Origin of the sequence: Streptomyces sp. V3I7 (assembly GCF_030817495.1) — a bacterium.
GTDB lineage: Bacteria > Actinomycetota > Actinomycetes > Streptomycetales > Streptomycetaceae > Streptomyces.
Window position 1 is genome coordinate 6,298,636 of record NZ_JAUSZK010000001.1, and the last position, 113,685, is coordinate 6,412,320.

General features: G+C 71.9%; 96 protein-coding genes and 2 pseudogenes. 41 read left to right on the forward strand and 57 right to left on the reverse strand.

The window, feature by feature from the left end:
• Window positions 1–273 precede the first annotated feature (273 nt).
• Window positions 274–1,245, reverse strand: a complete 972-nt coding sequence (locus tag QFZ74_RS29160; protein ID WP_307623831.1) for a hypothetical protein — start codon at window positions 1,243–1,245, stop codon at window positions 274–276.
• Between the two features lie 209 nt (window positions 1,246–1,454).
• On the opposite strand from QFZ74_RS29160, the gene QFZ74_RS29165 reads away from it, so the two are divergent.
• Entirely contained in the window at window positions 1,455–4,829 is a 3,375-nt protein-coding gene (locus QFZ74_RS29165; RefSeq protein WP_307623832.1) for a pyruvate carboxylase, read from the forward strand.
• A 107-nt stretch (window positions 4,830–4,936) separates the two neighbouring features.
• On the opposite strand, the gene QFZ74_RS29170 is transcribed toward QFZ74_RS29165, so the two are convergent.
• Window positions 4,937–5,398 carry an ATP-binding protein gene (locus QFZ74_RS29170; protein WP_307623833.1) on the reverse strand — a complete coding sequence of 154 codons (462 nt, stop codon included), beginning with the start codon at window positions 5,396–5,398 and terminating at the stop codon, window positions 4,937–4,939.
• 190 nt (window positions 5,399–5,588) lie between these two features.
• Between QFZ74_RS29170 and QFZ74_RS29175 the strand changes: the two genes are divergently transcribed.
• Complete coding sequence (locus QFZ74_RS29175) at window positions 5,589–5,819, forward strand: DUF397 domain-containing protein (RefSeq protein WP_307623834.1); 231 nt, start codon at window positions 5,589–5,591, stop codon at window positions 5,817–5,819.
• Between the two features lie 115 nt (window positions 5,820–5,934).
• Here QFZ74_RS29175 and QFZ74_RS29180 read toward each other — a convergent pair whose 3' ends face one another.
• The 9 genes from QFZ74_RS29180 to QFZ74_RS29220 form a co-directional block, all read right to left on the reverse strand.
• Window positions 5,935–6,753 (reverse strand): SAM-dependent methyltransferase, encoded by an 819-nt coding sequence (locus tag QFZ74_RS29180; protein WP_307623835.1) that lies wholly within the window; start codon window positions 6,751–6,753, stop codon window positions 5,935–5,937.
• Window positions 6,754–6,853: 100 nt separating this feature from the next.
• Window positions 6,854–7,654: a maleylpyruvate isomerase family mycothiol-dependent enzyme gene (locus QFZ74_RS29185; RefSeq protein WP_307623836.1), complete on the reverse strand. Its 801-nt coding sequence runs from the start codon at window positions 7,652–7,654 to the stop codon at window positions 6,854–6,856.
• 185 nt (window positions 7,655–7,839) lie between these two features.
• Window positions 7,840–8,397 (reverse strand): DoxX family protein, encoded by a 558-nt coding sequence (locus QFZ74_RS29190; protein ID WP_307623837.1) that lies wholly within the window; start codon window positions 8,395–8,397, stop codon window positions 7,840–7,842.
• Window positions 8,398–8,551: 154 nt separating this feature from the next.
• Window positions 8,552–8,917, reverse strand: a complete 366-nt coding sequence (locus QFZ74_RS29195) for a thioesterase family protein (RefSeq protein WP_307623838.1) — start codon at window positions 8,915–8,917, stop codon at window positions 8,552–8,554.
• A 29-nt stretch (window positions 8,918–8,946) separates the two neighbouring features.
• Entirely contained in the window at window positions 8,947–11,466 is a 2,520-nt protein-coding gene (locus tag QFZ74_RS29200; protein WP_307623839.1) for an ATP-dependent Clp protease ATP-binding subunit, read from the reverse strand.
• Window positions 11,467–11,577: 111 nt separating this feature from the next.
• The gene (locus tag QFZ74_RS29205; RefSeq protein WP_307623840.1) at window positions 11,578–13,266 is read right to left on the reverse strand and encodes an FUSC family protein; all 1,689 of its coding nucleotides are present in this window, start codon (window positions 13,264–13,266) and stop codon (window positions 11,578–11,580) included.
• 164 nt (window positions 13,267–13,430) lie between these two features.
• Window positions 13,431–14,855: an NAD(P)/FAD-dependent oxidoreductase gene (locus QFZ74_RS29210; protein WP_307623841.1), complete on the reverse strand. Its 1,425-nt coding sequence runs from the start codon at window positions 14,853–14,855 to the stop codon at window positions 13,431–13,433.
• A complete protein-coding gene (locus tag QFZ74_RS29215) occupies window positions 14,852–16,642 on the reverse strand; it encodes a DUF3556 domain-containing protein (RefSeq protein WP_307623842.1) in 1,791 nt (596 codons plus the stop codon). Before QFZ74_RS29215 ends, QFZ74_RS29210 begins: the two co-directional genes overlap by 4 nt.
• A 41-nt stretch (window positions 16,643–16,683) precedes the next feature.
• Window positions 16,684–18,180 carry a class I adenylate-forming enzyme family protein gene (locus tag QFZ74_RS29220; RefSeq protein ID WP_307623843.1) on the reverse strand — a complete coding sequence of 499 codons (1,497 nt, stop codon included), beginning with the start codon at window positions 18,178–18,180 and terminating at the stop codon, window positions 16,684–16,686.
• 155 nt (window positions 18,181–18,335) lie between these two features.
• On the opposite strand from QFZ74_RS29220, the gene QFZ74_RS29225 reads away from it, so the two are divergent.
• Window positions 18,336–19,592, forward strand: a complete 1,257-nt coding sequence (locus QFZ74_RS29225; protein WP_307623844.1) for a CdaR family transcriptional regulator — start codon at window positions 18,336–18,338, stop codon at window positions 19,590–19,592.
• A 114-nt stretch (window positions 19,593–19,706) separates the two neighbouring features.
• On the opposite strand, the gene cydB (QFZ74_RS29230) is transcribed toward QFZ74_RS29225, so the two are convergent.
• From cydB (QFZ74_RS29230) to QFZ74_RS29250, 5 genes are all read right to left on the reverse strand, one after another.
• On the reverse strand, window positions 19,707–20,714 hold the full coding sequence (gene cydB, locus QFZ74_RS29230; RefSeq protein ID WP_307623845.1) for a cytochrome d ubiquinol oxidase subunit II: 1,008 nt from the start codon (window positions 20,712–20,714) through the stop codon (window positions 19,707–19,709).
• An 18-nt stretch (window positions 20,715–20,732) separates the two neighbouring features.
• Window positions 20,733–22,292 carry a cytochrome ubiquinol oxidase subunit I gene (locus tag QFZ74_RS29235; protein WP_307623846.1) on the reverse strand — a complete coding sequence of 520 codons (1,560 nt, stop codon included), beginning with the start codon at window positions 22,290–22,292 and terminating at the stop codon, window positions 20,733–20,735.
• 470 nt (window positions 22,293–22,762) lie between these two features.
• Window positions 22,763–24,151 carry a glucose-6-phosphate dehydrogenase gene (locus QFZ74_RS29240; protein ID WP_307623847.1) on the reverse strand — a complete coding sequence of 463 codons (1,389 nt, stop codon included), beginning with the start codon at window positions 24,149–24,151 and terminating at the stop codon, window positions 22,763–22,765.
• 75 nt (window positions 24,152–24,226) lie between these two features.
• A complete protein-coding gene (locus tag QFZ74_RS29245) occupies window positions 24,227–24,508 on the reverse strand; it encodes a hypothetical protein (protein WP_307623848.1) in 282 nt (93 codons plus the stop codon).
• Window positions 24,509–24,554: 46 nt separating this feature from the next.
• Complete coding sequence (locus QFZ74_RS29250; protein ID WP_307623849.1) at window positions 24,555–27,176, reverse strand: ATP-dependent Clp protease ATP-binding subunit; 2,622 nt, start codon at window positions 27,174–27,176, stop codon at window positions 24,555–24,557.
• A gap of 303 nt (window positions 27,177–27,479) precedes the next feature.
• On the opposite strand from QFZ74_RS29250, the gene QFZ74_RS29255 reads away from it, so the two are divergent.
• Window positions 27,480–29,771, forward strand: a complete 2,292-nt coding sequence (locus QFZ74_RS29255; RefSeq protein ID WP_307624317.1) for an FdhF/YdeP family oxidoreductase — start codon at window positions 27,480–27,482, stop codon at window positions 29,769–29,771.
• 57 nt (window positions 29,772–29,828) lie between these two features.
• Here QFZ74_RS29255 and QFZ74_RS29260 read toward each other — a convergent pair whose 3' ends face one another.
• The 7 genes from QFZ74_RS29260 to QFZ74_RS29290 form a co-directional block, all read right to left on the reverse strand.
• Window positions 29,829–31,574, reverse strand: a complete 1,746-nt coding sequence (locus QFZ74_RS29260; protein ID WP_307623850.1) for an FUSC family protein — start codon at window positions 31,572–31,574, stop codon at window positions 29,829–29,831.
• Between the two features lie 312 nt (window positions 31,575–31,886).
• Window positions 31,887–35,444, reverse strand: a complete 3,558-nt coding sequence (gene cydD, locus QFZ74_RS29265) for a thiol reductant ABC exporter subunit CydD (protein ID WP_307623851.1) — start codon at window positions 35,442–35,444, stop codon at window positions 31,887–31,889.
• Window positions 35,445–35,447: 3 nt separating this feature from the next.
• The gene (gene cydB / locus QFZ74_RS29270; RefSeq protein WP_307623852.1) at window positions 35,448–36,452 is read right to left on the reverse strand and encodes a cytochrome d ubiquinol oxidase subunit II; all 1,005 of its coding nucleotides are present in this window, start codon (window positions 36,450–36,452) and stop codon (window positions 35,448–35,450) included.
• A gap of 12 nt (window positions 36,453–36,464) precedes the next feature.
• Window positions 36,465–38,000 (reverse strand): cytochrome ubiquinol oxidase subunit I, encoded by a 1,536-nt coding sequence (locus QFZ74_RS29275; protein ID WP_307623853.1) that lies wholly within the window; start codon window positions 37,998–38,000, stop codon window positions 36,465–36,467.
• A gap of 251 nt (window positions 38,001–38,251) precedes the next feature.
• Complete coding sequence (gene fdhD, locus QFZ74_RS29280) at window positions 38,252–39,097, reverse strand: formate dehydrogenase accessory sulfurtransferase FdhD (RefSeq protein ID WP_307623854.1); 846 nt, start codon at window positions 39,095–39,097, stop codon at window positions 38,252–38,254.
• Window positions 39,097–40,464, reverse strand: a complete 1,368-nt coding sequence (locus tag QFZ74_RS29285; RefSeq protein ID WP_307623855.1) for an MFS transporter — start codon at window positions 40,462–40,464, stop codon at window positions 39,097–39,099. The genes fdhD (QFZ74_RS29280) and QFZ74_RS29285 overlap by 1 nt, the downstream gene beginning before the upstream one ends.
• A gap of 208 nt (window positions 40,465–40,672) precedes the next feature.
• A complete protein-coding gene (locus QFZ74_RS29290; protein ID WP_307623856.1) occupies window positions 40,673–42,949 on the reverse strand; it encodes an FdhF/YdeP family oxidoreductase in 2,277 nt (758 codons plus the stop codon).
• A gap of 762 nt (window positions 42,950–43,711) precedes the next feature.
• On the opposite strand from QFZ74_RS29290, the gene moaA (QFZ74_RS29295) reads away from it, so the two are divergent.
• From moaA (QFZ74_RS29295) to QFZ74_RS29310, 4 genes and pseudogenes are all read left to right on the forward strand, one after another.
• Window positions 43,712–44,719, forward strand: a complete 1,008-nt coding sequence (gene moaA / locus QFZ74_RS29295) for a GTP 3',8-cyclase MoaA (protein WP_307623857.1) — start codon at window positions 43,712–43,714, stop codon at window positions 44,717–44,719.
• Between the two features lie 51 nt (window positions 44,720–44,770).
• Window positions 44,771–45,058 (forward strand): annotated as a pseudogene (locus QFZ74_RS29300) (DUF6457 domain-containing protein); the annotation flags it as partial.
• 216 nt (window positions 45,059–45,274) lie between these two features.
• Entirely contained in the window at window positions 45,275–45,913 is a 639-nt protein-coding gene (locus tag QFZ74_RS29305) for a DUF1345 domain-containing protein (protein ID WP_307623858.1), read from the forward strand.
• A 205-nt stretch (window positions 45,914–46,118) separates the two neighbouring features.
• A pseudogene (locus QFZ74_RS29310) lies at window positions 46,119–46,694 on the forward strand (IS200/IS605 family accessory protein TnpB-related protein); the annotation flags it as partial.
• A gap of 18 nt (window positions 46,695–46,712) precedes the next feature.
• Here QFZ74_RS29310 and QFZ74_RS29315 read toward each other — a convergent pair.
• The gene (locus QFZ74_RS29315; protein ID WP_307623860.1) at window positions 46,713–48,692 is read right to left on the reverse strand and encodes an AAA family ATPase; all 1,980 of its coding nucleotides are present in this window, start codon (window positions 48,690–48,692) and stop codon (window positions 46,713–46,715) included.
• A gap of 222 nt (window positions 48,693–48,914) precedes the next feature.
• Window positions 48,915–50,510, reverse strand: coding sequence for an FUSC family protein (locus QFZ74_RS29320; protein WP_307623861.1), 1,596 nt, complete (start codon window positions 50,508–50,510; stop codon window positions 48,915–48,917).
• A gap of 357 nt (window positions 50,511–50,867) precedes the next feature.
• On the opposite strand from QFZ74_RS29320, the gene QFZ74_RS29325 reads away from it, so the two are divergent.
• Entirely contained in the window at window positions 50,868–51,344 is a 477-nt protein-coding gene (locus QFZ74_RS29325) for an Hsp20/alpha crystallin family protein (RefSeq protein WP_307623862.1), read from the forward strand.
• 10 nt (window positions 51,345–51,354) lie between these two features.
• On the opposite strand, the gene QFZ74_RS29330 is transcribed toward QFZ74_RS29325, so the two are convergent.
• Window positions 51,355–51,765 carry a hypothetical protein gene (locus QFZ74_RS29330; RefSeq protein WP_307623863.1) on the reverse strand — a complete coding sequence of 137 codons (411 nt, stop codon included), beginning with the start codon at window positions 51,763–51,765 and terminating at the stop codon, window positions 51,355–51,357.
• A gap of 116 nt (window positions 51,766–51,881) precedes the next feature.
• Between QFZ74_RS29330 and QFZ74_RS29335 the strand changes: the two genes are divergently transcribed.
• Window positions 51,882–56,501 (forward strand): cation-translocating P-type ATPase, encoded by a 4,620-nt coding sequence (locus QFZ74_RS29335; RefSeq protein WP_307623864.1) that lies wholly within the window; start codon window positions 51,882–51,884, stop codon window positions 56,499–56,501.
• An 85-nt stretch (window positions 56,502–56,586) separates the two neighbouring features.
• A complete protein-coding gene (locus QFZ74_RS29340; protein ID WP_307623865.1) occupies window positions 56,587–56,811 on the forward strand; it encodes a DUF1918 domain-containing protein in 225 nt (74 codons plus the stop codon).
• 63 nt (window positions 56,812–56,874) lie between these two features.
• Here QFZ74_RS29340 and QFZ74_RS29345 read toward each other — a convergent pair whose 3' ends face one another.
• The 4 genes from QFZ74_RS29345 to moaA (QFZ74_RS29360) all read right to left on the reverse strand — a co-directional run bounded on the left by QFZ74_RS29345 (window position 56,875) and on the right by moaA (QFZ74_RS29360) (window position 60,319).
• Complete coding sequence (locus QFZ74_RS29345; protein ID WP_307623866.1) at window positions 56,875–57,321, reverse strand: molybdenum cofactor biosynthesis protein MoaE; 447 nt, start codon at window positions 57,319–57,321, stop codon at window positions 56,875–56,877.
• Between the two features lie 72 nt (window positions 57,322–57,393).
• Window positions 57,394–57,669, reverse strand: coding sequence for a MoaD/ThiS family protein (locus QFZ74_RS29350; protein WP_307623867.1), 276 nt, complete (start codon window positions 57,667–57,669; stop codon window positions 57,394–57,396).
• 176 nt (window positions 57,670–57,845) lie between these two features.
• Window positions 57,846–59,099, reverse strand: a complete 1,254-nt coding sequence (locus tag QFZ74_RS29355; protein ID WP_307623868.1) for a molybdopterin molybdotransferase MoeA — start codon at window positions 59,097–59,099, stop codon at window positions 57,846–57,848.
• Window positions 59,100–59,311: 212 nt separating this feature from the next.
• On the reverse strand, window positions 59,312–60,319 hold the full coding sequence (gene moaA / locus QFZ74_RS29360) for a GTP 3',8-cyclase MoaA (RefSeq protein ID WP_307623869.1): 1,008 nt from the start codon (window positions 60,317–60,319) through the stop codon (window positions 59,312–59,314).
• Between the two features lie 761 nt (window positions 60,320–61,080).
• On the opposite strand from moaA (QFZ74_RS29360), the gene QFZ74_RS29365 reads away from it, so the two are divergent.
• From QFZ74_RS29365 to QFZ74_RS29375, 3 genes are all read left to right on the forward strand, one after another.
• Window positions 61,081–63,363, forward strand: a complete 2,283-nt coding sequence (locus QFZ74_RS29365) for an FdhF/YdeP family oxidoreductase (protein WP_307623870.1) — start codon at window positions 61,081–61,083, stop codon at window positions 63,361–63,363.
• A gap of 229 nt (window positions 63,364–63,592) precedes the next feature.
• Window positions 63,593–64,429, forward strand: a complete 837-nt coding sequence (fdhD, locus tag QFZ74_RS29370; protein ID WP_307623871.1) for a formate dehydrogenase accessory sulfurtransferase FdhD — start codon at window positions 63,593–63,595, stop codon at window positions 64,427–64,429.
• Window positions 64,430–64,581: 152 nt separating this feature from the next.
• Window positions 64,582–65,508 (forward strand): LysR family transcriptional regulator, encoded by a 927-nt coding sequence (locus QFZ74_RS29375; RefSeq protein WP_307623872.1) that lies wholly within the window; start codon window positions 64,582–64,584, stop codon window positions 65,506–65,508.
• A gap of 30 nt (window positions 65,509–65,538) precedes the next feature.
• Here the strand turns inward: QFZ74_RS29375 and QFZ74_RS29380 are convergent, their stop codons facing one another.
• From QFZ74_RS29380 to QFZ74_RS29390, 3 genes are all read right to left on the reverse strand, one after another.
• Complete coding sequence (locus tag QFZ74_RS29380; RefSeq protein WP_307623873.1) at window positions 65,539–65,925, reverse strand: NUDIX hydrolase; 387 nt, start codon at window positions 65,923–65,925, stop codon at window positions 65,539–65,541.
• Window positions 65,926–66,004: 79 nt separating this feature from the next.
• Window positions 66,005–67,603, reverse strand: a complete 1,599-nt coding sequence (locus QFZ74_RS29385) for a glycerol-3-phosphate dehydrogenase/oxidase (RefSeq protein ID WP_307623874.1) — start codon at window positions 67,601–67,603, stop codon at window positions 66,005–66,007.
• On the reverse strand, window positions 67,600–68,199 hold the full coding sequence (locus QFZ74_RS29390; RefSeq protein ID WP_307623875.1) for a TetR/AcrR family transcriptional regulator: 600 nt from the start codon (window positions 68,197–68,199) through the stop codon (window positions 67,600–67,602). Before QFZ74_RS29390 ends, QFZ74_RS29385 begins: the two co-directional genes overlap by 4 nt.
• A 93-nt stretch (window positions 68,200–68,292) precedes the next feature.
• On the opposite strand from QFZ74_RS29390, the gene QFZ74_RS29395 reads away from it, so the two are divergent.
• Window positions 68,293–69,879, forward strand: a complete 1,587-nt coding sequence (locus tag QFZ74_RS29395) for an FAD-binding oxidoreductase (RefSeq protein WP_307624318.1) — start codon at window positions 68,293–68,295, stop codon at window positions 69,877–69,879.
• 120 nt (window positions 69,880–69,999) lie between these two features.
• Complete coding sequence (locus QFZ74_RS29400) at window positions 70,000–70,881, forward strand: YegS/Rv2252/BmrU family lipid kinase (protein WP_307623876.1); 882 nt, start codon at window positions 70,000–70,002, stop codon at window positions 70,879–70,881.
• Between the two features lie 25 nt (window positions 70,882–70,906).
• On the opposite strand, the gene QFZ74_RS29405 is transcribed toward QFZ74_RS29400, so the two are convergent.
• Complete coding sequence (locus QFZ74_RS29405; RefSeq protein ID WP_307623877.1) at window positions 70,907–71,122, reverse strand: hypothetical protein; 216 nt, start codon at window positions 71,120–71,122, stop codon at window positions 70,907–70,909.
• A gap of 11 nt (window positions 71,123–71,133) precedes the next feature.
• Window positions 71,134–72,300: a CapA family protein gene (locus QFZ74_RS29410; RefSeq protein WP_307623878.1), complete on the reverse strand. Its 1,167-nt coding sequence runs from the start codon at window positions 72,298–72,300 to the stop codon at window positions 71,134–71,136.
• A 109-nt stretch (window positions 72,301–72,409) separates the two neighbouring features.
• Here QFZ74_RS29410 and QFZ74_RS29415 point away from each other — a divergent pair, with 109 nt between their 5' ends.
• Entirely contained in the window at window positions 72,410–73,267 is an 858-nt protein-coding gene (locus tag QFZ74_RS29415) for a DMT family transporter (RefSeq protein WP_307623879.1), read from the forward strand.
• 24 nt (window positions 73,268–73,291) lie between these two features.
• Here the strand turns inward: QFZ74_RS29415 and QFZ74_RS29420 are convergent, their stop codons facing one another.
• Window positions 73,292–73,888 (reverse strand): TetR family transcriptional regulator, encoded by a 597-nt coding sequence (locus QFZ74_RS29420; RefSeq protein WP_307623880.1) that lies wholly within the window; start codon window positions 73,886–73,888, stop codon window positions 73,292–73,294.
• A 167-nt stretch (window positions 73,889–74,055) separates the two neighbouring features.
• Between QFZ74_RS29420 and QFZ74_RS29425 the strand changes: the two genes are divergently transcribed.
• The 7 genes from QFZ74_RS29425 to QFZ74_RS29455 all read left to right on the forward strand — a co-directional run bounded on the left by QFZ74_RS29425 (window position 74,056) and on the right by QFZ74_RS29455 (window position 80,689).
• Window positions 74,056–75,246 carry an alkane 1-monooxygenase gene (locus QFZ74_RS29425; RefSeq protein WP_307623881.1) on the forward strand — a complete coding sequence of 397 codons (1,191 nt, stop codon included), beginning with the start codon at window positions 74,056–74,058 and terminating at the stop codon, window positions 75,244–75,246.
• Window positions 75,243–75,413 carry a rubredoxin gene (locus tag QFZ74_RS29430; RefSeq protein ID WP_307623882.1) on the forward strand — a complete coding sequence of 57 codons (171 nt, stop codon included), beginning with the start codon at window positions 75,243–75,245 and terminating at the stop codon, window positions 75,411–75,413. The genes QFZ74_RS29425 and QFZ74_RS29430 overlap by 4 nt, the downstream gene beginning before the upstream one ends.
• Window positions 75,410–75,604 carry a rubredoxin gene (locus tag QFZ74_RS29435; RefSeq protein WP_307623883.1) on the forward strand — a complete coding sequence of 65 codons (195 nt, stop codon included), beginning with the start codon at window positions 75,410–75,412 and terminating at the stop codon, window positions 75,602–75,604. The genes QFZ74_RS29430 and QFZ74_RS29435 overlap by 4 nt, the downstream gene beginning before the upstream one ends.
• A complete protein-coding gene (locus tag QFZ74_RS29440) occupies window positions 75,597–76,820 on the forward strand; it encodes an NAD(P)/FAD-dependent oxidoreductase (RefSeq protein ID WP_307623884.1) in 1,224 nt (407 codons plus the stop codon). The genes QFZ74_RS29435 and QFZ74_RS29440 overlap by 8 nt, the downstream gene beginning before the upstream one ends.
• Before the next feature lie 493 nt (window positions 76,821–77,313).
• Window positions 77,314–77,658 carry a DUF6343 family protein gene (locus tag QFZ74_RS29445; RefSeq protein ID WP_307623885.1) on the forward strand — a complete coding sequence of 115 codons (345 nt, stop codon included), beginning with the start codon at window positions 77,314–77,316 and terminating at the stop codon, window positions 77,656–77,658.
• A 105-nt stretch (window positions 77,659–77,763) separates the two neighbouring features.
• The gene (locus QFZ74_RS29450) at window positions 77,764–78,282 is read left to right on the forward strand and encodes an SRPBCC family protein (RefSeq protein ID WP_307623886.1); all 519 of its coding nucleotides are present in this window, start codon (window positions 77,764–77,766) and stop codon (window positions 78,280–78,282) included.
• Between the two features lie 82 nt (window positions 78,283–78,364).
• Window positions 78,365–80,689 carry an FdhF/YdeP family oxidoreductase gene (locus QFZ74_RS29455; protein WP_307623887.1) on the forward strand — a complete coding sequence of 775 codons (2,325 nt, stop codon included), beginning with the start codon at window positions 78,365–78,367 and terminating at the stop codon, window positions 80,687–80,689.
• A 43-nt stretch (window positions 80,690–80,732) separates the two neighbouring features.
• On the opposite strand, the gene QFZ74_RS29460 is transcribed toward QFZ74_RS29455, so the two are convergent.
• Window positions 80,733–81,431, reverse strand: coding sequence for a DUF6766 family protein (locus QFZ74_RS29460; protein ID WP_307623888.1), 699 nt, complete (start codon window positions 81,429–81,431; stop codon window positions 80,733–80,735).
• A gap of 83 nt (window positions 81,432–81,514) precedes the next feature.
• Window positions 81,515–81,961 carry a hypothetical protein gene (locus QFZ74_RS29465; RefSeq protein WP_307623889.1) on the reverse strand — a complete coding sequence of 149 codons (447 nt, stop codon included), beginning with the start codon at window positions 81,959–81,961 and terminating at the stop codon, window positions 81,515–81,517.
• A gap of 403 nt (window positions 81,962–82,364) precedes the next feature.
• On the opposite strand from QFZ74_RS29465, the gene QFZ74_RS29470 reads away from it, so the two are divergent.
• Entirely contained in the window at window positions 82,365–82,691 is a 327-nt protein-coding gene (locus QFZ74_RS29470) for a plasmid stabilization protein (protein ID WP_307623890.1), read from the forward strand.
• A 21-nt stretch (window positions 82,692–82,712) separates the two neighbouring features.
• On the opposite strand, the gene QFZ74_RS29475 is transcribed toward QFZ74_RS29470, so the two are convergent.
• Window positions 82,713–83,543 carry an SDR family oxidoreductase gene (locus QFZ74_RS29475; RefSeq protein WP_307623891.1) on the reverse strand — a complete coding sequence of 277 codons (831 nt, stop codon included), beginning with the start codon at window positions 83,541–83,543 and terminating at the stop codon, window positions 82,713–82,715.
• 30 nt (window positions 83,544–83,573) lie between these two features.
• Window positions 83,574–84,320 (reverse strand): SDR family oxidoreductase, encoded by a 747-nt coding sequence (locus QFZ74_RS29480; RefSeq protein ID WP_307623892.1) that lies wholly within the window; start codon window positions 84,318–84,320, stop codon window positions 83,574–83,576.
• Window positions 84,321–84,856: 536 nt separating this feature from the next.
• Here QFZ74_RS29480 and QFZ74_RS29485 point away from each other — a divergent pair.
• Window positions 84,857–86,131 (forward strand): MFS transporter, encoded by a 1,275-nt coding sequence (locus QFZ74_RS29485; RefSeq protein WP_373462452.1) that lies wholly within the window; start codon window positions 84,857–84,859, stop codon window positions 86,129–86,131.
• Window positions 86,132–86,299: 168 nt separating this feature from the next.
• Here QFZ74_RS29485 and QFZ74_RS29490 read toward each other — a convergent pair whose 3' ends face one another.
• From QFZ74_RS29490 to QFZ74_RS29540, 11 genes are all read right to left on the reverse strand, one after another.
• Window positions 86,300–87,175 (reverse strand): glycosyltransferase family 2 protein, encoded by an 876-nt coding sequence (locus QFZ74_RS29490; RefSeq protein ID WP_307623894.1) that lies wholly within the window; start codon window positions 87,173–87,175, stop codon window positions 86,300–86,302.
• A complete protein-coding gene (locus QFZ74_RS29495; protein ID WP_307623895.1) occupies window positions 87,172–88,221 on the reverse strand; it encodes a glycosyltransferase family 9 protein in 1,050 nt (349 codons plus the stop codon). Before QFZ74_RS29495 ends, QFZ74_RS29490 begins: the two co-directional genes overlap by 4 nt.
• Complete coding sequence (gene rfaE2 / locus QFZ74_RS29500; RefSeq protein ID WP_307623896.1) at window positions 88,218–89,618, reverse strand: D-glycero-beta-D-manno-heptose 1-phosphate adenylyltransferase; 1,401 nt, start codon at window positions 89,616–89,618, stop codon at window positions 88,218–88,220. The genes QFZ74_RS29495 and rfaE2 overlap by 4 nt, the downstream gene beginning before the upstream one ends.
• On the reverse strand, window positions 89,615–90,250 hold the full coding sequence (locus tag QFZ74_RS29505) for an SIS domain-containing protein (RefSeq protein ID WP_307623897.1): 636 nt from the start codon (window positions 90,248–90,250) through the stop codon (window positions 89,615–89,617). Before QFZ74_RS29505 ends, rfaE2 begins: the two co-directional genes overlap by 4 nt.
• 162 nt (window positions 90,251–90,412) lie before the next feature.
• Window positions 90,413–91,657, reverse strand: a complete 1,245-nt coding sequence (locus QFZ74_RS29510; protein ID WP_307623898.1) for a glycosyltransferase — start codon at window positions 91,655–91,657, stop codon at window positions 90,413–90,415.
• Window positions 91,654–92,619: a glycosyltransferase gene (locus QFZ74_RS29515; RefSeq protein ID WP_307623899.1), complete on the reverse strand. Its 966-nt coding sequence runs from the start codon at window positions 92,617–92,619 to the stop codon at window positions 91,654–91,656. Before QFZ74_RS29515 ends, QFZ74_RS29510 begins: the two co-directional genes overlap by 4 nt.
• Entirely contained in the window at window positions 92,616–93,689 is a 1,074-nt protein-coding gene (locus QFZ74_RS29520) for a glycosyltransferase family 9 protein (RefSeq protein WP_307623900.1), read from the reverse strand. Before QFZ74_RS29520 ends, QFZ74_RS29515 begins: the two co-directional genes overlap by 4 nt.
• Window positions 93,686–94,405 (reverse strand): HAD-IIIA family hydrolase, encoded by a 720-nt coding sequence (locus tag QFZ74_RS29525; RefSeq protein ID WP_307623901.1) that lies wholly within the window; start codon window positions 94,403–94,405, stop codon window positions 93,686–93,688. The genes QFZ74_RS29520 and QFZ74_RS29525 overlap by 4 nt, the downstream gene beginning before the upstream one ends.
• Window positions 94,402–95,499 carry a glycosyltransferase family 2 protein gene (locus QFZ74_RS29530; RefSeq protein WP_373462453.1) on the reverse strand — a complete coding sequence of 366 codons (1,098 nt, stop codon included), beginning with the start codon at window positions 95,497–95,499 and terminating at the stop codon, window positions 94,402–94,404. Before QFZ74_RS29530 ends, QFZ74_RS29525 begins: the two co-directional genes overlap by 4 nt.
• Entirely contained in the window at window positions 95,496–97,160 is a 1,665-nt protein-coding gene (locus QFZ74_RS29535; protein WP_307623902.1) for a carbamoyltransferase C-terminal domain-containing protein, read from the reverse strand. The genes QFZ74_RS29530 and QFZ74_RS29535 overlap by 4 nt, the downstream gene beginning before the upstream one ends.
• A 70-nt stretch (window positions 97,161–97,230) precedes the next feature.
• On the reverse strand, window positions 97,231–98,193 hold the full coding sequence (locus QFZ74_RS29540) for an NAD-dependent epimerase/dehydratase family protein (RefSeq protein WP_307623903.1): 963 nt from the start codon (window positions 98,191–98,193) through the stop codon (window positions 97,231–97,233).
• Window positions 98,194–98,465: 272 nt separating this feature from the next.
• On the opposite strand from QFZ74_RS29540, the gene QFZ74_RS29545 reads away from it, so the two are divergent.
• From QFZ74_RS29545 to QFZ74_RS29600, 12 genes are all read left to right on the forward strand, one after another.
• Window positions 98,466–98,711 (forward strand): gas vesicle protein GvpG, encoded by a 246-nt coding sequence (locus QFZ74_RS29545; RefSeq protein WP_307623904.1) that lies wholly within the window; start codon window positions 98,466–98,468, stop codon window positions 98,709–98,711.
• Window positions 98,712–98,806: 95 nt separating this feature from the next.
• Entirely contained in the window at window positions 98,807–99,142 is a 336-nt protein-coding gene (locus QFZ74_RS29550; RefSeq protein ID WP_307623905.1) for a gas vesicle protein, read from the forward strand.
• Between the two features lie 20 nt (window positions 99,143–99,162).
• Window positions 99,163–99,621: a gas vesicle protein GvpJ gene (gene gvpJ / locus QFZ74_RS29555; protein WP_307624320.1), complete on the forward strand. Its 459-nt coding sequence runs from the start codon at window positions 99,163–99,165 to the stop codon at window positions 99,619–99,621.
• 5 nt (window positions 99,622–99,626) lie between these two features.
• Window positions 99,627–100,340: a GvpL/GvpF family gas vesicle protein gene (locus QFZ74_RS29560; RefSeq protein WP_307623906.1), complete on the forward strand. Its 714-nt coding sequence runs from the start codon at window positions 99,627–99,629 to the stop codon at window positions 100,338–100,340.
• Window positions 100,341–100,366: 26 nt separating this feature from the next.
• On the forward strand, window positions 100,367–100,954 hold the full coding sequence (locus tag QFZ74_RS29565; RefSeq protein ID WP_307623907.1) for an ABC transporter substrate-binding protein: 588 nt from the start codon (window positions 100,367–100,369) through the stop codon (window positions 100,952–100,954).
• Window positions 100,947–101,990 (forward strand): SRPBCC family protein, encoded by a 1,044-nt coding sequence (locus QFZ74_RS29570; protein ID WP_307623908.1) that lies wholly within the window; start codon window positions 100,947–100,949, stop codon window positions 101,988–101,990. The genes QFZ74_RS29565 and QFZ74_RS29570 overlap by 8 nt, the downstream gene beginning before the upstream one ends.
• Window positions 101,991–102,017: 27 nt before the next feature.
• Window positions 102,018–102,560 (forward strand): gas vesicle protein, encoded by a 543-nt coding sequence (locus tag QFZ74_RS29575; protein WP_307623909.1) that lies wholly within the window; start codon window positions 102,018–102,020, stop codon window positions 102,558–102,560.
• Between the two features lie 6 nt (window positions 102,561–102,566).
• Complete coding sequence (locus QFZ74_RS29580) at window positions 102,567–103,391, forward strand: GvpL/GvpF family gas vesicle protein (protein WP_307623910.1); 825 nt, start codon at window positions 102,567–102,569, stop codon at window positions 103,389–103,391.
• A 3-nt stretch (window positions 103,392–103,394) separates the two neighbouring features.
• A complete protein-coding gene (locus QFZ74_RS29585) occupies window positions 103,395–103,628 on the forward strand; it encodes a gas vesicle protein (RefSeq protein ID WP_307623911.1) in 234 nt (77 codons plus the stop codon).
• Entirely contained in the window at window positions 103,580–103,984 is a 405-nt protein-coding gene (locus tag QFZ74_RS29590; RefSeq protein ID WP_307623912.1) for a gas vesicle protein K, read from the forward strand. The genes QFZ74_RS29585 and QFZ74_RS29590 overlap by 49 nt, the downstream gene beginning before the upstream one ends.
• A 69-nt stretch (window positions 103,985–104,053) precedes the next feature.
• The gene (locus tag QFZ74_RS29595) at window positions 104,054–104,737 is read left to right on the forward strand and encodes a hypothetical protein (RefSeq protein ID WP_307623913.1); all 684 of its coding nucleotides are present in this window, start codon (window positions 104,054–104,056) and stop codon (window positions 104,735–104,737) included.
• Window positions 104,738–104,812: 75 nt separating this feature from the next.
• Window positions 104,813–105,367 (forward strand): XRE family transcriptional regulator, encoded by a 555-nt coding sequence (locus QFZ74_RS29600; RefSeq protein ID WP_307623914.1) that lies wholly within the window; start codon window positions 104,813–104,815, stop codon window positions 105,365–105,367.
• Between the two features lie 25 nt (window positions 105,368–105,392).
• On the opposite strand, the gene QFZ74_RS29605 is transcribed toward QFZ74_RS29600, so the two are convergent.
• Window positions 105,393–105,971 carry a DUF6817 domain-containing protein gene (locus QFZ74_RS29605; protein WP_307623915.1) on the reverse strand — a complete coding sequence of 193 codons (579 nt, stop codon included), beginning with the start codon at window positions 105,969–105,971 and terminating at the stop codon, window positions 105,393–105,395.
• Window positions 105,968–106,831 carry an aminoglycoside 3-N-acetyltransferase gene (gene aac(3), locus QFZ74_RS29610; protein ID WP_307623916.1) on the reverse strand — a complete coding sequence of 288 codons (864 nt, stop codon included), beginning with the start codon at window positions 106,829–106,831 and terminating at the stop codon, window positions 105,968–105,970. The genes QFZ74_RS29605 and aac(3) overlap by 4 nt, the downstream gene beginning before the upstream one ends.
• Before the next feature lie 164 nt (window positions 106,832–106,995).
• Between aac(3) and QFZ74_RS29615 the strand changes: the two genes are divergently transcribed.
• On the forward strand, window positions 106,996–107,412 hold the full coding sequence (locus tag QFZ74_RS29615; RefSeq protein ID WP_307623917.1) for a GNAT family N-acetyltransferase: 417 nt from the start codon (window positions 106,996–106,998) through the stop codon (window positions 107,410–107,412).
• 243 nt (window positions 107,413–107,655) lie between these two features.
• On the opposite strand, the gene QFZ74_RS29620 is transcribed toward QFZ74_RS29615, so the two are convergent.
• Entirely contained in the window at window positions 107,656–108,153 is a 498-nt protein-coding gene (locus tag QFZ74_RS29620; protein ID WP_307623918.1) for a hypothetical protein, read from the reverse strand.
• Between the two features lie 548 nt (window positions 108,154–108,701).
• On the opposite strand from QFZ74_RS29620, the gene QFZ74_RS29625 reads away from it, so the two are divergent.
• On the forward strand, window positions 108,702–110,570 hold the full coding sequence (locus QFZ74_RS29625; RefSeq protein WP_307623919.1) for an ABC transporter ATP-binding protein: 1,869 nt from the start codon (window positions 108,702–108,704) through the stop codon (window positions 110,568–110,570).
• The gene (locus tag QFZ74_RS29630) at window positions 110,567–111,499 is read left to right on the forward strand and encodes a serine/threonine-protein kinase (RefSeq protein WP_307623920.1); all 933 of its coding nucleotides are present in this window, start codon (window positions 110,567–110,569) and stop codon (window positions 111,497–111,499) included. The genes QFZ74_RS29625 and QFZ74_RS29630 overlap by 4 nt, the downstream gene beginning before the upstream one ends.
• Before the next feature lie 22 nt (window positions 111,500–111,521).
• Here the strand turns inward: QFZ74_RS29630 and QFZ74_RS29635 are convergent, their stop codons facing one another.
• The 3 genes from QFZ74_RS29635 to QFZ74_RS29645 form a co-directional block, all read right to left on the reverse strand.
• Window positions 111,522–112,280, reverse strand: a complete 759-nt coding sequence (locus QFZ74_RS29635; RefSeq protein WP_307623921.1) for a zf-HC2 domain-containing protein — start codon at window positions 112,278–112,280, stop codon at window positions 111,522–111,524.
• Window positions 112,273–112,860 (reverse strand): RNA polymerase sigma factor, encoded by a 588-nt coding sequence (locus QFZ74_RS29640; RefSeq protein WP_307624321.1) that lies wholly within the window; start codon window positions 112,858–112,860, stop codon window positions 112,273–112,275. Before QFZ74_RS29640 ends, QFZ74_RS29635 begins: the two co-directional genes overlap by 8 nt.
• Before the next feature lie 156 nt (window positions 112,861–113,016).
• Window positions 113,017–113,574 carry a DoxX family protein gene (locus QFZ74_RS29645; RefSeq protein WP_307623922.1) on the reverse strand — a complete coding sequence of 186 codons (558 nt, stop codon included), beginning with the start codon at window positions 113,572–113,574 and terminating at the stop codon, window positions 113,017–113,019.
• Window positions 113,575–113,685: the final 111 nt, after the last annotated feature.

Sequence of the window (113,685 nt, forward strand, 5' to 3'; positions counted from 1 at the left end):
GAGCTGCTCGCGTCGGGTGACGCGCGCCGCCGCTCGCGTCGGCTGGCCTGTGCCGGTCGTCCGCAGGGGTTGGCCCGTGGAGCTGCTCGCGTCGGGTGACGCGCGCCGCCGCTCGCGTCGGCTGGCCTGTGCCGGTCGTCCGCAGGGGTTGGCCCGTGGAGCTGCCCGCGTCGGGTGACCCGCGCCGCCGCCCGCGTCGGATGACCCGCGCGGCCATCCTCAGGGCTGACCCGCGCCAGCCGCCCGCCTTCCTCGAGGTCGCGCCGCCAGCGCTCAGGGGCCCTTCGGTCCCTTCGCGCGGGGCCTGGGGATCTGTTCGCGGGCCGTCCGCCAGCGCGAGCGCGCCTGTTCGACCACGCCGTCCCACTCACGGCGGACCTCGCGGTCGGACGGGCGCCGGCCCGCCCGGATGCGGTCCAGCTCGTCGCCCACCTCCCGTCCCAGCGCCGCCGACCCGACCAGGACGACCATCAGGGCGAACAATGCCGAGATCATCGCGAACACGGCGCCGACCGCGCCGTAGCGCACGGTGGAGGAGTTGAACAGATGGGGGAGATACACGCTCGCCCCCACCGAACAGGCCGCCGTCAGCACGCCCGCGAGCACGGCGAACGGCAGCAGTTGCGCCCGGCCGAGCCGCCCGGCGGACAGCAGCCGGCCGCTGCCCAGCAGGAACACGGCGGTCACGGGCGCGTCGCACAGCGCGGCCGCCAGCCCCAGCCGGCCGTCGCCCAGCAGCGCGTACAGCCAGCCGTTGACCACCAGATAGGCCACCAGCACGACGATCCACCACAGGCCGTTGCGCGTGTTGCGCACGCTGAGCGGCTTGAGCTCCCAGGTCTGCTCGAACAGCCGCTGCGCGGCCCGGGAGAAGCTCAGCAGAGAGATCGTCAGGAACACGAACCCGAAGACGCCCGCGCTCGCCGTGGTGCCCTCGGCGGGGGAGAAGAGATACCTGACCGCGTCGGCGCCCTCGCCCGTCAGGCCGTACCGGCCGATGAGCCGGTCCGCGACGTCCTTGCCGCCGATGCTGTACACGACGGCCCCGCCGAGGATCGCCAGCGGGACCAGCGCGGTGAGCGCGCTGGACGCCAGGGCCATCGAACGGTCGAAGCCCACGATCCGCTGGAAGCGGCCCACGACGCGCAGGGCGAAGGCCGGACGCAGCCAGAACGTCAGCATTCCGGCCAGGCGGTCACGATTGATCCCCGACGTGCTGCCCTCCGTCGTCTTCGGCACCTGCACGGGCGGCGCAAGCCTACGAGTGAGGCCCGCCCGAGGCCGTCAGGACACGGGGAACGCGCGCGTGCGGGTATGCGTTCACGCCTCGCGCTGTCAATGTGATGTTTACCGCCTTCAGAAGGTTGTCGGCGCGCCCCTAACGTGGCGGCGTGGCAGCGCACGCGAGCGGCCGCCACGATGGTGTTGTCGCCGGCAGGCTGAAGGGGTCGAGGATGTTCCGCAAGGTGCTGGTCGCCAACCGTGGAGAGATCGCGATTCGGGCGTTTCGCGCCGGATATGAACTGGGCGCGCGGACGGTCGCCGTCTTCCCGCACGAGGATCGCAATTCGCTGCACCGGCTGAAGGCCGACGAGGCGTACGAGATCGGCGAGCCCGGGCATCCGGTGCGCGCCTACCTCTCGGTCGGGGAGATCGTGGACGCGGCGCGCCGGGCGGGCGCGGACGCCGTCTACCCCGGCTACGGGTTCCTCTCCGAGAACCCGGAACTGGCCCGTGCCTGCGAGGAGGCGGGCATCACCTTCGTCGGACCGAGCGCCGACACCCTGGAACTGACGGGCAACAAGGCGCGTGCCGTGGCCGCCGCCCGCGCCGCCGGGGTGCCCGTGCTCGGCTCCTCCGCGCCCTCCACCGACGTCGACGAACTGGTCCGGGCCGCAGGCGACATCGGGTTCCCCGTGTTCGTGAAGGCCGTCGCGGGCGGCGGCGGGCGCGGCATGCGCCGCGTCGAGGATCCGGAGCAGCTGCGCGAGTCCATCGAGGCGGCCTCGCGCGAGGCGGCGTCCGCGTTCGGCGACCCGACCGTCTTCCTGGAGAAGGCCGTCGTGGAACCGCGCCACATCGAGGTGCAGATCCTCGCCGACGGCGAGGGCGAGGTCATCCACCTGTACGAGCGCGACTGCTCGCTCCAGCGGCGCCACCAGAAGGTGATCGAGCTGGCGCCCGCGCCCAACCTGGACCCCGAACTGCGCGACCGGATCTGCGCCGACGCCGTCCGTTTCGCCCGCGAGATCGGCTACCGCAACGCCGGCACGGTGGAGTTCCTGCTCGACCGCGACGGCAACCACGTCTTCATCGAGATGAACCCGCGCATCCAGGTCGAGCACACGGTGACCGAGGAGGTCACCGACGTCGACCTCGTCCAGGCGCAGATGCGCATCGCCTCCGGCGAGAGCCTCGCCGACCTCGGGCTCTCCCAGGACACGATCAGCCTGCGCGGCGCGGCCCTGCAGTGCCGTATCACCACCGAGGACCCGGCCAACGGCTTCCGCCCCGACACCGGCCGCATCAGCGCCTACCGCTCGCCCGGCGGCTCCGGCATCCGCCTCGACGGCGGAACCACCCACGCGGGTACGGAGATCAGCGCCCACTTCGACTCGATGCTGGTCAAACTCACCTGCCGCGGCCGGGACTTCAAGGCCGCCGTCGACCGCGCCAGGCGTGCCGTCGCCGAGTTCCGCATCCGCGGCGTCGCCACCAACATCCCCTTCCTCCAGGCTGTGTTGGATGACCCGGACTTCCAGGCCGGGCGCGTGACGACGTCGTTCATCGAGCAGCGCCCGCACCTGCTCACCGCGCGCTCCTCCGCCGACCGCGGCACCAAGCTGCTCACCTACCTCGCCGACGTCACCGTCAACAAGCCGCACGGCGAACGCCCCCGGCTCATCCACCCCTCCACCAAGCTGCCCCCGCTCCCGGCCGGCGAGCCGCCCGCCGGCTCCCGGCAGCGCCTCGCCGAACTCGGCCCCGAGGGCTTCGCCCACTGGCTGCGGGAGTCACCCCTCGTCGGCGTCACCGACACCACCTTCCGCGACGCCCACCAGTCGCTGCTCGCCACCCGGGTCCGCACCCAGGACCTCCTCACCGTCGCCCCCGTGGTCGCCCGCACCCTGCCCGAGCTGCTGTCCCTGGAGTGCTGGGGCGGCGCCACCTACGACGTCGCCCTGCGCTTCCTCGCCGAGGACCCCTGGGAGCGGCTCGCCGCGCTGCGCGAGGCCGTGCCCAACATCTGCCTCCAGATGCTGCTGCGCGGCCGCAACACCGTCGGCTACACCCCGTACCCGACCGAGGTGACCGACGCCTTCGTGCAGGAGGCCGCCGCCACCGGCATCGACATCTTCCGCATCTTCGACGCGCTCAACGACGTCGGCCAGATGCGCCCCGCCATCGACGCCGTACGGGGGACGGGCACCGCCATCGCCGAGGTCGCCCTCTGCTACACCGGCGACCTCTCCGACCCCTCCGAGCAGCTGTACACCCTGGACTACTACCTGCGCCTGGCCGAGCAGATCGTGGAGGCCGGCGCCCACGTCCTGGCCGTCAAGGACATGGCGGGCCTGCTGCGCGCCCCGGCCGCCGCCACCCTCGTGTCCGCGCTGCGCCGCGAGTTCGGCCTTCCGGTGCACCTGCACACCCACGACACCTCGGGCGGCCAGCTGGCCACCTACCTCGCGGCGATCCAGGCGGGCGTCGACGCCGTGGACGGCGCCGTCGCGTCCATGGCCGGTACGACGTCCCAGCCGTCCCTGTCGGCGATCGTGGCCGCCACCGACCACTCCGAGCACCCCACCGGCCTCGGCCTGCGGGCCGTCGGCGACCTGGAGCCGTACTGGGAGAGCGTGCGCCGGATCTACGCCCCCTTCGAGGCGGGCCTCGCCTCGCCCACCGGCCGCGTATACGACCACGAGATCCCCGGCGGCCAGCTCTCCAACCTGCGCACCCAGGCGGTCGCGCTCGGCCTCGGCGACCGCTTCGAGGACATCGAGGCCATGTACGCCGCCGCCGACCGCATCCTGGGCCATCTGGTCAAGGTCACCCCGTCGTCCAAGGTGGTCGGCGACCTCGCCCTGCACCTGGTCGGCGCGGGCGTCTCACCCGAGGACTTCGAGGCGGCGCCGAACCGCTACGACATCCCCGACTCCGTCATCGGCTTCCTGCGCGGCGAGCTGGGCACCCCGCCCGGCGGCTGGCCCGAGCCGTTCCGCAGCAAGGCGCTTCAGGGCCGCGCCGAGGCCAAGCCCGTCGCGGAGCTGAGCAGTGAGGACCGTACCGGTCTGGAGAAGGCGCCGCGCGCGACCCTGAACCGGCTGCTGTTCCCCGGCCCGACGCGCGAGTTCGAGACCCACCGCCAGACCTTCGGCGACACCAGCGTCCTGGACAGCAAGGACTTCTTCTACGGGCTGCGCCCCGGCACGGAGTACTCCGTCGACCTCGAACCTGGCGTACGGCTCCTCATCGAGCTCCAGGCCGTCGGCGAGGCCGACGAGCGCGGCATGCGGACGGTGATGGCCACGCTGAACGGTCAGCTCCGCCCGATCCAGGTGCGCGACCGGGCCGCCGCCTCGGACGTGCCCGTCACCGAGAAGGCCGACCGCGCCAACCCCGGCCATGTGGCGGCCCCGTTCGCCGGCGTGGTGACCCTCACGGTCGCCGAGGGCGACGAGGTCGACGCCGGGGCGACCGTGGCGACCATCGAGGCCATGAAGATGGAGGCGGCGATCACCGCCCCGAAGGCCGGCCGCGTCTCGCGTCTCGCCATCAACCGGATCCAGCAGGTGGAGGGCGGCGACCTGCTGATCGAGCTCGCCTGAACGAGGCTCGAATCAACGGGGCTCGAATCGACGAGGCTCGAACGAACGACGGCACCGGCCCGAGGAGGGTGCCGGTGCCGTCGGCTGTGGGGGACGCCGAGGCGTCCTCAGGGGCGGGCCGGCAGCATGGCCCAGACCGTCTTGCCGCCGGGTGTGCGCCGCGTCCAGCCCCAGTGTTCGGAGAGGGCCTCGATGATGCGCAGGCCGCGACCGTGTTCGGCCAGCGGATCGGGCGCGTGGGGGTACACGGGTGGCTGGTCGCTGTGATCGGTGACCGCGCAGACGACGTGGGCGGCTCTGCGGGAGAGCCTCAGCCAGACGTTCGTCTCGTCGGCGGCGGCGTGGACCAGCGCGTTCGCGGTGAGCTCCGTGACGACGGTGACGGCGTCGTCACTGCGGTGGTCCAGCGCCCAGTCGGCCAGGGTGCGGCGGGTGAACTCCCGCACCTCGGCGAGGCCCGCTTCGTCCATGGCGACGAGGAGGTCGACGGACCGGGGTCCTTCGGTGGGGCGTACGTGGCCGCTGGACGAGCCGTCGCGCTCCGGCTGACGGGGCCAGTCGGTCCCCACTGCCCGTAAGGCCGCCCTGTGAGGAGGGCGGGGCGCTTCGCGTGCAGGTAAGGACACGGCCACTCCCCGATGCGACGTCAGGACGGGGCGCCCCAACTGCCTTGGGCGCCACGGCTATTATCCACACTGACGGCGCCGCCCGTGCAATTTCACAGGAAATTGCACGGACAAGATGAGCAAGGAGAGAGCGGTGGCATCAGTACCCAACGGAGTGCGGGCGAGTTCGCTGGACGCCCGATGGATCACCACCCGGCGCGGCAGCGCCGAGGGCGACTGCGTCGAGGTGGCGCCCCTGACCGACGGAGGCATCGCGGTACGCAACTCACGCGACCCCGACGGTCCCGCCCTCGTCTACACGCGGTCCGAGGTGCGGGCGTTCCTGGCCGGGGCGAAGGACGGCGAGTTCGACCACCTGCTGTGAGAGCTGTGAGAGCTGTGAGCTGCTGTGAGAGCTGTGAGACGGGATCCGGGTCCCGGCGGCGGCCGCCCGTGTCGGGCGGCCGCGCGGCGAGACCGTGGGCCGGGGGAGGGACCCGCTAGCGGAGGCGGGCCACTCCGCCGAACTCGATCCACTCCATGGTCTGCTGACGGGGCGTCACCTCGGTGTCGGGGCGCCACGTGGACACCTCCACCAGCCCCGGTTCGAGGACGTCCATGCCCTCGAACAGCGCCTCCATGTCCTTCTCCTGCCGGACGCGGCCCCAGTGTCCCTGCGTGGCCTGGTCCATGAAGTCGGTGACGAAGTCGCGGACCTCGGGGTCCTCGCTGACCAGCTGACACATCAGCAGGTAGCTGCCGGGCACCAGCCGTTCCGACACGCGGCGCACCAGGGCCGGCGGGCCGTCCGTCTCGCTGTCCGGGATGCAGTGGAAGACCGAGTTGAAGAGCACCGCGACCGGCTGCGAGAAGTCGATCAGCCGCTGGGTGTCGGGGTGGGAGAAGATCGTCTCCGTGTCGCGCATGTCGGCGTGGATGACCGCCGTACGGTCGTTCTGGTCCAGCAGCGCGCGGCCGTGCACCAGCACCATCGGGTCGTTGTCGACGTACACGACGCGCGACTCGGGGGCGATCTGCTGGGCGACCTGGTGCACGTTGTTCTGGGTGGGCAGACCGGACCCGTGGTCGAGGAACTGCCTTATCCCGTAGTCCTCCGCGAGGACCTTGACCGCACGCTGCAGGAAGCGGCGGTTGTTCAGGGCCAGGGCACGGGTGCTGGGGACGACCTTGTCCAGCTCCTCGCAGGCCGCGCGGTCGGCCGAGTAGTTGTCCTTGCCGCCCAGGTAGTAGTCGTACATACGAGCCGCCGTCGGGACGGTCGCGTCGATTTTCGTGGACAGCTCATTACCAGGCTGCATGTCTCCCCCAGCTCCGAGCGGAGTCGAGCTAAGCGGCCCGACTGGCAACACATACTAGGGAAAAGGAAGTTACCCCTGCCAGGGCTTGATCGGAATCGGTTCAGGGCGCGATGAACAGCGCGGGGAAGCGGGGCGCGAGCCACGGCCTGCGCCCCCAGGCCAGCACATGGCCGCGCGCGAGCGCCTGCCAGGGACCCTGCCGGCCCAGCGCCATGAGCAGGAACGCGACGGGCTCGGTGAGGACGGTGCAGTCCGGACGGTCCACCAGCTCCGGGCTCACCTCGACCGCACCGCCGGCGAACGTCACGCCGAACGCCGGACCGCCGCGCAGCCTGAGCGTGTAACGCGCGGTCACACCGGAGACGGCCGCGGCGTCGGCGACGCGCGGCATGGCCGACTTCAGGAACGGCAGGCACAGTTCGACGCGCGTGCGATCGATCATGTGCGGACGGCCCAGCGCGCGGGCGAGGTCGTAGCCGTGCCCCAGCATGTGGGTCAGGAGGTACGAGGCGAGAAGGGCGTGGTTCATGGGGCCGAGGGGCGTCATGAGCACCCCGTCGGTGGCTGTGGATGGGGTGTGATGGGCGGCCGTGGCGTCCAGCAACGCCTCGGCCTGCTCCACGATCATCGCCGCGAGGGGCTCGGCCGCACGCTCCTCGAAGACGTCGAGGCTCTCGGCGTTGGCCGCGGCCAGACTCTGCGGCGTCCCGTCGCCGTACGGACGCTCGTGCCCGGCCGCGATCTCGGCCATCAGCCGGTTGGCCAGCGCCAGATGCGCGGCCGCCTCACCGACCGTCCACTGCGACCCCGGTATCGGCCCGCTCGTGCCGGCCGCGCCGCGCAGCAGGGCGGCGATGTCCCCGGCCGTGCCGCGTATCGCCTCGCCGAGCCCTTCCGGCACGGTGCCCCTGTGGTCCCAACGCGCTTGCGCTTCCACCCCGACTGCCCTCTCCGCCTGCTGCGCCGCTGGTCGGGCGCGCGTAGCGCGGTACCCAACCAGACGGCAGGGGTGGGCCACAAGTCGTCGTCGGACGGGGACTTCAGGTGTGTTTCGGCTCGGACCGGTCCGCTACGGCTGCTCGTCCGCTACGGCTGCTGGTCCTCGAAGATCTCCTGCGCCTCGGCCTTGAGCGCCTGGGCGCTCAGCGCCTTCTCCCGGCGGTCGACGATGGCGAAGGCGGCCACCGCGGCGCCCGCGAGCGCGAGCAGGACCATCGGGGGACGGTTGAGGCGGTGGTGGGTGGCGTGGTCGAGCGAGATACGGCCCGGACCGGCCAGACCCAGACCCGCGGCCATGAAGCCGAGGTAGGCCGGGTACTCGTAGCCGCCGGCGGTGGCGAAGAAGCCCGCCTTGCGGTGCACCGCGACCGCGCCGGCCATGGCCCCGGCCGCCGCCGCGCCCGCGACCGGCGTGGCGACGCCGAGCGCGAGCAGCAGGCCGCCGCCCGCCTCACCGGCGCCCGCCGCGATCGCGGCCGGCTTGCCGGGGTGGAAGCCCATCGACTCCATCGCATTCGCCGTGGCATCGATGCCGTGACCGCCGAACCAGCCGAACAGCTTCTGCGTGCCGTGCACGAACAGCACGCCGCTGGTACCGAGGCGCATAGCCAGCAGTCCGAGATCCTTGCGGGAGAGGTGGGCCATGGCGAGGTCCTTCCGTGAACCGGAGACGTGGATCGAACGATCTGTTCCAGTGTTCGGCCCCGGTGGGCCGTCCGCCGCTCGGACTGGGCCAGACAGGGCCTCGCCCCAGCGCGTTCCGAGGCGGCCGGCGCCCTCACGCGCACGGCCGGCGCCCTCACACGCGCGGGTCGGGCGCCGTCGTCAGAAACCGTCCGCGGTCCACGATCGCGCGGTCGATCTCGCCCTGCGCGACGATCCCTCCCGCGCTGTCGACGGCCCGCACGGCGAACGTGAGCCGACGGCCCGCCGCCGAGGCCGGCGGCTCGGCCGTCACCTCCACGCTACCGCCCACCCGGGTGGGCCGCAGATGCTCGATGCGGACCGCGGTTCCCACCGTCGTCTGGCCCGTCGTGGTGAACGGGGCGGCGGCCCGTACGGTCGCCGCCTCCATCCAGGCGATCAGCCGCGGGGTGGACAGGACGGGTACGTCGCCGCTGCCCACCGTCACGGCGGTGTCGGCGTCGGTCACTTCATGGATCATCAGGCCACGCTAGCGACCCGGTGACGCCGTCACGAGTCCTGCTTCTCCTCCTTGGTGTCGCCGGGGCGCACGCTGACCTCCAGCGCGCCGTCCGCCACGTCGGCCACGATGGTGTCGCCCTTGTCGACCGCGCCCGAGAGCACCAGCGTGGCGATCCGGTTGTCGAGTTCGGTCTGGATCGTCCGGCGCAGCGGCCGGGCCCCGAACGCGGGCTGGTAGCCCCGCTCGACCAGGAACTTCTTCGCGGCCTCGGTGACCTCCAGCTCGAAGCCCTGGGCCCGCACCCGGCGCCGGCTGCGCTCCAGCAGCAGGTCGACGATGCGCCCCAGGTCCTCCTGCGTCAGCGCGTGGAAGACGATGGTGTCGTCGATGCGGTTGAGGAACTCCGGCGGGAACTGCCCCTGGAGCACCGACATCAGCTGGTCGCGGATCTCGTCCACGTCGCCCTGGTGGGACAGGATCAGCTGCGAGCCGATGTTGCTGGTCAGGATCACCACCGTGTTGCGGAAGTCCACGGTGCGGCCCTGGGCGTCGGTCAGCCGGCCATCGTCGAGGACCTGGAGCAGCGTGTGGAAGACGTCGGGGTGGGCCTTCTCCACCTCGTCGAAGAGCACCACGCTGTACGGCTGGCGGCGGACCTTCTCGGTGAGCTGCCCGGCCTCCTCGTGGCCGACATAGCCGGGCGGGGAGCCGACCAGCCGGGAGACCGTGTGCTTCTCCTGGAACTCGCTCATGTCGAAGCGGATCAGCCGGTTCTCGTCGCCGAAGAGCAACTCCGCAAGGGCCTTGGCGAGTTCCGTCTTGCCCACACCCGTGGGGCCGAGGAAGAGGAAGGAGCCCACCGGACGCCCCGGGTCGCCCATGCCGGCCCGGCTGCGCCGCACCGCCTGCGAGATGGCGAGCACGGCCTCGTCCTGGCCGACGACCCGGTCGTGCAGGGCCTCCTCCAGCTTGAGCAGGCGCTCCTTCTCGCTCTCCGTCAGCTGTGAGACGGGGATGCCGGTGCGGCGGGAGACGATGTCGGCGATGTCGTTCTCGGTGACCGCGACGACGCCCTCGCGGCGCTCCTCGATCTGCGCGATCTCGTTCTCCAGCTCGGCGATCCGCTCCTTGAGCTCCTTGGCCCGGTCGAACTCCTCGCTGCTGACGGCCTCGTCCTTCTCGCGGCCCAGGCGGGCGAGGCGGTCCTCGCGCTCCTGCACCTCCGTCGACTTGCCGCGCGAGCGCAGCCGGACCCGGGCACCGGCCTGGTCGATCAGGTCGATGGCCTTGTCGGGCAGGAAGCGGTCGGCGATGTAGCGGTCGGACAGCTCGGCCGCCGCGACCAGCGCCTCGTCGGTGAACCGCACCTGGTGGTGGGCCTCGTAGGAGTCGCGCAGACCCTCCAGGACCTGGATGGTCTCCGCGACCGTGGGCTCGGGGACCTGCACGGGCTGGAAGCGGCGGGCCAGGGCCGCGTCCTTCTCGACGTACTTGCGGTACTCGTCCAGCGTGGTGGCGCCGACGACGTGCAACTCGCCGCGGGCGAGGGCCGGTTTGAGGATGTTGCCCGCGTCCATCGAGCCCTCGCCGCCGGAGCCGGCCCCGACGACGGTGTGCAACTCGTCGACGAACAGGATCACTTCGTCGGAGGCGGAGGTCACCTCGTCGATGACCTTCTTCAGCCGCTCCTCGAACTCGCCGCGGTACTTGGCCCCGGCGACCATCCCGGCCAGGTCCAGCTCGACGACCCGCCGGCCCTCCAGCGTCTTCGGCACGTCCCCGGCGACGATGCGCTGGGCGAGGCCCTCCACGATGGCGGTCTTGCCGACGCCGGGCTCGCCGATGAGCACCGGGTTGTTCTTCGAGCGGCGCGAGAGGATCTCGACGGTCTCCTCGATCTCCTCGCCCCGGCCGACGACCGGGTCGAGCCGCCCCGCCTTCGCCTCGGCGCTGAGATCACGGCCGTACTCGTCCAGGGTGGGCGTCTGGCTGGGCGCCTGTGGGGCCTCGGCGCGGGCCGCGGACTGCGCGCCGCGCGCCACCGCGTCGGTGTCCACGCCGAGGTTGCGGGCCACCACGCCCGCCTGGTCGTTGCTGGGATCCAGCAGTGCCTGAAGGATGTGTTCGGGCCCGATGTACGAGGCTCCGGCCGCCTGGGAGCGGGCGTGCGCGCCGATCAGGACACGCTTGGCCGCGGGGGTGAGGCCCGGCTGCGCGGAGGGCGTGCCGCTGCCCGCGCTCAGCGAACCCTCCAACTCCTTGGCCAGCGCGTCGGGATCGGTGCCGGCCCGGGCGAGCAGCGAACGCGCGGGCTCCACCTGGGTGGCCGCCCACAGCAAGTGCTCGGTGTCCAGGTCCTCGCTGCCGTCCTCGGCGGCCCGCTGCGAGGCGCGCGCGATGAGTTCGCGGGAGGAGTCGGTCAGCAGCCGTCCGACCGGGACGCGTTGGACGGCGGGCGGTGAGGACGCGGCGGATATGCCGAAGAAACGGTTGAGCAGATCGGAGAAGGGATCCGAGGGTTCGAAGGAACCGAAGGACCCGAAAGAACCGGCAGGCGGCATCGACATGCGAGACTCCCTCCACACAGCCCCCCTGTACGGAGCCCCAGGCTAAGCACACCCTCTCGGCGGCGTCAGCAAGATCGGCACAATTGGATTCCGCCACCGGGCGGTTCACCGTCAGCGCCGGTGGTGGAGCCGTTCCAGCAGGAGGTACGCGCGCTGCTCGGCGGAGGCGAGTGCGGCCGGGTCGATCCCGGCCGGCCACAGCTCCCCGGCCGCCGCGTCGTCGGCCTCGCGCAGCTCCACCACGGTCACGGCGAGACGCACCTGCACGACGGGAAGCGGACCTTCGGAAGGGTCGGCCAGCGCGCGCTCGGCCCGCTCCGACGCCTCCGTGCACGCGGCCAGCGCCCGCTCCACCCGGACCGCGGCGTGGTCGTGGACCACCAGCAGCGCGCAGGCCAGCCCGACGGCGATGCCCCACACACTGCCGAGCACCCGGTCGTGGACGAGGTCACCGGCGCGGGCGGGCGCGGCCAGGTCGCTCAGCAGCAGGGCCAGGGGCGTCACGAAGACGACGCCGAGGCCGTAGTTGCGGACCACGACGTACTCCAGCAGGAACTCCATCAGCACGATCACCAGGGCGAGTTCGACCGGTTCGGGGCCCGCGCCGAGGATGCCGAGCGCGAGCAGCAGCCCGACGACCGTGCCGAGGGTCCGCTGGACGGCGCGCTGCGCGGTGGTGCGTACGTTGACCGAGTGCAGGACGGCGGCGGCCGAGATCGCCGCCCAGTAACCGTGCTCCAGGCCGAGGACGACGGCCAGCCCGCCCGCCACCGCCGTACCGAGGGTCATGCGCAGCGCGGGAACGGCCAGCACCGCGCGGTGCCGTGCGCCCCCTGGCCTGCGGCCCACCAGCAGTTCGGCCGCGCGGCGGGCGGCCGGATCGGGCCGTGCCGCCGCCAACCGCGAGACACAGCAGACCGCGGCCTGCGCGGGCGGGACGGCGAGTTCGGGCAGGAGGGCGGGCAGCCTGCGGTGCCGGTCCAGGAGAAGCCGCGCCTGCTCACGCAAGTGCTGTGCGCGGGCGGCGCGTTCGGCCGCCGACAGCTGCCCCGAGCCGACCAGCAGCGACCAGGACAGGTCGGTCAGCCGGACGCAGGTCCCCTCGCGGCCGGCGGCCCGGTCCTCCGTTGGCGGGGCGATCCCCAGCGAGTCGTACGCCTGCAGGACGGCGACCGTCGCCCGGTGCCGGGCCCGCCCCGTCCCGCCCTCGGCCGCCTCCAGCAGCGCGGCCGACGCGCGCAGGGCGGTGGCCACCGCGAGTCGTTGCGGCCGGTCCGGGTGGACGAGGCGCCCGGAGACGGCCAGCAGCCAGGCCGCCGCCGCGCCCGCCGCGGCCAGGGCGGTCTGCGGGAGGACGTCGCCGAGCGCGGTCGCGTCGTTGGCGGCCACCGCGAAGGAGAACAGCAGCAGCACCGTGCCGAGCCCGCTCAACCGGGCCGCGTCGCAGACGTACTTCGCCACTCCGGCGACCACGGCCGTCGCCACGACCACCACGAAGGCGCCGGTGTCCGTCTCGTGCGGCCGGGCCAGGGCGGCGAGCGCCGAACCACCGCCCACGCACGCCGTCATGGCCAGCGCCACCACGGCGAGGACCCGCGCCCGGCGCGGATAGGGCAGGTTGCGGCCGAACGTCGTGGTGAAGGAGCCCAGCATCGCGTACACCGCGAGATCGGGGCGCCCCACCCATGCGGCGGGCAGCGCGACCAGCGCCATGGCGAGGGCCGCGCGCAGCGCGAAGACCACGGCGCCGTCGACCGGATGCAGGGCGAGAGCCCCGCGCGGGGACAGGACGCGCGTCATCGCCGCGACCGTGCGTCGCGATGTCTGACCGGGTATGGAGGGGACGTCGGGGCGCGAGAGGGGCATGGGCGGTATATATCACCTCGCCCCGGTCGGGTGCTTGATCGTTCAACTGACGTCCGGCGGCGCGTGGTCCACACCGGGACCACCCCTGTGACGTGCCGTCATGCCGCCCGGACCCCGAGGTGGCGCAGCGCGGACGCCGCCGCCCCCGCCCCGCACATGCCGTGCGCCCCGGGACCCGGGGGAGTGGCCGCCGAGCACACGAACACCCCCGGCACACCGGTGGAGTACGGATCGAGAGCGGCACGCGGGCCCAGGAGGAGCTGGGGGACGGTCTTGGCGCCGGTGATGATGTCGCCGCCCGCGAAGTTGGCGTTGGCCGCGGCGAAGTCGGCGGGCCGGGTGACCTGTCGACCCACGATCCGCTCGCGGACGCCGGGGGCGAACCGCTCCAGCTGACCCAGGATCGCCTCGGTCGCGTCGCCGTCGTAGCCGTGCGGGACGTGGGCGTAGGTGTACACGGGGTGGACGTCGCCCACCGACCGGCCGGGGTCGGCCAGATACTGCTGACCGACCAGGACGAAGGGGTGTTCGGGCATACGTCCCTCCGCCACCTCCCGCTCCGAGCGGACCACTTCGGCGAGCGGACCGCTCACGTGCACCGTTCCCGCGCGCCGCGCGTCCTCGTTCGTCCAGGGCACCCCGCCCTCGACGGCCAGGTCGAGCTTGAAGGCGGCCGGGGCGCGGCGGAAGCGCCGGTACGCGCGCCGTACCCGTGTCGGCAGCCGGTCGCCGTAGACGGCGGCGACCTGGCCGGGGTCGAGGTCGAGGAGGGTCACGTCGGCGGGCGGGATCTGCGCGGCGTCGGTGATGCGGACGCCGGTGCGGATCGTGCCGCCGTGTGCGCGCAACGCGCTCTCCAGCGCGCGGGCGATGGACTGCGAACCGCCCTCGGCGACGGCCCATCCCGCCGCGTGCCCGGCGGTGAGGATGCCGAGCCCGATCGCGGAGGTGAAGGGTCCGGTCAGCGGACGGAAGGCGTGGGCCGCGACCCCGGCCCAAAGAGCCTGTGCCTGCGGGGACTTGAAGAGGCGCGCGAGGACGGTCGCGGGCAGGGTGGTCGGCAGGCCGAAACGGGCGAGCAGCAGCGGGTGCGTCGGGACGCGCAGCAACGGGCCCATCATGTCCTGGGCGAGCGCGTCCCAGTCGCGGACCGACGGGGCGAACAGCGCCCGGTAGCGGCGGGCGTCGGGGCCCAGCATGCGGGCGGTCTCCTCGACGGAGCGCAGCAGGACCCCCGCGCTGCCGTCATCGAGCGGATGCGCGCAGTCCACCTCCGCCGACTTCCAGCGCAGGCCGTGCCGTTGAAGGTCGAGCGCGCGCATGGCCGGGGAGGTGACGGCCATCGGGTGGATGGCCGAGCAGTGGTCGTGCAGCAGCCCGGGGACGAGCGCCTCATGGCTGCGGGTGCCGCCGCCGACCTCGTCCGCGGCCTCCAGGAGCGTGACGTCCAGGCCCTCCTTGGCGAGGAGGGCCGCGGCGGCGAGCCCGTTGGGCCCGCCGCCGACGACGACCGCCGAGGTCATGACGCGGTGTCCATGGGCGGCACGGGCCGCGCTTGCCCTGCCACCGGCTGGAGCGGGTGCAGCGTCTCCACGTCGTAGACGGGGTAGTCGGGGCCGTCCGTGGGCCACGGCTGCCGCTCCAGCATGTCGTGGACCTTGACCTGGCCGCGCTCCAGCAGGCCGAGGGAGGCGTCGTGGATCTCGTACGCCTGAGTCTGCCGGTGGATGGGCTGGCCCTCCAGGCAGATCACCCGCACCTCGCCGGGCGCGAAGTCGCAGCGGGCCTGGACGGCGCGCAGCAGTTGGTCGTCGTGGAGGTGGCCCTCGCCGAAGTTCCAGCCGATGGCGAAGCCGGCGATCACTTCTCCCTCGACCCTGACGGCGTCGTCCTGGCCGTCGGCGATGCGGTCGACGAGGCCGTTGAGGGCACGGCCGTGCGCGTGCATGGACCTGAAGGCGTCCGCCTTGCTGATCGTGAGCAGAGCGGTGTCCGGGTCGTAGAGGGTCTCCAGCTGGTGGGCGGCCAGCCGCATCGACGTGGTCAGGCCCGCTTCCAGACGGTCCACGGCGTCACCGGTGAACACCCAGACGCTGGTGGCCCAGTTGCCGGCGTAATAGCGCATCGCGGGCAGGAAGGAGACGAGGTCGGGCCGGATGTTGCCGAGGAGGGGCAGCAGCACCAGGCTCGGCAGGATCACCGCGAGCAGCCAGGGCGACTGGAGGTCCCGGACAGAAAGGTCGCCGTGGGCGCCGAAGAGGTAGAACAGCGAGAAGATGAAGAAGATGTTCCACTCCAGCGGCACGCCCATGGGCACCGTCGACAGGATGTGCAGGTGGAAGACGGCCATGTAGATCAGGGCCGCCCACGTCCACCAGCCGCCGTCGCCGATGAAGACGAGGTAGAGCGGGACGAGGTACTCGGTGGCCGTGCCGACGTGCGCGAGCAGAAACGGCAGCTTCGCGGGGCGGATGTCGCGGGGGTGGTCGCGGTAGAAGAGCCGCTTCAGGCGGCGCGAGGGGATCAGGGGCGCGTTGCTCATCATCGTGGCCACCACGAACGGGAAGTGGTGGTTGAGCTTGGAGGTCGCCGCTCCCCACCAGATCGCCAGCATGACGAGCTTGAAGCCGATGAACTGGTCGTTGTACGGGAAGAAGAAGATCAGCAGTGACAGCCAGTACTGCTCACCGCGCGCCGCCAGGAAGATGGTCTTGTCGCGCAGGCCGAGGATCGCCACGGTCGCGATGAGCGGGACGGCCGCCGTCGGGTCGATGAGGCCCACGTGTCCGAAGCCCGTGATGCGGGTTCCGTCGCCGGGGCGGCCGAGCAGCCAGATGCCGGAGGCGAGGACGGCGGCGTACAGCAGGACGTCGACGACGCCGCGGCGGTCACCGCGGGTCAGTGGGACCTTGTCCGGCCACGGGGGAAGCCGGATGGTGTCCGGCCGCAGCCAGTACAGGACGGAGCCGATCGGCGGGTTGAAGCGGGAGGTGAGCGGGCCGGATCCGCAGCCCAGGCCGACGATCTCCCACAGGAGGGTGAAGACGATCAGCTTCTGGTAGACGATCGGCTCGGACCACCAGGCGGCGATGTCCGTCACCGGTCCGAGGCCGGGGGTCAGCGAGATGACGAGCGCTGCCCCGCCCATGTACAGCAGGCACTTGACGACGTAGAAGAGGAACACAGCGTAGGGGCTGCCGAAGCCGTGCTCCACCCAGTGACGGGTGAGGATCTCCAGGCGCTCGCGGCGCGGCAGGGAGCGGAAGGTGTCGGCTTCGACGGGAGCGAGCCGGGGTTTCATGAAGCCCATGAGGGTCACACCTTTGTGTCTCGTGGCGGCAGGGGACGGGCTCAGGCGGAAGGTACGAGCGCCTGCTGACGCAGCGTCGGCTTGTCGGTCTTGCCGACGGCGTTCTTCGGGACGGCGGGGACGACGAGGACCTCGACGGGGCGCTTGTACGGCGCGAGCCGCTCGGCGAGGAACTCGGTGAGCTCGCCGGGCGTGGCCGTCGCGCCGTCGCGCAACGACACGAAGGCGACCGGGACTTCGCCCAGTACGGCGTCGGGGCGGCCCACGACGGCGGCCTCCAGCACGGCGGGATGGTCGTGCAGGACGGTCTCGATCTCCTTGGGGTAGATGTTCTCGCCGCCCCGGATGATCATGTCCTTCACGCGGTCGACGAGGACCAGATAGCCGTCCTCGTCGAGCCGGCCGATGTCGCCGGTGCGCAGCCGGCCGTCCTGGATGGCCTTGGCGGTCTCCTCCGGCCGGCCGAGGTAGCCGCGCATCACGGTCGGCCCGCTGATGACGACCTCGCCGAGGCCGCCGTCGGTGACCAGTTCCCCGTCCTCGCCCATGATGGCGACGGTCTGGCCGGGCAGCGGGACGCCGACCGTGCCGGGCTTGCGCACGCCGTCCAGCGGGTTGCACGTCGAGGCACACGTCGCCTCGGACAGCCCGTACCCCTCGATGAGCTGGACGCCGTACCGCTTCTCGATCACCTCGATGAGCTGCGGAGGCATGGGCGCCGCACCGCAGATGACGAAGCGCAGCGAGGAGGTGTCCGGCTGCACCTCCGGCGGCAGGTTCGCGAACATCGCGTACATCGCCGGGACACCCGAGAAGAAGGTGGGGCGGGACTTCTCCAGGATGGTGAAGAAGCTGGAGGCGCTGAAGCGGCCCATGATGGTGGCCTGACCGCCGGCCCTGAGCGGCGAGAGGATGCTGACCACGATGCCGTTGACGTGGAACAGCGGCAGGATGAGCAGGCTGTGGGGGAGCTGGTCGTCCTCGCTCATCTTCATCGACTCGACCATCGCCGCGGTCATCGCGTCGAGGTTGCGGTGCAGCAGCTCGACGCCCTTGGGGCGGCCGGTGGTTCCGCTGGTGTAGATGACCAGAGCGAGGTCGTCCGCCCCGGCGTCCGGGTCCTCGGGCAGCTCGGGAAGGGCGGTCCGCGAGGGCGCCGGCGCGGCCAGCTCGTCCAGCGTCAAGACGGTGACCGAGTCGGGCAGTTCGGTCGCCGCCTCCTCGACGACGACGGCCTTCGCCCGGCAGTCCTGAAGCTGGTAGCGCGTCTCCACCGCGGTCAGGGCGGGGTTGACCGGGCTGAGCGCGGCCCCGAGCCGCCAGGCGGCGAACAGTGCCACCACCAGTTCGACCCGGTTGGTGAGCTTGACCGCGACGATGTCACCGGCGCGCACGCCGTGGCCGGCGAAGTGACGGGCGTACTGCTCGACCTGGTCCGCGAACGCGGCGTTGGACAGGACGCCGTGGCTGTCGTCGGTGAGGGCCGGGGCCTCGGGGGCTTGTTCGCGGCGCACGGCGGGCAGGCGGCTCAGGTTCATGGGGGGCTTCACCTCAGGGACGGCGAGGGGACGGATCCAGGTGAAGGTAGAGCCGGTCGTCCGGCAGGGGCGACGGCCGCGCGTCACAAGATCTTCGGCTCCTTTCGTGCCCCCGGCACAAACACAAGGGGACGGCGACGCCGTACAGTTCGGCCATGCCGACAGAACAGGCCCAGGTCGCTCAGCTGGTGGACCGTCTGGGGGCGGACCGGCACGAGATCGTCGCAGGCATGGTGCAGATGGTGCTCGGACAGATCAGCGACCTGGACCACGACGCCGCCACACGCTCCCTGCTGGAGGCGAGCATCGCCGAGAACGTCGTCGCCGCGCTGAACTTCCTCAAGCAGGACTTCGACGCCGACCTCCTGGAGGCACCGTCCTCCGCTCTGGCCTACGCCCGCGTGCTGGCCCAGCGCGACGTTCCCCAGTCCGCGCTCATCCGCGCCTACCGCATCGGCCACGCCCAGGTCCTCGACCACGCCCTCGGCTACCTGGACGAGGTACCGTCCGAACACCGCGCCTCGCTCGTCGTGACGATGGTCCGCCGCTCGGCGCAGTACATCGACCAGATCTGCGAGCAGGTCGGGCGCACCTACGAGCGCGAGCGCGAGCGGTGGGTGGCCAGCCAGGGCGGCGTCCGTCAGCACTGGGTCAACGAACTGCTGGGCGCCGGCGCGGTCGACCGGGCCGCCGCCGAGCAGGCCCTGCGGTATCCGCTGGACGCGGTCCACGTCGCGTGCAAGCTGTGGCCGGTCGGCCGGATGAGCTCCTTCGACCTGGTCACCGCCGTCGAGGACGTACGCGCGCACGCCGGTACGGTGCTGCGGGCCCGCGCGACCCTCGTCGTACCGACCGACGAACACGAGGCGCGCCTGTGGCTGGCGCTGCCCGCCTCGGGAGGCGTTCGACCGGAGGACCTGGTGCCACCGCAGGGCACCCTCCTGCACGCCGCCATCGGACGGCCCGGTGCGGACCTGGCCGGCTTTCGCGCCTCGGCGCGTCAGGCCGCCCGGGTCAAGGAGATCCTCGCCACCCGGCTGGGCAGCGCGCAGAACAAGGACGCCCAGGCCCGTCGCCCGCGCTGGGTGCACTATGTCGAGGTGGCCCCCGTCGCGCTGATGGCCAAGGACCTCGGTGCGGTACGGGACTTCGTGGCGGTCACGCTGGGGGAACTGGCGCAGTCCGGTACCCGCGGCGACACCCTGCGCGAGACGCTGCGGACCTTTCTCACCCAGCACCGCAGTCACGCGGCCGCGGCACAGACGATGAACCTGCACCGCAACTCGATCCAGTACCGGGTGCGGCAGGCGACGGCTCTGCTGCCGGACGGCGCCCGCAGCCTGGACGACGACTTCAACGTGCGCGTCGCGCTGCTCGCCGCGCACTGGTTCGGCGACGCCGTCCTGACCTGAACCCGGCCGTCGAACCGTACGGAAATGCCGCGCCCCCGCCGAGGAGTTCGGCGGGGGCGCGGCATGGTTCACGGGGCGCCGGGTGGTCCCGGGCGTCGGTGTGACCGGCTCCGGTCAGTGGTGCACCGGGGCCGGGATGTGCTGGGTACCGATGCGCTTGCGGAACACCCAGTAGGTCCAGCCCTGGTAGAGCAGGATCAGCGGGGTGGCGAACGCGGCGACCCAGGTGATGATCTTCAGCGTGTACGGGCTGGCCGCGGCGTTGCCCGCCGTCAGGCTCCAGGCGGCGTCCAGGCTGGAGGGCATGACCTCCGGGAACAGGGCCAGGAAGAGCATCGCGAAGGTGGCCACCACGGTGAGGCCGGAGAAGACGAACGCCCAGCCCTCGCGGCCGCGGCCGTTGAAGGCCAGCGCGATCAGCAGCGCCACCAGCGCGATCACCTCGGCGACCAGGCTGCGGGGGTTGCCCGTCTGGACCTGGGTCCAGGTCAGGACGGCCGCGACGAGGAGGAAGACCAGCACGCCCAGGCGCGTGGCCAGGGTGCGGGCCCGGCCGCGGATGTCACCGACGGTCTTCAGCGCCGCGAAGATCGCGCCGTGGAAGGTGAACAGCACCACGGTCATCACGCCGCCGAGCAGGGCGTACGGCTGGACCAGCTCGGAGATGCCGCCGACGTACTCCTTGTCGGCGCTGATCGGCAGGCCGTGGACCATGGCGGCGAAGAGCACGCCCCACAGGAAGGCCAGCACCAGCGAGGTGATGAAGATGGTCAGTTCCCAGTTGCGCTTCCAGGCGGTGCCGTTGCGCTTGGCCCGGTACTCGAAGGCCACACCGCGCAGGATGAGGCAGACCAGGATGACGAACATCGGCAGGTAGAAGCCGCTGAACATGGTGGCGTACCAGTCGGGGAAGGCGGCGAAGGTCGCGCCGGCCGCGGTGACCAGCCAGACCTCGTTGCCGTCCCAGACGGGGCCGATGGTGTTGAGCAGGACGCGGCGCTCGGTCTCCCCGCGGGCCAGGACCCGGGTCAGGATGCCCACGCCGAAGTCGAAGCCCTCGAGGAAGAAGTAGCCGGTCCACAGCAGGGCTATGACGAAGAACCATAGATCATGGAGGTGCACGGTCTCGGTCTCTCTGTATCAGTAGGCGAAGGCGAGCGGCTTGTCGGCGTCCTGTTCGGCGCCGGCCTCGGTACGCAGCTGCGGGTCCTTGGCGGGCGGCCGCTCCGAGGTGATCGGGCCACCGCCGGCGTACTTGACCAGCAGCTTGACCTCGACCACGGCGAGGATCAGGTAGAGCACGGCGAACCCGATGAGGGTGATCAGCTGCTCGGTGACCGAGACACCGGGCGAGACACCGTCGACGGTGCGCAGCAGGCCGACCACGGCCCACGGCTGACGGCCCATGGCGGTGAAGATCCAGCCGAAGCTGTTGGCGATCAGCGGGAAGGCCATGGTGAAGATGGCGGCCCGCCAGGCCAGACCGGTCAGCATCGGACCGAGCTCACGCTTGTTGGTGAGCATCATCCGGGGCACGTCGCACTCGCCGGTGTACTTGTCCGGGTGCACCCAGAACTTGCGCCGCGTCAGCCACAGGCCGGCCGCACCCAGCATGAACGACGTCATACCGAAGGTGATCATGGCCCGGAAGCCCCAGTACGTCACCGGGACGTTCGGCAGGTAGTCGGAGGGCTTGCCGCCGTACTTGGCCGCCTCGGCGGCCGCCGTGTCGTTGATGCCGGGGACCGCGCTGTGGAAGTCGTGGTGCGCCAGGAAGGACAGCACGCCCGGGACCTGGATGTCGACGACGTTGCGTCCCTGGTTCACGTCACCGATGGCGAAGGCGGAGAACGGGGCCGGGGCCTCGGTGTTCCACAGGGCCTCGGCGGAGGCCATCTTCATCGGCTGCTGCTGGAACATCACCTGGCCGAGGCTGTCACCGCTGATCGCGGTGCCGAGGCCGAAGATCACGGCCAGCGTCAGACCGACGCGCAGCGAGGTACGCATGGCCGCGACCTGCTTGTGGTCGTTCTTCTTGCCCGCGAGCTCGCGCCGCTTGGCGCGGAACAGGTGGATGGCGGAGATGCCGATGACGAAGGCCGCACCGGTCAGGAACGCCGCGGTGATGCTGTGGATGACGGTCACCACGGTGATCTTCTGGAAGAGCACGGCGGCGATGTCGGTCAGATGGGCCTTTCCGGAGGCCTTGTCGATCTGGTAGCCCACCGGGTGCTGCATGAAGGAGTTCGCAGCGAGGATGAAGTACGTCGACAGGATCGTTCCGATGGAGACGATCCAGATGCAGGCGCAGTGCAGCTTCTTCGGCAGCTTGTCCCAGCCGAAGATCCACAGACCGATGAAGGTCGACTCGAAGAAGAAGGCCAGCAGGGCCTCGAGCGCGAGGGGAGCGCCGAAGACGTCACCGACGAAGCGGGAGTACGCCGACCAGTTCATACCGAACTGGAACTCCTGCACCAGACCGGTGACGACGCCCATCGCGATGTTGATCAGGAAGAGCTTGCCCCAGAACTTGGTGGCATGGAAGTACTTCTCCCTCCCCGTACGGACCCAGGCCGTCTCCAGGCCGGCCGTGATCGCTGCCAGGCTGATCGTCAGTGGCACGAAGAAGTAGTGGTAGACGGTGGTCATGCCGAATTGCCATCGCGCGATGGTGTCCGGGGACAAGGCTGCTAGGTCCACGGCAGATTTCTCCTCACTCCACGGTGCCGCTCGCAAAAGCGGATATCTCCGCGATCGCCTACGTATGTGAATAATTCAGCAGCACACAGGAGTGGGTATATGTCGGCAATGGCACCGATATGTCGCATATGGTCGCGTTCGCACAGACGGTCGGCGGTGTTTTCCGCGGTGGCGAATGCTGTTTTCTCCCGTGCCAGGGAATGCTGAATTAGCGCTCGCCGATCATCATGGGGAGATTCCCCGAGGAAGTCAAAGAGGGGGGCTTGATGAGGCGATAGGTGGAGGTTATCTCTCATCGACATGCTTCTGACCAGGGGCGATACCCCTGGTCAGGCCCGGCTGAGGCCGGGATGCGGTCACCCGCAATGCATAGGTGCGACCTATTGGATCATCGAAGTCGCTTCTTTGACTTCGGTTCACGCGCCGGTGGATACTGGAGCCTACACAGATATTCGGAGAGAATAAAGGAATCACTCCGGCAGCCAGGGCTGCTGCCACGGCGGATAGTCGGCCACCAGGGCCTCGGCTTCCGGCGGCCCCCAGGAACCCACCGGATAAGGGAACACCGGCGGGGGATAGGACAGCAACGGCTGGACGATGCGCCAGCATTGTTCCACGACCGAGAACGGCGCGAAATACCGGTCGTCTCCCGTCAGTGCGGCGTACAGCACCCTTTCGTACGGCGCCTGCGGTTTCCCCAGTTCACGGGCGAATACCGTTTCGAGCGGGATTCGGCGCCATCTGTTGTCCTGGTCGAGCGCCGAAAGGTCCAGCCGCATTCCGGCGTCGGGGTCGATCCGCAGCACGATCTGGTTCGCCGCCACCTGGTTCGGATCCGGCAGGAAGCCCAGCCGGGGCGGCTCGCGCAGCATCAGCCGCACCTCGGTGTCCAACACCGGCAGCTCCTTGCCTGCCCGGATGAAGACCGGGACCCCGGCCCACCGCCAGTTGTCGATGTGCATCCGCAGCGCCGCGTAAGTCTCGGTGGTCGACCCCGGCGCCACCCCCGGCACCTGGAGATAGCCGAGGTACTGCCCACGCACGTAGTCGCGCACCTCGACCGCGGGCGTCGCCCGCAGCACCTCGACCTTCTTGGCCCACAGGTCCTCCGCGCTCGGACCGACCGGCGGGTCCATCGTCACCAGGGCCAGGACGAGCAGCAGATGGTTCTCCACGACGTCGCGCAGCGCGCCCACCTCGTCGTAGAAGCTGCCGCGCTGGGCCACCCCGAAGTCCTCGGCCATCGTGATCTGGATCGCCGAGACGCTGTCGCGGTGCCACAGCTCGTCCATCGCCGTGTTGGCGAACCGCAGGTACTCCAGCTCGATGACCGGTTCCTTGCCCAGGAAGTGGTCGACGCGCAGGATCTGCTCCTCCTCCAGCACCTGGCACAGCAGCTGGTTCAGCGCCCGCGCCGACGCCAGGTCGTGCCCGAAGGGCTTCTCCACCGCCACCCGCGCCCGCGCGACCAGTCGCGCCGCGCCGAGCTGCTCCACGATCGGCGCGTACAGCGCGGGCGGCATCGCCAGGTAGTAGAGGGGACGGCGGCAGCCGGAAAGACGCTGGGCGAGCCGCTCGTACGTCGCCGGATCCGAGGCGTTGCCCGCGACGTACGTCAGCCGCCGGGCGAGCCGGTCGAAGACCACGTCGGTCACGTGCTCACCGGACTCCTCGATCGCCTTGCGCGCCCGGTCCGCCAGCTGGGCGTCGGTCAGCTCACGGCGCCCGACCCCGATCACCGGGACGTCGAGCAGCCCGCGCCGCTCCAGCAGGTACAGCGCGGGGAAGGTCATCTTCTGCGCGAGATCCCCGGTCACCCCGAAGATCACCAGGGCGTCGGCCGTCCAGGACGTGTCCATAGGCTGCTGCTCCCTGCCTCGGCGGCAGCCGGGCCGGCACGGAGGCCGGCCCGATCGCGGTAGGGGTTTGCGATGTCAGACGTCGTAGTGCGTTGGAGGGAAGGGCGGACGGTCCTTGCGTGGCCTTCTCGACTCGGTGGGCAGCTTGCCCTCCTCGACCTGACGGTCGATCTCGACGACCTCGTCCTCGTACACCCGCTCCGGGGTGCTCCGGTGGGTGGGGAGACCGAGGGCCTGGCGGTCCACCGCCGTGCGCTCGGCGAGCTCGTCCGCGTTGGGGCGCCGGGGCATGCCGCGCCCGTGTCCGGTGTCCGGGTTTCCTTCGACCTCTTGGTTCGACTTGTGGTGATGCACCATGCTTCCTCCTGGTCAAGGGGACCGGAACCTACGGGACCCGGCGCCGTCAGGCGGTGTCGTCGTCGTTCTTGGCCGTCTTGCGCGGCTTCTTGGTGTCACCCTTCTTCGAGGCGTCCGTGCTGCTCTTCTCCGTGGTGGTCTTCTTCGCCGCCTTCGCGGTCTTCGCGGGGGCCTTGTCCTTGTCGCCGTCCTTGCCGCGGACGGTGACATGCAGGCTGTCCTCGCGGACGTCGACGACGACCGTGTCACCCGGCTCGGCGTCGCCGCTCAGCAGCAGCGTGGCGATGCGGTTGTCGACCTCGGTCTGGATGGTGCGGCGCAACGGCCGGGCACCGAACTCCGGTTGATAGCCGTGGGCGATGAGGAGCTTCTTCGCGGGCTCCGTGATCTCCAGGCCCAGCCCCTGCGCCTCCAGCCGCTTGCTGGTCTTGGCCAGCAGCAGGTCGAGGATCTGCTCCAGGTCCTTCTCGCTCAGCCCGTTGAACACGATGATGTCGTCGATCCGGTTGAGGAACTCGGGGCGGAAGAAGCCCCGCAGCATGTCCATCAACTCGCCCTTGATCTCGAAGACATCGCCCTCGTGGTCGATGATCAGCTGGGCGCCGATGTTGGACGTCATGATGATGACGCAGTGCCGGAAGTTCACCGTACGGCCCTGCGCGTCGGTCAGGATGCCGTCGTCCAGCACCTGCAGCAAGGCGTTGAAGACATCCGGGTGCGCCTTCTCGATCTCGTCGAACAGCACCACGCAGTACGGGTTCCTGCGCACCTTCTCCGTGAGCTGACCGGCCTCCTCGTAGCCGACGTACCCGGGAGGGGCGCCGACCAGCCGGGCGACCGTGTGCTTCTCCTGGAACTCGCTCATGTCGAAGCGGACCAGCTTGTCCTCGCTGCCGAACAGCTTCTCCGCGATGGTCTTGGCGACCTCCGTCTTGCCGACACCGGTCGGCCCCAGGAACAGGAACGAGCCGACGGGCCGGTCGGGGTCGCCCATGCCGGAACGGTTGCGCCGCACCGCCTGCGACACGGCCGCGATCGCCTCGTTCTGGCCGACCACGCGGGTGTGCATGTCCTCTTCGAGGTTGAGGAGCTTCTCCTTCTCGCTCTCCGTCAGCTGCGAGACCGGAATGCCGGTCCGCCGCGCCACCACGTCGGCGATGTCCTTGAGGTCGACCGTGACCACGCCCTCGCGGCGCTCCTCCATCCCGGTCAGTTCGCTCTCCGCCTCGCTGATCTCCTTCTTCAGCTCGGACGCCCTGCCGAAGTCCTCCGACGCGACCGCCTGGTTCAACTCGCGGCGCAGGCGCGCGATGTGCTCCTCGCGCTCGGTCAGCTCGGGCGAGGGGCTGGCGGCGCGCAGGCGGACCCGCGCACCGGCCTGGTCCATGAGGTCGATGGCCTTGTCCGGCAGGAATCGGTCACTGATGTACCGGTCGGACAGCGCGGCCGCCGCGGCCAGCGCCCCGTCCGTGAACCGCACGCCGTGATGCGCCTCGTACGCGTCCCGCAGACCCTCCAGGATCTCCACGGTCTCGTCGACGCTCGGCTCGGGCACCTTCACCGGCTGGAACCGCCGCTCCAGCGCCGCGTCCTTCTCGATGTACTTGCGGTACTCGTCCAGCGTCGTCGCGCCCACGACGTGCAACTCACCGCGCGCCAGCGCCGGCTTGAGCATGTTCGCCGCGTCCATCGAGCCCTCGCCGGTGGCACCCGCCCCGACGACCGTGTGCAGCTCGTCGATGAACAGGATGATGTCGCCATGCGACTCCTGGACGTCCTCGATGACCTTCTTCAGGCGCTCCTCGAACTGGCCCCGGTACTGCGAACCCGCGATCATCGCCGACAGGTCCAGCGCCACCACCCGCTTGTCCTTCAGGGTGTTGGGCACGTCCCCGGCCACGATCCGCTGGGCGAGGCCCTCGACGATCGCGGTCTTGCCGACGCCCGGTTCACCGACCAGGACCGGGTTGTTCTTCGAGCGCCGGGACAGGATCTCGACGGTCTCCTCGATCTCCTCGGCGCGGCCCACGACCGGGTCGAGCTTGCCGGCCTTGGCCTCCTCGGTGAGGTCCCGACCGTACTCGTCCAGCGTCGTCGTCGGCTTCTTCGCCTGGGCGCCACCCTCGGGCCGGCCCGGCTGCTCCGCCGCCGCCCCACGCAGCCGCTTGACGTCCGGCGCGTAGTCGCGCAGCAGACGGGCGGCGTCCGAGTCGGCGTCGGCGAGCAGGGCGCCGAGGATGTGTTCGGGACCGATATAAGTGGAGCCCATGTCCTGGGCGTGCGCGTACGCCTCGCCCAGGGTCCGCTTGGCGGCCGGGGTGAGGCCGGGTTCGGCAAAGGCCTCGCCGGGTTCCTGGGGAAGCGCGTCGGCGACCTTGTCCGCGAGCGAGTCGGGGTCGATGCCGGCCCGGGCGATCAGGGCACGTGCGGGGTCGACCTTCGTGGAGGCCCACAGCAGGTGCTCGGTGTCGAGCTCCGACGTCCCGTCCTCCGCCGCCCGCTGCGCGGCGAGGTTGATGAGCTCCTGGGCCGCGTCGGTCAGCAGCCGTCCGATGGGCACGCGCTGCACCGCGGGCGGTGACGAAGCGGGCGACATGCCGAAGAACCGATTCAAGAGATCGCTGAACGGATCCGACGATCCGAAAGCGGATCCAAACGACATCGACATGACATCTCCTGGTGACGGGGGGATACTCAATACTCAAACGCGATACCAACGGCTCCGCAAGCGGGGCGATTTCCCGCTGCCCCGGAGCCGGTCCAGTGGTGCGTATTGCGGCGCACGACACCTTTGAAGAGGACTTCACCTTTGAAGAGGGCTTCGTAGTTGCCGGGTTTATGCGGCGGCATGCATTTCGCGAGTCGTCTGGCGCGGAATGTTCGGCAGGCATAGCCTGAGGACAAATCGCCGTGTAGCGGCCCACGCCCGAATGGTGGAAGGGTGAGCAACTTGAACGCCTTCGATGAGGATCTGGAACAGAGGGAGCCGCGGGTAGGCCCCGTTCCTTCGGGACCACCGGAATATCATCCCTACCACCACCCCGCCGCGGGCTGGGGTGCGGCCAAGGCTGTTACCAAGTTCCTGGTCAATGAGCGCGAGCTGGTGGACGGTCCGCAGGCGATCATGCGGATGAACCACGAGCGGACGGGCTTCGACTGCCCGGGATGCGCGTGGCCCGATGACATGAAGGGCCTGAAGCTCGACATCTGCGAGAACGGCATCAAGCACGTCGCCTGGGAAATGACCCCCAAGCGCGTCACCCGTGAGTTCTTCGCCAACCACACGGTGTCCGAGCTCTCCGAGTGGACCGACTTCGCGCTGGAGGACGCGGGCCGGCTGACCGAGCCCATGGTCTACGACGCCGAGACGGACCACTACGTACCCATCAGCTGGAAGGACGCCTTCGAGCTGGTCGGCCGCCACCTGCGCAACCTGGAGAACCCGAACCAGGCGTCGTACTACACATCCGGCCGCCTCGGCAACGAAGCGACGTTCCTCTACCAGCTGATGGCTCGTGAGCTGGGCACCAACAACCTGCCCGACTGCTCCAACATGTGTCACGAGGCCAGCGGTCGCGCCCTGATGATGTCCCTGGGCACTGGCAAGGGAACCGTCGACCTCGTCGACTGGGAGGCGACGGACGCCCTGTTCATCATCGGTGTGAACGTGGCATCCAACGCTCCCCGGATGCTGACCTCCCTTGTGGAGGCCTACCACCGCGGCGCCCAGATCGTGCACATCAACCCGCTGGTCGAGGCCGCCGCCACCCGCGCCATCATTCCGCACGACTTCATGGACATGGCGCTGTTCAAGTCCACGCCGACCAGCACCCTGAACCTTCAGGTGCGCATCGGCGGCGACCTGGCCCTGATTCGCGGCATCGGCAAGGCCGTCCTGGAGATGGCGCAGTCCGACCCAAAGGCCGTGGACTGGGAGTTCATCCAGCGCCACACCAGTGGCTTCGACGAGTATAAGAACCTGTGCGAGAGCACGTCCTGGGAGGAGATCGAGCGCCAGTCGGGCATCCCGCGCGCGGACATCCTCAAGGCCGCGCGGATCTACCGCGAGGCCGACCGCAGTATCGTCAGCTGGTGCCTGGGTGTCACCCAGCACGAGCACGGCGTCTCCAGCGTCCGTGAGATCGTCAACCTGCTGCTCCTGCGCGGCAACCTGGGCCGGGAAGGTGCCGGCCCCTCCCCGGTGCGCGGACACAGCAACGTCCAGGGCAACCGCACCTGCGGCATCGACCACCACCCGGCTCCGGAGTTCCTCGACCGTCTCGACGAGGTCTGCAAGATCCACGCGCCTCGCGAGCACGGCCTGGACACCGTCGGCACCCTCAAGGCGCTGCACCGCGGCGACGTCAAGGTGTTCATCGGGATGGGCGGCAACTTCGCTCTCGCCGTACCGGACACCCCGCACAGCTACGCGGCGCTGCGCAAGGCCGATCTCACCGTCCAGGTGAGCACGAAGCTGAACCGCAGCCACATCGTCCACGGCAAGGACGCGCTCATCCTGCCGTGCCTCGCCCGTACCGAGAAGGACATGCAGAAGGGCGGCCTGCAGAGCCAGTCCGTCGAGGACTCGATGAGCATGGTTCATCTGTCCATCGGCATGAAGAAGCCCGCCTCGCCGCACCTGCTGTCCGAGTGCGCGATCATCTCCGGCATGGCGCGCGCCGCCCTGCCCGAGAGCGAGACCCCGTGGGAGTGGTACATCGAGGACTACGACCGGATCCGCGACACCATGTCCCGGGTGCTGGACGGCTTCGAGGACTTCAACCGCCGGGTCCGGCTGCCGCTGGGCTTCCGCATCAAGCAGCCCGCCCGCGAGCTGATCTTCCTCACGCCGACCGGAAAGGCCGAGTTCGCCGCCGGCCCGGTGCCGGACGTGGTCCCGGCCCCCGGTCAGCTGGCCCTGGGCACCATGCGGTCCCACGACCAGTGGAACACCAGCATCTACACCGACACCGACCGCTACCGCGGCATCAAGAACCTGCGCACGCTGGTCTTCATGAACGCGGATGACATGCGGGAGCGTGGCATCACGGAGTTCGACCCCGTCGACATCACCAGCCACGCCCGGGACGGCAGCACCCGCCAGCTGAACGGGTTCCTCGCCATCCCGTACAACGTCCCGCGCGGCAACGCTCTCGGCTACATGCCCGAGATGAACGTCCTCTGCGCCCTGTGCGACTACAGCACGGAGAGCGACCAGCCGATCATGAAGCACGTCAAGGCCACGATCACCCGCGCCCTGTAGCCGGGACGGGAAGGCCTGAACCATCGTCCGGTGGTGGTGACGCGACTGACGTCACCGCTACCGGACGAATCGTTCCAGCAGAAGGTAGGCGCGCTGTTCCGCCGCGGCCAGCTCCGCGGGATCGATCTCCGCCTGCCACAGCTCGCCCGCCGCGGCGTCGTCGGCCTCCCGCAGGTCCACGACGGCCGCGGCCAGGTGCATCTGGGCCTCCGGATACGCCGCCGTCACCCGCTCGTCGAGCACCCGCTCCGCCTGCCCCGCCGCCCTGTCGCACGCGGCCATGGCCCGCTCCACGCGGACCGCGGCACGGTCGTGCACCAGCAGCAGCGAGCAGAGCAGACCGACGACGATCCCCAGGATGCTGCTCAGCGCCCGGTCCTCGATCAGCGCCCCGGCGGGTTCCGGGGCGGCGAGATCGGTCAGCAGCAGCGCCAGCGGCGTCACGAACACGACGCCCAGGCCGTAGTTGCTGACGACGACGTACTCCAGCAGGAACTCCAGGAGGACGAGCACGAGGACCAGCGCCAGGGGGCTCGGGTCCGCGGCCAGCACCCCGAGGGCGATCAGTAGCCCGGCGAGCGTGCCCAGGGTGCGCTGGAAGGCCCGTACGGCCGCCGTGCGCACGTTGACCGAGTGCAGGACCGCCGCGGCCGAGATCGCCGCCCAGTACGCGTGCCCGAGGCCCAGGATCTCGGCGAGCGCGCCCGCGAGACCGGTGCCGAGCACCATCCGCAGCGCCGGAACGAGCAGGACGGACAGATGATGGCCGGAATACCCGGGCCGCTGCCCCGTCAGCAGTTCGGCGGCCCGTACGACGGAGGGATCGGCCGGCTCGGGCCGCGTGCCCCGTACGGCCGGGGGCGGGTACGACAGTTCGGACAGGATCGGGGTGTCCCGCGTCCGCCGGTCGGTGAGGAGCGCGGCCTGCCGGCGCAGGAGCGTGGCGAGGCGCTCGGGGCGCTTCGGCGGCTTGCTCGCGCTGTCGATCAGCAGCGACCAGGCGAGATCGGTCAGACGCGCGCACACCCCGCCCCGGTCTACGTGCCCGGCGACCGGCGGCGGCGCGATGCCGAGCGACCGGTACGCCTGCAGGACGGCGGAGGTCGCCCGGTGCCGCGCGAACCGCGGCACGTGCAGCGCGCCGCCCGTCGTCTCCAGCAGGTCGGCCAGCTCGCGCAGGGCGGCGGCCACCGCGAGGCGCTGCGGACGGTCCGGGTGGACGAGCCAGCCGGAGACCGCCAGCGCCCAGGCCACGGCCGCCCCCGCCGCGGCCATGCCGGTCTGCGGGAGGACGTCGGAGAAGGACGCGGTCGTGTTGGCCGCCACGGCGAAGGAGAAGATCAGCAGCACGGCGCCGAGACCGCTCAGCCGGGTCGCGTCGCAGAAGAACTTCGCGAGCCCCGCAATCAGCGCCGTCGCCACCACCACCGCGGCGGCCCCCGTACCGCTTTCCTCCGGGTGCGCCCAGGCGGACAGGGCCGAACCGCCGGCCACGCACGCCGTCATGGCCAGCCCGGCGGTGGCGAGGACCCGGGACCGGTGGGCGTAGGGCAGGTTGCGCCCGAACGTCGTGGTGAAGGAGCCCAGCATGGCGTGGACGGCGAGCTGGGTCTGCCCGGCCAGCACCAGGGGAACGGCCAGCACCGCCATGGCGAGCGCGGCCCGCAGGGCGAAGGCCAGCGCCCCGTCCACCCGGTTCAGGGCGAACGTGCCGCGCGGTGACAGCAGCTTCGCCAGCCTGCCCGGCACGCGCCGCCAACCACTCCTGGTCGTGGGGGGATCGGGAGGGCGCGAACAGGACATACAGGGTGTATATCACCTGTCTCCGACGCGTGGCGGTCGCGGAGCGAGGGGCCCGGTGGGGACTTCGGCTTTCCGATTCCCGCGACTCTCCGAATTCCGGGCGCACATTCCAGCTTTAGTGGCCTGTGTGACTCTTTTTTGCGAGGCAAATTTTTGATGCCTGTTTGAATTGGCGAGTCGACTCTCGCCGCGGCTATTCGGAGCTCCCGACGCGGGAATTGCGGCTCGGTCCGCCACCCATCACGCCGCAACGCGGCGGGCCCCGCACGTATCCCTGAGGATGCCTGCGGGGCCCGCTTTCGTACGTCGGCGTCAGGCCGCGGCGGCCAGATCGTCCGTCTGCTGCTCGCGCTCCCACAGGGCGCGGAGCCGACCGTCCTCGCGGCCGACCAGCTCCGCCCAGCGGCCGCGTTCGGCGATCCGGCCGTCGTCGAGGACCAGGACCTCGTCGACGGTGGTGTCGTCCAGGCCGGCCAGCCGGTGAGTGATCAGCAGCGTCGTACGGCCCTCGGTCGCGGCGAGCAGGTCGGCGGTGAGGGCGTCCGCGGTGGGCAGGTCCAGGTGCTCGGCCGGCTCGTCCAGGATCAGCACCGGGAAGTCCGCGAGCAGGGCCCGGGCCAGCGCCAGCCGCTGCCGCTGGCCGCCGGAGAGGCGGGCGCCGTGCTCGCCGACCATCGTGTCGAGACCGGCGGGCAGGCTGTCGACCCAGTCCAGCAGGCGCGCCTTGGCGAGCGCGGCCCGCAGCTCGGCGTCGTCGGCCTCGGGGGCGGCCAGCCGCAGGTTCTCCCGCAGCGAGCTGTCGAAGACGTGGGCGTCCTGGGCGCACAGCCCGATCACCCGGCGGACGTCGTCCGAGGCGATCTCGCGGGTGTCGACGGCCTGCTCACCGCTGCCGAGGGTCACCGAACCCGAGGTCTGGTCCAGGAACCGCAGCAGCACCTGCGCGAGCGTCGTCTTGCCCGAACCGGACGGGCCCACCACGGCGATCCGGCGCCCGGAGGCCAGGTCCAGGTCGATGCCCTGGATCGCGTCACGCGCGGCGCCGGGCCAGCGGGCGGTGAGGCCGCGGACGGCCAGCGGGTCCGGGTCCGCCGGCAGCGGCCGCGGATCGGCGGGCTCGGCGACCGGCTCGGGAGCCGAGAGCACCTCGTCCAGACGGGCGCGCGCGGCACGGGCACGCTCGCGGAACTGCACGGCCACCGGCATACCGGCGACCGCCTCGAACGCGGCGAGCGGCGTGAGCACCACCACCGCCAGGCACACGCCCGGCAGTACGCCCGCGGCCACGCCGTCGACGCCCAGGGCGGCGCTGACGGTGACCGTCAGCCCGGTGATCAGGGCGATCAGACCGGCGGCGAGCGCGGTGGTCGTCGCCGAGCGGGCGGCGAGGTCGGTCAGACGCCGGTCGGCGCTGCGGACCGCGGCCAGCCGGGCCGGCAGGGCACCGGCGACGGTCAGCTCGGCGGTGCCGGTGAAGGTGTCGACGACCGAGGTCGCCAGCCGGCCGCGGGCGGGGGACTGCTGCCGCTCGGCCCGGCCGGAGAAGCGGATCGCGAGCGCCGGTACGACAGCGCCGGCCAGCACCAGCCCCACGGCGAGCACCGCGCCGGCCGACGGCAGCAGGAACGCCACCGCGACGGAAGCCCCGAGCGAGACGATCGCGGCCACCGTGGCCGGCAGCCGCCAGCGCAGGTAGTGGTCCTGGACCGAGTCGACGTCGGAGACCAGGCGCGCCAGCAGATCGCCGCGGCGGTAGCCCGGCAGCGCGGCCGGGGCGAGCTTCTCCAGACGGCGGTACACGGCGGTGCGTACGCCGCCGAGGGCCTTGAGCACCGCGTCGTGCGACACCAGCCGCTCCGCGTACCGGAAGACGCTGCGCCCGATGCCGAACGCGCGGACCGAGGTCACCGCGACCATCAGATAGAGGATCGGCGGCATCTCGGAGGCGCGCGAGATCAGCCAGCCGGAGGTCGACAGCAGCGCGACGGCACAGCCGAGCGCGAGCGAACCGAGGAGGGTGGCGAGGCCGAGGCGTGGCCGGCTGTCGTCCTTGCGGGGCTCCCAAGCGGCGCGCAGCGACAGTCGGGAGCGCTTGCCGCCCTCACCGGCGGAGGCGTCCTCGGTGCTCCCGGCGGGTTCGTCGGGGGAGGGGATCGCCGGCCGCTCGGGGCTGCTGGCGGGGGCCACCGGGTCCACGACGGCGGTACGTACGGCGCGCAGGGGGTCCGGCGTGACCGGCTCGGTCTCCGTCTCGGGGAGGGTCAGGTGGACGCGCCGGTCCGCGATGGAGAGCAGCGCCGGGCGGTGGGCAACGAGCAGGACGGTGCGGCCGACGGCGAGATGGCGGACGGCCTCGACCACCGCGGCCTCGCTGTCGCCGTCGAGGTTGGCGGTCGGCTCGTCCAGGAGCACCAGCGGCCGGTCCGCGAGCACCGCGCGGGCCAGCGCGATGCGCTGACGCTGCCCGGCGGACAGACCGGCGCCGCCCTCGCCGAGCACCATCTCCGGCTCGGCGAAGTCGAGCGCGTGGGCCGTTTCCAGCGCGGCGCGGACCTCGGCGTCGGTGGCGTCCGGCCGGGCGAGCCGGACGTTCTCGGCGACCGTGCCCGCGAACAGGTGCGGATGCTGCGGCACCCAGGCGATCTGGCCGCGCCAGCTGTCCGGGTCGAGGGAGTCCAGCTCGCGCCCGCCGACCCGCACCGTACCGGCACAGGGCCGTACGAAGCCGAGCAGGACGGAGAGCAGCGTGGACTTGCCCGCGCCGCTGGGGCCGGTCAGGGCGACCGTCTCGCCGGGCGCGACGGTCAGGGAGACGTCGTCGAGGGCGGCGGCCGAGCGGCCCGGGTACTCGACGCGTACGCCCGACAGCGTGATCTCGGCGTCGGCCAGGGCCGGGGCCGGGGCGGAACCGGTCTTCGGCCGCGGGGTCTCCAGGACCTCGAAGATCTCGCCGGCCGCGGTCAGGCCCTCCACGCTCGAGTGGTACAGCGCGCCGACCTGGCGGATGGGCAGATAGACCTCGGGGGCGAGGACCAGCACCAGCAGGCCGGTCTCCAGATCCAGCGATCCGCTGACCAGCCGGAAGCCGATACCCACCGCGACCAGCGCCACCGACAGCGTGGAGAGCAGCTCCAGCGTGAACGAGGAGACGAAGGCGATCCGCAGGGTCTGCATCGTCGACTTGCGGAAGTCGTTGGTGATGCCGTTGATCGACCGGGCCTGCGCCTTGGCCCGGTTGAAGATCTTCAGGGTCGGCAGGCCGGCCACCACGTCGAGGAAGTGGTGCGAGAGACGGGAGAGCCCCGCCCACTGCTTGTCCATCTTGGCCTGCGTCGCCAGGCCGATCAGGATCATGAAGATCGGGATCAGCGGCAGCGTCACCGCGATGATCGCCGCCGACTCCCAGTCGGCCCCGAGGATCCGGGCCAGCACGACCACGGGTACGACGACCGCGAGGGCGAGCTGGGGCAGGTAACGCGAGAAGTAGTCGTCCAGCGCGTCGATTCCCCGGGTGGCCAGTGTGGCCAGCTCACCGGTGCGCCGGCCCGCCAGATAGGACGGGCCGAGCGCGGTGGCGTGCTCCAGCAGCCGCCCTCGCAGGGTGGACTTCACGCGGGCCACCGACCGATGGGCCGTGAGTTCGGTCAACCACGCCACGAGCGCGCGCCCGGCGGCAACGGCGACCAGGCCCAGCAAGGGCCCGGTCAGGTCGTACGAGTGCTGCTGGAACGCTCGCACCACGATCTCGGCGATGAGACTCGCCTGGGCCACGAGGAGAGCGGCGTTGAGGCCGCCGAGTATCACGGAGCCCACGAGGAAGACGCGGGTGGTGCGGGCGTAGGCCAGCAGCCGGGGATCGACAGGTCGCATGATTCAGTGTGCCGCCGGAATGTGGTGAACGGAGAGACGCCTGCTGAAGACCCAGTACGTCCAGCTCTGGTAGAGCAGGATCAGCGGCGAGAAGATCGCCGCCACGATGGTCATTACCAGAAGAGTGTAGGACCCGGACGAGGCGTTGCTGACGGTCAGCGACCAGGCCGGGTTGAGCGTCGAGGGGATGACGTCCGGGAACAGCGCCAGGAAGAGCATCGCGGTCGCCGCCATGATCGTCAGGCCCGAGAAGGCGAACGCCCAGCCCTCTCGGCCCAGTTGGTTGAAGAACAGTGCGATGGGCAGCGCCACGAAAGCGACGATCATCACACCGAGGCTCGCGCCGTCGCCGGAGTTGACCTGGGTCCAGATCAGGAAGGCCAGCGACAGCAGCAGTGCCACCGCTCCCAGCGCGGGCACGAACTTGCGGGCGCGTGCCCGCATCTCGTCCGCCGTCTTCAGCGCCGTGAAGACCGCGCCGTGCAGGACGAACAGCGCGAGCAGCGTGAAGCCGCCGAGGATCGAGTAGCCGTTGAACAGGCCGCCGATGCTGCCGACGTAGTTCCCCCGGGCGTTGATCGGGATGCCCTGGACCATGCCGGCGAAGATCAGGCCCCACATGAAGGGGGTGATCACCGAGGTCCAGAACGTGACCTGCTCCCAGTTGCGCTGCCAGCGACGGCCCGGCCGCTTGCCCCGGTACTCGAACGAGACGCCGCGGGCGATCAGGCACACGATGATGATCAGCAACGGGATGTAGAAGCTGCTGAACATCGTCGCGTACCACTGGGGGAAGGCCGCGAAGGTCGCACCGGCGGCCGCGACCACCCAGACCTCGTTGCCGTCCCAGACCGGGGCGATCGTGTTGATGAGGACGCGCCGTTCCGTGTCGTTGCGCGCCATCAGCCGGGTCAGGACGCCGACGCCGAAGTCGAAGCCCTCGAGGAAGAAGTACCCCACCCAGAGGAAGGCGAGCAGGATGAACCACAGATCGTAGAAGTGAAACATGGCGTTCCGTCCTCAGTAGGCGAAGGCGAGTGGCTTGTCCTGGTCTTCCGGGTTGAAGCGCATCGTGGGGTCCTTGGAGGGCGGCCTCTCGTCGACGTCCGGACCGGGTTTGGAGTACTTGACCAGGAGCCCCACTTCGACCACGGCGAGGATCGCGTACACCACGCTCAGTGCGACGAGTGAGGTGATCTGCTCGCCCGTGCTGACGCTCGGGGAGGCGCCGAAGGCGGTCTTCTGGAGGTGGTAGACCACCCAGGGCTGACGGCCCATCTCGGTGAAGATCCAGCCGAAGCTGTTCGCCAGGAGGGGGAAGCCCATGGTGAGGATGGCGATGCGCCAGGACCACTTGGTGAAGAAGGGGTTCGTCCTGATGCGGTTGGTGATCATCAGGTTCGGCGGCTCGTCCTCACCCGTGCGGTAGGCCGGATCCACCCAGAATTTCCTCCGGGTGAGATAGAGCCCGAGCAGCCCGATGCCGAAGCTCGTCATCCCGAAGAAGATCATGAGGCGGAAGCCCCAGTACGTCATGAAGATGTTGGGGAGGTAGTCCGCCCGGGTGCCGCCGAACTGACGCGCCTGCTCGTCGGCCCGGTTGTTGATGCCGGGGACCGGGGAGGAGAAGTCGCTCTTGGCGAGGAAGGACAGGGCTCCGGGGACCTCGAGGGCGATGTCGTTGCGGCCCTTGTTGACGTTGCCGACCGAGAAGATCGAGAAGGGCGCGGGGGCCTGGGTGTCCCACAGGGCCTCGGCCGCGGCCATCTTCATCGGCTGCTGCTGGAACATGACCTTGGCCAGACGGTCACCGCTGAGCGCGGTGAGGATGCCGGCGATCACCGCGGTGATCAGGGCGAGCTTCAGGGAGGCGCGCATGGCGCCGATCTTCTTGCGGTTGGTCTCCTTGCCCTTCTTGGCCTTCCACAGGTGGTACGCCGCGATGCCCATCATGAAGGCGGCGCCGGTGATGAAGGACGCCGCCAGGGTGTGGAAGACGACCACCAGGGTGGTGTTCTGGAACAGCACCGCCCAGATGTCGGTCAGTTGGGCCCGGCCGGTGGCCGGGTTGATCTTGTAGCCGACCGGGTGCTGCATGAACGAGTTGGCCGCCAGGATGAAGTAGGCGGACAGGAAGCTGCCGATCGTGACGATCCAGATGGTCGCGAGGTGCACCTTCTTGGGAAGCCGGTGCCAGCCGAAGATCCACAGTCCGATGAACACGGACTCGAACATGAAGGCGATCAGCGCCTCCATGGCCAGCGGGGCTCCGAAGACGTCACCGACGAAGCTGGAGTAGTTCGACCAGTTCATGCCGAACTGGAACTCCTGGAAGAGGCCCGTGACGACGCCCATCGCGATGTTGATCAGGAGCAGCTTGCCCCAGAACTTGGTGGCGTGGAAGTACTTCTCCTTGCCGGTCCGCACCCAGGCCGTCTCCAGCCCGGCTACGAGGGCACCGAGACCAATGCTGAGCGGGACGAAGAGGAAGTGGTAGACGGTGGTGGCACCGAACTGCCATCGGGCGATGGTCTCGTGAGCGATTGCTAGTTCCACTGCGCCCTTCTCTCACTCGGATTCGCCGCATTTGGGACAAAAGCTATCCCTGGGCGGTAACCCTGTCGACTCCAGAAGAAGGCGGATACATCGGAACGGCGGGCGCTGCGGGGCTCCGAAAAGGAGCCGGCCGGCGGAGGGCGGTGCACGGGGAACGGCCCTCCTTCCTGGCCTGGCCGCGGGATTCGAGTGGGACGGACAGCGCCGGGCGCGTCGCTACGGATACTCCGGACGGAGGCCGGGAGCGGCGGTCACCCGATCAGCTCTCCGGTGGGTCGCTGGAGGCGTTCGGCGCCGGTGTAGACGTTCATGGAGGTGCCGCGGAGGAAGCCGATGAGGGTGAGTCCGCTCTCGGCGGCGAGGTCGGCGGCGAGGGAGGAGGGCGCGGAGACGGCTGCGAGGACGGGGATGCCGGCCATGACCGCCTTCTGCACGAGCTCGAAGGAGGCGCGTCCGCTGACCATGAGGATGTGGTTGCGCAGCGGGAGCATGCCCTCGCGCAGGGCGTGGCCGATCACCTTGTCGACGGCGTTGTGCCGGCCGACGTCCTCCCGGAGCACGACGAGTTCGCCGCTGGTGGTGAACAGGCCGGCGGCGTGCAGACCACCGGTGCTGTCGAAGACGCGCTGGGCGGCGCGGAGCCGGTCGGGGAGTGCGGTGAGGGTGTCGGTGTCGACGTGCAGCGGGTCCTCCGCCACGCTCCAGGCGGCCACGGTACGTACGGCGTCGAGGCTGGCCTTGCCGCACAGGCCGCAGGACGAGGTCGTGTAGAAGTTGCGCTCCAGCGAGGCGTCGGGTGCCTCGACTCCGGGAGCGAGAGCGACGTCCACGACGTTGAAGGTGTTGCTGCCGTCGGCCGTGGCGCCGGCGCAGTAACGGATCCCGGCGACCTCGTCCGCCTTGTGCAGGACACCCTCGCTGACCAGGAACCCGGCCGCGAGATCGAAATCGTCACCCGGGGTGCGCATGGTCACCGTCAGCGGACGGCCACCCACCCGGATCTCCATCGGCTCCTCGGCGGCCAGCGTGTCAGGGCGATGCGACTGCGCCTCTCCCCGTACCCGCAGCACGCGTCGCCGCGCTGTCACTCGCCCCATCATTCACTCCTCGTGTCGTTGTTCTGCGCAGAGGTGTTCCGAGCAGAGGAGGTCTCTGCGGTCTCTGCGGGTTCGTGGGCCTCACCCGGCCCCGGCTCGGGATCGCTCGTGGGTACGCCGACCACCGCCGGTCTGGCGGCACCGGTCCGCACGAGCTCGGCCTTCGGGCGGAGCACGGGCAGGTTCCGGCGGCTGTGCCGGGCCGCGATCGTGAGGCACAGCAGTGCCACGGCGGCCAGGGCGACCAGCAGTGCCGGATACGGAGCCGCGGCCGCGGTGACCGCGAGCAGCAGCGGGGTGAGGAAGCCGCTGGACGTCGTGCTCTGGTAGAGCGACGACGCCGACGGCCAGCCCGGCGCGGGCGCCAGGCGTTCGATCTCCTTCATGCCGGAGACCAGGGTCAGGCCGTAGCCCGCGCCGAGGACCACCGCGGCGGCGATCGCCAGGCGCGCGGAGTTCCAGTGCGCGGCGAAGGCGCTGATCAGCAGGCCGGCGATGACGGTGGACAGGGCCGTGACGGTGCCGCGCGCGCTCCCGGCGTCGTCGAGCCGGCGTCCGAGCGGCTGGACGACGATGCCCGTTGTGAGCGTCAGTGCCGCCATCAGGCCGCTGAACAGCGGCGCGTAGCCGGGGACCCGGTTGGAGACCAGCGGGGGCAGGACGACGTAGGCCACGGTGGCGGCGCCGAAGACCGCCGGGCTGGCGGGCAGGACCACTCGCAGGAAGCGGGGGTGCCGGACGGCCGCCCTGCGCTGGGCCAGCGCGCGGAAGGGCGACGGCACGGGCTGGGCGGGGGGTTCGGTGTCCGGTACGAACCCGGTCGCGAGCAGGACGATGAGGGACAGTCCGGCATGGACGAGGCCCGGCAGTTCCATGGGGTGCGGGAACCACTCGGCGAGGGCGCCGGTGACCAGCGCGCCCGCCGAGAAACCGCCGCCGGTGGCGTACAGGACGCGCCGGGCGCCGGCCTGCGGGCGCTTCGGTGTGGCGGACAGCTCGCGTACCCAGGCGCCGCCCGCGGTGAACACCAGGCCCGCGGCCACGCCCGTGGCCAGCCGGCTGACGTACACGATGTGCTGGGACGCCACCGCCGCCGCCAGGACCAGGCTGGCGACGGCGGTCAGGATCAGGGCCGCGCGCACCACACGCCGTCTGCCGTAGCGCACCGACGCGGGGCCGCCGAGCAGCAGTCCGGGGACGAGCCCGAACAGATAGGCCGTGAACATGCCGGCGACCGGGAGGGCGGCCCAGTGCGCCTGCATCCGGTAGATCACGGCCAGCGGGGTGAACTGATTGGCGCCCCACGCGGCAGCTGACACCGCGGCTGCCGCCGGAAGCCAACTGCGCGGGGAGCGGGATGCGGGCATGCCCGAGCGGACCTTTCTGTTCGGTTGGTCGTCCAGAGGGGCGCTGCGAGATGTCGCGCGCCTCGTCGTCTGGGGGAGGGGCGGTTCACCGCGCCCGTAGGTACGAGGGTGTTCAAACCCCCATAAATCGCCGCAAGAAGGTGCGGAGTAGCCCCCTGTCCCCCGCATCGTGCGATGCGGGGGGCGGGGGCGGGGGCTGTGCGGGGTGTTACCTGCGCGGCTCCAGGCGGATGACGACGCCCTTGCTGGTCGGGCAGTTGCTGATGTCGGCGACGCTGTCCAGCGGGACCAGGACGTTGGTCTCCGGGTAGTAGGCGGCGGCCGAGCCACGACTGGCGGGGTACGAGACGACCGTGAAGTCCTCGGCGCGGCGCTCACCGTCGTGCCAGACGCTCACGAGGTCCACCTGCTGGCCGTCGGCGATGCCGAACTCGGCCAGGTCCTCCGGGTTGACCATCACGACGCGGCGGGCGTTGTGGATGCCGCGGTAACGGTCGTTGGGGGCGTACCAGATGGTGTTCCACTGGTCGTGCGAGCGCAGGGTCTGCAGCAGCAGGTGGCCCTTGGGCACGATCGGCATCTCGAACTGGCTGGCCCAGAACTCGGCCTTGCCGCTGGGGGTCGGGAACACGTCGTTGTTCACCGGGCTGCCCAGGTTGAAGCCACCGGGCTTGCGGACGCGCTCGTTGAAGTTCTCGAAGCCCGGGACGACACGGGAGATGTGGTCGCGGATCTTGTCGTTGTCCGCCCCCATCTCCTCCCACGCGATGCGCGACTTCTTGCCGAGGGTCTTGCGGGCGAGGCGCGCGATGATCTCGACCTCGCTCAGCAGGTGCTTGGAGGCCGGGGGCAGCTTGCCGTGCGAGCGGTGGACGTCACTCATCGAGTCCTCGACCGTGATCCACTGCTCGATGCCGTTCTGGATGTCGCGGTCGCTGCGGCCCAGGGTCGGCAGGATCAGCGCGTACTCACCGCAGACCGTGTGCGAGCGGTTCAGCTTGGTCGAGACGAACGCGGTCAGGCGGCAGTTGCGCATCGCCTGCTCGGTGTAGTCGCTGTCCGGGGTCGCCCGGACGAAGTTGCCGGCCACGCCGAGGAAGATCTTGGCCTTGCCCTCGTACATCGCCTTGATGCCCTGCACGGCGTCGTAACCGTGGTGGCGCGGCGGGTTGAACTTGAACTCCTTGCCCAGCGCGTCGAGGAACTCGTCCGACATCTGCTCCCACACACCCATGGTGCGGTCGCCCTGGACGTTGGAGTGGCCGCGGACGGGGCAGACGCCCGCGCCCGGCTTGCCGATGTTGCCGCGCAGCATCAGGAAGTTGCAGATCTCACGGATGGAGGCGACGCCGTGCTTCTGCTGGGTGATGCCCATCGCCCAGCAGACGATCGCGCTCTTGCTCTTCAGGACCCGCTGGTGGACCTCCTTGATCTCGGCGAGGGTCATACCCGTCGCCATGAGGATGTCGTCCCAGGAGATCTTGCGGACGGCCTCGGCGAACTCCGTGAAACCGCGGGAGTTCTTGTTGATCCACTTGTAGTCGAGCACGGTGCCCGGCGCGTTGTCCTCGGCCTCGAGGAGCAGCTTGTTCAGACCCTGGAACAGGGCCATGTCGCCGCCGGCGCGGATGTGGACGAACTGGTCGGCGAGCTGCGTACCGTTGCCGATGACACCGCGGGCCTTCTGCGGGTGCTTGAACCGCATCAGACCGGCCTCGGGCAGCGTGTTGACCGCCACGATCTCGCCGCCGTTGCGCTTGGTCTCCTCCAGCGCGGCGAGCATACGCGGGTGGTTGGTGCCCGGGTTCTGGCCGACCAGGAAGACCAGGTCGGAGTTGTGGATGTCGTCCAGCGAGACGCTGCCCTTGCCGATGCCCAGGGCGCCGCCCAGACCCCAACCCGTGGACTCGTGGCACATGTTGGAGCAGTCCGGCAGGTTGTTGGTGCCGAACGCGCGGGAGAACAGCTGGAGGAGGAACGCGGCCTCGTTGTTCAGACGGCCCGAGACGTAGAACATCGCCTCGTCCGGGGAAGCCAGCGCACGCAGCTCGCCGGCCAGCAGGTCGAGGGCCTCGTCCCAGCTGACCGGGGCGTAGTGGGTGGCGCCGGGCCGCTTGATCATCGGCTCGGTGAGACGGCCCTGCTGGTTCAGCCAGTAGTCCGACTTCGTGTCCAGCTCGGCGATCGAGTACTTCTTGAAGAAGTCACGGGTGATACGACGAGAGGTGGCCTCGTCGTTGATGTGCTTGGCGCCGTTCTCGCAGTACTCGTTGAAGTGCCGCTTCTTGTCCTCGGGCCAGGCGCAGCCGGGGCAGTCGATGCCGTCGATCTGGTTGATGTTCAGCAGCGTCAGCATGGTGCGCCGCGGGGACGTCTGGGAGAGGGAGTACTCAAGGGCGTGCGTCACCGCCGGGACACCGGTCGCCCAGTCCTTGGGCGGGGTCACCGACAGGTGGTCGATCGGATCCTCATCAATCTTGGACATCGTCTGCTCAATCCCTTTCTGCTGCGTCCGCGCACATGGCGCATCCTGCTGGCGGCGGACGTCGGAATGCCCCTGCGGGAGAGGAGACCTCGTGTCCGCGACGGCGGCGGTCTCCGCCGGAGCCCGGGCGGCGCCGGCCGCTGTCGCGGCAGGCGTTCCCGGTCGGCACGCTGCGTGCGGCTCCGGAGACTCCCATAACGGGCGATATCGACTCCCGGGCCGTATTTCTTCGCAACGAGGCGTCGGCTCTCCGATGCGAGTGCGGCCTGCGTCAGCGAGTCGCACTCGGCTCCGGAAGTCGAATTCCAGCCGCCAGATCACTTTCCGTTCATCCGTCGAAGAAAGTCTCCGCTCATCGGTTGAGGAAAGTCAAAGAGGCGGGCTCGATGGGATGATTGACCGCGCCTATCCTGCGCTTCGAGCGTCATGGGCCGACCGGCTCCCGGGCCGCTCCTGGGTGCGTCTGTGCAGCTCAGCGGCCTGTGTGCTGTGCGTGTTCAGGTAACCTTCGCATGGCGGCGCGTCTTCTGGCGACCCGTCCGACCACGATAAGGCTCGTTTATTGCCTCATCGGGAATTCCTCTTTGACTCCCTCGCCGGATTTGCCGAAGATGGAGATCGAGTGCGAATTGAGTCGCCGCCGGGAAGGCGGTAATGTCGGACATAAATTCCGCGTAAACATAGCAGACACGAAGTCCGAGCAGACACGAAGAAGGCAAGCCTGTGCCATCACCCCGATCTGACCGTCCTCGTGGTTCTGTGGTGCGGTCGTCTGTGTCGCCGGTGCCGTTGACGGACCGTTTCGGGCGGGTCCATACGGATCTGCGGGTGTCGTTGACGGACCGGTGCAATCTGCGGTGCACGTACTGCATGCCGGCCGAGGGTCTGAACTGGCTGCCGCGGGCGGAGGTCCTCACCGACGACGAGGTGGTCCGCCTCGCCCGCATCGCGGTCGAACGGCTCGGCATCACCTCGCTGCGGCTGACCGGCGGCGAACCCCTCCTGCGCCGGGGCCTGCCCGACCTGATCGCCCGCCTCTCCTCCCTCACCCCCGCCCCGCACCTGTCGCTCACGACGAACGGGATCGGCCTCGCCCGCACCGCCACCGCCCTGAAGACAGCGGGCCTGGACCGGGTGAACGTCAGCCTCGACACGCTGCGCGCGGACCGGTTCAAGGACATCACCCGCCGCGACCGCCTCCCCGACGTCCTCGACGGCCTCAAGGCCGCCCGCGCCGCCGGACTGAACCCGGTGAAGATCAACGCCGTCCCGGTCCGCGGGGTCAACGACGACGAGATCACCGACCTGACCGCCTTCGCCGTCGACCACGGCTACCGCATGCGCTTCATCGAGTCCATGCCCCTGGACGCCCAGGGCGCCTGGGACCGCGACCGCATGATCACCGCAGCCGAGATCCTCGACCGCCTCGCCACCCGCTGGACCCTCACCCCCGCCGCCCGCGACAACAACGCCCCGGCCGAGGAATGGCACCTCGACGGCACCGACACCACCGTCGGCGTCATCGCCAGCGTCACCCGCCCCTTCTGCGGCAACTGCGACCGCGTCCGCCTCACCGCCGACGGACAACTCCGCAACTGCCTCTTCGCCACCACCGAAACCGACCTGCGCACCCTCCTGCGCTCCGGCGCCGACGACACCCGCATCGAAACCGCCTGGCGCACCAGCGTGAGCGGCAAAGGCCCCGGCCACACCATCAACACCACCGACTTCCGCCAACCCGACCGCCCCATGTCCGCCATCGGCGGATGACCATGCGGTGAGAAGCTGCGGTAATAAGAAGCGGGCGGTGATCGCCGTCCGTGCGACACACGAGACCAAGAGGTGGACCGAGTGAAGAAGTGGATCGCCGCAGCCAAGGACGAGCTGGGCATCGACCTGGACGTGGACGTCGCCGAGCTGCTCGACATGACCAAGGTGGTCGCGCACAACGTGGCACGCCCCGCCGCCCCGCTGACCTCGTTCCTGGTCGGTTACGCCGCCGCCCAGGCCGGTGGCGGCGAGGCGGCGGTCGCCGAGGCCAGCCGCAAGGTGGCGGCGCTGGCCGAGCGCTGGGAGACCGAGAACGAGGACGGTCCGGCCGCCGGCTGAAGGACGCGGCGCCCATGACGGCTCCCGGCCCGGTACGTCCGTCTCGGCAAGGTCAGGGAGAAGGCGAGGCGGACGGCACCGGCCGCCGCGGAGCTGTCATGGGTGGCCGCACATGCACATCGCTCCCCGGGGCATCTCTGCTGCGCCGCAGCGCCCCGCCCCACATCGCGTAACTCAGAAGTCCCTTTTGCGGCGTGTCAGCTAGTGTTATGCGTCATGAACACCAGGCTGCTGCCGCATTCCGCGGCACCCCGGCTCGCAGGTGCGGTCGTCGTCGGTGCGGTGGTCGGCGTGATCGTGGGCGAACTGGTGGCCCCGTCGCTCGGAGTCCTCGCCGGGATCGCCGCCGCCGAGACGGCGTTCGTCATCGCCGGCTGGATCTCGTTGTGGCCCATGGACGCCCACGCCACCCATCACAACGCCCGGCGCGAGGACTTCCGCCCCCTCACCGACGAACTCATCGTCATCGCCGCGGCCGTGTGCGGGCTGGTCGGCATCGTCGTCATGCTGCTGCTCGGCCGAAGCGGCCACGCCCACGCCGCCGCGGCGGTCGCGCTGCTCGGTGTGTTCATGGCGTGGGCCGCCCTCCAGCTGATGTACACCACCCGCTACGCCTACCTGTACTACGCGCTGCCCAAGCCCGGGATCGACTTCAACTCCGACATCCCGCCCGCGTACCGGGACTTCTTCTACTTCAGCTACAACCTCGGCATGACCTATCAGGTCTCCGACACCTCGGTCTCCAGCACGACGATCCGCTCCGTCGTCCTGCGCCACTGCCTGCTGTCCTACATCTTCGGCGCGAGCATCCTGGCGACCACCATCAACCTGGTCACCGGCATCGTCGCCGGGTGAGACGCCCTTTCAGCAGGGGTTGTGAACTGCTGGCGCTTCAGTGCACGCAAGCGTGTGTTGGCGTGCATGAGTGAGCGCCTGGGTCGCGGTGGGCGCTCCCGCGCGGGAACGGAAGTTCTTGTGTCGAATGAGTGACGTTTTCGGGTGCTGGTCGTTGGGTGTGGTGAGGGGTGTCTTCGGGCCGGGGTGGGGAGGGTGGGTGCCGGTGGGCGGGCTGCGGGAGCTGGCGGCGCCGTTCGTGGTGCCCGGCCCTTCCGGTGTCGCGGTCCGTGACCGGCTCAAGCACCTGAGCGCGGGGGACGAGGAGGTGCTGCGGCTGGTCGGCGACCATCTCGGGGCGCTCGCCTCCCGCGATCTGAAGACCCGCTGTGCGGCTGGGCCGGACCACGACAGCGATGCGTGGGCGGAGCGCAAGCGTGTGCTTACCGGGGAGTCGTCGTCGCGGTGGGCGGGTTCGATCACGAAGGCCACGCACGATCAGTGGGCTCTGGCCCGGCGTGCCCAGCTCGCGCACATGCAGGGGCTGGAGGCGGGGGTTCGCACGATCGAGCACCGGCTGTCCCTGCCGCTCGGCGAGAAGGGCGGCAAGCGGACGCCGGGCGGCTACCGCTCCCGGCGGGAGTGGTTCGCCAAGTCCCGCCGCCTGCATGTCCTCGAGGACCGGCTGCGGGCGGCGCGCGCCGACTGGCGGGCCGGTGTCGTGCACGTGGTGCGCGGCGGGAAACGGCTGCTGCACACCCGCCACCACCTCGATGCGGCGGGGCTCACGGAGCCGCGGTGGCCGTGACCCGCTCTCCCCTCAGCGAGAAGAACGCGACGCCCGGCTCACCGCGGCCGTCGGCGACGGCTCGGGGGTGCGGGGGAGCGGCACCGAGGAAGGGCGGAGCCAGGCGGGCGCGCCGGATCCGATGTCGGTGAGGAGCTGACGCAGGGCCGCCGTGCCGTGGGGCGTCGGGAGATGGGGGTCCAGGGCGTCCAGGGCGCGGTGGGCCCGGTGCCAGGCGCGGGCGGGGTGACCGTGCCGGTAGTCGGCCAGGGCCAGGGCGTGCCGGGCGAGGAGGGTGGCCCAGAGATCGTCGCGGACCTCGGGGTCGGCGGCCAGCGCGCGATGGGCGTTGCGGCGGGCGGACGTCGGGGCGGAGGCGGCCTGAACGACCGCGAGGGCGGCCCGGCTGACGGACGGTGACGGGCCGCCGGGGGCCCCTGGAGGGATGAGCTCGGCGGCCTCCTCGAAGTGCTCGGCGGCGCTCTCGGGATCGTTCTGCCGCAGCGCCAGCAGGCCCTCCACATGGGCGATCCGGCCCACGGCGGCGTCGTCACCGGCCGAGATGGCGGCCGGCCAGGCGCGCCCCAGCAGGGTGCGGGCCGTCTGCGGATCGGCGGCGGCGGTCAGCCAGGCCGTCAGCCACAGGGCCCGGACCGTCGCCGGGCCGTCGCTCTCGCACAGCGGCAGCAGCCGCGTCAGATGCTCGCGACCCTCCTCGGCCCGGCCGTACACCGCCCACCAGAACCACAGGTTGACCACGGTCTCCAGGGCGGCCTCGGCGTGATCGGTCTGGACCAGGGCGTAGCGGACCATCGCCGTGAGGTCGGCCAGCTCGTCCTGGACGATCTGGACGGCCTGCCGCTGGTTTCCGGTGCTCCACAGGTTCTCGGCGACGGCGGCGACCCCGCGGCAGTGCGTCACCCGCCGCTCGGCCGCCACCGGGAACTCGCCCGCCTCCTTCAGCCGTTCGGCCCCGAACTCCCGGGCGGCGCGCGTCATCCGGTACCGGGGCTGGCGTACCCCGCCCGGGTCGTTCACCGCCGCCAGCACCCCGACGGCCGCCAACTGGGCCAGATAGGCCGGGACCCGCTGCGGCTTCACGCCGCCGCCCGCGCACAGATAGGTCGCCGTCGTCTCGGCGAAGGTGTCCTCGAAGATGCTGGCGCGGCCCCACACCGTGCGCAGCCCCAGCTCGCACAGCACATAACCGGCGCCGACCGCCTCCCGGAGCGAGCGGTGGCGCCGTACGGGCGGGTGCGGGCTCGACAGCCAGCACTGATGGCGTTCGAGCAGCTCCGCGAGTTCGCCCATCGAGTGGCGGGCCGTCTGCGCGGCGGCCAGCTCGATCGCCAGCGGTACGCCCTCCAGCAACCGGCACACCTCGGCCGCCGCCTCCGGTTCGCCGTCGCCGGACACGCCCGCCACCGCACGCGCCCGGGCCAGCAGCAGCTCCACGGCGGGCGCCGGCCCGCTGTCGTCCCGCGGCGCCTCCACGCTCAACGGGGCCAGCCGCAGGACGCGTTCCTCCCCCAGGCCCAGGACGTGCCGCGAGGTCACCAGGACGCGCAGGGCCGGCATGGACATCAGCAGGTGCTGCACCAGGCGCAGGCACTCCGTGTGCCCGGGGTCCACGTCGTCCAGGAACAGCAGGGTCCGCGGGGAGCGCAGGCCGCGCCGTACGCCGGTGAGGCGGGTCGGGTCCGGGTCCTGCCGGGCTCCCCTTCCGGTGAGGGCCCGCAGGACTGTGGCGTCCAGGCTGCCCGGCTCGGCCGGACCGGTGCCCTGCCAGCGCACGCGGACCAGGCGCCGTGTCGTGCCCTGCGTGACGAGGGCCGCGACGGCGGTGGCCAGCCGGCTCTTGCCCACCCCGACCGGGCCGGTCACGGTCACCAGACGGTGATCGGCCAGCAGCTGGCGCAACTCCGCCACCTCGGGCCCGCGGCCGACCAGCTCGTCGGTCGCCCGGCCACCGGACGCGGAACGGCTGCCGGAGCCGCCGACGTATGTCCACACTTTCGTAACTCCCCGTACGTGATAGGCGCAAGCGACGGACGACGCAGCGGCGAAGTCCGTGATCAGGCAGTGCAGAACCGTCACTGCTACGGCGTCACGGCAACCCCAACGCGCCATGCGTGCGCCGGGTAGCGCTGTCGCGGCCGGTTCACACGCCGGGCTGAAGATCAGAACGTCCGTATGGGTCGTGCGGCCCCTGTGAGCCTCGCCCGGCCCGGCGCGTCACTGGCAACGACGGCGCACGAGTTGGTCCAGGAGCCGGTACGCGCGCTGTTCCGCCGCCGCGAGTTCCGCCGGTTCGATGCCGACCGAGTGCAGCTCCCCGGCGGCCGCGTCGTCGGCCTCCCGCAGCTCCACCACCGCCGCGGCGAGCCGCGCTTCCACGGCGGGGTCGGGTCCAGGGCTGTCGGCCAGGGCGTGCTCGGCGCACCAGGTGGCCTCGGCCAGTCCCGACATCGCGCGCTGCACGCGGACCGCCGCGTGCACATGGACCACCAGCAGCCCGCAGGCCACGCCGATGACGATCCCCAGGATGCTGCCCACCATCCGGTCGTAGACGAGCGTCTTCGTGGGTTCGGGCGCCGCCACGTCGCTGAGCAGCAGGGCCAGCGGGGTGAGGAAGACGACGCCCAGGCCGTAGTTGCGCGGGACGAAGTACTCCATCAGGAACTCGAACAGCACGATCAGGCAGATGACGGCCACGGGCGCCGGATGTACCGCCAGCACGCCGATCGTGATCAGCAGCCCGGCCGCCGTACCCAGGGCGCGCTGGATCGAACGCAGCACCGTCGCCCGGACGTTGACCGAGTGCAGCACAGCGGCCGCGGAGAGCGCGGCCCAGTAGCCGTGCCCGAAGCTCAGGAAGGCCGCCACCCCGCCCGCCAACCCGGTGCCGAGTGTCATGCGGAGCGCGGGCACGACGAGCCCGCCGGTGCTCGGCCGCCCGCCGTACGCCTCCCCGCCCCCGGCTCCGGTCGCCTGGCCGCCGTACTTCAGGGGAGCGGCCTCGGCCTCCTCACCCGGACCGGGCGGCGGGAACGCCTCCTCGGGCAGCGGCGGAAGCCGGCGGTACCGCACGGTGATGAGCCGGGCGTGCCGGCGCAGGTGCCGTGCCGTGGGGACGTCGGGCGGCTGCGGGCGTACGGACCGGATCAGCAGGGACCAGGCCAGATCGGCGAGGGGCACGCACCACTCGCGCCGACGCCCGTCCCGGCAGGTGGTGGCCAGCGGAGTCAGGCCCAGGGACCGGTACGCCTGGAGGAGGCCGGCGGTCGCCCGGTTCCGCAGCTGTGCGGTCCCCTTGGCGTCACCGCCCTGTTCGAGGAGCTGGGCGAGGTCGCGCAGGGCGACGGCCACCGCGAGCCGTTGCGGGCGGTCCGGCTGGAGCGGCCACGCCGCCAGCGACAGCGCCCAGGCGATGAACGCGCCCATCGCGGCCAGTGCCGTCTGTGTGAGGACGTCGACGGGGTGGTCCGCCGGGCCGTTGGCGGCCACCGCGAAGGAGAACAGCATCAGGACCGCGCCGAGCCCGGTCAACTGGGTCGCGTCGCAGATGAACTTGGCCAGCCCCGCCACCACCGCCATCGCCGCGATCACCGCGGCCGCACCCGCGGCGCTCGCCCGCGGGTCGACCAGCGCCGCCAGCCCCGAACCGAAGCCCACGCACGCCGTCATCGCCAGCGCGACCACGGCGAGGACGCGAGCGCGGCGTGCGTACGGCAGATTCCGCCCGAACGTGGTGGTGAACGCGCCCAGCATGGGGAACACGGCGAGCTGCGTCCGCCCGGTGAGCGCCATCGGCAGCGCCGCAAGGGCCATGGTCAGCGCCGCGCGCAGAGCGAACGGAAACGCTCCGTCTACTTTGTGCAGGGCGAGCGCGCCGCGCGGAGAGAGTACGCGCTTCGCTTCCGCGACTGAGATTCGCAAGCCGGTCCTGGTCCGAAAGTTCAGAAGTTCAGAAGGTCGGAAGGTCGAAGGTCTCGAAGGTCGGAAAGTCAGAAAGGGAACGGGGCGGGGTCGACGAAGGTGGGCGTTCGTACCGGATTCTAGTCGTTGGATGAGCAACCCTCGCGTGCACGAACGGTGCAAGCCCAGTGGCCCGAGCACCTTTCCCTCCGCAAGCTGAGGAGACCGGACTTGTCCGGGACGGACCGAGGAAAGAGGCAGGAGTTCCCCATGGCGAGTGATCCGACGCGACGCACCGGCGGCTCCGTACCCGCACGCCAGGCCTGGTGGGCGGTGCACGACCCGGCCCTGGAACTCGAGCATCTGTGGGGTGAGGTCAGCCGGCTGTTCGAGCGCGCCGCGGTGGACACGTCGGACGCGCCGCGCAGTTGGATGCCGGTCGCGGAGGAGGAGGACAAGGGAGACGCGTACGTCGTACGCGCCGAACTCCCCGGTGTTCCGCGCGACCGCGTCCAGGTGGAACTGGACGGAAAGGAACTCCACATCTCCGGCTCCGTCGACGAAACGGATTCGGGCAGCGCGCTCAGCCGCCGCAAGGGTTCCTTCTCCTACGGAATTCGGGTCCCCGGCGACGTGAATACCGAGGGCATTCAGGCTGACCTGCACGACGGGGTGCTGACCGTGACGCTGCCGAAGTCAGGTCAGCCCGCGCGCCGCGCGATCGAGATCGGGGTCACCGGCGCCTGACGAAAGCCCGTCACCCCGCGCCGGACGGGCGGGAGGAGGGGCTGTCCAGCAGGCCGCTGCGCCGCAACAGGGCGTAGCCGGCGCCGATGCCGAGGGCCACCGGCCAGTCGAGCGCGCCGACGATCCCCAGGACCCCGAGCCCCGCGTACATGGGCAGGCCGCCCGTGGGAGGCAGGAGATGCGAGTCCGACGACTTCTTGCCCGTGGCGGACGGCTTGCCCGCGGCGCTCGCGGGCGAGGCGGCCGTCTTCTTCGTGGCGCGCGTCGAGCGGGTGGGCGGGGCGGCCTTCTTGGCCTTCGCGGTGCTGGTGGTCCGGGCGCTGGTCTTCGTGCCGGTCGTCTTCTTGGCGCCGGTTGAACCTCTCGTACGCGAACTCGGCGTACTGCTCCGGCTGCTCGACCTCGGGGAGTTGGCGGGCACGAGGGCCTCCTTTCCGTGACGGCGCACGGTGGCTCGCCCTCGTGGCGGTACGAGAGCGGGTGGCCATTTCGTCTATTTTATAGCGTCTTGCGTTCATGCGTCCGGAGGGCAGTGTTGTGAGGCTGGCTGCGATCGTCCCCCAGCTCGTCGGCCTGGTCTCGGCGCCGGTCGAGACGACGCAGGCGGCCGCCCGGGAGGGCGCCGGCCTTCTCGCGCGGCTCGGCCGGGCCGCCTGGGCGGCGCTGTCCGACCTCCCCTCCGACCTCACCGAGGCCGCCGCGGCGCTCGCCGACAGCAGCACCGGGCGCCAGCGCCGCAAGGTGTGGGCCGAGTCCGGCCGCGCGCACATCGAGGTACGCGGCCTCTCCGGACCCGAGGCGACACCGGGCGGCCCGCGGCCCGCAGCGGTCGTCCGCGAGCTGTCCGCGCTGGAGGGCGTCGCCTGGGCCAAGGTCAACGCGGCCTGGGGCCAGGTCGTCGTCTCCTACGACGAGTCGCTCGTCTCCCTGGACGTGCTGCTGCGCGCGGTGGAGGAGAGCGAGCAGCAGCACGGGACCGGCGACCAGGCCTTTCCCCGCGATCTGTCCGTGCTCCCCTTCGAGACGGGACCGGCCTCCTGGGCGCGGGTGTCCCTGCTGGCGGACTGCGCGGGGATCGCGCTCGCGGCGAGCCGGCGGGTCGGACCGCTCAGCGCCCTGCCGGTGCCCGTCGTGCTCACCGAGAGCAACCCCCGGTTGCGGCGCATGCTGGAGAACCGCCTGGGCCGCCCCCAGTCCGACCTCGTGCTCAGCCTGGCCGGCGCCGTCGTCCACTCCCTGGCGCAGGGCTGGGCGCCGCTCGCGCTCGACGCCGTGCAGCGCACGCTCCAACTCGGCGAGATCAGCGAGCGGTTGGCCGTGTGGCGGCAGCGCGAGGCCGAGCTCGTCGGCGACGGGGACGGCCTCGCCGCACAGCGCGCCGGGCTCCTGCCCCGGCCGGTCCCCCTGCCCGACGGCCCGGTGGAGACCTGCGCCGACCGCACCTCCGCCGCGTCGGTGGCCGCGTCCGCCGGCTGGGCGGCCTGGACCCACGACATGGCCGGCGCCGCGCGCGCCTTCCTCGCCACCCCGCCCAAGGCGGCACGCATGGGCCGCGAGGCGTTCTGCGCCCGGCTCGGCCGCGACCTGGCCCGCGCGGGCATCGTCTGCATGGACGACCAGGTGCTGCGCCGGCTCGACCGGGTCACCACCGTCGTCATCGACGCCCCGGCCCTGCTCACCCAGCGCCCCCGGCTGCTGTCGGTCCAGCTCGCGCGCGGCGGCGACCTCGGCGAGCTGTGGCGAGCGGCGCAGGACGTCCTCGCCGGCTGCGCGCCGGACGACCTGGCCGGCCCCGGCCCCTGGGAGCGGGACGGCTGGCGGCTCCAACGCCCGGTCAGAAGCGGGGAGTCGGGCCCCGACGACCCGTCAGGACTCGAACTCGACGTGTACGACCCGTACGACAGACACCTCGGCCGGGTGCTCGTCAGCTGCGACCTCGATCCGCTGGCGCACGCCGTCGTCGAGGTCGCCGGTTCCCCCGACGTCCGGCTCCACCTCACCGACCACGTGGCCGTGGCCGAACTCCTGCCCTGGGCCAGCACCGTGCTGCCCTCGGGCGAGCGCACTCTCTCCGAGACCGTGCGCGACCTCCAGGCGGAGGGCGAGGTCGTCCTGCTCGTGTCCCGCACCGACGCCGAGGCTCTCGCGTACGCCGACGTCGGCGTCGCGGTGCCCACTGCCGCGGGCAACGGCACCGCCCACTGGTCCGCCGGCCTGGTCTGCCGCCCGCATCTCAGCGGGCTCTGGCGGATCCTCGACGCGACCCACACCGCCCGCAGCGTCAGCACCCGCTCCGCGCACCTCGCGGTGGGCGGCTCCGGGCTCGGCGCGCTCGTCGCGGCCGTCGGCGCCACCACAGCGCCCGGCATCCTGTCCCTCTCACCTGTCTACGGCGCCGCGTTCATGGCCCAGTGGTCGGGCGCCGGCGCCGCTCGCCGCCTCGCGAACAAGCCCCTCCCGCCGGAGCGGCTGCACATCGCCTGGCACGCCCTCGACACCCGGCAGACCGTGGCCCGGCTCACCACCCTCGGCGCGTTCGACGCCCCGCCCCCGGCGCTCCCCGAAAACGCCGCCCCGCCCTTCCTGGCCGGGATCGGCCGGTGGCCGGGCGAGGGGATGCGGCGCGCCGCCGAGGCCACCGGGCTGACCGGCGCGGCGCGCGTCACCGGCGAGCTGGCGCGCGCCGTCCGTGACGATCTGCGCGACCCGCTCACGCCCGTACTCGGCTTCGGCGCCGTCGCCTCCGCCGTCGTCGGATCCCGCATCGACTCCGCGCTCGTCTGCTCGGTGATGGCGGGCAACGCCGTGCTCAGCGGCGCACAGCGGATGCACGCCGACCGCTCCCTGCGCGGCCTGCTGTTCGCCGAACAGCCCACCGCCCAGCGCCTCGACCCCGCCACGGTGCGCGCCGCACGCCTCCACCGGCCCGACACCTTCGACGGCGTGGACCGCGAGACCGTCACGGCCGACGGCCTCAGCGTCGGCGACGTCATCGCCGTGGGCCCCTCCACCGTCGTACCGGCCGACGCCCGGCTGCTGTCCTGCACCGCCCTCGAAGTCGACGAGGCCTCGCTGACCGGCGAGTCGGTGCCCATCACCAAGGCCGTCGACGCCACCCCCGGCGCCCCGCTCGCCGAACGCACCTGCATGCTCTACGAGGGCTGCACGGTCGTCACGGGCTCCGGTTACGCCGTCGTGGTCGCCACCGGCGCCCAGACCGAGGCCGGCCGGGCCGCCGAGCTCGCCAAGTCCGCCTCCGCGCCCGCCGGTCTCGAGCGGCACCTCGCCGACCTCACCCGCATCGCACTGCCCGCCGCGGGCATCGGCGGCGCCATCGTCTCCGCGCTCGGCCTCCTGCGCGGACTGCCGGTGCGCGAGGCGCTCGCCTCCGGGGTCGCCGTCGCGGTCGCCGCCGTACCCGAAGGCCTGCCGCTGGTGGCCACCGTCGCTCAGACCGCGGCCGCAAGACGGCTGTCCCACAAGGGCATCCTCGCCAAGTCCGCCCGCTCCCTGGAGGCGTTGGGCCGCGTCGACGTCATCTGCTACGACAAGACAGGCACGTTGACCGAGGGGCGGCTGGCGGTCACCCGGATCGCCACGCTCGACCACACCGTCGCGCCCCACAGCCCCGTCGGCCGCCACACGCTGCGCGTCGCGGCCCGCGCCTGCCCGGGCGAGCCGGAACCGGACGCCGTACGCCACGTCCACGCCACCGACCAGGCCGTCCTCGACGCGGTGGCCGACCACACGCCGGACGACTCCTGGCAGCTGCTCCACGAGCTCCCCTTCGAGACCGGCCGGGGCTACTCCGCGTCCGTCGGCGTGGTGTCCGACAAGGTCTTCCTCGCCGTCAAGGGCGCACCGGAGAAGGTCATCGACTGCTGCACCCACGTCCTCGGCACCGGCGACGACGCCGCCGAGGGCGGCCCGGACCCGCTCGACGCGGCCAGGCTGCGCGAGGTGCACCGGCTCGTGGACCGCCTCGCCGGAGAAGGGCTGCGCGTGCTGGCCGTCGCCGAGTCCGCGCTCGACGACCCGCCCCACGACGACACCAGCGTCCCCCAACTCGTCGAGAAACTGACCCTGTTGGGCTTCATCGCCATCGCCGACACCCCGCGCGCCACCGCCGAGCGGACCGTACGGCGGCTCACCGAGGCCGGTATCCGCGTCACCATGGTGACCGGCGACCACCCACGCACCGCGGCCGCCGTCGCGCGCGGCCTCGGCTTCCCGGACGCTGACGCCGTCGTCACCGGCGCGGAACTCGACGCGCTGCCCGAACCGCTGCGCGCCCGCAAGGTCGCCCGCAGCACCGTGTTCGCCCGTGTGTCGCCGGAGCAGAAGGCACGGATCATCCAGGACCTCCAGCGGGTCGGCCGCGTCGTCGCCATGACCGGCGACGGCATCAACGACGCCGCCGCGATCCGCCTCGCCGACGTCGGCATCGCCGTCTCCGCCCACGGCTCGGCGTCCGCGCGGGCCGCCGCCGACGTCATCCTGACCGACCCGGACCCGCAGCAGATCGTCGCCGCCCTCCTCGAAGGGCGCACGCTGTGGCACAGCGTGCGCGACGCGATCGGGATCCTGGTCGGCGGCAACGCCGGCGAGATCGCCTTCACCGTGCTGGGAACGGCCGTCTCGGGGCGCGCGCCCCTGAGCACCCGCCAGCTGCTGCTCGTCAACATGCTCACCGACATGCTGCCGGCCCTCGCCGTGGCCGCCGCTCCCCACGGCTCGCCCGAGGACCTCGTGCAGTACAAGCCGTCGCACTCCCTGCGGGGCAGCGGGCTGGCCCATACGCTCGCCGTACGCGGGATCGCGACCGCGCTCGGCGCGGCGGCCGCCTGGCAGGTGGGGCGCATGACCGGACGGGCCCAGCGCGCCAACACGATGGGTCTGGTGGCGCTCGTCACGACCCAGCTCGGCCAGACCTTCGTCACCAACTGGCGCAGCCCGCTGGTCATGGCGACCTGCGCCGTCTCGATCGCCGTCCTGGCGGGCGTCGTCCAGACGCCCGGCGTCAGCCAGTTCTTCGGCTGCACGCCCCTCGGTCCCTTCGGGTGGCTCACGGCGACCGGCTGCTCCGCCGCCGCGACGGCCGCCTCCGCCTACGCACCCCGCCTGGCGGTCCTCGACCCCGGTGCCGAGGACGTCTAGAGCCTCGACCCTGGCTCCAGCCAGCCGACCCCGAGGCGCGGTCGTAGACTGGGCGAAATCGGGCGTCGGACGGGAGGCTGCCGCGATGCGAGCCGCGAAGGGCGATTGGCTGCTGATGCACGGCAGCACCGGATCGGAGAGCAAGGTCGCGCGGGTCGAGGAGGTCCTCGGCGGTGGCGACGATCCGCTGTACCGGGTGGCGTTCGAGAACGGCCGCGAGGCGATCGTGGCGCCTGGCCCGCACGCGCGCGTCTGCAGCCGGAAGAAGCCCCGCGCGGAGTCGATCCGCGCCGACGGGGACTATCTGTAGCCGTTCGAGCGCACGGGTGAGCCCGGGTGACGATCCGTCACCCGGGCTTTCGTCCGTGACGGGTCAGCAGGCGCCGACCCACTCGGTGGTGCCGTCGGTGAAGATCTGGTGCTTCCAGATCGGGACCTCGTGCTTGAGCGTGTCGATCAGCCGGCGGCACGCCTCGAAGGCCTCGCCGCGGTGCGGGCAGGAGACGGCCACGATCACCGCGACGTCGCCGATCTCCAGTCGGCCGGTGCGGTGCACGGCGGCCAGCGCGCGGACGGGGAAGTCGGCGACGACCTTCTCGGCGATCCGGCGCAGCTCGGCCTCGGCGCTGGGGTGGGCGCTGTACTCCAGGCAGGTCACCGGCTTGCCGCCGTCGTGGTTGCGCACGGTGCCGACGAACAGGGCGGTGCCGCCCGCGGTGTCGTCGCCGACCGCGGCGTACACCTCGTCCAGGGACAGCGGGGTGTCGCGCAGCTCGAGCAGGTTGATGGGGTCGCCGGTGGTGTCGGGCGTGTGCAGCATGATTCCTGTCCAGGGGTGAGGGGCGTGCGGGGGAGAGACGCGGACGTACGCGCGCGGAGCGGAGGGGCCGGCTCAGCCGCCCGCGAAGGGAGGCAGCACCTCCACCGTGCCGCCCTCGGGCAGCGCGACGTCCGCGTGGTCCCGTCCGCCCACCGGGTCGCCGTCCACCAGGAACGAGCAGGTCGAGAGCACCCGGGCGAAACGCGGCCGGTCAGCGTGCCGGGCGCGGGCCTGCTCCAGTGCCTCCGCGAGGGTCGCCGCCCGATAGGGATCTTCCGCCGTACCGGCTTCCGCCTTCGCGGCGGCCCAATAGCGGATGGTGCCGGCGGCTGCCGTCGCTGCCTCCATGGCCGTAACTCCTTTGTGCAATGACGTGGCTAATAGCTGGGGGCCTCACAGGGCCATTTTTGATGATGATGCCGAGGACGGCCACAATGCGCGGATCAGTACTCCTGGGGTATTTCTCCCCGCTGCCGACTTCCGTCGTCGTGATCCATCGCGGGCGGCCGTATCTCCGGTCGGTGTCAGCCGGGAATCTCCAGCACCTCCACGGACTCCCCCTGGGCGACTCCGCCGGCCGGGACCACCGCGAGCGCGCCGGCGAGCGCCAGCCCCCGCAGCATCGCCGGACCGTCGAACGGGAGCGGCACCACCGCGCCGTCCGCCGCCAGCACCGGCATGAGCCGGGTGTCGCGCGGATGGCCCGGCAGCGGCGCGGCCGCGGGCAGCAGCCGCGCGGGTGCCTGCGGATGGCCGCCGAGGCGGCGCAGCAGAGGCCTGGCCAGCGTGAGCGTGCCCGCGACCGCGGCCAGCGGGTTGCCCGGCAGACCGACCAGACGGCGGGCCCGGCCGTCGGCGGCGGGCGGCAGCTCGGCCAGCAGCATCGGATGACCGGGACGTACGGCGACGGAGTCGACCAATAGGCGCGCACCCGCCTCGGCGAGGGCGGCGTGCAGATAGTCCACCGGACCGGCGGCCGTACTGCCCGTGGTGACCACGACGTCGGCGGGGGAGTGGAGCACGGCCTCGCGCAGCAGCCCGAAGTCGTCCGCCACCCGGCGGCAGTTCACCACCTCGGCGCCGCAGCTCTCCAGCCACGGAGGCAGCAGCGGGCCGAGCGCGTCACGCACCCGCCCGTCGCCGGGCAGGCCCGACTCGAGCAGCTCGTCGCCGAGGACCAGCAGTTCCACGGTCGGACGGCGGTGCACCGTCAGCCGGTCGTACCCGGCCGCCGCGGCCAGGCCCAGCACGGCCGGGGTGATGACCGCACCGGCCGCGAGCAGCGGTTCGCCGGTACGGCACTCCTCGCCGCGCGGGCGGATGTCGCGGCACGCGGGCACGGGCTCCGGGCCGCGGTCGTGCAGCGAGCCGTCGTCCATGACCTCGCCGTGCTCCCGGCGCAGGACGGCGCTCGCACCCGGCGGCACCCGCGCGCCGGTCGCGATGAGCACGGCGGTCCCGTCGGCCAGCGGCTCGGGCCGGCCACCGGCCAGCACCCCGCTGCCCTGGAGCTTCCACGGCCCCGGCCCGGCCACGGCCCAGCCGTCCATCGCGGACGTGTCGAAGGACGGGAGGTCGGTGAGCGCGGCGAGGGGTTCGGCGAGGACGTGACCGAGGGCCTGGGCGAGGCCCCGGGTGACGGCGGGCAGCGGCTCTCCCACGCTGCCCGCCGTCGACCGAGCCTGCTCCCACGCGATGGCGGCGTGGCGGGCTCGGCCGTTCTTGGCCCGGTGCGCGTGCGACGCCGTGCCGGCTGGGGTGATCGGTGCTTCGGTCATCAGGTCCTTCAGGTCCTTCAGAGACTGTTCGGGCGGCGCGCCCCCGGTCGGCAGGCCGGCCGCCGCCGGCCTGCCGACTCCGCACGAGTGGGCGACGGGGCCGCTGTCCTGCCACTCGTGCTCCGCCCGCGCGGGGCGGAGTCCGGGCCCCCGGCCGTCCGGTCGCCTCGGCTCTCGGCGAGGCTCATCCGGTGCGGGGCCGGGGCAGTTGGTCATCCGCCGATGGCGGACATGGGGCGGTCGGGTTGGCGGAAGTCGGTGGTGTTGATGGTGTGGCCGGGGCCTTTGCCGCTCACGCTGGTGCGCCAGGCGGTTTCGATTCGGGTGTCGTCGGCGCCGGAGCGCAGGAGGGTGCGCAGGTCGGTTTCGGTGGTGGCGAAGAGGCAGTTGCGGAGCTGTCCGTCGGCGGTGAGGCGGACGCGGTCGCAGTTGCCGCAGAAGGGGCGGGTGACGCTGGCGATGACGCCGACGGTGGTGTCGGTGCCGTCGAGGTGCCATTCCTCGGCCGGGGCGTTGTTGTCGCGGGCGGCGGGGGTGAGGGTCCAGCGGGTGCCGAGGCGGTCGAGGATCTCGGCTGCGGTGATCATGCGGTCGCGGTCCCAGGCGCCCTGGGCGTCCAGAGGCATGGACTCGATGAAGCGCATGCGGTAGCCGTGGTCGACGGCGAAGGCGGTCAGGTCGGTGATCTCGTCGTCGTTGACCCCGCGGACCGGGACGGCGTTGATCTTCACCGGGTTCAGTCCGGCGGCGCGGGCGGCCTTGAGGCCGTCGAGGACGTCGGGGAGGCGGTCGCGGCGGGTGATGTCCTTGAACCGGTCCGCGCGCAGCGTGTCGAGGCTGACGTTCACCCGGTCCAGGCCCGCTGTCTTCAGGGCGGTGGCGGTGCGGGCGAGGCCGATCCCGTTCGTCGTGAGCGACAGGTGCGGGGCGGGGGTGAGGGAGGAGAGGCGGGCGATCAGGTCGGGCAGGCCCCGGCGCAGGAGGGGTTCGCCGCCGGTCAGCCGCAGCGAGGTGATGCCGAGCCGTTCGACCGCGATGCGGGCGAGGCGGACCACCTCGTCGTCGGTGAGGACCTCCGCCCGCGGCAGCCAGTTCAGACCCTCGGCCGGCATGCAGTACGTGCACCGCAGATTGCACCGGTCCGTCAACGACACCCGCAGATCCGTATGGACCCGCCCGAAACGGTCCGTCAACGGCACCGGCGACACAGACGACCGCACCACAGAACCACGAACAGGATCGGCGGGATCACTGCGACGGTCGGAGAGAGGTGAGGGCACAGGCTTGCCTTCCTCTTGTCGGGTGCTCTGTCTGGTGTGCCGTGTGACGGAGCTGTACGGGGATGCGGCGGAGTTTGATGCGGCGGAGTTTCCGGCGCGAGGACCTGACGGACCTCATCGCTTAATTCCGCGAATCAAAAAGTCACCTGTTTTCCGCTTTCGCGGGCTCCCAAAACCGGTGCCTTTATTGTTTCTTGGACCTCATGCCGGATAACGGTTCAAGGACAACGTTCGGCTATTTCCCGGAAGAAGTCAAAGAGGGGTTCCCGATGGCCCGATAACCCGTACTTATCCGTACCGGCGAGGGGCGTGCGGCACCTCGCCCGGCCTCGCAGCCTACGACCTGCGGCGCAACGCCGCACGGCGAGGAGCCCATACTGATAGGCGATACCTATCGACTGATAGGTATCGCTTCTTTGACTCCGTGCCATGGATTGGCGGAGGCTGCTCCAGCAGCGGAAGTCGGATAGTCGAATATTCGCGGGACCGGACAGTACCCGCGCACGATCCTTACCTCAAGGAATCCCCAAGAAGCACCCAGGGAAACCTCATGGGGTCGGGAACCCGTGGCGTGCGTCCGGGACCCGGCGTGTTCTGCGGCTTCCGCCGTGAGGCGTGCTCTGCGGCGGGGATGCTCCCATCGTCCCGCGGCGGACCGTACTCGAGTATGCGGATGCAGCGGAAAGAGGCAGAACCAGATCATGAGCGCCATCGAGGACCCGATTGATGATCTGTCGGTGACCCCGCCCAAGACGTGGGCGACGGGTCTGCCGGCGGTGACGCACGCGCTTCAGTACTCACTGGAGCAGACGTCGGTACGGCGCACCGCGCTGACCCTGCTCAACATCAATCAGGCCAAGGGGTTCGACTGCCCCGGGTGTGCCTGGCCGGAGCCCGCTCCGGGCCAGCGGCACATGAACGAGTACTGCGAGAACGGCGCCAAGCACGTCAACGACGAGGCCACCTCGCGCCGTATCACCCGTGACTTCTTCGAGCAGCACTCGATCGCCGAGCTGGACACGAAGTCCGACTACTGGCTCAACCAGCAGGGCCGGCTGACCGAGCCCATGGTGAAGTGGCCGGGCTCCACCCACTACGAGCCCATCAGCTGGGACGACGCCTTCGACGTCCTCGCCAAGGAGCTGCACCACCTCAGCAGCCCCGACGAGGCGATGTTCTACGTCTCGGGCCGCCTGAACAACGAGGCCGCCTTCCTCCTCCAGCTGTTCGCCCGCGCCTTCGGCACCAACAACCTGCCGGACTGCTCGAACATGTGCCACGAGTCCTCCGGCTCGGGTCTCGGCGAGTCGCTGGGCATCGGCAAGGGCAGCGTCAACCTCGACGACATCCACAACTCCGACCTGATCTTCGTGGTCGGCCAGAACCCGGGTACGAACCACCCGCGCATGCTGTCCGCGCTGGAGGAGACCAAGCGTAACGGCGGCCAGGTCGTGGCCGTCAACACGCTCCCCGAGGCCGGTCTGCTGCGGTTCAAGCACCCGCAGAAGGCCCGTGGTGTCGTCGGCAAGGGCACCCCGATCGCCGACCAGTTCCTCCACATCCGCGCCGGCGGCGACCTCGCCCTCTTCCAGGCGCTGAACCAGCTGCTGCTGGAGGCCGAGGACGCCGCTCCCGGCACGGTCCTGGACCACACGTACATCGAGTCCGACACGATCGGGTTCGAGGAGTTCGCCGAGCACACCCGCAAGCACAACTGGGACGACATCCTCGAGGCGACGGGCCTGACCCGCGCCGAGATCGAGGAGGTCCACCAGCGCGTGATGAACGCCAAGAGCGTCATCGTGTGCTGGGCGATGGGCATCACCCAGCAGAAGCACGGCGTGCCGTCGATCCGCGAGATCGTCAACTTCCTGATGCTGCGCGGCAACATCGGCAAGCCCGGCGCCGGCGTCTGCCCGGTCCGCGGCCACTCCAACGTGCAGGGCGACCGCACGATGGGCGTCTGGGAGCGGATGCCGCAGAAGTTCCTGGACGCGCTCGGCAAGGAGTTCGGCTTCGAGCCGCCGGCCAAGCACGGCTACGACGCGGTCGACTCCATCCGCGCGATGCGCGACGGCAAGGCGCACTTCTTCCTCGGCGTGGCCGGCAACTTCGCCCGCGCCACTCCCGACAGCGACGTCACCGAGGCGGCGCTGCGCAAGTGCCGTCTGACCGCGCAGATCTCCACCAAGCTGAACCGTTCCCACACGGTCGTCGGCGAGACCGCGCTGATCCTGCCGACCCTGGGCCGCAGCGACCGCGACATCCAGGAGAGCGGCGAGCAGTTCATCACGGTCGAGGACTCCATGAGCGAGGTCCACGCCTCGCGCGGCCGCCTCCACCCCGCCTCCGAGCACCTGCTCAGCGAGGTCGCGATCATCTCGCGGATGGCCCGCCGCACCCTCGGCGACAAGGTCGACGTCCCGTGGGAGGAGTTCGAGCGGAACTACGACACCATCCGTGACCGCATCGCGCGCGTGATCCCCGGCTTCGAGGACTTCAACGCCCGCGTGAAGCAGCCCGGTGGTTTCGTCCTGCCGAACCCGGTGAACTCCGGCGTCTACCCGACCCCGAGCGGCAAGGCCGTCTTCACCGCCAACGACTTCGTGAAGCTGCAGGCTCCCAAGGGCCACCTGGTGCTCCAGACGCTGCGTTCGCACGACCAGTGGAACACCATCTGGTACGCGCCGAACGACCGCTACCGGGGCATCCACAACGCCCGCCGCGTCGTCATGGTCAACCCCGAGGACCTGGCCGAGCTGGGGCTGAAGGACCGCGACACCGTCGACCTGGTCAGCGTCTGGACCGACGGCAGCGAGCGCCGCGCCGACAACTTCACCGTGGTGGCCTACCCGGCCAGCCGCGGCTCGGCCGCCGCGTACTACCCGGAGACCAACGTCCTGGTGCCGCTCGACAGCGTCGCCGACATCAGCAACTGCCCGACCAGCAAGGGCGTCATCGTCCGCCTGGAGCCCACCCGGTAACCGCGCCGGCCGGCCCCGTCCGCCGCACCGCCCGGTGCGGCGGACGGGGCCCGGCTCGGGCGCCGGTCGCCGCTCCGCTCTGCGGGCGGCCCCGGTCGCCGTAGGCTTGCTGTACCTGGTGATCACGGCCGGGTGCGGATGTCGGTGGCGTTCCGATGCGGTGGGACCACGTGATCGGCTCGATCACACAACATCATGAGGAGCAGGACTCCGAGAGGAAGGTAGGACCATGGGGCGAGTGACCGTGCGGCGTCGTGTGCTGCGGGTGCGGGAGGGCGCGTTCTCGCATCGCCCTGACACGCTGGCCGCCGAGGAGCCGATGGAGATCCGGGTGGGTGGCCGTCCGCTGACGGTGACCATGCGCACCCCGGGTGACGATTTCGATCTCGCGGCCGGGTTCCTGGTCAGCGAGGGTGTCCTGCACAAGGCGGACGAGGTCGCCGGGATCCGTTACTGCGCCGGCGCCACGGCCGACGGCAGCAACACCTTCAACGTCGTGGACGTCGCTCTCGCTCCCGGAGTCGAGGCACCCGACGCCTCGCTGGAGCGCAACTTCTACACGACCTCGTCCTGCGGCCTGTGCGGCAAGGCCAGCCTCGACGCCGTACGTACCGTGGCCGCCTGGAGCGTGGCGGAGGACCCGCTGCACGTCGACACCGACACCCTCACCGCACTCCCCGACCGGCTCCGCGCCGCCCAGCGCGTCTTCGACAGCACCGGTGGTCTGCACGCCGCCGGCCTGTTCACCACCAGCGGCGAACTCGTCGTGCTCCGGGAGGACGTCGGCCGGCACAACGCCGTCGACAAGGTGATCGGCCACGCCCTGCGCGAGGGCATGCTCCCGCTGCGCAACCACATCCTCATGGTCAGCGGACGCGCCTCCTTCGAGCTCGTGCAGAAGGCGGTCATGGCCGGCATCCCCGTCCTCGCCGCCGTCTCCGCGCCCTCCTCCCTCGCCGCCGACCTCGCCGCCGAGAGCGGACTCACCCTCATCGGCTTCCTCCGCGGCACCTCCATGAACGTCTACACCGGCGCCGAACGCCTCCAGCCCCAGCCCGTGGGCTGAGCAGGCGCCTCCCGCCCCACCTTTGGGCAGCTGCACGCACCGTGCACTCGGCCGGAGGGGCAGGGCAACTCCCACTCGCCGACCCGGCCGGGCAGCCCCTCCGGCCGACGAACCCGCATCCCCGACCGGCCGGATGGACCAGAGAGACCAAGATGTTGTTCCGCCAGCTCGAGTACCTCGTGGCGCTCTCCCGGGAGCGTCACTTCGCCCGCGCCGCCCAGTCCTGCTACGTGTCCCAGCCCGCGCTCTCCGAGGCGATCCGCAAGCTGGAGGAGGAGCTGGACGTGCCGCTGGTCCGGCGCGGCCGCAGCTACGAGGGACTCACCCCCGAGGGCGAGCGCATCCTGATGTGGGCCCAGCGCATCCTCGCCGACCGCGAGGCCCTCACCGACGAGGTCGGCGCGCTGCGCACCGGTCTCAGCGGGCGGCTGCGGATCGGCTCCGTGCCGACCGCCTCGGGCGCCGTGTCGCTGCTGACCGGACCGTTCTGCGTGGAGCACCCGATGGTCACCGTGGACGTCACGGCCAACCTGCGCTCCGAGGAGATCCTGCGCCAGCTCCAGAACTTCGAGCTGGACGCCGGTATCACCTACCTCCCCGAGACCCTCCCCGACGGCTTCCTAGCCGTGCCGCTGTACGAGGAGCGGTACGTGCTGCTCACCAACATCGGCGACGGTCTGGCCCGCCAGGCCACGGCGACGTGGACCGAGGCCTCGCGGCTCCCGCTGTGCCTGCTGACGTCGACCATGCAGGGGCGGCGCGTGCTGGACGAGATCTTCGGCGAGGCGGGGCTGCGTCCCTCGCCGCGCGTCGAGACCGACTCGGTCGCCTCGCTGTTCTCCCACGTCAGGACCGGCCGCTGGGCCAGCATCGTGCCGCACGCCTGGCTCCACGTCTTCGGCGTCCCGGACGGGATGCGGGCGGTTCCGCTCGTGGAGCCCACCCGCACGATGCCCATCGGCCTCGTCACCACGGCCCGGGAGCCGGGCCCCGTCATGGCCCGCGCCCTGGCGGAGACGGCCCGGACCACGGACGTCGCCGCCATCCTGGAGCGGCTCCCGGGAACCGCCAAGGCCTGAACCCCCTGCGTGCGGAGCCTCACCGCACGCTCAGGCGGGGGTGTGCCCCTCCAGGTAGTCCCGTACGGCCTGCGGCAGGCCCGAGGTCCTGGCGGCGTCCTCGAACAGGAACCAGCGGATCTGCTCCGCGGTGAGCCGCGCCCCGCCCGAGGGGTCCTCGGTCAGCAGCTGGCAGACGACGGCCGCCGGTGCCTCGGCCGCCGGCTCCGCCGGTGGGTCCAGGGACTGGGAGCCGTCGACGAGGTAACCGGTCAGCTCGTACACGAGGCGTTCCGCAGTGGCCTCGACCGACTCGGCCGGCTCCGGGGTGCCCGTCGGCAGCCCCCAGCCGTCGCCCTGCTGGCGCACCAGCAGCAGCTGTCCGTCGTACGCGACGACCGCCTGTACCGCGCCCCCGCCGGGGTACTCCAGCGCCATGGCTCAACCGTCCCTTCGCCGTTCACGCCGTTCCATGACGCTCTCCTACCCACGGCGGCGGCGGTGATCCGTCGGTCCGTCAGGAAGCCGTCGACGCAGCCTCCTCCAGCGTCTCGCGGGCGGCCGCGCGCGCGAGGTCGCGGTCGTCGGGGACGACGCCGATGCGGGTGCGCCGGTCGAGGAGGTCCGACTCGTCGAGGGCGCCCTCGTGCCGTACGGCCCACAGCAGTTCGGCGCGGGTGACCGGGTGGCCGGGCAGGACGGCCTCGGCCAGCCGCGGGTCCTCGGCGGCGAGCGCGTGGACGGCGAGGGCCTCGGTGCCGTAACGCCGCACCAGGCGCCGGGGGACGGGCAGTTCACCGAGCCGGCGGGGCGCCGCCGCGCCGACGAGCGGCAGGGAGGCGGTGGCGCACGGCCCCGCGGTGAGCCGGCGGGCGGTCACGGCGGCGTCGACGGCGTCCTGCGCCATGCGCCGGTACGTCGTGAGCTTGCCGCCGACCACGGTGGTCACGCCGTCGGGTGGGGTCAGCACCGCATGCCGCCGCGAGATGTCCGAGGTCCGGGCCGGCGCGCCGGAGTGGCCGGCGGTGGTGTCCAGCAGGGGGCGCAGTCCCGCGAAGGCGCCCACGACGTCGTCGCGGCGTACGCGGACGTCCAGGGCGGAGCCGAGCACGTCGAGCAGGAAGCCGATGTCCGCCTCGGGAACCTCCGGGACGTCCGGGATCCCGCCCTCGACGGGCTCGTCGGTCAGCCCGACGTACACGCGCCCGTCGCCCTGCGGGAGGACCAGGACGAAGCGGTTGGTCTCCCCGGGGACGGGGATGTGCAGGCCCGCGGGCAGGGGGCCGAGGAGGTCCGCGCGCAGTACCAGGTGCGTGCCGCGCGAGGGCCGGATCCGGATGCCGTCCACCAGGCCGCCCGCCCACACACCGGCCGCGTTGATCACCGCGCGGGCGCGGATCTCGCCCTGTTCCCCGGTGAGTTCGTCGCGTACGCGGGCGCCGGTGGCGGTGAGCTCCAGCGCTCTGACCCGGGTCAGGATCCGCGCGCCGCGGGCGGCGGCGGTGCGGGCGAGGGCGGTCACCAGACGGGCGTCGTCGGTGAGCCGGCCGTCCCAGGACAGCAGCCCGCCGCGCAGCCCGTCGGCGCGCACCGACGGCGCCAGGCTGCGCGCCTCCACCGCGGAGAGGCGGCGTGGCACGGGCAGGGTGGTGCGCGCGGTGCGGGCCGCGAGCCGCAGGGCGTCCCCGGCGCGGAGACCGGCCCACGCCAGCGAGCCCTGGGCGCGGGAGACCAGCGGGGTCAGGGGCAGGACGAACGGCTGGGCGCCGACGAGGTGCGGGGCCGTCCGTTCCATCAGCACCCCGCGCTCGACCGCGCTCTCGTGAGCCACGTCGAACTGCCCGGCGGCCAGGTAGCGCAGCCCGCCGTGGATCAGCTTGGAGCTCCAGCGCGACGTACCGAAGGCCAGGTCGTGGGCGTCGACCGCGACGACGCTCAAGCCCCGGGCCGCCGCGTCCAGGGCCGCACCGGCGCCGGTGGCGCCGAGCCCCACCACCAGGACGTCGGCCAGGCGGCCGTCGGCCGCAGCGGCGAGTTCGCGCCGGCGGCGGGCGGCCGACAGGGACGATCCGGGCACGGGGGCGGTCGCATCGCAGGGGACGCGGGCGGGGCTCATGGCGTGAGGATCCTCTCCAGCGTGGTGCGCAGTTCGCCGAGGAACGCCGCCGAGGTGAGGTCGGCGTCGTCCTCGTCGGTCACGGTCCGCAGCGACAGGGCGAAGGACTGGACGACCAGCAGCAGGGAGCGGGCCTGCCGTCCGACGGGGCCCCGGCGCACCGAACCGTCCGCGTGCCCCTCCAGCAGGACCTCGGTCAGCAGCTCCAGCAGGGCGTCCTGGCTCGCGCCGCGCCGGTCGAGCACGTAGGGGAGCAGGAGTTCGGGATCGACGTCGAGGATCTTGCGGAAGAGCGGGTGCGCGCGGAAGGCCTCCACGCCCGCGACGAGCCCCTCGACGATCAGCTCGCGCACGGGCTGACCCGGGCGGCGCTGCGGCATCGCCCCGGTGGCCACGCCGATCCACTCACGCGTCATCAGGTCGCCCACCAGGGAGCGCACATCGGGCCAGCGCCGGTACAGGGTCATCCGGGAGACGCCGGCGCGGCGCGCCACGTCGGTCAGGGTGGTCCGGCGGACCCCGACGGCCAGAACGCAGTCGCGCACCGCGTCGAGCACCCGGTCGTTGTCCGAAGCGTTGTGACGAATAGGCGTCATGTGTCACAGTGTAACGCCGGGGGATCACCACGGGACCCTCGGGGACGACAGACAACCCAACGACGGGGACGGACCGCGCTGATGGAACAGGACATGCTCTGGAGCGGCTGGGGCGACCCGGCCAAGGCCGCCCCCCTGCCCGACACGGTGACCGGCCTGCTGCGCGACCTGCTCGGCGTCAAGCCGCGCGACACCCGCCCGCTCGCCCTCGACGACCTCTCCGTCCCCGAACCCGCCCTGGAAACCGGCGCGTTCGCGGCGCTCGCGGACGCCGTCGGCGGCGCCGCCCACATCCGCGACGACGCGGAGAGCCGCCTTCGGCACACCCGCGGCAAGTCCACGCCCGACCTGCTGCGCATCCGCGCCGGCGACACCGCGGACGTCCCGGCCGCCGTCGTCCTGCCCGCGACCCACGACGAGGTGCTCGCCGTCCTGCGGGCATGCGCCCAACACGGCCTGGCCGTCGTCCCGTTCGGCGGGGGCACCTCCGTCGTCGGCGGCCTCGCGCCCGAGGGCACCGCCCGGAGCGCCTTCGTCGCCCTCGACCTGCGCCGCATGGACGGGCTGCTCGACCTCGACCCCGTCTCGCGCACCGCCACGCTCCAGCCCGGCCTGCGCGCGCCCGAGGCCGAGGCGCTCCTGGCCGAGCACGGCTTCACCCTCGGCCACTTCCCGCAGTCCTACGAGTGGGCCACCCTCGGCGGGTTCGCCGCGGCCCGCTCCAGCGGACAGGCTTCCGCCGGATACGGCCGCTTCGACGACATGGTGCTCGGCCTGACCCTCGCCACCCCCGAGGGCACCCTCGACGTCGGCCGGGCCCCGCGCTCGGCGGCCGGCCCCGACCTGCGCCAGCTGATCCTCGGCTCCGAGGGCGCGTTCGGCGTCATCACCGCCGTGATCGTACGGATCCGGCCCGAGCCCCGGGCCCGGGTGTACGAGGGCTGGCGCTTCGCCTCGTTCGAGGAGGGGACCGCAGCCCTGCGCCGCCTCGCCCAGGACGGACCGCTGCCCACCGTGCTGCGCCTGTCCGACGAGACCGAGACGCTCGTCGGACTCGCCCAGCCCGACGCCATCGGCGTGACACAGAACGCGGGATGCCTGGCGATCACCGGCTACGAGGGCACCGAGGAGGACACGGCGTACCGGCGCGAACGCGCGGCGGCCGTCCTGCGCGCGTGCGGCGGCACGTACGCGGGGACGGAGCCGGGCGAACGCTGGGCCCACGGCCGCTACTCGGCGCCGTACCTGCGCGACTGCCTGCTGGACGCGGGCGCGTTCGCGGAGACGCTGGAGACCGCGGCGTTCTGGTCCCGGATCCCGGAGCTGTACGCGGCCGTCCGCACCGCGCTCACCGACACCCTCACGGCGGCCGGCACCCCGCCCCTCGTCATGTGCCACATCTCGCACGTGTACGAGAACGGCGCCTCCCTGTACTTCACGGTGGTCTCGGCCCAGGGCGAGGACCCGGTCGCCCACTGGGCGCCCGCCAAGCGCGCCGCGGGCGAGGCCGTCCTCGCCGCCGGCGGCACCATCAGCCACCACCACGGGATCGGCACCGACCACCGCGACGCCTACGTCCGGGAGATCGGCCCCCTCGGCATCGAAGCCCTCCGGGCCGTCAAGCGGTGCCTGGACCCGGAAGGGCTGCTGAACCCCGGAATCCTGCTGCCCACGCACTGACGTCCAGGGCTTTGCTCGGTACGATCTCGGTCCCGCGCAGCCGAGTTGCGCTCCCGCGGCGGGCAAGCCGCCGTTCCCCAGCCCCTGTCACCGTTCCCGTCCCCGCCCGGAGGCTCACCGATGCGCCAGTTCACCGCCGTCGTCAATCCCACCGCGGGCGACTCCACCGGGGCGGCGGCACTGCTGCGCATAGCCCGGCTGCTGAGGGAGGCCGGTGCCGAACTGGAGACGGAGTACAGCCGCAGCCTGGCCCACGCCCAGGAGATCGCCGTGCGCGCGGGGAAGCAGGGCCGCATCGTGCTGGCGGTCGGCGGTGACGGCATCGCGGGCGGCATCGGCGGCGCCCTCAGCGGAACCGGTACGACCCTCGGCCTGGTCCCGGCCGGACGCGGCAACGACTTCGCCCGCGCGCTCGGCCTGCCCGCCGACCCGGCCGACCTCGCCCGCATCCTGCTCACGGGCGACCCCCGGCACGTGGACACCATCGAGGTGGAGTCGGCCGTCCACGCCCGCACCGTGGTGCTGGGCAGCGTGTACGCGGGCGTCGACGCGCTCGCCAACCGGCATGCCAACGAGGCCCGGCTGCTGCGCGGCGCCGCCTCCTACTACGCGGGCGGACTGCGCGCGGTGGCCACCTGGCGCCCGGCGTCCTTCCGCGTCACCGTCGACGGCCAGGAGCACGACTGTCGCGGCTACACCGTCGTCGCCGCCAACTCCCGCTACTACGGCTCCGGTCGGGCCATCGCGCCCGAGGCCCGGCTCGACGACGGACAGCTCGACGTCGTGATGATCCACGAGGCCCCGCGCCGCCTCTTCTTCGCCATCATGAACGAGCTGAAGACGGGCGCCCACGTCCACCGGCCCGAGGTCCAGGTCCTGCGCGGCCGCGAGATCCGGATCGAGGCGGACCGCCCCGTCCCGTACGGCGCCGACGGCGAGGTCGAGGCCGCCCTGCCCGTCACGGCCCGGGTACGCCCCGGCGACCTCGCGGTGCTCTGCTGAGGACGTACGTCCCGCTCGGACCCCGCTACTCCAGGAGATCCCTGACGACCCGGGCCGCCGCCTCCGACTCGGCGGCGGGCGGCGACAGTTCGCTGAGGGTGTCGAGGTCGAAGTCCTCGCTCAGCTCCGTCTCCCAGGCGGCCGCCAGCCTCTCCTGCTCCTCGCGCGGCTGTCGGCGGACATGCTCCCGGGCTTGCGGGCTCAGGGCGACCAGGAATCGCTCGACGGTGTCGATCGGCATCTTCTCCTCCTTCACCGTGGATGCCGCTCCAGTGGATGGCTCCACCGTGGATGGATCTCCGGGGTGAGCAGCGTGAGCGCGCCGTCGTCCGCCACCCCGACGGACACGCCCCCGCTCACCCGCTCCAGCGTCGCGCGCAACCAGTCGCGGTCCGCGTCCGGCACCGGCTCCAGCCGCATCCGCCGGGCCCGCAGGGGCACCATCCGCACACCCTCCAGGCGCCCCGTGTCCGCCTCGACCGAGACCAGGAACGCGAGGCGGAGGTCGTCGCGGTAGTTCTCGTAGCCCGCGATCCCCTCGTAGTCGTCGACGAAGTCGCCGCAGCCGTGCAGGATCAGCCGCTCGCGGTACACCTCGACGGGGCGGGGGTGGTGCGAGGAGTGGCCGTGGACCACGTCCACGCCGCCGTCGACGAGCGCGTGCGCGAAACGGACCTGCCGGTCCGGGACGCGGTAGCCCCAGTTCGAGCCCCAGTGCACCGACACCACCACGACATCGCCGGGCCGCTTCGCCCGCCGTACGCGCTCCAGGACCGCGTCGGCCGCCGACGCGGTCAGCGCCGGGACGTACGCCACCCCTGACCGCTCGGCGTCCGCCGCCCAGTCGGACGGGATGCCGCTGCACGACGACCCGAGGGCGAACACCAGCACCCGCGCCCCCGCACCGCCGTCCTGCGAGGCCACCGGCACCACCGCGGGCGCCTGCGCCTGCGCTGCGTCGTGCCCCGCGCCCGCCGTCCGCAGCCCCGCACCGCCGAGCGTGTCGAGGGTCTCGGCGAGCCCGGTGCGGCCGAAGTCCAGGACGTGGTTGTTGGCCAGCACGCAGACGTCGGGCCGGACCGCCAGCAGCGCGGGCAGGTTCGCCGGGTGCATGCGGTAGTGGACCGCCTTGCCGGGCGCGAACGCGTCACTGCGGGTCACGGACGTCTCCAGGTTCACTATCCGGACGTCCGGCCCGGCCTCGTCCAGCACCCGCAGCGCCTCGCCCCACGGCCAGGCAGGGTCGACCGGCGCGGGGATCGGCCCGTTCGCGGACTCGGCCGCCCGCACGTACCCGCGGGCGTCACCGACGTACCCCTCCCGCAGCGCCGGATCACCGGGGTGCGCGAGGATCTGGTCGACACCGCGCCCGAGCATCACATCGCCACACAAAAACAGCGTCACCGTGCCGCCGCTCATGTCTCCACGGTAGGACCAGGCACCCGCTGCCCGCCCCCGGGGGCCCGGCGAACCGCAGGCCCCGCGCCGGGTGCCGGGCGGCGCGGGAACGGCAGGGCATCATGGACGAGTGATCGTGCTTGCTGTGGTGTGTGCCATTCTGGGAGCCGCCAGCAATGCCCTGGGAACCGTGTTCCAGCGCAAGGCGGCCCGCTCGGTGCCGCGGGGCGGCGGTATCAGCCTGGTCATGACGCTCGCCCGGATCCCCGCCTGGCGGATCGGCGTGCTCGGCGTCATCGGAGCCGCCGTGTTCCAGGCGCTGGCCCTGGTGAACGGGCCCCTCGCCCTGGTGCAGCCGCTGTTCATCCTGGAACTGCCGTTCGCGCTGCTTTTCTACGCCCCGCTGCTGCACCACCGGCTGCCCCGCGAGGGCTGGTGGGCCGTTGGGGGAGTGGTCGTCGGACTCGCCCTGATCCTCGGCGCGGCCGCGCCCTCGGGGGGCCGCAACCAGGCGCCGATGTCGCACTGGGTGCCGGTGCTGGTGGTGTGCCTGGGACTGATGGCCGCGGCCGTCCTCGCGGCCCGCTCCTCGCACTCGTCCCTGTTCCGCGCCGCCTCGCTCGCCACGGCCGCCGCGATCGGCAACGCCCTGACGGCCGCGTTGATGAAGTCGGCCACGGGACGGCTCGCCACCGACGGCTTCGCCGCGTTCCTCGCCACCTGGCAGACGTACGGCTTCGCCATCGTCGGCGTCTGCTCGCTGCTGCTGCTGGAGAACTCGCTCCAGGCCGGCCTGCTCGCCGCCTCCCAGCCCGCGATGACCATCACGGACGCGACGGCGAGCCTCCTGATCGGCGTGACCCTGTTCGGCGAGCACATCCGCACGGGCTGGTTCCTGCTGCCGGAGATCGCGGGCGGCGCGCTGCTGCTGTGGGGTGTGTACCGGCTGACCCGCGCCGTGCCGAACGTCGTCTCGATGGTCAAGTAGGGCGACGGCGCCCGGCAGTCCCGTTCAGTCGGTCCGTCCCGGGTAGGCGATCCGCGCCGTGATCAGCGCGATCCGCCGCGCCGACTCCTCCGGCGGGGCCACCGGCTGGACGATGTGGCTGACGGTCAGGCGCACGATGGTCTCCACCGCCAGCCCCCGCGACTCGGCGTCGACATCCGGCCACGCCTCGATCACGTACGCGTCGAGCATCGCCATGGCGGTGACGAAGACCGGTTCGGGCCGCGTCGTGAGATAGGCGAGCAGTTCGTCGTCGCCGCCGCGCGCCGCCAGCAGGATGGCCTTGATCAGCGGGTTGTCCATGGACTGCCGCAGGGTGTATGCCACCCCGGCCGCGGCCGCCTCCCGCAAGTCGTCGCGGTTCGCGTCGAGTTCACCCTGGATGCCGACGAGGAAGCCCTCCAGCTCGCGCTGGACGAGGGCCGTGCCGATCGCCTCCTTGGTGCCGAACTCGTTGTACAGGGTCTGCCGGCTCACCCCCGCCGCGCGGGCGAGGGCGGCCATGCGCAGCATGCCCCAGCCGTTCGCGGCGACCAGGTGGTAGGCAGCGTCAAGTACCTGCTCACGCAGGAGAGATCGAACGCTTTCACGGAATCGGCTCATCGTGCGCTCACTCTAACCAACCCCCTGTTCGGGCCCGCACCCCTCCCGGCCGATACGGCCCGCTCCGATCGATTGCTGTCAGAAGCATTGACGAGTCACACCCCTTCTGTCTATCTAGTGGACCGAACACAGGTGAAGTGTCCACCGAATCGGCAAGGAGGCCGGGCATGGTGCACAGCGAACGAGGAGCGATACCCGACAAGACCCCCGGGACCCAAGAGGCACCCTGGCGGGACCCCAAGCGTTATCTCTGGCTCATGGGCCTGGTCGTCCCCTGCTTCCCCTTCCTGTCCTGGGGGCTGGTGGAACTCACCGGACTCCGGCTGTTCTGGTGGACCGGGCTCGGCATCCTGTACGTGATCTTCCCGATCGTCGACCGGCTCACCGGGAAGGACGCGGCCAACCCGCCCGACAGCGCGCTCGCCTGGCTCGAACAGGACCGCTACTACCGCTGGTGCATCTTCCTCTACCTCCCCCTGCAGTACGCCGGCCTCGCCGTGAGCTGCTGGCTGATCACCGACGGCGGCCTCACCACGCTCGACAAGGTGGGCCTCACCCTCACCCTCGGCGCCGTCGCGGGCATCGGCATCAACACCGCCCACGAACTCGGCCACAAGAAGGAGTCGCTGGAGCGCTGGCTGTCCCGGATCGCGCTCGCCCAGACCTTCTACGGCCACTTCTACATCGAGCACAACCGCGGCCACCACGTCCGCGTGGCGACCCCCGAGGACCCGGCGAGCGCCCGGCTCGGCGAGAGCTTCTGGCGGTTCCTGCCGAGGACGATCACCGGCAGCCTCACCTCCGCCTGGCGCCTGGAGAAGGCCCGGCTCACCCGCACCGGCAAGTCGCCGTGGACCCTGCGCAACGACGTCCTGAACGCCTGGGCCATGTCCGTCGTCCTCTTCGGCGTGCTCACCGCCGCCTTCGGGCCGGGCATCCTGCCCTACCTCGCCCTCCAGGCCGTCTTCGGCTTCTGCCTGCTCGAGGTCGTCAACTACATAGAGCACTACGGCCTGTTGCGGCAGCGCGCCGACAGCGGACGGTACGAGCGCTGCGCCCCCCGGCACAGCTGGAACAGCGACAACGTCGCCTCCAACGTCTTCCTTTACCACCTCCAGCGGCACAGCGACCACCACGCCAACCCGACCCGCCGCTACCAGGCGCTGCGGCACTTCGCCGAGGCCCCCGAACTGCCCACCGGCTACGCGGGGATGATGCTCCTGGCCTACGTCCCGCCGCTGTGGCGCAGGGTCATGGACCGCCGGGTCCTCGCGCACTACGACGGCGACGTGACCCGCGCCAACATCCAGCCCGGCAAGCGCGAGGCGCTCGTCGCCCGCTACGGGGCCGCCGCATGAGCCGCCACCGCTGCCCCTCTTGCGACTACGTGTACGACGAGACCGCCGGCCACCCCCGCGAGGGCTTCCCCGCCGGTACGCCCTGGAGCCAGGTGCCGGACGACTGGTGCTGCCCCGACTGCGGCGTCCGTGAGAAGACCGACTTCGAACCCGAGGAGAGCGTGTGAGCGCCGAGGACCGCCCCGCCAAGAAGTGGATCTGCCTCGTCTGCGGCTTCGTCTACGACGAGGCCGAGGGCTGGCCCGACGAGGGCATCGCCCCCGGCACCCGTTGGGAGGACATCCCCGACGACTGGTCGTGCCCGGACTGCGGCGCGGCGAAGGCCGACTTCGAGATGGCCGAGATCACGCATGCCTGAGCCCGAGCCCGGCCCCGTGGTCGTCATCGGCGCCGGCATCGCGGGCGCCACCGCCGCGCTCACGCTGCGGGCCGAGGGGTACGAGGGTGAGCTGGTCCTCGTCGGCGACGAGCCCGAACCGCCCTACCGCCGGCCCCCGCTGTCCAAGGAGGTGCTCTCGGGAGCCCAGCCGCCGTCCCGGACGCTGCTGCGTCCCGTCGCCTCCTGGGCGGAGCGGGGCATCGACCTGCGTACCGGCGTCGCGGCCACGTCGCTCGACACCGACCGGCGCCGGGTGCTCCTCTCCGACGGCACGACGCTCCCGTACCGGAGACTGCTGCTCGCCACCGGCGGCCGTCCCGGGCGGCTGCCCGCGGCCGACGCACTGCCGGGCGTCCACCGGCTGCGCAGCCTCGACGACGCGAACGCGCTGCGGTCGGCGCTCACCGGCGGCGGACGGGTCCTGATCATCGGCGCCGGTCTGATCGGACTGGAGGTGGCCGCCACCGCGCGCGGTCTCGGCTGCGAGGTGACCGTGACCGAGGCCGACGAACGGCCCCTGGCCCGCGTCCTTCCGGCGCTCGTGGCCGACGCCGTCGCCGCCCTGCACCGGTCACGGGGCGTGGAGCTCCTCACCGGGCTCCGGCTCGACCGCTTCGAACGACGCGACGGCCGCATCGCGGCCGCGCCGCGTGAGAGCGGTCCGGGCAGCTCCTCGACCCTGACGGCGGACACCGTGGTCGTCGCCGTCGGCATGACCCCCGAGACGGCCCTCGCCGAACGCGCCGGCCTGAAGACCGACGACGGGATCCTGGTCGACGCGTTCGGCGAGACGTCCGCACCCGGTGTGTACGCCGCCGGGGACGTGGCGCGCGGCCCGTTCGGGAGCGGGGGCGCGCCGCGCAGGTTCGAGCACTGGGCGCACGCCCAGGAGCACGGGGCGGCGGTCGCGCGCAACATGCTCGGCGCCGGCGTCCCGTACTCGCCCCGGCCGTGGTTCTGGACCCACCAGTACGGCAGCAGCCTGCAGGTCGCGGGCGACCCGAGGGACGCCGGGACGCTGACCGTCGACGGGGACCCGGAGGCCTTCGACTTCACCGTACGGGCCTGGCGCGACGGGCGGTTGACCGCAGCGGTGTGCGCGAACAGGCCGGCGGAGTTCCGCGCGCTGCGCGCAGAACTGGAGGCCGACGGGATGCGGGTGCCGTCGGTCGCCGCGGTGGAGGGGGTCACCTGATTGCGATCCGATGCGCCGGTGACGGTCCCCCGACGACGCGGCGGGCGTGAGCCGCGCTCGCGCTCGCGTTCCGGCGTGGTCGGCCGCTGTCGGGAACGCACGGGAGCCGAGCCTGTCACGGAACGCCCGGCCGGGAAGCGGGTGCCGTCGGCCACCGCGGCGGAGGGGGTCACCTGATTGCGTGGCTGATTGCGTGACGCGCGGTCGGGTACGCGGAGGGCGGCATGGGCAGCCGAAGTCTCTGCGGGAGGATCCGAGGCGCCGGCGACGGTCCCCGGACGACGCGGCGGGCGTGAGCCGCGCTTGTGCTCCGGCGTGGTCGGCCGCCGTCGGGAACACGGGAGCCGGCCGGTCACGGAACGCCCGGCCGGGAAGCGGGTGCCGTCGGCCACCGCGGTGGAGGGGGTCACCTGATTGCGTGGCTGATTGGGTGACGCGCGGTCGGGTACGCGGAGGGCGGCATGGGCAGCCGAAGTCTCTGCGGGAGGATCCGATGCGCCGGCGACGGTCCCCGGACGACGCGGCGGGCGTACCGCGCTCGCGCTCCGGCGTGGTCGGCCACCGTCGGGAACGCACGGGAGCCGAGCCCGTCACGGCACGCAGCGCGCTGGAACTGCGGCTCGTCCTCGGCGTCGCCGGGCTGCTCCTCCTGCTGCTCGGCACCGCGCTGTTCGCCCTGTGGGCGAGCGTCTCGGGGGCCCAGGACTCGCCGACCCCCGGTGAGCTCGGGACCCTGGCCGCGCTCTGCGGAGCCCTCGCGCTCCTGACGGTGGTGGACCTCGTGATCGTCATCAGGCGCCGTGCCCGGGAGCGGGGCGGCCGGCCGCACAGACACTGACGTGCGCCGGCCGCTGCGTCGTGCGGTCCGGTGGCGACGTGGAGACAGCGCGGTGACACTGGACGCGTCCGTGCCCCGAGCCAATGGACCATAACCAGGTGGACTATGAACGTCATCGAAGAGTCGGTCGAGATCGCGGTCCCCGTACGCACGGCGTACGACCAGTGGACCCAGTTCAAGAGCTTTCCGCGCTTCATGCCCGCGGTGAAACGGGTCGATCAGGTCAACCCCACCATGACGCGCTGGAAGGTGGGGGTCGGCCCCCTGAGCCAGGAGTTCCTGGCGGAGATCGTCGAGCAGGTGCCCGACAAGCTGGTGGCATGGCGCAGCGTGGAGCGCGAGCCATGGCTCCGCGGGGAGGTCGAGTTCCGTTCCGAGGGCCCCGACCGGACGGTGCTCACCGTCCGCATGGAGGTCCGGCCGCGTGGGCTGATGGGCCGGCTGATGGACCCCTCGAAGCTCGCCAGGCGTCTCGTCCGCACGGAACTCGGGCACTTCAAGGAGATCATCGAAGGACTGGGAGACGCGAGCGGCGCCTGGAGGGGATCGGTCCGTAACGGCCGAGTGCACCCCTCGGAGCCGGATCCGCCCAGGAGCCACGTGCCCAAGTGGCCCGTCGGCTGAGGCCGGCGGACGACGGCTGATCCGCGAGGACGACACAAGGCCCGGCAACGAGACGCGTCGACGAACCGAGAGGCAATGCGCGATGAAGAAGGCACCCAAGCACGAGCCGGACGAGCGACTGATCGTGACTCCGCCCAAGAAGTGGGCGGCTGGAGTCCCCGCGGTGGTGCACGCGTTGGAGTACTCCCTCGACGAGGCGACGCTCCGTACGACGGCGACGACGCTGCTCACCATGAACCAGGTCGAAGGGATCGACTGCCCGGGCTGCGCCTGGGCCGACCCGGCGCCGGGGCACCGGCACATGAACGAGTACTGTGAGAACGGCGCCAAGCACATCAACGACGAGGCGACCGGCCGGCGCGTCACCCGCGAGTTCTTCCGCACCCACTCGGTCTCCGAGCTGAACGAGCAGTCGGACCTGTGGCTGAACCAGCAGGGCCGGCTGACCGAACCGATGATCAAGCGGCCCGGCTCGGACTACTACGAGCCGATCAGCTGGCACGACGCGCTCGGTGTGATCGCGGACGAGCTGAAGTCGCTGGACTCCCCGGACGAGGCCGCCTTCTACACCTCCGGCCGGGCCAGCAACGAGTCGGCGTTCGTGCTCCAGCTCTTCGCGCGCGCGTTCGGCACGAACAACCTGCCCGACTGCAGCAACCTGTGCCACGAGACCAGCGGGTTCGGCCTGCACGAGACGCTGGGCACCGGCAAGGGCACGGTGGGCCTGGAGGACTTCTACCAGGCCGACCTGGTCTTCCTGGTGGGGCAGAACCCCGCGACGAACCATCCGCGCCAGCTGTCCGCGCTGGAGAAGTGCAAGCTCAACGGCGGCAAGATCATCTCCGTGAACACGCTGCCCGAAGCGGGACTGTTCCGGTTCAAGAACCCCCAGCAGCTCAGTGGCGTGATCGGTGACGGTATCAAGATCTCCGACCTGTTCCTGCACATCCGCAGCGGCGGCGACCTCGCTCTGTTCCAGGGCGTCAACCGGCTGCTGCTGGAGGCGGAGGACGCCGCCCCCGGCACCGTCCTCGACCACGAGTTCATCGACAGCCACACGTCCGGCTTCGAGGAGTTCGCCGAGCACGCACGCAACGTCTCCTGGGACGACATCCTCGCCGCCACCCAGCTCACCCGGCAGCAGATCGAGGACGTACGCGACTACGTGCTGCGCGCCAAGCGCGTCATCGTGTGCTGGGCCATGGGCGTCACCCAGCAGCGCCACGGTGTGCCGACCGTCCGCGAGATCGTCAACTTCCTCATGCTGCGTGGCAACCTGGGCCGGGCCGGCGCCGGCGCCAGCCCCGTGCGCGGACACAGCAACGTACAGGGCGACCGCACGATGGGCGTGTGGGAGCAGATGCCGGACGAGTTCCTCGACGCCCTCCAGGCCGAGTTCGGATTCGACCCGCCGCGTGAGCACGGCGTGGACTCCGTCAAGGCCGTCAAGGCGATGTACGAGGGCCGCATCAAGGTGTTCCTGTCGCTGGCCGGGAACTTCGTGCGTGCGGCCCCTGACACCCGCATCACCGACGAGGCCATCCGCCGCTGCCGGCTGACCGCGCAGATCTCCACGAAACTCAGCAAGGCCCACACGGTGACCGGGGAGACGGCGCTCATCCTGCCCTGTCTGGGCCGGACCGAGATCGACGTCCAGGCGGGTGGCATCCAGTTCGTCACCGTGGAGAACACCTCGAGCGAGGTCCACACCTCCTTCGGGAAACTCCCTCCGGCCTCCCGCCTGCTGCTCAGCGAGGTCGCCATTCTCTGCAGGCTCGCCCACCGGACGCTGGGCGACAAGGTGAAGGTCCCCTGGCGTGAGTTCGAGGCGGACTACGGGAACATCCGGGACCGGGTCTCCCATATCGTCCCGGGATTCTTCGACTTCAACCGCCGCGTCAACCGTCCCGGAGGCATCAGGCTCCCCAACCCGGTCAACGAAGGCGTCTTCGCCACCGCCACCGGAAAGGCCATGTTCACCCGCAACGACTTCGACATGTCGCGTGCGCCCGAGGGAACCCTCATCCTGCAGAGCATGCGCTCCCACGACCAGTGGAACACCCTCCCGTACACCGAGAACGACCGCTACCGGGGCATCCACGGCCGCCGCAACATCGTCATGGTCAACCCCGAGGACATGGCCGAACTGGGCCTCACCAGGGGGCAGTACGTCAACCTCGTCGGCGTGTGGCACGACGACGTCGACCGTCGGGTCGAGGACTTCATCGTCGTCCCCTACCCCACCACCCGCGGCTGCGCCGCCGCCTACTACCCCGAGGTCCAGCCCCTCGTCCCGCTCGACAGCGTCGCCGAGATCAGCAACCAGCCGACCTCCAAGGGCATCGTGGTCCGGCTCGAGCCCACGGCGACCCCGCCGGGCGCCAAGCCCACCGAATTCCGTCTCTGACGGGATGACCTGACGGTGTTCGAGGGCTGGCTCCGCTGCGGATTCAGCCCTCGACGCCCGTCGAGGTGTGGGCCGCGCCCACCGGCTTCGACTCCGGTGAGCCGCGCTGGCGGAGATAGACCGACAGGATGGCCATGGAGGCGACGGCGAGCAGCTCGGACTGCCAGTTCTGCAGCGAGCGGCTCCAGAAGTCGGCCGAGGCGAGGTAGGCGCCCCAGCCGACGGGCGCCTGGAGCTGACGCAGCCGCTGCTCGTTGAAGGCGGACACGCCCGCGATCGACTGCGCCAGCCAGGACAGCAGGAAGAGCCCGCCCATGACCAGCCCGAGGGAGCGGGAGAAGACCGTCTGACGCCAGCCCCCCGTACCGGCCCAGCGCGGGGAGTCGGTCCGCGCGTGCGGACCGACCCGCTGCTCCTTCTCCGATTCCAGTCCGGCCTTGTGCAACTCCTTGGACTCCGGAGAGCCGCGCTGCAGGAGCCACACCGTCCCGAAGATGTAGAGGAAGAACTGCAGGTACTCCGACTGCCAGTTCTCCGTCACGTCCACCGCGAAGTCCGACGACGTCACGTACTCGCCGAGGCCGACGGGAGCGAGGCCGTCGAGCGCGAGCTGCTCGTCGAACTCGGCGCAGCCCGCCACGGCCTGGCAGATGAGCACGACGAGGAACGCGAGCCCGAAGGCCAGGGAGAGACCGTTGTCGTGGACGAACCGACGCACGCCTTGCCCGCTGTGCGCCCTCATCGGTGCAGCAGCCCGATCGCGGCGAAGTAGACGAGCCCGGCGATGACGACGACGAGGCAGCCGGTGAACATGAACCTCATCGGTCACCCTCCCTTGATCGTGCACGTGAACGCCGGTTCGCCCGGCTCGGCCGCGCAGCCCGCCGCGACGACCCTCCAGCCCTCGTCGAAACGGGACAGGAAGAGGATGTCGTCGCGCAGGACCACCTGTGCCTGTCTGCCGTAGACCTCGACGTCGCGGACGGGGCCGCCTTCGGGGAGCCCCTGTTCCCCGAGCGCGGAAGCGCACGCAGAGCGCTGGGACTCCTGCAGCTCGCTGCGCGTCTCGGGGGCCAGCAGGGCGCAGGCGGCCAGGGTTCTGTGTGCGTGCAGCATCCCCTCGAACGTCTCTGCCAGCGCCGCAGCCTCCCCGCTCCGGGCTGCCGTGGCGCCGCAGCCGCTCGCCGCCGCGGCGAGGAGGAGCAGCGTCGCGGCCCGCAGCGCGTTCCTCCGCACCGTCAGGACGGCGCGGGGAACGGTGCGCTCGGACATCGGGCTGCCCTTCTCGGTGGATCCGGTCCTCACACCGCCGGGCTCGGGACCGGCGACGCCGTCAGCCTCTCAAGCCGGTGGCGTCGGCGCCGGATCGTTTGCTCAGCCGACGCCGATCACCACCCGTGCGGCGGTACGACGACACGGGCGGCATGCGCATCGACGCCGGACCCGGGGTACCCGTACAGGTGAAACCAGACCCGGTGCACTGCCTGGGGAGGCGTGATGGCAGAGATCAACCCCGTTGAACTGCAGAAGGTGCTCAGATCTCGGAAGCCGGCCCGGACCGGTTCGACAGCCCCGCCGACGTTCAGAAGGCCGTCCTCGGCGGCTCGTGACGGGAACGCCCCGCACGGGGAGCCGGGAACAGCCGCTCGGGGGCCTTTCACCTGAAGGAGTACGCATGCCTGCCGGATCCAGCGCCAAACGGGAGCGCCAGTACGAGCACATCAAGGAAGGCGCCGAAGAACGTGGTGCCTCGGCCTCGCGCGCCAAGGAGATCGCCGCCCGCACGGTCAACAAGGAGCGGGCGCGTTCCGGTGAGTCCAAGTCCGCGAGCAAGACCTCCACCCGGGACCGCAAGTCGGCGCCCGAGCGGGGCGGCGAGCGGTCCCACCAGGGTTCGCAGGGGCCGACCAAGGACCAGTTGTACGAGGAGGCCAGGAAGAAGAACATCGAGGGCCGCTCGTCGATGAACAAGGACGAGCTGCGGCAGGCCCTCGGACGCTGACCGGCCCACCGGCCCCGGCCGTCAGGGTCGACGCCAGGAGTCGGTGCCGAGGTGGGAGCCCGCCATGGGGCCCATGCGCAGCATCCCGCCGTCCACCGCCCACGACGCCCCCGTGACGTAGGAGGCGTCCGGTCCCGCGAGGAACGCGACGACCGCGGCGACCTCCCGGGCGTCACCGGGGCGTCCCAGCGGAATGCCGCGGCGCGTCACGGTCGTGACGTCCTCGTCCTCCTGACCGGTCATGGGCGTGGCGATCTCACCCGGCGCCACGGCGTTGACCGTGATGCCGTACTCGGCGAGTTCCAGTGCCATCACCTGCGTGAGCAGACCGAGCCCGCCCTTGGCCGCGCAGTAGGGCGCCGCCCCGACACGTGGCTGGTGCTCGTGGACCGAGGTGACGTTGACGATCCGGCCGCCGTCCCCCTGCGCGATCATGTGCCGCGCCGCCCGCTGCCCGCACAGGAACGGCCCCACCAGGTCCACGTCCAGCACCCGCTGGACCGTCGCGTGGTCCAGCTCCAGGTACGGCGTCGCCGTGCCGGTGCCCGCGTTGTTCACCAGGACGTCCACGCGCCCCAGTTCGGCCGCGAGTTCGTCGATCACCTCGGCGGCGCCGGGCAGATGGGTGAGGTCCAGCGCGGCGACGGCGGCGCGCCGGCTGTGACCGCGCACCTCGTCCGCCGTGGCCGCGGCGCCTCGCTCGTCGGTGTGGAAGGTGATCCCGACATCCATCCCGTCCGCGGCGAGACGGACGGCCGTCGCCCGGCCGATGCCCGAATCGGCGCCGGTGACGATGGCGACGGGTGTGTGGGTGCGCTCGCTCCCGCTCGGGTAGCTCGGGTACGCAGGCATCTCGCTCCTCGGGGCCCGCGGGGCGCCGGCTCAGGGCCAGGACGGTTCCTTGCGCGGCACGACGACCAGTTCCGAGACGGCGCTGCCGACCGGGACCGACAGTGCGTAGAGGACGGTGTCGGCCACGACGTCCGGGCTCTGGAGCAGGGACACGTCGGCGTCCGGGAAGCGCTCCAGGATGAACGGGGTCTCCATGCCGCCGGCGATGACGCCCGTGACGCCGATGCCGGGGCAGTCGCGCTGGGCCTCCTGGAACAGGGTGTGGGTGAAGGCCCGCAGCCCCGACTTGCCCGCCGCGTAGGCACCGGCCTCGGTCCAGGTGCGATTGGCCGCGGTGGAGAGGATGTTGACGATGTGACCGCCGCCCCGGGCCACCATGCGGCGGTAGCCCTCCAGACAGAGGTACATCGGCCCGAGCAGGTTCGTCGTCACCACCCGCGTCACCTCGTCGGCGCTCAGGTGCTCGATCGGCTTGGAGACGTCCACGGCGGCGTTGTTGACCAGGACGTCCACCGGCCGCCCTTCCGCGTCGAGGTCGCGGAAGACCTCCGCGACCATGTGCGGATCGCGGACGTCCAGCTCCACGAAGCGGGCGTCGCCGCCCGAGCCGGCCAGTTCGTCGCACAGCTCCCGTGCCAGTTCCTTGCGCACATCGGCCACGAGCACCGAGGCACCCGCGCCCGCCAGGCGCCGGCAGAGGGCGGCGCCCAGCCCGCGTGCGCCACCGGTCACCAGGGCCTGCCGACCGCGGAGGTCCACGCGCACCGAGCCGTCCATCGAGTCCGCCTTCCGTCGCCGTGCCGCGCCCCTGTCCTACGAGCGCGGAGGGAAACCGTTCCGTTCCTCACTGTGAGGCGGGCGCCGGGAACCGGCACGCCGGGCTGGGCCATCGCGGTCCGGACGCGAACGGACCCGCCGCCGGTCCCGCCGCCACGGCAGCCTCGTACCGCCGTGCTGTGAGCAAGCACACCAGAAGCGCGAATGCCCTGGCCCCAGCGGGTGTCGCGGGTCCCGGGCCCGTACCGCGGGCGCAGTCGGCGTCCGGCCGTGGTCCCGGTCTGTCACGATGGACGAGCCGTGTGCCGCAAGGGCCCCGGGGTGACACCCGGTACGGCATCCGACAGTTCGGTGGAGCGGCCGTGCAGAGCCGCCGGTGATCCGCGTCTCCGCCGCATCCGCCAAGGCCCGGGCACCCGCCGCCGGGCGCGTCCCCGAGTGCGTCCACTGTGTCTTCCCCCTCCGCCGGTGCCCCGCCGCGCCCGAGTTCCCCCACCGACGACCGCGCCCCCTGGCGCTCCTTGAAGTACCGCAGCATGCGGTGGTGGTCCGTCGCGAACCTCGTCTCCAACACCGGCACCTGGATGCAGCTGACGGTCCAGAACCTGCTCGTGCTCCAGATCACGGGCTCCGCGGCGGCCACGGGCCTGTCCATGTCCGTCCAGGCGGCGCCCGGACTGCTGATGGGCCTGGCCGGTGGCGCCTTCGTCGACCGGTGGCCGCGGAAGCTGACCGCCGCCGTCAGCCAGGCCCTGCTCGGTGTCGTCGCCTTCGTCACGGCCGCTCTCGTCGTCACTCACCACCTCGACCTCCCCGTGCTGATGGCCCTGGCGGCGGTCACCGGCCTCATCGCCACCGTCGACGGACCGGCCTGCGCACTGCTCGGCAACGACCTCGTCCGGACCGAGGACGTGCCCTCCGCCATCGGCGTGGGATCGCTCGTCCACAATGCCGGGCGGCTCGCCGGGGCGGCGCTGGCCGGAGCGACCGTCGGATTCCTCGGGACGGCCGCGGCGTACGCGGCGAACGGGCTGTCCTTCCTCTTCGTCGCCGCGGTGATCCCCTTCCTGCGTCCCGTGCGCCGTCCGGATGCCGAGCGGGGTGCGCGAGCGGAGAGGACCGCCGGTACTTCCGGTACTTCGCGGGAGGACCAGGACCAGAACATGAGCGCCCGTCAGGGCCTGAGGTTCTTCCTGCGTCGGCCGCGGCTGGTCGCGCTCGCCGGCGTCACGGCGATCAGTGCCGTCTTCGGCCGCAATTACGGGCTCACTCTGGCCGTCCTGGTCACCGGCCCCCTGGCCGGCGGCGCCGGTGCGTTCGGCACGGTCTCCACCGTGCTCGCCGCCGGAGGCATCGTCGGCGCGGTGCTCGGCGCCCGGCTGCGCAAGCCGTCGGTCCGGCTCGTGGGGCTGCTCGCGGCGGCCGGTGCCCTCCTGCAGATCGCGGCCGGGCTGTCGCCGTCGCTCGCCGTGCTGCTGGTGCTCGTCCTGCCCATGGCCGTGGTCGAGTCGGTCTCGGACACGGCCGGTACGACCGTGCTCCAGACCGATCCGCCCGCGCACCTGCGGGGCCGCGTCCTCGGCGTCTGGAACACCATCCGCACCCTCTGGGGGCTCGCCGGACCGCCGGCGCTCGGCCTGCTCATGGAACTGGCCGGGGCCCGAGGCGCCCTGGTCGTCGGCGGCATACTCATCGCCGCTGCCGTCGGTGCGGGACACCTCCTGCGCGGCCGCACGCCCGCGGTGCCTGTCACGCTGGGCACCGGTGACGCCGCCGCGGCCGGGCGGCCCGAACTCACGACCGCCGCCTGAGCCGCGATCTCAGGCGCGGCAGCTCGTGCGCCTGCGGGCGCGGGCAGCCGCCACGCGGCGCCGACCAGGGTGTGCCGGGCGGGGGCATCGCCGTCCAGGAGCGGCCGGGGCTCACCACCGCGGCCTGAGCGGACAGCTCGGGGTCGCGGCCGGTGGGGGCGGGTTCCCTCACGGCGAGGCTTCCACGGAGTGGATACGGCGTTCCACGCGCCGCGGGACCGGTCTGCGGTCCTTGAGCGCGGCGGGCAGACGCCAGGCCGCGCCCGCCAGGGCGTGCCGGGCCCCGGCGTCCGTCACGCCGTCCACGAGCAGGCAGGCTGTCTGGGAGAGGGCGTCTCGCAAGGGTCGGCGCAGCCACGCCGTGAGCAGGGCGTTGCGCCGCATCACGGCGTGGCGGCCGGGCCGGGGCGCCCCGTCCGGCTGGTGGCGGGCGACGACGTCGGGGCAGTGCACCACGCCCCAGCCGGCCGCGTCGAGATCGATCGCCAGCAGTTGCTCCTCCCCGCCGATCCGCAGCAACGGATGGAACCCGCCCACGCCCAGGAAGGCCTCCCGGCGCACCACCGCCGCGCAGGCGAGGAAGCCGAGCACCGACGGGCCGGGCATACCGGGCTCGGTGCCGAGGGGCGAATCCCGCAGTGCCGTGTTCAGCGGATCCTGGCGGGCCTCGTCGCCCACCAGCGTGGTGGCCGACAGCAGGCCCACACGCGGGTGGCCGTCGAGGATGTCCGCGGCGCGCTCCAGGGAGTCCGGCTCCCACCAGGAGTCGTCGTCGCTGAAGGCGACGTACGGCGTGTCCAGCGCGGCGGCGCCGTACGTCCGGCCCGCCGCCGCCAGGTTACGGCCGGGGGTCAGCAGCCGTACCCGGGGATGTGTCCGTCGTACGGCTTCGGCGGTGCCGTCCGTGGATCCGTTGTCGACCACGGCGATCGGTGGCTGTCCGGGCAGGTGTGTCAGGAGGTCCAGGGTCCGCAGAAGGCGCCCGCACCGGTTCCGGGTGATCACGACGATGCCGGTGCGTGGCCGGGGTGCCTGTCCGTTCACGGGAGCCCACCCGTTCCCGTGACCACCGTCGGCGGGCCCCCTGCCTTCGACTCACCATGGGGCTCGGGGAGGGCACGGACCGCCTCGACGACCTCCCCGACGGTGATCCGCAGCAGCCGTTCGTCCGGCTCGTCGCCGTGGGCGTCGCCCGGGCGGGGCGAGTCGTCGCCCGCGGGATGCCACAGCGCCCGATGGCGCGCGTGTTCCGGGGGCCCCCACAGGCGCGGGGAGACCGGACCGAAGAGGACGACGGACGGGGCGCCGAGGGCCGTCGCCAGGTGGGCGAGGCCCGTGTCGCCCACCACGACGCACCGGGCACCGGCCACGAGCGCGGCGAGCCGGCCGAACGGAACGTCGTCCCGCCCGCCCAGCACCGCCGTGGGCGCCAGTCCGGCGTCCTCGGCGACCCGGCGCGCCAGTCGCCCCTCGTCCGCGCCCGCCGTCACCACCACGTCGAGGCCGGAGCGGCGCAACTCCCGCGCCACGGCCGCGAACCGGTGCGCGGGCCAGCGGCGGGCGGCGGCGTCCGCTCCGGGGTGCACGACGGCCGCGCCGGGGGCGGGCGAGGCCTCCGCCGGACGCGGGAGCAGCAGATCGCCGGGGTCCGCGGGGATGCCGTACCACCGCAGAAGCCGGCACCAGCGGTGCCGCTCGTGTTCGTCCTCCCGCCACCGGGGCCCGGCGATCTCGGGCGTCCCCGGATGCCGGTAGGCCAGCAGGCGCCGTGGCCGCAGGCGCCGGAGCAGGAGATGACTCGCCGGCCCGTTGCCGTGCAGGTCCACGGCGAGGTCCGGCCCCGGCCCCTGCCACGCGAGCGAGCCGGGAACGGCCCGCCCCGGCGCCGTCGCGGGAAGCAGTCGGTCCACCAGGCCGGTGGCCTTGGCCGGTCCGGTCAGCCGTTCGGGTGCGGCGAGCACGATCTCGTGTGCGGGTAGCCGGTGCCGGAGCGCGCGTAGGGCGGGTACCGCTGTCAGCAGGTCGCCGAGGCCGAGGGCTCGCAGTACGAGTGCGCGGGGGCGCGGTTCGGGTCCGGGGGCGGGGGTCATGGTCCGGTTCCTTCGGGGGCCGCCGCCGCTCGGGCAGCCCGGCGTGCGAGCAGCGTGGTGGAGCGGCCGTCGAGATAGGGCAGCAGGACGGCCTGGCCGCCCCACGAGCGCAGTGCCTCCGCCTCGGGCAGCTCCTCCACCGAGTAGTCGCCGCCCTTGACCCACACGTCGGGCCTCAGCCGGCCCAGGAGCTCCACCGGCGTGTCCTCCTCGAACACCGCGACCGCGTCGACACTGCCGAGAGCGGCCAGCACCCGGATCCGGTCGGCCAGATGGTTCAGCGGGCGCCCCGGCCCCTTGCGGCGGGCCAGCGACGCGTCGGAGTTGACGCACACGATGAGGCAGTCGCCCGTGCGCCGGGCGCTCTCCAGCAGACCGACGTGCCCCGCGTGCAGGATGTCGAAGCAGCCGCCCGTCGCGACGACGGTCCCGCCACGCGCCCGCACCTCCTCCGCGAGCGCGAACGGGTCCTTCTGCGGTGCGGGCACGGAACGCGGCGTTACCGGCGCGTCCCACAGGGCCGGATTGCCCGCCCCGCCCGCCGCCACGAACGCCGCCGCCTCGGCGACCGCCCGCTGTACGGCCTCCTCCGGCAGGGCACCGTCGGCCAGAGCGGCCGTCGCGGCCGCCGCGAAGCAGTCCCCGGCACCGCACGGATCGCCCTCGGCCCGGTACGGGACCGGCACCAGCATCGGCGTCGTTCCGCCCGGCCGCGCGAGCAGCACCCCCCGCTCGCCGAGCGTCACCGCCACCGTCGCGGCCTGCCAGCGCTCGGCGAGTTCCGTGCCGCGCCGGGCGTGCGCCCGCAACGAGTCCCCGTCCCCGGCGACCAGCGCACGGGCTTCTGCCGCGTTCGGGGTGACCATGCGGACTCCCGGGACGGGCGCGCCGCCCCGCGGATGGGGGTCCCACACCAAGGGGGTCCGCCGCGCCACGGCCGCGAGATGCTCCCGCACGGCACGGGCCGTATGGCGGCCGTAGTCGGCGACGAGGACGGCGTGGGCCTGCGCCAGCGCGTCGGGCACCGCACCGTCCGGTTCACCGGGCGTGCCCCCGCCGCGGTCGATGCGCACCAGCGGCCTGCCGCTCGCCAGCACACGGGTCTTGACGGGCAGCGTGCCCGACAGCGGCAGCTCCACGAGCCGGACCCGGCCCCGCAGCGCGCGGCGTACGGCATCGCTGGCCGGGTCGTCGCCGAGCGCGGTCACGAGGACCACCTCCCGCCCGCACCGGGCCGCCAGGGCCGCGGCCAGACCGGCGCCACCGGGCCGGCAGCGGTCCCCGGTGACGTCGACGACCGGGGCCGGGGCGTCCGGCGCCAGCCGGCTGGCGACGCCGTCGATGTCCTCGTCCAGCAGGACGTCCCCGACCACCACCACCGCCCCGCCCGCGGTCACGGCGTACTCCGGTGAACCGCGACCCGGTGCGGCCGCCCCGACGCGTCCGCCGCCCCGGTCGCCGTGTCGAAGCTCTCGCAGAGCAGGTGAACGGCGACCAGATGGGCCTCCTGCACGGTCGCGGCCGCGTCGGCGTCGATGCACAACGCCTCGTCGGCCGCCTCCGCGAGCGGGTTGGGTCCCGGCCCGGTCATCGCCCACACCCGCAGCCCGGCGGCCCGGCCGGTCACCGCGGCCGTGATCAGGTTCGCGCTGCGCCCCGAGGTCGACAGCAGTACGAGCACGTCACCGGGGCGGCCGTGGGCGGCCACCTGCCGGGCGTACACGTGCTCGAAGCCGTAGTCGTTGCCGATGGCGGTCACGCTCGACGTCTCCGCGTGCAGCGCGAGGGCGGAGAAGGCGCGCCGCTCGCGCCGGTACCGGCCCACGAGTTCGGCGGTCAGATGCTGGGCCTGGGCCGCGCTGCCGCCGTTCCCGGCCGCCAGCAGCCGGCCGCCCGAGGGCAGTACCTGTGCGAGATGGGCGGCCCACGCGGTGATCCGGTCGATTCCGTCCCGGCGGAAGCGTCCGAGGGCGTCCTGCAGCGACTGACAGTGCCGGTGCGCCTCGTCGGGTGCAAGGGGTTCGCTCATGCTGGTCGGGCCGCCGCTCCCCGGGGACGGGGACAGCGCCCGCACCTCCTTCGGGCCTCGGTGCTGCGGGTCGTCGGACAGGTGCTCAGGTCGTCGGACAGGTGCTGCGGGTCGTCGGACAAGGGAGCGTGCCGCACCCCGTCGGCCGCGCGTGTCAGGTCCTCAGATCGCTCCGGTCACCGCGTAGCGCTCGCTGAGCACAGCGCCGTACACGTTCTCCGTGGCCGCCGCGATCCGGTCCCAGCCGTACCGGCTCAGGACCCGTCGGCGGCCGGCCGTTGCGCAGGCCTGGCGGCGGGCGGGGTCCGCGAGCAGTTCGCCGACGGCGCGGGCGAGGGCCTCGGCGTCCCCCGCGGGCACGAGCCTGCCCGTGCCGGGATCGGTGACCGTGTCCAGCTGGCCGCCGACCGCGCTGGCCACGACGGGCCTGCCGCAGGCCATCGCCTCCAGCGGCACGATGCCGAACGGCTCGTAGTCCGCCGGGCACACCACCACATCGGCGCTGCGCAGCAGCGGCGGCACCTCTTCGCGCGGCACGCCGCCGGTGAAGCGGACCCGCTCCAGTACGCCGGCCTGCGCCGCGATGCCGCGCAGTCGCCGCACCTCGGGGTCGTCGTCCAGGCGGTCCGGCGCCGGACCCCCCACCACGACGAGTTCCGTGTCGGGCAGCCGGGCCAGAGCGACGACGGAGACGGCCGTCCCCTTGCGCGGCACCAGCCGCCCCAGCTGAAGCAGCCGGAACCGGTACGCGCCGCGCCCGGCGGCCGGCCCGTCGGGAGTGAACAGGCCGGTGTCCACCCCGCAGGGCACGACACTGACCCGGTCGCCCGGTATGCCCATCCGCCCCAGTTCCCTGACCTCGTCGCGGCACGTGGCGACGACCCGGTCGCAGCCGAGGCCGACCTCGGTCTCCCAGGCGATCCGGGACGACGGGCTCGTGTCCGCCTCTCGTTGGTGCCGCCGCTTCACCGTGCCCAGCGCGTGGTACGTGTGCAGCAGCGGCAGCCCCGCCTCACGCGCCGCCCGCAGCGAGGCGAGCCCCGACATCCAGAAGTGCGAGTGCACCAGGTCCGGCGGCCGGACGCGCCACTGCTGGGCCAGGTGGCGGGCGAACGGCTCCATATGGGGCAGCAGTTCGTCCTTGGGGAGCTCCGTCGGCGGCCCCGCCGGCACGTGATGGACGTCGACGCCGGCCCGCAGTGACACCCGGCGCGGCAGCTCCGGCGAGTCCTGACGGGTGTAGACCGTGACCCGGTGACCGCGGTCGGCCAGCGCGGAGGCGAGGCGGGCCACATGGACGTTCTGGCCGCCCGCGTCGACCCCGCCCAGCGCGGCGAGCGGACTCGCGTGCTCCGAGACGAGCGCGACCGACAGCACCCCGGGGGACAGCGGATCGTGGGACGTCATGAGCGCACCTCCGTGATCAGGCGTTCCCAGTCGGCCAGAAAGCGTTTGAGTCCGTACCGTTCGACGGCCGCCTGGCGTCCGCGCGCCCCGTCCGCGGCGGCCGCCTCCGGCTCGTGCAGATAGCGGCGGGCGGCCTCGGCCAGCACCTCGGGCCGGGTGGACAGCACGCCGGTGCCGGGCGGCACCGCCTCGACCACCTCCGTGGTCGCGAGCGCCACCACCGGCAGGCCCAGGTGCATCGCCTCCAGCAGGGACAGCCCGAGCGAGGTCCAGCGCACCGGATGCAGATACAGCCGGCGCTCGGCCATGGCCGGATGCAGCCGGCGCTGCGGCAGATCCGCGCCCCGGCACCGGTCGGCGGGCAGCCCCAGGTGGCCGGCGAGGCCTTCCGTACGCATCCCGAAGACGTCGAGGGGAACGGCCTCGGACAGGGCGGGCAGCAGATCGGTTCCGGTGTGGCGGCCGCGCCGGACCGGTTCGTTGACCACCACGGCCGCCCGGGGGATCCGCCCGGTGTACTGGTGACCGGGGTCGACGATGCCGTGCTCGATGACCCGCGTACGGGTCGAACCGCTGTCCCAGAACAGCCGGTTGAAGTGGGTGACGTGCACGAGGGTCAGATCGCTCCGGTCCGCGCACGGGTGCCGCGTACCGGGGACGTCACCGTCGGGGGCGTTGTGCTCCAGGTAGACGGCGGGGACGTCACGGCCCGGCCGGCGGCCGCCCAGCCAGCGTTCGGCGAGCTCCGCCTCGTGCGGCCGCTGGAGCACGACGAGGTCGACCGGGGCGTCCCGCAGCTGATCGGGCGTCACCTCGCGCACGGAGTCGGGCCAGGAGAAGGTGCGCGCGCGTCCGAGGCCGTCGGGGCCGCGGTCGGGCGTGACCGGAACGAGGTAGAGGTGCGGCCCCTGGACGAACGCGGTCGTCCACGATCCGTGCACATGCCACAGCAGGATGTTCATACGGTCGCTCCTCGCTCAGGTTCCCCGTCCCCGGCCGGCCGGGGACGGGCCCCCGGACCGCCACCGCCGACGAGTGCGGCCACGGCGGCCAGCACCTCGGCGTCGCTCACCCCGTCCAGACACGGATGGCCCGGCACGGGACACCGGCGCGCCCTGCTTCCCGCGCAGGGCGCGGCACCGTCGCCGAGCAGCACATGGGGCACGCGGTAGGGCCGCCACCGCTCGGCCGGCACCACCGGGGCGAACGGGCACACCACCGGCGTGCCCACCGCGGCGGCGAGGTGCGCGGGCCCGGTGTTGCCGACCACCGCGACCCGGGCACCGGCGAGGACGCCGGCGAGCTGGTGCAGATCCGTCATGCCGCCGAGATCGAGGGCGTGCTCCCCGGCCACCCGCGAGGTGAGGTCCTTCTCCGCCGCGGCGCCCGTCACCACGACCCGGTGTCCGGCCGCGGACAGGGCGGCCGCGGCCCGGGCCGCCCGCCCCGGTGTCCACGCCCGGGCCGGAACCGCGGCGCCCGGATGGAACACCACGTACGGCCCGGTGCCCGTCAGGTGCGTGACGTCGGGAGGCGCGCACACGCGCAGTTCACCGCTGTCGCCGTGCGGCAGCGTGAACCCGGCGTCCTGGGCCAGGTCGAGCGCCGCCCGCGCCTCGTGGCGGTGCGGCAGCCGGCGGTGCCGCAGGTCGAGCAACGTACCCGGGTAGTCCTCGCTGTCCGCGGCCGTCCAGCCGACGCCCGCGAGCTTCAGCAGCAGCGCGGCGGGCAACGGGCTCTGGTGGTACGAGACGAGGATCAGGGCGCGGTCGAAGCGCCCGGCGGACAACGTCCGCAGCAGCGCCTGCGTCTCCTCACCCGACACCGGGCCCGGCTCCAGCCCCACCCACGCGGCGTCGTACACCACCACCTCGTCCACGCCCGGCAGCAGCCGGGCCGCCGGAGCTCCCTGCGGCCCGCACAGCACCGCGGTGTACGAGGAACCGGCGGCCACGGCCCGCACGGCGGGCCCGGCCAGCAGGACGTCACCGGCGCTGTCGAGCCGGACCACGAGGGAGCGCGAGCGGGTCATCGCGGCTCACCTCCCGGTCGTCCGCCGGCCGGCGAAGGGCGGGCGCCCGCGTCCCGGCGGCCGCTCAGCACGAGGCGTACGGCGTCCAGCAGGCACGGTGCCGTCTCGGCGGCCGCGCGGACCTCCTCCGGCCGGGTCACCGGCGTCGGCACCAGCACGCCGCGCGCACCGGCGGCCTCGGCGGCCCGGACGTCGTCCCCGATGTCCCCGATGACGACCGTGCCTGCGACCGGCACCCCGAGCCGTTCGCAGGCCGCGAGCACCAGACCCGGAGCGGGTTTGCGGCAGCCGCAGCCGTCGTACGGACCGTGCGGGCAGACCGCCCACACCGCGAACGGCCCGAGAAGGTGCTCCACCCGCTCGCGCACCGCCTCCACCTGGCCGCGCGTCAGCAGCCCGCGGGCGACGCCCGACTGGTTGCTCACCACCCCGACCGGAATGCCCAGCGCGCGCACGGCGCCGACGGCGGTCCGCGCCGAGGGCATCGGGACCACCAGCGCGGGATCGCCGTTGTACGGCACATCGGCCACGAGCGTCCCGTCGCGGTCGAACAGAACGGCGGCCGGCGCCGCGAGGTCACCCCGCGGCCGCCGTGCCGCGCACCGGCCTTCGCGCGCAGGGCCGTCGAACAGCCACGGCCCGCCGACCGTGCCGGTCCGTGTCCGTGACGAGCGGTCGTGCCCGCGCGGGGTCCTGGGCTCGGAGGGCCGGGTCATGACCCCACCCGCTCCCCGGTCGCCGCCCGCGGCGCGCGGGACACCGAGGCCGGTCCCGGCGGGGCCCAGGGCGGCGTCCGCCGGTGCTTCGACTGCCCCCGCAGCCAGTGCCAGGTGGCGGCGGGCGGGATGAGCGCACTGGTCACGACCATGGAGACGATCTCGTCCGGGGTACGCGGTCCCGGCCGGATCCGGGCCGCCGCGAACTCGGCCGTACCGGCCACCCACGCCGTGGCACACAACGCCGCGGGCACGCCCCTGCGCAGCACCGCGCACGACAGGGCGGCCACGGCCGCCGCCGTCACCGCCAGATGCCGCGGCAACCGCCCGCGCGCCGCGCCGGCCCGCTGCCACCAGTCCCGGCCGTGCAGCCGGTTCATCAGCACGTCATCGGCGTTGCCCGCCTGGAGGCGCACGGAGATCCACCGCCCGGCGGGACGCACGGGATGGCTGGTGCGGCGCAGGCCCCGGGCCAGGTCCCAGCCCGCCGCCCGCACGCGCAGGGCGAGGTCCGCGTCCTCCCGGAACGCGCGCTGGAACCGCTCGTCGAAGCCGCCGACCGCCTCCAGCGCCGCACGGCGGTACGCCATGTCGGCGGTGATCCAGCGGGCCTTCGCCAGAGCGGAGGTGTTGCGCTCCCAGTCCGTGGGCCGCCGGTCCGCGGGAAGCGGGACCGAGATCCGGGCGGTGACGCCACCGGTGCGGGAAGAGGCGGCCGCGAGGTCGCCGGCCAGCCGCTCGCCCCAGTCCGGTCCCGGCACGACGTCGTCGTCCAGGAACACCATCCACGGAACCTCGCCCGCCGCGCGCCAGCCGGCGTTGCGCGCGGCGGCGGGTCCGCGGCCCCCGCCGGGGACGACCGTCGTCACGGCACGCAGCTCGGCAGGGACCTTGGCGGACAGGGAGGAGGGTGCGGCGTCGGCGCGCACGCCGTCGTCCACGAGGACCACCCGCACCGGTTTCGGGCCGCGGGCGTCCGCCAGGGCGCGCAGGCACACCCCGAGGCTGGGGCGTCCCAGCGTGGGGATCACCACGGCGTAACGCGGGGCCCCGGCCCGCGGCCCGTCCCCCGTCATCGCCTCGTCCGCCGTCATCGCGCGGACCCGTCGTCGCAGGCGGCGTAGAGGGAGCTGCGCCGCACGGCGAAGGGGCCGATCGCCAGCAGGTCGACCGGCGAGGAGCCGAAACACTCCAGAGCGTCGCGCGGGTCGTCCACCATGGGCCGGCCCGCGGTGTTCAGGCTCGTGTTGACGACGACCGGCAGCCCGGTCAGCTTCTCGAACTCGTCCAGCATGCGGGCCACCAGCGGCTCCTGCGCGCGGTCCACGGTCTGGATACGGGCGGTTCCGTCGACGTGGACGACCGCCGGGATCCGCTCCCGCCACCGCGGCAGCACGTCATGGACGAACAGCATGTACGGGCTGGGCATCGGCCCGGTGAAGATCTCCGGCGCTCGCTCGGCCGTGACCATGGGCGCCACCGGCCGGAACTGCTCACGGCCCTTGACGTCGTTGAGCCGCTCCAGATTGCCCGCGTGGCCGGGATGCGCCAGCAGCGACCGGTGGCCCAGCGCGCGCGGCCCGTACTCCGAACGCCCCTGGAACCAGGCGACGATCGCGTTGTCGGCCAGCGCCCGGGCCACCGTGGCCGCGATGTCCGCGGGCCGGTCGAACGGCACGCCCGCCGTCTTCAGCCATGCGGCCAGCTCCGCTTCGGACCAGTCCCGTCCGAGGTCCGCGCCGGCCATGGGCTGCGGTTCGTCACCCGCACCGGCCGCGAGGAGCAGGGCGGCGCCCAGTGCGGTGCCCGCGTCGCCGGCGGCGGGCTGCACCCACACCCGGGAGAACGGGCCCTCCCTGGCGACACGGGAGTTGGCGACGCAGTTGAGGGCGACGCCGCCCGCCATGGTGAGCACGCTGTCATGCGTCCTGCCGTGCAGCCAGCGCACCAGGTCCAGCAGCGTCTCCTCCAGCACGGCCTGGGCGCTGGCCGCCACATCGGCGTGGTCCTGGGTCCACGGCTCCTCCGGACCGCGCGGCGCGCACAGTTCGTGCCAGGGCACGCCCGTGGCGCGGAAGCCGCCGTCGCCCGTGGGGTGGACGTGGCGGCGGAGTTCGCCGAGCATGCGCGGACTGCCGTGGGAGGCGAGGGCCATCACCTTGAACTCGTCACACGAGCGCAGGAATCCGAGGTGTTCGGTGAGCTCCTCGTAGACCAGCCCCAGCGAGTGCGGCAGCTCCTGCGCGTTCAGGGCCTCCAGCCGGTCGCCGATCCGGCGCGCGGCGAGGTGCGAGGCGCGCTCGCCCCGGCCGTCCAGCACCAGCACGGACGAGTTCCCCGCGTCCTGCGCGGCGAAGGCGCCCGACGCCGCGTGCGCCATGTGGTGCGGTACGAAGCGGACCCTGCCGGAAGCGAGTCCGGGCAGCGCGGTCGCGAGGAACCCGGGTGCCTCGCGCGCGTACGCGAGCCGCAGATGGTCCCAGGGGTCGTCGAGGCCCATGGACTGCGCGGACCGGGCGAGCGAGGGGTCGAAGGAGTACGCCACTGCGTCGAGGTCCTCCGGGCGCAGACCCGCCCGCTTCAGACACCAGGCGGCGGCCCGCTCCGGAAGCTCCCAGGCCGAGAACGGCACGGGCCGCTTCCCGTGCTTGCGCCGTGAGAACCGTTCCTCCTCCGCGGCGGCGACGATCCGGCCGTCGACGACGAGAGCCGCGGCGGGGTCGTGGAACAGGGCGTTGATACCGAGGATGCGCATGGGGGTCGAGCCTTTCGGCAGGGGAGGGGCGGCCCGGAATCAGGTGACACCGGGGCCGGACTCGGCCGGCTCAGTCGTGTCCGTGGTCGCGGAACCACGCGATGGTGCGCCGCAGCCCCTCCTCGGCACTCACCCGCGGCTCCCACTGGAGCTTGTCGCGGGCCAGGGTGATGTCCGGGCAGCGCACCGCGGGATCGTCCGTGGGCCGCTCGACGAAGTGGATCTCGGAGCGGGAGCCGGTCAGTTCGATGACCAGCCGGGCCAGTTCGAGCATCGTCAGCTCGGTGGGGTTGCCGATGTTCACCGGGCCGCGCATACCGTCCCGGGCCAGCGCAAGGATGCCCCGTACGGTGTCGTCGACGTAGCACAGGGAGCGGGTCTGGAGCCCGTCACCGGTGACGGTGAGCGGCTCACCGTCCAGGGCCTGCCGGACGAAGGTGGGCACCGCGCGTCCGTCGTGGCCGCGCATCCGCGGCCCGTAGGTGTTGAAGAGCCGCACGATGGCGGTGTCGACGGCGTGGGCCTCCGCCTCGGCCGTGGTCAGCGCCTCACCGAAGCGCTTGGCCTCGTCGTACACGCTGCGCGGGCCGACCGGGTTCACGTTGCCCCAGTACCGCTCGTTCTGCGGGTGCTGCTGAGGATCGCCGTACACCTCCGACGTGGAGGCGAGCACGAAGCGCGCACCGGCGTCGTGCGCCAGGGCCAGGGCGTTGCGGGTGCCGAGACTGCCGGCCTCCATGGTGTGCAACGGCAGCCGCAGATAGTCGGCGGGAGAGGCGGGGGAGGCGAAGTGCAGGACGAGGTCCGGCGGTCGGCCGACGGCAAGGCGCTCCGAGACATTGGCCCGCACCAGCGTGAATCCGGGCCGGTCACGGAGCTCGGATATGTTCTCCGGCCGCCCGGTGCTGAAGTCGTCCACGCACGTCACGGCCGTACCGGCGTCCAGGATCGCGGCACACAGGTGCGAGCCGACGAAGCCCGCGCCACCGGTGACGACCGCGTGCTTCCAACCGGGTGTGGCGGCGTTGCTCATGTCATCTCCTGCCTTCGGCGGCGAGCGAGGCCTGGTGACTGCCGTCCGGCGTGCTCGGGCGCCCTGTCCGGGCCCGGCGCGACGAGGTCCCGCGTCGGTGCCGGACCCCTCGCCAGGCTCCCCTCGGCCCCGGCCGACGGCACGACGGCTTAGCACATTCAGGTGATGACTCAGAGTGACGAACGCCGAGCGGGCGCGTAGCCGCAAGAGTTTCGGGCACTCGGCGAGTGTGTTTGTGTCATCCCTCTACGGTTTCGCACGAGGAGAGCGTTATGGGGCTCTTCACGCAGCTCGCCACCCTCCCCCTGGCGCCCGTGCGCGGCGTCGTATGGGTGGCGGAGCGCGTCCAGGAAGCAGCCGAGAACGAGTACTACGACCCGGCGCCGGTGCAACGCGCACTCGCGGAGCTCGAACGCGGGCTCCAGGCCGGGGAGATCGACGAGGAGGAGTTCACCCGGCGTGAGGAGGAACTGCTCGACCGGCTGGCGGAGATCCAGGCCTACTGGCAGAGCCGGTAGCCACTCGTAATCGGCGTTTTGTCGGCATATGCCAGATGGATCAGGGTACGCCGCTTAGAAGGCAGCAACGCTGAGTTGAGCGAGTAAGGCGGTGAATGATCACGGCCGAGCACGATGAGCACCAGAAAACAGGTACGTCGAAGCGACGACCGGACAAGCGGTCGGCCTCTCCGGAGCGTGTGTCGGCGCCCGAGGCGATGCGCAGCGCCGCCGAGCAACTCGGCGAGCTGCTCGGCACGCGACCGGAATCGGTGTCCGCGCTGAAGCCCACGGACGAGGGCTGGGAGGCCCGCGTCGAGGTCGTGGAGGTGCCCCGGATACCCGAGACGACCAGCATCATGGCCAGTTACCAGGTCGAGCTGGACGCGCAGGGAAACCTGATGGCGTACGAACGCGACAACCGGTACACGGGCTCGCAGGTGGACCGGTAAGGGAGGTAGTTGTGACTGTCATGCCGCAGCAAGGGGCGGCGACGGCGACCGGCGGTGGAGGCGGCGGAAACCTCTATGACGTGCTGGATCTCGTGCTGGACCGCGGTCTGGTCATCGACGTGTTCGTCCGGGTGTCCCTGGTCGGCATCGAGATAGCGAAGATCGACGCGCGCATCGTCGTCGCCAGCGTCGACACCTATCTGCGCTTCGCCGAGGCCGCCAACCGCCTGGACCTGGAAGCCGGGCGCAAGGCTCCGGCCCAGCTCACCGACGTCACGGAGAAGCTGACCGAAGGCGGGGCCAAGGGCAAGAGCAAGGGCGCGCTGAGCGGCGCCGTGGAGACGCTGACGGAGTCGCTGCAGGGAGGCCGCGACAGCGCGGACGAGGACAAGGAGGAAGAGGAGGAGCCCGAACGGGCCCGTAAGTCCTCCTCGTCGCACCACCGCTCATCCCGGCGCCGTGAACGGGAGGAGGAGTAACCGTCATGTCCCTGTACGTGTACGCCATCACCGGGGCATCGCATCCGCTGAATCTCGACGACGTGAAGGGGGTGGGGGACCCTCCCGCCGACCTTCGCGCGATCCGCGGCGACTCCGTGTCCGCCGTCGTGAGTGACGTCCCCGACGACCTGAAGGTCAGCCGCCGGGACCTGGACGCCCATCACGCGGTCCAGGACCGCCTGTTCGAGGACGGGGTCACGCTGCCCCTGCCCTTCGGGATGATCGCCGAGGACGAGGACGCGGTACGAGCCGTCCTCACGGAACGGGAGCAGGAGTACGCCGAACGTATCAAGGGACTCGCGGAGCGCGTCGAGTTCAACCTGAAGGCCGCCTGGAACGAGGACGCGGCGCTGCGTCAGATCCTCGAGGAGTCCGAGGAGATACGAAACCTGAACGAGGCCACGAAGCAGCCCGACGCCAGGTACGAGGACCGGCTGAGGCTCGGCGAGATCCTGGCCCAGGAGGTCATGCGCCGGCAGGAGACGATGGCGGCGGAGGTCGTCACGGAACTCCAGCCGCTGGCGCAGGCCGAGCGGCTCGCGCCGCCCTCGGAACAGTACGCCGTGAACGCCTCGTTCCTGGTGGACCGGGAGCGTGCCGACGCGTTCGCCGAGGCGGCCGGACACCTGGCGGAGCGGCTCGGGGAGCAGGCCGGGCTCCGGGTCCTGGGGCCCCTGCCGCCGTACAGCTTCGCCTGACAGGCGACACCGGTGAGATGGTCAAGATGAGACAAGCAAACATCGCAGCCGCTGTGATCGGCGGATATCTGCTGGGACGCAGAAAGAAGGCCAAGGTCGCCATCGGTCTCGGACTGCTGCTGGCCGGCGCGGGGTCGCGGGCTGAGAAGCTCGGCAAGGTGCTCTCCCAGGCACCGGTCCTCGGCGTGGTCAACGACCGGCTGCGCGAGGAGCTGACGGGTGCGGGCAAGGCGGCCGCCGACACCGTGCTGACCGCCGGGGCGGAGCGGCTGGCCGATGTGCTCCGCGAGCGCACCGAGGAGCTCCACGACACGGGCGAGGGCGCCGGCGCGAAGACCAGGAAGGCCCAGAAGACCGGAAGGACCGAGGAGACGGAGCCGGACGAGGAGGAGCCGGACGAGGAGGAGCCGGACGAGGAGGAGCCGGACGACGAAGAGCCGGACGACGAAGAGCCGGACGAGGAGGAGCCGGACGCCAAGCCGTCCAGGAACAGGAAACCGGCGTCGGCGTCGGCGTCCGGCGGCGAGGCACGCAGGACGCGGAAGACGACCGGCCCGCGGGCGAAGAAGACCTCCGCTTCCGGCACCGGGAAGAGGAGTGCGGACCATGGCTGAGAAGAAGGCCGGCAAAAACCCGGCCACGGACCGGCTCATGGAAGAGCTGGAACGCTATGTCGAGGCCCGCGTCGATCACGCGCTGACCGGGATGGGCCGGCGTATCGGCGAGGCCGTCGGCGGGAACGTGCCCGGCCTGGGCGTCGGAAAGATCGGTGAACTGGCCGGCGACCTCGGCCGGAAGGTCCTGCCGGGCAAGACACTTCCCGCACTGATGGGACGTATCTCCAAGGCGACGGGCGCGGCCGCGCACAAGGCCATGGGCGCGTCCGGGAAGCCGGCCGCCAAGGCGAAGAAGCTGACGATCATCGAGGACGTCGACGTCGGTGTGCCGGTGCGGGTGGCGTACGACCAGTGGACCCAGTTCCAGGAGTTCGGCCAGTTCGCCAAGGGCGTCCTGTCGGTCGAGCAGAAGGACGAGACGACGACCGACTGGCGCGTGAAGGTCGCCAAGTCCAAGCGGGCCTGGCAGGGGACGATCACCGAGCAGATCCCCGACGAACGCATCGTGTGGGAGTCCCAGGGAGACAAGGGCACCACCCGCGGTGTCATCACCTTCCACCCCCTCGGCGAGCAGCTGACGAAGGTCCTGGTCGTCCTGGAGTACGCCCCCAAGGGCCCGGTGGAGAAGACCGGTGCGCTCTTCCGGTCGCAGGGCCGCCGGGCGCGGCTGGACCTGAAGCTGTTCCGGAAGTTCATCATGATGCGCGGTGAGCCCACCGGCAGCTGGCGCGGCGAGATCCGCGACGGCGAGGTGGTCAGCGAGGAAGAGGAAGAGACGGAGCCCAGGGCCGAGGACGAGAAGGAGCCGCGCAAGGACGAGGAGAAGGAAGAAGAGGAGGAGGACGAGGAGTTCGAGGACGAGGACGAGGAGCCGGACGAGGAGGAAGAGGAAGAGGAGGACGAGGAGTTCGAGGACGAGGACGAGACGGAGCCCGGCGACGACGAGTACGCCGCCGAGGAGGAAGAGGAGGAGGAAGAAGAGGAAGAGCCCACACCCAGGCGGTCGCGCAGGACGGCCGCGTCGAGGCGCTGATCCGCGCAGGAAACGAGGTGGAATTCCGTGGCAGGATCCGACTCCCTCAGCACGGTCCCGTCACGGGCGGCTTCCCCCTATGGCGGCGGCAGGGACTCGAGCGCGAACCTCGCCGACATCCTTGAGCGCGTGCTCGACAAGGGCATCGTCATCGTCGGCGACATCAAGATCAATCTGCTCGACATCGAACTGCTCACCATCAAACTCCGGCTGCTCGTGGCCTCCGTCGACAAGGCCAAGGAGATCGGCATCGACTGGTGGGAGCACGACCCCGCCCTGTCCTCCCGCGCCGACGACCGGCGGTTGGAGCGCGGCCGGCGGGAGCTGGAGGACGAGCGGCGCGACCTGGAGGACGAGAACGACCGCCTGCGCGACGAGCTGGAGGAACTGCGCCGCCGCGCCCGCAGGACCGACGCCGAGCTGCCCGAGGCCGAACTGTCCGAGGCCGGCGCCGAACTGCCCGAGGGCGAGCGCTCCCGGGGTCGTACCAGCGCCGCCCGCGAGAAATCCGGCCCGGAAAAACCACGGCGGCGCGAACGGCGCTCCTCCGACGGCGACACGCGGGACTGATGCGCGATGGCAGCCGAAGAAGCCCCGGACGTCGCCGCGTCCCCGCAGACCCACCTCCTCAGCTACGCCTACGGCGTGATCCCCGCGGCCCAGGCGTCCGACGACGCCCTGACCGAGGCGCTGTCCGCCCTCCGCGGGGTCGCCGGCGCACCGGTCACCCTGGTCCGGTCCGGGCCGCTGGCCGCGGCGGTCAGCGGCGTACCCGAGGCGGAGTTCTCGGAGGGCGCCCTCAAGGTCCGGCTCGAGGACCTGGACTGGCTCGAATCGGTCGCCCGGCCCCACCACGCCGTCATCGAGACCCTGTCGGCCCACGCGACCACCCTGCCGCTGCGGCTGGCCACCATCTATCTCAACGACGCCCACGTCCGCGCCATGCTCGACGCCCGCGCCGAGGACTTCACCGGGATGCTCGACCGGCTGGCGGACCACGTGGAGCTCGGCGTGAAGGTGTACGCCCTGCTGTCCCCGGCGGAGGAGGAAGCGCCCCGCACGAGCGTCGGCGAGACCTCCGGGCGGGCCTACCTCCAGCAGCGCAGGCGGCAGCGGCACACCCGGGACGCCACCTGGCGGGCGGCACGCGACGCCGTGCGCCGCATCGAGGCCGAGGCCGGGCAACTCGCCGTCGACAGCGCCCACTACCGCCCGCAGCAGGGCCGGCTCGCCCAGGGCGTCCCGGGCGAGAACGTGGCCAACGCGGCGTTCCTCGTGCCCCGCCCCCTGGTGGACGAGTTCCGGACGCGGATCGAACGGTCCGCCGAGGACCTGCCGGGGGTACGCGTCGAGGTCACCGGGCCGTGGGCGCCGTACTCCTTCGCCGGAAGGAGCGACTGAGCGGTGACCGTGGAACACGACGAGCCCCTCGCCGACCGGCAGATCGCGCTGATCGACCTGCTCGACCGGCTCCTCGCCGGCGGCGTGGTGCTCACCGGCGACCTGATGCTGACGATCGCGGACATCGACCTGGTCCGCATCTCGCTGCGCGCACTGATCGTCTCCGTCACCGACGAGATGGAGGAACTGTGGATCCCCGGCGAGCCGACCGGCGCCCCGACCGACTCCGCGAGGTGAACCAGGCGGCGGAACGCGCCTTCTCACTGCTGCCCGCCCGCCCCGAGGACACCCCCGCCCGCACCGCGAGCGGCACCAGCAAGACGCTCAGCCGTCTGCGCACCGACCCCGAGACCGTGGAGCGCGACCTCGTCAAACTCGTCCTCACCATCGTCGAGTTGCTGCGCCAGCTGATGGAACGCCAGGCGCTGCGCCGGGTCGACAGCGGCGACCTCACCGAGGACCAGGAGGAACGGCTCGGCCTCACACTCATGATCCTCTACGACCGTATGAACGAACTCTGCGACCGGTACGACCTCACCATGGACGACCTCAACATCGACCTCGGCCCCTTGGGGCCGCTCCTGCCGCCCTGATCACCGTGCGGCTGCCCGTGCTGCGGGTCCACTGGCTGGAGCAGACGCTTCTGCGAGGGGGTGTGGTTCATGTCCCTCGACGTCGACTGCCGCGCGGGCAGGCGGCGCCCGCGGCTGCGCTTCGACGGCTGGATCGCGGGCATGGGCACCACCTCCGGGACGCGTATCGTCCTCGGGCACTGGCCCGGCTCGCCCTTCGGGCCGTTCAGCGACGTGATGGTGGAACGGGCCGACGGACGGCGGCTGTTGCTCGCCCCCACGCGGCCGTTGGCGGACTTCGTCAGCGCCACCTACACCTTCGACGCCGTCCGCGTCGTCCCGGTCGACGTGAGCCACGCGGACGGCACCTGGTCGGTCACGGCGGGACCGCTCGCGCTGCGGTTCACCGTCGGCGGCCGCGGGGTACTGGGGTGGCTGCTGCGGGCCGTTCCCGACATGCTGGCCTGCCGTCCGGCGTGGTGCCGGCTGACGGACCTGCCCGCCCGCGCATCCCTGGCCGGCGTGCGCACCCGCGGAAGCGCCCGCGGCGGCGACCGCGAGTGGTACGGGGCCCGTGACCTGCACACGATCGGCTCCGTCTCGGCAGCCTTCGAGGGCGACGGCCTCGGCGCCATGACGCCCGTGGAACCACCGGTGCGGTTCGGCTTCGGGTCGGTGCCGAGGAAGCCGTCGATCGTCCGGATCACGACGACCGTGGCACCGGCCCGCGCCCACCCCGGGACGCCATGGCCCGCCGACCCCGCTGACCTGTAACGTTCACGGTGACACCGGTGACGCCGGTGAGGGCGCGCAGGAGCACGGGACGACGGAGAGCAGGGCGAGGCGGCGATGGTCGACATCGGGAACACGCTCGACCAGGCGGCCGTCCTGCACTTCACCCGCCCGGCCCCCAAGTCGGCGCCCGCGCAGATGCGTTACCTGGTACGGCAGTTGAAGGGCACCCGCGCGGTCGCCGAGCTGCTCGGCGTCTCGCAGCGCACGGTGGAGCGCTATGTGAAGGACCAGCTGAAGCGCCCCCGCCACGACCTCGCCGAACGCCTGGCGGCCGAGACCCGCAAGCGCTGGCAGCCCCGGGTGCGGGAGCGGGCGCGACAGCAGGCGGCCACCAAGGGCGGCATCTTCGTGTCCACCCGGGCCCGCTTCGGCTTCACCGCCGCCCCCGGCAGCAGCGACGACCCCCGCATCCGCTACGTCAACCAGGCCCTGCCCCCGGACTACGCGGCCCGCCTCTTCGACGCCCAGGAGGCGGGCGCGACCGAGCAGCAGCTGCGGGCCATCCTGGCCGAGGGCCTGGGCGAGATGTACTTCCGCGACCGGGGCCGCCGCGCCGCGGGCCTGCGGGTCGAGTTCACCGACATCGAGCAGCTCGACCTGGACTACTGAGGCGGCTCATCCCATGGGCGCACGCTCAACTCGCCGACCGAAGCGCTGAGTCACAGGCCTGGCGAGCGGCGAGGGAGAGCAGCGAGCCCGCCCGCGTGAGCAGGTCGTGCAGCCCGAGACCGTACTTCTCGGCCAGTTCCGCGTTGTGCGCCATGACGTCGAGCTCGTTGGCGGCCGTGATCTCCAGGAATGCCCTCAACTCCTCGGGGGCAGGCCGGTGTTCCTCGCCGGTGAAGCGGTTGCGGAAGGTGATCTCCGTGGTGCCGTCGATGCGGGGATAGACGGCGTCGCGGTCGCAGCTCGCGTACAAGTGGACGAGCGACTCGGCCCGTTCACCGATCAACGCGACGAGCGTCGCCCGTTCGGTGACGGGAAGCAGCTTCGGCGCGAAGCCGTCGGTGCCGTACGTCGCGTGGCACAGGCCCGCGGTCCGGACCGCGGCGTCCGCTCCCCAGTCGGCCAACACGCTCTGCACGCGCCGCAGATGCTCCAGCAGGGTGCCGCCCGGATGCGGCATCCCGTCCGCTCCGTGAGCGCGCAGGAACGCCTCGATCGCCTCCTGCCCCTCACCCGTCGCCCGGTGCCGCGGGCCTGTTGCCGTCATGGTCGGTGGTCCTCCCGTCGCAGACGCCCCTCGATCCACGCGAGGGCGAAGTCGATGACCTGGGCGGTCTCGAAGAGATGGCTCTCCGCGGCGCCGACCCGTCCGCTGCGCCCGATGCCCGCGGCCAGCATGTCCAGGACGATGGCCTCGAACGGATCCTGCCCCTCACCCACCACCGCCGCGTAGTCGAAGGCACCGTGCTCGGAGTCGATGTCGCGGAAGCGGCGCCAGACACGGCGGCCGTCCACCTCGATGGGCTGTTCGTACGTCACGAACCGCTTGCCGGGCGCGTCCGCGAGGGCCTCGGCGTGGTGGAGCAGGGTCATGGTGTCGAGCGGCGCGCCCAGCAGCAGGACCCGGCCGCCGCGCTCGACCAGCCGGGCCGGCGGACTGCCGGGCTCGTGGGGATCGTCCCAGGGATGGTCGGCCGTCAGCGCGGCCGCCGCCGGGCCGAGCGCGGCGAAGCTGACGTCCGGATGCCGGCTGCGGACGGCACCGGGCATGCGGCGAAGGGCCTCGGGGAGACGGCCGTTGGCGTGGTCGGCCTCGCTGAGGTCGGGGTCATAGGCCGGATGCTCCTCGCGCAGGGCGTCCTGCCAGGACCGTGGCCAGGTGGTGAAGTCGTAGGGCGGCGCGTCGTTCCAGCCGCAGGACACCATCAGCGTGCCCCGCGACCCCACCACGTCACGCAGGGCGTCGATGACGCTCCGCGCTCCGCCCGCCACATAACCGAGGGCGGACATGCGGGTGTGGAGCATGACGATGTCGCCGTCGCCGAGCCCCAGTTGAGCCAGATCGCGACTCATCCGACTCCGGGTCACGGGCCCGCCGGAGCGCGCCAACAGGTCCCTCGCGTCCACGGGGAGAACCTATCCCCGGCACCGGGTTCGCGAACGCGGGTTGCGACAACGGGTGTTCAGCGGGGAGCGGCACCGGGGCATGCCATACGTTCGTGATCGTGCCACAGAGCTCGACCGCCCATTCTCGCCGGCAGGCGGTCAAGGGCACCTGACAGGATGCCGTCATGATCCCGTTCTCGCCGGTGCCACCCGTCGTCCCCGCAGGTCGCATGGCCCGTGCCCCGCAGCCGGTGCTCGGCCTCACCGGCGGACTGGAGCTGCGGCCCTGGCGGTCCGAGGACGCGGACGTGCTCGTCGCCGCGAGTCAGGACCCCGCCATCCGGCTCTGGAACCGGCTCGTCGTGGAGTCGACGGAGCACGCGCGCCTGCGGATCGAGCGGATGCGGAAGCGTTGGGAGAGCGAGGAGGCCGCGATCTGGGCCGTCGCCCCGGTGGACGGCGGTGCGGCCGTGGGCCTGATCGGCTGGGTGGACGTCAGTCTCGAGGAGGGCAGTGCCGAGGTCGTCTACTGGGTCCTGCCCGAGGCGCGGCAGGGGAGTGGTGGTCGAGGCAGTAAGACGCGTCAGCCGGTGGGCACTTGAGGAGCTGGGGCTGCACCGGCTCCGGCTCTGCCACTCGACCGCGAACCCCGCGTCGTGCCGCGTGGCGGAGAAGGCCGGGTACGCCGTCGAGGGCACGATGCGCGGTGCCCTGCTGCACGAGGACGGCTGGCACGACCAGCACCTGCACGCCCTCGTCCAGGGGGACACGTATGCCTGAAGCATGTGCGTCGCCGCTCCGCGTCCGCCCGGCGGACGGACGCGGAGCGGCACCGGGGCGGGCGCTCAGCAGCCGCCGCAGTTGTAGTAGAGGACGTCCCAGTGGTTGCCCTCGTCGGTGTAGACGTTGCCGGAGCCGGACTGCCACATCGGGTAGCCGTCGCCGCGCAGGCCGATGTAGGAGAAGTTGTTCTTGATGTAGCTTCCGATGCACGTGTACTTGCTGTAGTCGAGCTTGTAGCCGTTCCAGTGCGAGTACGTGCCGCTGGCGTGGCCGGTCTCGGTGCCGCCGGTGATGTTGAGGGCGCAGCCGCTGGCCTTCTTGAGCGTCTGGGCACCCTGGGCGGTGGCGAGGTTGAGCTGCTCGAACGATGTACAGGTGGAGTTGTAGCGGTCGGTGCAGTTGCCGGACGAGGACCAGGTGATGCCGACCGAGCGGAACATCGATTCCGCGGTGGCCTGGCTGATCTTCGTGACGGCGAACGCGTCGGTGGCGGTGCCGACGACCGCGACGCCCGGGGCGACGACGAGGGCGAGGGCGGTGAGAGCTGAGCGGATCTTCATGGGGAACCCTTCCTGCGAACGACCGTGCTCCTGTGAGGTGGCTGTGCGGGCGGTGCAGGCAGTGCAGGGAGATAGTGCCCGAGGTCTACGCGCGTCCGCCAGAGTGCGAACGAAATCGGCTCGAAGGTGGTGCTGAGGGATGGTGATGGGGCGGAACCAAGGAAAGAAGAAAGTTGTACCAATTCCCCGGAATCGCCATCCAACGCGCGCTCCCGGACGTATCCCTCACAGGGGGACGCATCCAGGAGAAACAACATGGCTATCTTCAGTCACCTGATTCCCGCGAATCGAAACGACCACAGAAGGGACTGGTCCTCCCGGAACGACGACTTCAGCGGCCACCGCCGCGGTCACGGCCGTCACGGCGGTCACAGCGGTCACGGCCACGGCGGCCATGGCCATGGCGGTCACGGCGGTCACGGCCACGGTGGCGGACACGGCGGCCACGGCTACTGATGACCACCACGGACAACCACACACAGCTGAGTGGGCCGGAGTCCGCAACTCCGGTCCGCTGAGCCGTGTCCGAACGACGAGGAACGCAGGCCATGGCGCGCGTCCCGTGGCATGTACTGCTACGGCGGCTGCTGTCGGTGGGCGAGGACCCGGACGCCGTCGTCGCCGCCGCGCCGCCCGTCCCACTGCGCGCGATCTTCCGGCGCTTCTGGCCGTACACCCGCGGCGGCCGGCGCTGGCTCGTCGTCATCCTCTGCTTCAGCCTGGTCGGACCGCTGCTCGACGGCGCCGAGATCTGGCTGTTCAAACTCGTGGTCGACGACGTGCTCGTCCCACGCGACCTCGGCCCGCTGCTCTGGATCGCGCTCGCCTACCTCGGCCTCATCGTCGCCTCCGGCCTCCTCGGCTTCGGCGACGACGTCACGTCCACCTGGGTCAGCGAGCGGTTCCTGCTCGCGCTGCGGGCGGACGTCTTCCGGCACGTCCAGAGCCTGTCGCTCGCGTTCTTCGAACGGCGGCGGCTCGGGGACGTGCTCTCGCGCGTCACCGGCGACGTCGACGCCGTCGAGACCTTCCTGCTCTCCGGCCTCGCCAACGCCCTCTACTACGTCATCGAAACGGGCGTGTTCCTCGGTCTGTTGCTCTACCTCCAGTGGGACCTGACCCTCCTCGCTCTCGTCATCGTGCCGCTGTTCTGGCGCGCCGCCCGCCACTTCGCGCGGCTCATCAAGCAGGCCTCGCGCGAGCGCCGGCGCCGCAGCGGCGCGCTGAGCGCCGTCGCCGAGGAGTCGCTCGGCAACGTCGCGCTGGTGCAGGCGTACAACCGGCAGTCCTGGGAGGAGCGCCGCTTCGAGCGCGAGAGCGTGGGCCGGTTCCGGGCGGCGATGACCTCGGCACGGATCCACGCCGTCTACGGCCCGATCGTGGAGTTCATCGAGGTCAGCGGCGCGCTCGCCGTCATGGCGCTCGGCACCTGGAAGCTGTCCCAGGGCGCGCTCACGCTCGGCGGCCTGCTGGTCTTCCTCGCGCTCATCAGCAAGCTCTACAGCCCGATCCGCGGCATGTCCCAACTCGGCACGACCTTCTACGCGGCCTCCGCCTCCGCCGAGCGCATCATCGAACTCCTCGACCAGCGCCCCCAGGTCACCGAGTCCGTCCGGGCCCGTCCGCTCCGACGGGCGCGCGGACACGTCGAGTTCGAGGCCGTCTCCTTCCGCTACCCCGGCACCTCCCCGTGGGCGCTCGAGGACGTGTCGTTCGCCGTGGCACCCGGCGAGACCCTCGCCCTGGTCGGGGCGAGCGGCGCCGGCAAGTCCACCGCCGCCAAACTCCAGTTGCGCTTCTACGACCCCGACCTGGGCGCGATCCGCCTCGACGGCACCGACCTGCGGGACCTGCGGCTGGCCGACGTACGGGAGAGCGCCGCCGTCGTCCTGCAGGAGACGCTCGTCTTCCACGGCACCGTCCGGGAGAACATCGCCTACGGCCGCCCGGACGCCACGGAGGCCGACATCGTCGCCGCGGCACGCGCCGCCGACGCCCACGCGTTCATCGAGCTGCTGCCAAACGGCTACGACACCCTCGTCGGCCAGCAGGGCCGCATCCTCTCCGGCGGCCAGCGCCAACGCCTCGCCATCGCCCGGGCGATGATCAGGAACGCGCCCGTCCTGCTCCTCGACGAACCCACCACCGGCCTGGACGCCCAGTCGGCCGGGCGCATCCTGGAGCCGCTGCGCCGCCTCATGGCGGGCCGCACCACCATCGTCATCTCGCACAGCCTGCTCACCGTGCGCGACGCCACCCGCATCGTGGTGCTCGACCACGGCCGGATCACCGAGGACGGCACCCACGACGACCTGCTGGCCCGCGACGGAACGTACGCCCGCCTGCACCGCCTCAACGCGGCCACCGGACAGGGCGGCACCCTCGCCGCCCCGCCCCCGCAGAAGGCCCGCTCATGAGCCCGGCCACCACGCGCGCGCCCGCACCCCTGGCCCCCGGAACCCGGCCCGCACCCGGCTACGAGATCCTCGCCCACCTGGCCCGCACCGGCTGGCTCGACCTGTACGACGCCTGGAGCGAGGAGCGCGACTGCCGGTGCGTCGTCAAGGTGGTACGCCCCGACCGGCGCGAAGAGGAACGGCTGCGTGACCGGCTGCTGCGCGAGGGCCGCTGGCTGCGGTCCTTCAGCCACCCCCATCTGGTCCGCGCGTACGACACCTTCGCCTTCCCGGAGCCGCTCGTCGTGCTGGAGACCCTGACCGGCGAGACGCTGGCCCACCTCATCCACCGGCTGCGGCGCCGGCCGGCCGCCGAGGACGTGGCGCTGCTCGGCGTACACCTGTGCTCCGCGATGCACTACCTGCACGGCCACGGCCTGCTCCACCTCGACCTCAAGCCGTCCAACGTCGTGGTCGACTGCCGGCACGCCAAGGTGCTCGACCTGAGCCTCGCGCGACCGCCCGGCACCGCTCCCGCGGGCCTCGGCACCGACTGCTATCTCGCGCCGGAGCAGGCCCGCGGCGGGCCGCTGACGGCCGCCGCCGACGTCTGGGGCATCGGCATCACGCTGTACGAGGTCGCCACCGGCGAGCTGCCGTTCGACTGGGGGGAGACGGAGGAGGACGGGACGGCCGACGAGTCGTACTCGAGGACCGGAAGCGACTGGCCCGACGGGACGAGGAGCGAGGAGGGCCAGGGCGCCTGGTATCCGCAACTCACAGCGCACGCCCCGCCGATCACCGCCCGCCGACGCCTCCCGCGGAGCCTGGCCGCCGCCATCGACGGCTGTCTTCGGCCCGAACCGTCCGACCGGCCCGCCCTCCACGACCTCGCCGACGCCTTCGACGCGACGCTGCCGTGGCAGCGCCGACAGCGGCCACCGGCGTGACGATGCCTTAGGAGGGGGCGCGTCAAGCTGACGACTCGAAGCGCGCCGTGGCCAGTGTCGTGCCGTCGGCGTAGGTCAGCCGGGCGCCGGACAGCTTGGACGTGTCGACCGGCATCGGGACCTCCCAGACGCCGTAGCCGTCGTGCAGCGAGAACGTACGCACGGGGACCGTGGTGCCGTCCGAATGCTCCAGCAGGCAGTTGATCTTGCCCTCGTAGTCGATCCCGGCGTCCTCCAGGTCGATGGAGACGTACACCCAGCCCGGCGGTCCGGGATCGGCGAAGATCTTTCCCGCCGTCTGGCTGCCGGGGCCGGACGTCATCAGGTCGGCGTCCATGACGCCCGAGGCGACCTCGACCTGGCCGGGCGGGGCGGCCGCGTTCTCGATGGCCGTGCCGACGGCCCAGCCGCCGAACCCGGCGATCAGCGCGAAGCCGGCCATGACGGACGCGACGCGCAGCCGTCCGCGCTCACTGGACCAGGGACCGGACGAGGGGAACGGCCGGCGGTGCTTCCGCGCGCGCGGACGGCCCTCGCGCTCCGCCGCGGCGTGACTGAGCGACCGCGCCACCCGGGACTCGAACCCGACCGGCGGCTCCCGGTCCGGCAGCAGGCCGAACAGCCCGTCGCCGACGAGGGTCAGCTGACCGATGGACTGCCGGCAGTCCGCGCACCGGTCCAGATGCGCGACGGCCTCCGCACGCTCCCGGCCAGGCAGTACCCCCAGAGCCAGCTCGGGGCCGAGCTCCTGGAGCTTTTCGCACGTCACGTTGCTAGCCATCGTCGCCTCGCTTCGGAGACGGGAGCGTGTTCCGCAGTTTCCCCATCGCTGTCCTGATCCGTGTCTTGGCGGTGCCCAGCGGGATGCCCTCCCGGTCGGCGATCTGCTGGGCCGTCATCCCGTAGATCCCCGCCATCACCAGGGCCCGGCCCTGTTCGCGCGGCAGCCCGGCCACGGCGGTACGCAGCCGGGACGCCGCCTCGTCCGCGATCGCCGCCTGCTCGGGCGTCTCGGTCACGGCGTCGAGGAGCGCGTCGAGATCCTCGGGCGCCAGCGGCTCCGGCCGGCGCGAGCGGACGGCGTCGATGGCCAGGTTGTGCGCGATCGTCGTCAGCCAGCTCAGCACCGAACCGCGCCGTGAGTCGTAGATCTGCGCGTGCCGCCACGCGCGCTCGAAGGTCTGCTGGGCGATGTCCTCGGCGAGCTGCGGATCGCCGAGGACGGCGACCGCGACGCCGAAGACCGTGCGCTGGAAGCGCCGGACGAAGGTGACAGCGAGCTCCGGGTCACCGGTGGCCAGTCCGGAGAGCAGAGCCTCGTCCGGAAGACGGTGGCCGATCGGAAGCCCGGAACCCTGCATACCCATATATACGGACCATTTCGTCCGGAGGATTGCCCGGCGGGGCCGCCCGCTCCTGCACGGAGTCGTTTCGTCGCCCCGCGGAGGCCGGCGGGGGCCGGCCCGGCGGGGGCCGGCGGAGGCCGCCCAGAGGTGGGGCGTGATCGCGGAGGCCGCTCAGAGGTTCAGCGTGATCGCGGACGCGATGCCGCCCAGCACGAGAGCGACCCCGGCTGCGGCCCAGCCGCCCCTGCCCCAGGGGAAGAACCGGTCGAGGGCCAGCCGCCCGGGGCCGATGGCGGCGACGCCGATGGCCACGACGGCGATGACGACGTTGAGCTCCACCCCACCGTCCGTCGACCACAGACCGTGGGCGCCGGTCACCGTCACCATGGCGTTGATCATCACGCCGACGAGGGCGGCGGCCGCGAGCGGGGTCAGCAGGCCGAGCGCGAACAGGAGACCCCCGACGAACTCGGACAACCCGCCGACCAGCGCGAATATCTCACCGGGACGGAAACCGAGGGCCTCGAGCCCCTTGCCCGTCGCAGCCAGCCCCTGACCGCCGAAGATCCCGAACAGTTTCTGGGCGCCGTGCCCCGCCATCAACAGCCCGACGGTCAGTCTGATCAGCAGAAGTCCGCAGTCCGCGGCGGTCGGTGCCGCTCTGGCGGCGTGCTGTGCCCCCGTCCTCGAGGGCTCCGGAGAACGGTGCGGGTCGTGTTTCGTATTCATGGCGTACCACCCCTGCCCATCCTTCCGCAGGAGGGCCCGTCGCGCAGTCTGACCTGGGCGGCAGGCCGGGCGGGCCGCCGAGCGGGGCGGGTCGTTTCTGCCGTTTCCCAC

Bases quoted from the DNA above. Each gene is read 5' to 3' on its own strand.
- QFZ74_RS29165 (WP_307623832.1), top strand. From the start codon at position 1,455: ATGTTCCGCAAGGTGCTGGTCGCCAACCGTGGAGAGATCGCGATTCGG.
- QFZ74_RS29180 (WP_307623835.1), bottom strand. From the start codon at position 6,753: ATGCAGCCTGGTAATGAGCTGTCCACGAAAATCGACGCGACCGTCCCG.
- QFZ74_RS29190 (WP_307623837.1), bottom strand. From the start codon at position 8,397: ATGGCCCACCTCTCCCGCAAGGATCTCGGACTGCTGGCTATGCGCCTC.
- QFZ74_RS29195 (WP_307623838.1), bottom strand. From the start codon at position 8,917: ATGATCCATGAAGTGACCGACGCCGACACCGCCGTGACGGTGGGCAGC.
- QFZ74_RS29200 (WP_307623839.1), bottom strand. From the start codon at position 11,466: ATGTCGATGCCGCCTGCCGGTTCTTTCGGGTCCTTCGGTTCCTTCGAA.
- QFZ74_RS29205 (WP_307623840.1), bottom strand. From the start codon at position 13,266: ATGACGCGCGTCCTGTCCCCGCGCGGGGCTCTCGCCCTGCATCCGGTC.
- QFZ74_RS29210 (WP_307623841.1), bottom strand. From the start codon at position 14,855: ATGACCTCGGCGGTCGTCGTCGGCGGCGGGCCCAACGGGCTCGCCGCC.
- QFZ74_RS29215 (WP_307623842.1), bottom strand. From the start codon at position 16,642: ATGGGCTTCATGAAACCCCGGCTCGCTCCCGTCGAAGCCGACACCTTC.
- QFZ74_RS29220 (WP_307623843.1), bottom strand. From the start codon at position 18,180: ATGAACCTGAGCCGCCTGCCCGCCGTGCGCCGCGAACAAGCCCCCGAG.
- QFZ74_RS29225 (WP_307623844.1), top strand. From the start codon at position 18,336: ATGCCGACAGAACAGGCCCAGGTCGCTCAGCTGGTGGACCGTCTGGGG.
- QFZ74_RS29240 (WP_307623847.1), bottom strand. From the start codon at position 24,151: ATGGACACGTCCTGGACGGCCGACGCCCTGGTGATCTTCGGGGTGACC.
- QFZ74_RS29245 (WP_307623848.1), bottom strand. From the start codon at position 24,508: ATGGTGCATCACCACAAGTCGAACCAAGAGGTCGAAGGAAACCCGGAC.
- QFZ74_RS29250 (WP_307623849.1), bottom strand. From the start codon at position 27,176: ATGTCGATGTCGTTTGGATCCGCTTTCGGATCGTCGGATCCGTTCAGC.
- QFZ74_RS29260 (WP_307623850.1), bottom strand. From the start codon at position 31,574: ATGTCCTGTTCGCGCCCTCCCGATCCCCCCACGACCAGGAGTGGTTGG.
- cydD (WP_307623851.1), bottom strand. From the start codon at position 35,444: ATGCGACCTGTCGATCCCCGGCTGCTGGCCTACGCCCGCACCACCCGC.
- cydB (WP_307623852.1), bottom strand. From the start codon at position 36,452: ATGTTTCACTTCTACGATCTGTGGTTCATCCTGCTCGCCTTCCTCTGG.
- fdhD (WP_307623854.1), bottom strand. From the start codon at position 39,097: ATGGGGCGAGTGACAGCGCGGCGACGCGTGCTGCGGGTACGGGGAGAG.
- QFZ74_RS29285 (WP_307623855.1), bottom strand. From the start codon at position 40,464: ATGCCCGCATCCCGCTCCCCGCGCAGTTGGCTTCCGGCGGCAGCCGCG.
- QFZ74_RS29290 (WP_307623856.1), bottom strand. From the start codon at position 42,949: ATGTCCAAGATTGATGAGGATCCGATCGACCACCTGTCGGTGACCCCG.
- QFZ74_RS29305 (WP_307623858.1), top strand. From the start codon at position 45,275: ATGAACACCAGGCTGCTGCCGCATTCCGCGGCACCCCGGCTCGCAGGT.
- QFZ74_RS29320 (WP_307623861.1), bottom strand. From the start codon at position 50,510: ATGGCCCTTGCGGCGCTGCCGATGGCGCTCACCGGGCGGACGCAGCTC.
- QFZ74_RS29325 (WP_307623862.1), top strand. From the start codon at position 50,868: ATGGCGAGTGATCCGACGCGACGCACCGGCGGCTCCGTACCCGCACGC.
- QFZ74_RS29340 (WP_307623865.1), top strand. From the start codon at position 56,587: ATGCGAGCCGCGAAGGGCGATTGGCTGCTGATGCACGGCAGCACCGGA.
- QFZ74_RS29345 (WP_307623866.1), bottom strand. From the start codon at position 57,321: ATGCTGCACACGCCCGACACCACCGGCGACCCCATCAACCTGCTCGAG.
- QFZ74_RS29350 (WP_307623867.1), bottom strand. From the start codon at position 57,669: ATGGAGGCAGCGACGGCAGCCGCCGGCACCATCCGCTATTGGGCCGCC.
- QFZ74_RS29355 (WP_307623868.1), bottom strand. From the start codon at position 59,099: ATGACCGAAGCACCGATCACCCCAGCCGGCACGGCGTCGCACGCGCAC.
- QFZ74_RS29365 (WP_307623870.1), top strand. From the start codon at position 61,081: ATGAGCGCCATCGAGGACCCGATTGATGATCTGTCGGTGACCCCGCCC.
- fdhD (WP_307623871.1), top strand. From the start codon at position 63,593: ATGGGGCGAGTGACCGTGCGGCGTCGTGTGCTGCGGGTGCGGGAGGGC.
- QFZ74_RS29375 (WP_307623872.1), top strand. From the start codon at position 64,582: ATGTTGTTCCGCCAGCTCGAGTACCTCGTGGCGCTCTCCCGGGAGCGT.
- QFZ74_RS29380 (WP_307623873.1), bottom strand. From the start codon at position 65,925: ATGGCGCTGGAGTACCCCGGCGGGGGCGCGGTACAGGCGGTCGTCGCG.
- QFZ74_RS29385 (WP_307623874.1), bottom strand. From the start codon at position 67,603: ATGAGCCCCGCCCGCGTCCCCTGCGATGCGACCGCCCCCGTGCCCGGA.
- QFZ74_RS29390 (WP_307623875.1), bottom strand. From the start codon at position 68,199: ATGACGCCTATTCGTCACAACGCTTCGGACAACGACCGGGTGCTCGAC.
- QFZ74_RS29395 (WP_307624318.1), top strand. From the start codon at position 68,293: ATGCTCTGGAGCGGCTGGGGCGACCCGGCCAAGGCCGCCCCCCTGCCC.
- QFZ74_RS29400 (WP_307623876.1), top strand. From the start codon at position 70,000: ATGCGCCAGTTCACCGCCGTCGTCAATCCCACCGCGGGCGACTCCACC.
- QFZ74_RS29405 (WP_307623877.1), bottom strand. From the start codon at position 71,122: ATGCCGATCGACACCGTCGAGCGATTCCTGGTCGCCCTGAGCCCGCAA.
- QFZ74_RS29410 (WP_307623878.1), bottom strand. From the start codon at position 72,300: ATGAGCGGCGGCACGGTGACGCTGTTTTTGTGTGGCGATGTGATGCTC.
- QFZ74_RS29420 (WP_307623880.1), bottom strand. From the start codon at position 73,888: ATGAGCCGATTCCGTGAAAGCGTTCGATCTCTCCTGCGTGAGCAGGTA.
- QFZ74_RS29425 (WP_307623881.1), top strand. From the start codon at position 74,056: ATGGTGCACAGCGAACGAGGAGCGATACCCGACAAGACCCCCGGGACC.
- QFZ74_RS29430 (WP_307623882.1), top strand. From the start codon at position 75,243: ATGAGCCGCCACCGCTGCCCCTCTTGCGACTACGTGTACGACGAGACC.
- QFZ74_RS29440 (WP_307623884.1), top strand. From the start codon at position 75,597: ATGCCTGAGCCCGAGCCCGGCCCCGTGGTCGTCATCGGCGCCGGCATC.
- QFZ74_RS29445 (WP_307623885.1), top strand. From the start codon at position 77,314: ATGCGCCGGCGACGGTCCCCGGACGACGCGGCGGGCGTACCGCGCTCG.
- QFZ74_RS29450 (WP_307623886.1), top strand. From the start codon at position 77,764: ATGAACGTCATCGAAGAGTCGGTCGAGATCGCGGTCCCCGTACGCACG.
- QFZ74_RS29455 (WP_307623887.1), top strand. From the start codon at position 78,365: ATGAAGAAGGCACCCAAGCACGAGCCGGACGAGCGACTGATCGTGACT.
- QFZ74_RS29460 (WP_307623888.1), bottom strand. From the start codon at position 81,431: ATGAGGGCGCACAGCGGGCAAGGCGTGCGTCGGTTCGTCCACGACAAC.
- QFZ74_RS29465 (WP_307623889.1), bottom strand. From the start codon at position 81,961: ATGTCCGAGCGCACCGTTCCCCGCGCCGTCCTGACGGTGCGGAGGAAC.
- QFZ74_RS29470 (WP_307623890.1), top strand. From the start codon at position 82,365: ATGCCTGCCGGATCCAGCGCCAAACGGGAGCGCCAGTACGAGCACATC.
- QFZ74_RS29475 (WP_307623891.1), bottom strand. From the start codon at position 83,543: ATGCCTGCGTACCCGAGCTACCCGAGCGGGAGCGAGCGCACCCACACA.
- QFZ74_RS29480 (WP_307623892.1), bottom strand. From the start codon at position 84,320: ATGGACGGCTCGGTGCGCGTGGACCTCCGCGGTCGGCAGGCCCTGGTG.
- QFZ74_RS29485 (WP_373462452.1), top strand. From the start codon at position 84,857: ATGCGGTGGTGGTCCGTCGCGAACCTCGTCTCCAACACCGGCACCTGG.
- QFZ74_RS29495 (WP_307623895.1), bottom strand. From the start codon at position 88,221: ATGACCCCCGCCCCCGGACCCGAACCGCGCCCCCGCGCACTCGTACTG.
- QFZ74_RS29505 (WP_307623897.1), bottom strand. From the start codon at position 90,250: ATGAGCGAACCCCTTGCACCCGACGAGGCGCACCGGCACTGTCAGTCG.
- QFZ74_RS29510 (WP_307623898.1), bottom strand. From the start codon at position 91,657: ATGACGTCCCACGATCCGCTGTCCCCCGGGGTGCTGTCGGTCGCGCTC.
- QFZ74_RS29515 (WP_307623899.1), bottom strand. From the start codon at position 92,619: ATGAACATCCTGCTGTGGCATGTGCACGGATCGTGGACGACCGCGTTC.
- QFZ74_RS29520 (WP_307623900.1), bottom strand. From the start codon at position 93,689: ATGACCCGCTCGCGCTCCCTCGTGGTCCGGCTCGACAGCGCCGGTGAC.
- QFZ74_RS29525 (WP_307623901.1), bottom strand. From the start codon at position 94,405: ATGACCCGGCCCTCCGAGCCCAGGACCCCGCGCGGGCACGACCGCTCG.
- QFZ74_RS29530 (WP_373462453.1), bottom strand. From the start codon at position 95,499: ATGACGGCGGACGAGGCGATGACGGGGGACGGGCCGCGGGCCGGGGCC.
- QFZ74_RS29535 (WP_307623902.1), bottom strand. From the start codon at position 97,160: ATGCGCATCCTCGGTATCAACGCCCTGTTCCACGACCCCGCCGCGGCT.
- QFZ74_RS29540 (WP_307623903.1), bottom strand. From the start codon at position 98,193: ATGAGCAACGCCGCCACACCCGGTTGGAAGCACGCGGTCGTCACCGGT.
- QFZ74_RS29545 (WP_307623904.1), top strand. From the start codon at position 98,466: ATGGGGCTCTTCACGCAGCTCGCCACCCTCCCCCTGGCGCCCGTGCGC.
- QFZ74_RS29550 (WP_307623905.1), top strand. From the start codon at position 98,807: ATGATCACGGCCGAGCACGATGAGCACCAGAAAACAGGTACGTCGAAG.
- gvpJ (WP_307624320.1), top strand. From the start codon at position 99,163: ATGCCGCAGCAAGGGGCGGCGACGGCGACCGGCGGTGGAGGCGGCGGA.
- QFZ74_RS29560 (WP_307623906.1), top strand. From the start codon at position 99,627: ATGTCCCTGTACGTGTACGCCATCACCGGGGCATCGCATCCGCTGAAT.
- QFZ74_RS29565 (WP_307623907.1), top strand. From the start codon at position 100,367: ATGAGACAAGCAAACATCGCAGCCGCTGTGATCGGCGGATATCTGCTG.
- QFZ74_RS29570 (WP_307623908.1), top strand. From the start codon at position 100,947: ATGGCTGAGAAGAAGGCCGGCAAAAACCCGGCCACGGACCGGCTCATG.
- QFZ74_RS29580 (WP_307623910.1), top strand. From the start codon at position 102,567: ATGGCAGCCGAAGAAGCCCCGGACGTCGCCGCGTCCCCGCAGACCCAC.
- QFZ74_RS29595 (WP_307623913.1), top strand. From the start codon at position 104,054: ATGTCCCTCGACGTCGACTGCCGCGCGGGCAGGCGGCGCCCGCGGCTG.
- QFZ74_RS29600 (WP_307623914.1), top strand. From the start codon at position 104,813: ATGGTCGACATCGGGAACACGCTCGACCAGGCGGCCGTCCTGCACTTC.
- QFZ74_RS29605 (WP_307623915.1), bottom strand. From the start codon at position 105,971: ATGACGGCAACAGGCCCGCGGCACCGGGCGACGGGTGAGGGGCAGGAG.
- QFZ74_RS29615 (WP_307623917.1), top strand. From the start codon at position 106,996: ATGATCCCGTTCTCGCCGGTGCCACCCGTCGTCCCCGCAGGTCGCATG.
- QFZ74_RS29620 (WP_307623918.1), bottom strand. From the start codon at position 108,153: ATGAAGATCCGCTCAGCTCTCACCGCCCTCGCCCTCGTCGTCGCCCCG.
- QFZ74_RS29625 (WP_307623919.1), top strand. From the start codon at position 108,702: ATGGCGCGCGTCCCGTGGCATGTACTGCTACGGCGGCTGCTGTCGGTG.
- QFZ74_RS29630 (WP_307623920.1), top strand. From the start codon at position 110,567: ATGAGCCCGGCCACCACGCGCGCGCCCGCACCCCTGGCCCCCGGAACC.
- QFZ74_RS29635 (WP_307623921.1), bottom strand. From the start codon at position 112,280: ATGGCTAGCAACGTGACGTGCGAAAAGCTCCAGGAGCTCGGCCCCGAG.
- QFZ74_RS29640 (WP_307624321.1), bottom strand. From the start codon at position 112,860: ATGCAGGGTTCCGGGCTTCCGATCGGCCACCGTCTTCCGGACGAGGCT.
- QFZ74_RS29645 (WP_307623922.1), bottom strand. From the start codon at position 113,574: ATGAATACGAAACACGACCCGCACCGTTCTCCGGAGCCCTCGAGGACG.